The 115,343-nt window shown below is 40.4% G+C and carries 118 protein-coding genes, 12 tRNA genes and 1 pseudogene (1 of these 131 running past the window's edge); 124 read left to right on the top strand and 7 right to left on the bottom strand.

Annotated elements, in window-relative coordinates; all coding sequences use genetic code 11:
- From fusA to VRHSUH09_RS08220, 51 genes are all read left to right on the top strand, one after another.
- Nucleotides 1-848, top strand: the 3' portion of a protein-coding gene (fusA, locus tag VRHSUH09_RS08470; protein ID WP_054748732.1) for an elongation factor G. Its footprint begins 1,228 nt before the window's first position; only the last 848 of its 2,076 coding nucleotides appear in the window; the start codon falls outside the window, past its left edge; the stop codon is at nucleotides 846-848.
- Between the two features lie 50 nt (nucleotides 849-898).
- On the top strand, nucleotides 899-2,086 hold the full coding sequence (tuf, locus tag VRHSUH09_RS08465) for an elongation factor Tu (protein ID WP_009351099.1): 1,188 nt from the start codon (nucleotides 899-901) through the stop codon (nucleotides 2,084-2,086).
- 181 nt (nucleotides 2,087-2,267) lie between these two features.
- Nucleotides 2,268-2,579 (top strand): 30S ribosomal protein S10, encoded by a 312-nt coding sequence (gene rpsJ / locus VRHSUH09_RS08460; RefSeq protein ID WP_004695100.1) that lies wholly within the window; start codon nucleotides 2,268-2,270, stop codon nucleotides 2,577-2,579.
- Nucleotides 2,580-2,591: 12 nt separating this feature from the next.
- The gene (gene rplC, locus VRHSUH09_RS08455) at nucleotides 2,592-3,233 is read left to right on the top strand and encodes a 50S ribosomal protein L3 (protein WP_004695102.1); all 642 of its coding nucleotides are present in this window, start codon (nucleotides 2,592-2,594) and stop codon (nucleotides 3,231-3,233) included.
- Nucleotides 3,234-3,259: 26 nt separating this feature from the next.
- Nucleotides 3,260-3,883, top strand: coding sequence for a 50S ribosomal protein L4 (rplD, locus tag VRHSUH09_RS08450; RefSeq protein WP_004695105.1), 624 nt, complete (start codon nucleotides 3,260-3,262; stop codon nucleotides 3,881-3,883).
- Nucleotides 3,883-4,167, top strand: a complete 285-nt coding sequence (gene rplW, locus VRHSUH09_RS08445) for a 50S ribosomal protein L23 (RefSeq protein WP_004695108.1) — start codon at nucleotides 3,883-3,885, stop codon at nucleotides 4,165-4,167. The genes rplD and rplW overlap by 1 nt, the downstream gene beginning before the upstream one ends.
- A gap of 26 nt (nucleotides 4,168-4,193) precedes the next feature.
- Entirely contained in the window at nucleotides 4,194-5,024 is an 831-nt protein-coding gene (gene rplB, locus VRHSUH09_RS08440; RefSeq protein WP_009351255.1) for a 50S ribosomal protein L2, read from the top strand.
- Nucleotides 5,025-5,047: 23 nt separating this feature from the next.
- Complete coding sequence (gene rpsS / locus VRHSUH09_RS08435; protein ID WP_009351118.1) at nucleotides 5,048-5,329, top strand: 30S ribosomal protein S19; 282 nt, start codon at nucleotides 5,048-5,050, stop codon at nucleotides 5,327-5,329.
- Between the two features lie 13 nt (nucleotides 5,330-5,342).
- Nucleotides 5,343-5,678: a 50S ribosomal protein L22 gene (gene rplV, locus VRHSUH09_RS08430; RefSeq protein WP_004695112.1), complete on the top strand. Its 336-nt coding sequence runs from the start codon at nucleotides 5,343-5,345 to the stop codon at nucleotides 5,676-5,678.
- Nucleotides 5,679-5,694: 16 nt separating this feature from the next.
- Nucleotides 5,695-6,360 carry a 30S ribosomal protein S3 gene (rpsC, locus tag VRHSUH09_RS08425; protein WP_009351281.1) on the top strand — a complete coding sequence of 222 codons (666 nt, stop codon included), beginning with the start codon at nucleotides 5,695-5,697 and terminating at the stop codon, nucleotides 6,358-6,360.
- Nucleotides 6,360-6,797, top strand: coding sequence for a 50S ribosomal protein L16 (rplP, locus tag VRHSUH09_RS08420; protein ID WP_004695114.1), 438 nt, complete (start codon nucleotides 6,360-6,362; stop codon nucleotides 6,795-6,797). The genes rpsC and rplP overlap by 1 nt, the downstream gene beginning before the upstream one ends.
- Nucleotides 6,787-6,990, top strand: coding sequence for a 50S ribosomal protein L29 (gene rpmC / locus VRHSUH09_RS08415; protein WP_004695115.1), 204 nt, complete (start codon nucleotides 6,787-6,789; stop codon nucleotides 6,988-6,990). The genes rplP and rpmC overlap by 11 nt, the downstream gene beginning before the upstream one ends.
- A gap of 39 nt (nucleotides 6,991-7,029) precedes the next feature.
- On the top strand, nucleotides 7,030-7,290 hold the full coding sequence (rpsQ, locus tag VRHSUH09_RS08410; RefSeq protein ID WP_009351146.1) for a 30S ribosomal protein S17: 261 nt from the start codon (nucleotides 7,030-7,032) through the stop codon (nucleotides 7,288-7,290).
- A gap of 24 nt (nucleotides 7,291-7,314) precedes the next feature.
- On the top strand, nucleotides 7,315-7,683 hold the full coding sequence (gene rplN / locus VRHSUH09_RS08405; RefSeq protein WP_004695117.1) for a 50S ribosomal protein L14: 369 nt from the start codon (nucleotides 7,315-7,317) through the stop codon (nucleotides 7,681-7,683).
- Nucleotides 7,684-7,701: 18 nt separating this feature from the next.
- Nucleotides 7,702-8,022, top strand: a complete 321-nt coding sequence (gene rplX, locus VRHSUH09_RS08400; RefSeq protein ID WP_004695118.1) for a 50S ribosomal protein L24 — start codon at nucleotides 7,702-7,704, stop codon at nucleotides 8,020-8,022.
- 23 nt (nucleotides 8,023-8,045) lie between these two features.
- The gene (gene rplE, locus VRHSUH09_RS08395; protein WP_009351120.1) at nucleotides 8,046-8,585 is read left to right on the top strand and encodes a 50S ribosomal protein L5; all 540 of its coding nucleotides are present in this window, start codon (nucleotides 8,046-8,048) and stop codon (nucleotides 8,583-8,585) included.
- Nucleotides 8,586-8,601: 16 nt separating this feature from the next.
- Complete coding sequence (gene rpsN, locus VRHSUH09_RS08390) at nucleotides 8,602-8,871, top strand: 30S ribosomal protein S14 (RefSeq protein WP_004695122.1); 270 nt, start codon at nucleotides 8,602-8,604, stop codon at nucleotides 8,869-8,871.
- Between the two features lie 27 nt (nucleotides 8,872-8,898).
- Nucleotides 8,899-9,285, top strand: coding sequence for a 30S ribosomal protein S8 (gene rpsH / locus VRHSUH09_RS08385; RefSeq protein ID WP_009351061.1), 387 nt, complete (start codon nucleotides 8,899-8,901; stop codon nucleotides 9,283-9,285).
- A 24-nt stretch (nucleotides 9,286-9,309) separates the two neighbouring features.
- Complete coding sequence (rplF, locus tag VRHSUH09_RS08380) at nucleotides 9,310-9,855, top strand: 50S ribosomal protein L6 (protein ID WP_009351078.1); 546 nt, start codon at nucleotides 9,310-9,312, stop codon at nucleotides 9,853-9,855.
- A gap of 17 nt (nucleotides 9,856-9,872) precedes the next feature.
- A complete protein-coding gene (gene rplR / locus VRHSUH09_RS08375) occupies nucleotides 9,873-10,253 on the top strand; it encodes a 50S ribosomal protein L18 (RefSeq protein ID WP_050781715.1) in 381 nt (126 codons plus the stop codon).
- 18 nt (nucleotides 10,254-10,271) lie between these two features.
- Complete coding sequence (gene rpsE, locus VRHSUH09_RS08370) at nucleotides 10,272-10,775, top strand: 30S ribosomal protein S5 (protein ID WP_004695136.1); 504 nt, start codon at nucleotides 10,272-10,274, stop codon at nucleotides 10,773-10,775.
- 14 nt (nucleotides 10,776-10,789) lie between these two features.
- Nucleotides 10,790-10,969 carry a 50S ribosomal protein L30 gene (rpmD, locus tag VRHSUH09_RS08365; protein ID WP_004695138.1) on the top strand — a complete coding sequence of 60 codons (180 nt, stop codon included), beginning with the start codon at nucleotides 10,790-10,792 and terminating at the stop codon, nucleotides 10,967-10,969.
- Nucleotides 10,970-10,991: 22 nt separating this feature from the next.
- Nucleotides 10,992-11,438: a 50S ribosomal protein L15 gene (rplO, locus tag VRHSUH09_RS08360; RefSeq protein ID WP_009351117.1), complete on the top strand. Its 447-nt coding sequence runs from the start codon at nucleotides 10,992-10,994 to the stop codon at nucleotides 11,436-11,438.
- A 1-nt stretch (nucleotide 11,439) separates the two neighbouring features.
- Nucleotides 11,440-12,702: a preprotein translocase subunit SecY gene (secY, locus tag VRHSUH09_RS08355; RefSeq protein WP_009351196.1), complete on the top strand. Its 1,263-nt coding sequence runs from the start codon at nucleotides 11,440-11,442 to the stop codon at nucleotides 12,700-12,702.
- 12 nt (nucleotides 12,703-12,714) lie between these two features.
- Nucleotides 12,715-13,278, top strand: a complete 564-nt coding sequence (locus VRHSUH09_RS08350) for an adenylate kinase (protein ID WP_009351243.1) — start codon at nucleotides 12,715-12,717, stop codon at nucleotides 13,276-13,278.
- 3 nt (nucleotides 13,279-13,281) lie between these two features.
- On the top strand, nucleotides 13,282-14,052 hold the full coding sequence (map, locus tag VRHSUH09_RS08345) for a type I methionyl aminopeptidase (protein WP_009350994.1): 771 nt from the start codon (nucleotides 13,282-13,284) through the stop codon (nucleotides 14,050-14,052).
- Nucleotides 14,053-14,075: 23 nt separating this feature from the next.
- A complete protein-coding gene (infA, locus tag VRHSUH09_RS08340; RefSeq protein WP_004695147.1) occupies nucleotides 14,076-14,294 on the top strand; it encodes a translation initiation factor IF-1 in 219 nt (72 codons plus the stop codon).
- A 26-nt stretch (nucleotides 14,295-14,320) separates the two neighbouring features.
- Nucleotides 14,321-14,434, top strand: coding sequence for a 50S ribosomal protein L36 (rpmJ, locus tag VRHSUH09_RS08335; protein ID WP_004695148.1), 114 nt, complete (start codon nucleotides 14,321-14,323; stop codon nucleotides 14,432-14,434).
- Between the two features lie 23 nt (nucleotides 14,435-14,457).
- Entirely contained in the window at nucleotides 14,458-14,826 is a 369-nt protein-coding gene (gene rpsM / locus VRHSUH09_RS08330) for a 30S ribosomal protein S13 (protein ID WP_009351251.1), read from the top strand.
- A 19-nt stretch (nucleotides 14,827-14,845) separates the two neighbouring features.
- Complete coding sequence (gene rpsK / locus VRHSUH09_RS08325; RefSeq protein ID WP_004695151.1) at nucleotides 14,846-15,235, top strand: 30S ribosomal protein S11; 390 nt, start codon at nucleotides 14,846-14,848, stop codon at nucleotides 15,233-15,235.
- Nucleotides 15,236-15,306: 71 nt separating this feature from the next.
- Entirely contained in the window at nucleotides 15,307-16,311 is a 1,005-nt protein-coding gene (locus tag VRHSUH09_RS08320) for a DNA-directed RNA polymerase subunit alpha (RefSeq protein ID WP_009350978.1), read from the top strand.
- A 12-nt stretch (nucleotides 16,312-16,323) separates the two neighbouring features.
- Nucleotides 16,324-16,659, top strand: a complete 336-nt coding sequence (gene rplQ / locus VRHSUH09_RS08315; protein ID WP_054748636.1) for a 50S ribosomal protein L17 — start codon at nucleotides 16,324-16,326, stop codon at nucleotides 16,657-16,659.
- A 282-nt stretch (nucleotides 16,660-16,941) separates the two neighbouring features.
- Nucleotides 16,942-17,889: an energy-coupling factor transporter ATPase gene (locus tag VRHSUH09_RS08310; RefSeq protein ID WP_105081918.1), complete on the top strand. Its 948-nt coding sequence runs from the start codon at nucleotides 16,942-16,944 to the stop codon at nucleotides 17,887-17,889.
- Complete coding sequence (locus tag VRHSUH09_RS08305) at nucleotides 17,889-18,749, top strand: energy-coupling factor transporter ATPase (protein WP_105081917.1); 861 nt, start codon at nucleotides 17,889-17,891, stop codon at nucleotides 18,747-18,749. Before VRHSUH09_RS08310 ends, VRHSUH09_RS08305 begins: the two co-directional genes overlap by 1 nt.
- Nucleotides 18,739-19,542 carry an energy-coupling factor transporter transmembrane component T family protein gene (locus VRHSUH09_RS08300; protein ID WP_105081916.1) on the top strand — a complete coding sequence of 268 codons (804 nt, stop codon included), beginning with the start codon at nucleotides 18,739-18,741 and terminating at the stop codon, nucleotides 19,540-19,542. The genes VRHSUH09_RS08305 and VRHSUH09_RS08300 overlap by 11 nt, the downstream gene beginning before the upstream one ends.
- The gene (truA, locus tag VRHSUH09_RS08295; RefSeq protein WP_054748629.1) at nucleotides 19,539-20,324 is read left to right on the top strand and encodes a tRNA pseudouridine(38-40) synthase TruA; all 786 of its coding nucleotides are present in this window, start codon (nucleotides 19,539-19,541) and stop codon (nucleotides 20,322-20,324) included. The genes VRHSUH09_RS08300 and truA overlap by 4 nt, the downstream gene beginning before the upstream one ends.
- Before the next feature lie 296 nt (nucleotides 20,325-20,620).
- On the top strand, nucleotides 20,621-22,372 hold the full coding sequence (locus VRHSUH09_RS08290) for a 2-oxoacid:acceptor oxidoreductase subunit alpha (protein ID WP_105081915.1): 1,752 nt from the start codon (nucleotides 20,621-20,623) through the stop codon (nucleotides 22,370-22,372).
- 1 nt (nucleotide 22,373) lies between these two features.
- Nucleotides 22,374-23,246, top strand: coding sequence for a 2-oxoacid:ferredoxin oxidoreductase subunit beta (locus VRHSUH09_RS08285; RefSeq protein ID WP_105081914.1), 873 nt, complete (start codon nucleotides 22,374-22,376; stop codon nucleotides 23,244-23,246).
- 268 nt (nucleotides 23,247-23,514) lie between these two features.
- Nucleotides 23,515-24,861: an MATE family efflux transporter gene (locus tag VRHSUH09_RS08280; protein ID WP_105081913.1), complete on the top strand. Its 1,347-nt coding sequence runs from the start codon at nucleotides 23,515-23,517 to the stop codon at nucleotides 24,859-24,861.
- A 104-nt stretch (nucleotides 24,862-24,965) separates the two neighbouring features.
- Nucleotides 24,966-25,853 (top strand): prephenate dehydrogenase, encoded by an 888-nt coding sequence (locus VRHSUH09_RS08275; protein WP_105081912.1) that lies wholly within the window; start codon nucleotides 24,966-24,968, stop codon nucleotides 25,851-25,853.
- A gap of 180 nt (nucleotides 25,854-26,033) precedes the next feature.
- The gene (locus tag VRHSUH09_RS08270) at nucleotides 26,034-27,071 is read left to right on the top strand and encodes a nicotinate-nucleotide--dimethylbenzimidazole phosphoribosyltransferase (RefSeq protein WP_105081911.1); all 1,038 of its coding nucleotides are present in this window, start codon (nucleotides 26,034-26,036) and stop codon (nucleotides 27,069-27,071) included.
- Nucleotides 27,068-28,171 carry a nicotinate-nucleotide--dimethylbenzimidazole phosphoribosyltransferase gene (locus VRHSUH09_RS08265; RefSeq protein ID WP_105081910.1) on the top strand — a complete coding sequence of 368 codons (1,104 nt, stop codon included), beginning with the start codon at nucleotides 27,068-27,070 and terminating at the stop codon, nucleotides 28,169-28,171. The genes VRHSUH09_RS08270 and VRHSUH09_RS08265 overlap by 4 nt, the downstream gene beginning before the upstream one ends.
- A gap of 324 nt (nucleotides 28,172-28,495) precedes the next feature.
- Nucleotides 28,496-28,570, top strand: a tRNA-Gly gene (locus VRHSUH09_RS08260).
- 5 nt (nucleotides 28,571-28,575) lie between these two features.
- Nucleotides 28,576-28,651: transfer RNA gene (locus tag VRHSUH09_RS08255), tRNA-Asn, on the top strand.
- Nucleotides 28,652-28,655: 4 nt separating this feature from the next.
- Nucleotides 28,656-28,731: transfer RNA gene (locus VRHSUH09_RS08250), tRNA-Lys, on the top strand.
- Nucleotides 28,732-28,736: 5 nt separating this feature from the next.
- A tRNA-Glu gene (locus tag VRHSUH09_RS08245) sits at nucleotides 28,737-28,811 on the top strand.
- A 5-nt stretch (nucleotides 28,812-28,816) separates the two neighbouring features.
- Nucleotides 28,817-28,892, top strand: a tRNA-Val gene (locus VRHSUH09_RS08240).
- 3 nt (nucleotides 28,893-28,895) lie between these two features.
- Nucleotides 28,896-28,970, top strand: a tRNA-Gly gene (locus VRHSUH09_RS08235).
- Between the two features lie 7 nt (nucleotides 28,971-28,977).
- A tRNA-Asn gene (locus VRHSUH09_RS08230) sits at nucleotides 28,978-29,053 on the top strand.
- A gap of 7 nt (nucleotides 29,054-29,060) precedes the next feature.
- Nucleotides 29,061-29,135, top strand: a tRNA-Glu gene (locus tag VRHSUH09_RS08225).
- A gap of 3 nt (nucleotides 29,136-29,138) precedes the next feature.
- Nucleotides 29,139-29,214 (top strand) — tRNA-Val (locus VRHSUH09_RS08220).
- Between the two features lie 156 nt (nucleotides 29,215-29,370).
- Here VRHSUH09_RS08220 and VRHSUH09_RS08215 read toward each other — a convergent pair.
- Both VRHSUH09_RS08215 and VRHSUH09_RS08210 read right to left on the bottom strand, forming a co-directional pair.
- Nucleotides 29,371-29,694 (bottom strand): YnfA family protein, encoded by a 324-nt coding sequence (locus VRHSUH09_RS08215; RefSeq protein ID WP_009351302.1) that lies wholly within the window; start codon nucleotides 29,692-29,694, stop codon nucleotides 29,371-29,373.
- A 224-nt stretch (nucleotides 29,695-29,918) separates the two neighbouring features.
- Nucleotides 29,919-30,818 (bottom strand): LysR family transcriptional regulator, encoded by a 900-nt coding sequence (locus VRHSUH09_RS08210; protein ID WP_009351238.1) that lies wholly within the window; start codon nucleotides 30,816-30,818, stop codon nucleotides 29,919-29,921.
- Between the two features lie 297 nt (nucleotides 30,819-31,115).
- On the opposite strand from VRHSUH09_RS08210, the gene rpsD reads away from it, so the two are divergent.
- Complete coding sequence (rpsD, locus tag VRHSUH09_RS08205) at nucleotides 31,116-31,703, top strand: 30S ribosomal protein S4 (protein WP_009350991.1); 588 nt, start codon at nucleotides 31,116-31,118, stop codon at nucleotides 31,701-31,703.
- Between the two features lie 927 nt (nucleotides 31,704-32,630).
- A pseudogene (locus tag VRHSUH09_RS08190) lies at nucleotides 32,631-32,906 on the top strand (IS256 family transposase); the annotation flags it as partial.
- Nucleotides 32,907-32,985: 79 nt separating this feature from the next.
- On the opposite strand, the gene VRHSUH09_RS08185 reads toward VRHSUH09_RS08190, so the two are convergent.
- Nucleotides 32,986-34,191: an MFS transporter gene (locus tag VRHSUH09_RS08185; protein ID WP_105081908.1), complete on the bottom strand. Its 1,206-nt coding sequence runs from the start codon at nucleotides 34,189-34,191 to the stop codon at nucleotides 32,986-32,988.
- Between the two features lie 217 nt (nucleotides 34,192-34,408).
- On the opposite strand from VRHSUH09_RS08185, the gene VRHSUH09_RS08180 reads away from it, so the two are divergent.
- The 48 genes from VRHSUH09_RS08180 to VRHSUH09_RS07945 all read left to right on the top strand — a co-directional run bounded on the left by VRHSUH09_RS08180 (nucleotide 34,409) and on the right by VRHSUH09_RS07945 (nucleotide 83,099).
- Entirely contained in the window at nucleotides 34,409-34,786 is a 378-nt protein-coding gene (locus VRHSUH09_RS08180; RefSeq protein WP_054747909.1) for a WapI family immunity protein, read from the top strand.
- A 157-nt stretch (nucleotides 34,787-34,943) separates the two neighbouring features.
- Nucleotides 34,944-35,384 carry a 50S ribosomal protein L13 gene (gene rplM, locus VRHSUH09_RS08175; RefSeq protein WP_009351047.1) on the top strand — a complete coding sequence of 147 codons (441 nt, stop codon included), beginning with the start codon at nucleotides 34,944-34,946 and terminating at the stop codon, nucleotides 35,382-35,384.
- Between the two features lie 20 nt (nucleotides 35,385-35,404).
- The gene (gene rpsI / locus VRHSUH09_RS08170) at nucleotides 35,405-35,797 is read left to right on the top strand and encodes a 30S ribosomal protein S9 (RefSeq protein ID WP_004695188.1); all 393 of its coding nucleotides are present in this window, start codon (nucleotides 35,405-35,407) and stop codon (nucleotides 35,795-35,797) included.
- Between the two features lie 147 nt (nucleotides 35,798-35,944).
- A complete protein-coding gene (fabM, locus tag VRHSUH09_RS08165; RefSeq protein ID WP_105081907.1) occupies nucleotides 35,945-36,736 on the top strand; it encodes a trans-2-decenoyl-ACP isomerase in 792 nt (263 codons plus the stop codon).
- 169 nt (nucleotides 36,737-36,905) lie between these two features.
- Nucleotides 36,906-37,658 carry a 6-phosphogluconolactonase gene (gene pgl, locus VRHSUH09_RS08160; protein WP_105081906.1) on the top strand — a complete coding sequence of 251 codons (753 nt, stop codon included), beginning with the start codon at nucleotides 36,906-36,908 and terminating at the stop codon, nucleotides 37,656-37,658.
- A 36-nt stretch (nucleotides 37,659-37,694) separates the two neighbouring features.
- Nucleotides 37,695-37,937 carry a Sec-independent protein translocase subunit TatA/TatB gene (locus VRHSUH09_RS08155; protein ID WP_004695192.1) on the top strand — a complete coding sequence of 81 codons (243 nt, stop codon included), beginning with the start codon at nucleotides 37,695-37,697 and terminating at the stop codon, nucleotides 37,935-37,937.
- A gap of 14 nt (nucleotides 37,938-37,951) precedes the next feature.
- Entirely contained in the window at nucleotides 37,952-38,260 is a 309-nt protein-coding gene (locus VRHSUH09_RS08150) for a heavy-metal-associated domain-containing protein (protein WP_105081905.1), read from the top strand.
- A gap of 67 nt (nucleotides 38,261-38,327) precedes the next feature.
- On the top strand, nucleotides 38,328-38,771 hold the full coding sequence (locus tag VRHSUH09_RS08145; RefSeq protein WP_054747915.1) for a cupin domain-containing protein: 444 nt from the start codon (nucleotides 38,328-38,330) through the stop codon (nucleotides 38,769-38,771).
- A gap of 195 nt (nucleotides 38,772-38,966) precedes the next feature.
- Nucleotides 38,967-40,370: a DASS family sodium-coupled anion symporter gene (locus VRHSUH09_RS08140; protein WP_105081904.1), complete on the top strand. Its 1,404-nt coding sequence runs from the start codon at nucleotides 38,967-38,969 to the stop codon at nucleotides 40,368-40,370.
- Nucleotides 40,371-40,957: 587 nt separating this feature from the next.
- Complete coding sequence (gene ilvD / locus VRHSUH09_RS08135; RefSeq protein WP_105081903.1) at nucleotides 40,958-42,628, top strand: dihydroxy-acid dehydratase; 1,671 nt, start codon at nucleotides 40,958-40,960, stop codon at nucleotides 42,626-42,628.
- Between the two features lie 41 nt (nucleotides 42,629-42,669).
- Nucleotides 42,670-43,893: a threonine ammonia-lyase gene (gene ilvA, locus VRHSUH09_RS08130; RefSeq protein ID WP_009351081.1), complete on the top strand. Its 1,224-nt coding sequence runs from the start codon at nucleotides 42,670-42,672 to the stop codon at nucleotides 43,891-43,893.
- Nucleotides 43,894-43,911: 18 nt separating this feature from the next.
- Nucleotides 43,912-45,621 (top strand): biosynthetic-type acetolactate synthase large subunit, encoded by a 1,710-nt coding sequence (ilvB, locus tag VRHSUH09_RS08125; RefSeq protein WP_105081902.1) that lies wholly within the window; start codon nucleotides 43,912-43,914, stop codon nucleotides 45,619-45,621.
- Nucleotides 45,621-46,109, top strand: a complete 489-nt coding sequence (ilvN, locus tag VRHSUH09_RS08120; RefSeq protein WP_009351165.1) for an acetolactate synthase small subunit — start codon at nucleotides 45,621-45,623, stop codon at nucleotides 46,107-46,109. The genes ilvB and ilvN overlap by 1 nt, the downstream gene beginning before the upstream one ends.
- Before the next feature lie 11 nt (nucleotides 46,110-46,120).
- Nucleotides 46,121-46,906: an ABC transporter ATP-binding protein gene (locus tag VRHSUH09_RS08115; RefSeq protein WP_105081901.1), complete on the top strand. Its 786-nt coding sequence runs from the start codon at nucleotides 46,121-46,123 to the stop codon at nucleotides 46,904-46,906.
- A 142-nt stretch (nucleotides 46,907-47,048) separates the two neighbouring features.
- Nucleotides 47,049-48,056 (top strand): ketol-acid reductoisomerase, encoded by a 1,008-nt coding sequence (gene ilvC / locus VRHSUH09_RS08110; RefSeq protein WP_054747920.1) that lies wholly within the window; start codon nucleotides 47,049-47,051, stop codon nucleotides 48,054-48,056.
- A gap of 166 nt (nucleotides 48,057-48,222) precedes the next feature.
- Nucleotides 48,223-48,684, top strand: coding sequence for a DUF3290 family protein (locus VRHSUH09_RS08105; protein ID WP_105081900.1), 462 nt, complete (start codon nucleotides 48,223-48,225; stop codon nucleotides 48,682-48,684).
- A gap of 12 nt (nucleotides 48,685-48,696) precedes the next feature.
- Complete coding sequence (locus tag VRHSUH09_RS08100) at nucleotides 48,697-49,416, top strand: DUF421 domain-containing protein (protein WP_105081899.1); 720 nt, start codon at nucleotides 48,697-48,699, stop codon at nucleotides 49,414-49,416.
- Nucleotides 49,417-49,553: 137 nt separating this feature from the next.
- Complete coding sequence (locus VRHSUH09_RS08095; RefSeq protein ID WP_105081898.1) at nucleotides 49,554-51,281, top strand: radical SAM protein; 1,728 nt, start codon at nucleotides 49,554-49,556, stop codon at nucleotides 51,279-51,281.
- 9 nt (nucleotides 51,282-51,290) lie between these two features.
- Nucleotides 51,291-52,148, top strand: a complete 858-nt coding sequence (locus VRHSUH09_RS08090; protein WP_105081897.1) for a purine nucleoside phosphorylase YfiH/LACC1 family protein — start codon at nucleotides 51,291-51,293, stop codon at nucleotides 52,146-52,148.
- A 173-nt stretch (nucleotides 52,149-52,321) separates the two neighbouring features.
- Complete coding sequence (locus tag VRHSUH09_RS08085) at nucleotides 52,322-53,008, top strand: YggS family pyridoxal phosphate-dependent enzyme (RefSeq protein WP_105081896.1); 687 nt, start codon at nucleotides 52,322-52,324, stop codon at nucleotides 53,006-53,008.
- 51 nt (nucleotides 53,009-53,059) lie between these two features.
- The gene (locus VRHSUH09_RS08080) at nucleotides 53,060-53,557 is read left to right on the top strand and encodes a cell division protein SepF (RefSeq protein WP_009351152.1); all 498 of its coding nucleotides are present in this window, start codon (nucleotides 53,060-53,062) and stop codon (nucleotides 53,555-53,557) included.
- Between the two features lie 26 nt (nucleotides 53,558-53,583).
- Nucleotides 53,584-54,378, top strand: coding sequence for a pyrroline-5-carboxylate reductase (gene proC / locus VRHSUH09_RS08075; protein ID WP_167386489.1), 795 nt, complete (start codon nucleotides 53,584-53,586; stop codon nucleotides 54,376-54,378).
- A gap of 2 nt (nucleotides 54,379-54,380) precedes the next feature.
- Nucleotides 54,381-55,166, top strand: a complete 786-nt coding sequence (locus VRHSUH09_RS08070) for a YlmH family RNA-binding protein (protein WP_009350993.1) — start codon at nucleotides 54,381-54,383, stop codon at nucleotides 55,164-55,166.
- Between the two features lie 57 nt (nucleotides 55,167-55,223).
- The gene (locus tag VRHSUH09_RS08065) at nucleotides 55,224-55,871 is read left to right on the top strand and encodes a precorrin-2 dehydrogenase/sirohydrochlorin ferrochelatase family protein (protein WP_105081894.1); all 648 of its coding nucleotides are present in this window, start codon (nucleotides 55,224-55,226) and stop codon (nucleotides 55,869-55,871) included.
- The gene (gene hemA / locus VRHSUH09_RS08060; protein ID WP_105081893.1) at nucleotides 55,840-57,111 is read left to right on the top strand and encodes a glutamyl-tRNA reductase; all 1,272 of its coding nucleotides are present in this window, start codon (nucleotides 55,840-55,842) and stop codon (nucleotides 57,109-57,111) included. The genes VRHSUH09_RS08065 and hemA overlap by 32 nt, the downstream gene beginning before the upstream one ends.
- 4 nt (nucleotides 57,112-57,115) lie before the next feature.
- On the top strand, nucleotides 57,116-58,054 hold the full coding sequence (gene hemC / locus VRHSUH09_RS08055; protein ID WP_105081892.1) for a hydroxymethylbilane synthase: 939 nt from the start codon (nucleotides 57,116-57,118) through the stop codon (nucleotides 58,052-58,054).
- Nucleotides 58,051-59,559: a uroporphyrinogen-III C-methyltransferase gene (gene cobA / locus VRHSUH09_RS08050; RefSeq protein ID WP_105081891.1), complete on the top strand. Its 1,509-nt coding sequence runs from the start codon at nucleotides 58,051-58,053 to the stop codon at nucleotides 59,557-59,559. The genes hemC and cobA overlap by 4 nt, the downstream gene beginning before the upstream one ends.
- Nucleotides 59,560-59,568: 9 nt before the next feature.
- The gene (hemB, locus tag VRHSUH09_RS08045) at nucleotides 59,569-60,543 is read left to right on the top strand and encodes a porphobilinogen synthase (RefSeq protein WP_105081890.1); all 975 of its coding nucleotides are present in this window, start codon (nucleotides 59,569-59,571) and stop codon (nucleotides 60,541-60,543) included.
- Nucleotides 60,544-60,552: 9 nt separating this feature from the next.
- The gene (hemL, locus tag VRHSUH09_RS08040; RefSeq protein ID WP_105081889.1) at nucleotides 60,553-61,857 is read left to right on the top strand and encodes a glutamate-1-semialdehyde 2,1-aminomutase; all 1,305 of its coding nucleotides are present in this window, start codon (nucleotides 60,553-60,555) and stop codon (nucleotides 61,855-61,857) included.
- Between the two features lie 91 nt (nucleotides 61,858-61,948).
- Nucleotides 61,949-62,410, top strand: coding sequence for a helix-turn-helix domain-containing protein (locus tag VRHSUH09_RS08035; RefSeq protein WP_054747925.1), 462 nt, complete (start codon nucleotides 61,949-61,951; stop codon nucleotides 62,408-62,410).
- A gap of 469 nt (nucleotides 62,411-62,879) precedes the next feature.
- Nucleotides 62,880-63,368: a hypothetical protein gene (locus VRHSUH09_RS08030; protein ID WP_054747927.1), complete on the top strand. Its 489-nt coding sequence runs from the start codon at nucleotides 62,880-62,882 to the stop codon at nucleotides 63,366-63,368.
- Nucleotides 63,369-63,427: 59 nt separating this feature from the next.
- Nucleotides 63,428-63,859: a hypothetical protein gene (locus VRHSUH09_RS08025; protein ID WP_054747934.1), complete on the top strand. Its 432-nt coding sequence runs from the start codon at nucleotides 63,428-63,430 to the stop codon at nucleotides 63,857-63,859.
- Between the two features lie 51 nt (nucleotides 63,860-63,910).
- Nucleotides 63,911-64,405 (top strand): hypothetical protein, encoded by a 495-nt coding sequence (locus tag VRHSUH09_RS08020; RefSeq protein WP_167386488.1) that lies wholly within the window; start codon nucleotides 63,911-63,913, stop codon nucleotides 64,403-64,405.
- Between the two features lie 300 nt (nucleotides 64,406-64,705).
- Complete coding sequence (locus VRHSUH09_RS08015; RefSeq protein ID WP_105081887.1) at nucleotides 64,706-65,458, top strand: hypothetical protein; 753 nt, start codon at nucleotides 64,706-64,708, stop codon at nucleotides 65,456-65,458.
- A gap of 75 nt (nucleotides 65,459-65,533) precedes the next feature.
- Nucleotides 65,534-66,424 carry a hypothetical protein gene (locus tag VRHSUH09_RS08010; RefSeq protein WP_105081886.1) on the top strand — a complete coding sequence of 297 codons (891 nt, stop codon included), beginning with the start codon at nucleotides 65,534-65,536 and terminating at the stop codon, nucleotides 66,422-66,424.
- 138 nt (nucleotides 66,425-66,562) lie between these two features.
- A complete protein-coding gene (locus VRHSUH09_RS08005) occupies nucleotides 66,563-67,330 on the top strand; it encodes a M48 family metallopeptidase (RefSeq protein ID WP_105081885.1) in 768 nt (255 codons plus the stop codon).
- A 12-nt stretch (nucleotides 67,331-67,342) separates the two neighbouring features.
- Nucleotides 67,343-70,750 carry a DNA polymerase III subunit alpha gene (locus VRHSUH09_RS08000; protein WP_105081884.1) on the top strand — a complete coding sequence of 1,136 codons (3,408 nt, stop codon included), beginning with the start codon at nucleotides 67,343-67,345 and terminating at the stop codon, nucleotides 70,748-70,750.
- A 92-nt stretch (nucleotides 70,751-70,842) separates the two neighbouring features.
- Entirely contained in the window at nucleotides 70,843-72,591 is a 1,749-nt protein-coding gene (gene pyk, locus VRHSUH09_RS07995) for a pyruvate kinase (protein ID WP_105081883.1), read from the top strand.
- 108 nt (nucleotides 72,592-72,699) lie between these two features.
- A complete protein-coding gene (locus VRHSUH09_RS07990; RefSeq protein WP_105081882.1) occupies nucleotides 72,700-73,443 on the top strand; it encodes a Bax inhibitor-1/YccA family protein in 744 nt (247 codons plus the stop codon).
- A gap of 12 nt (nucleotides 73,444-73,455) precedes the next feature.
- A complete protein-coding gene (locus tag VRHSUH09_RS07985) occupies nucleotides 73,456-74,367 on the top strand; it encodes a LysR family transcriptional regulator (protein WP_054747937.1) in 912 nt (303 codons plus the stop codon).
- Between the two features lie 394 nt (nucleotides 74,368-74,761).
- Nucleotides 74,762-76,165, top strand: coding sequence for a DASS family sodium-coupled anion symporter (locus VRHSUH09_RS07980; protein ID WP_054747939.1), 1,404 nt, complete (start codon nucleotides 74,762-74,764; stop codon nucleotides 76,163-76,165).
- Nucleotides 76,166-76,288: 123 nt separating this feature from the next.
- Nucleotides 76,289-76,558 carry a citrate lyase acyl carrier protein gene (citD, locus tag VRHSUH09_RS07975; RefSeq protein ID WP_009351290.1) on the top strand — a complete coding sequence of 90 codons (270 nt, stop codon included), beginning with the start codon at nucleotides 76,289-76,291 and terminating at the stop codon, nucleotides 76,556-76,558.
- Nucleotides 76,558-77,523, top strand: coding sequence for an HpcH/HpaI aldolase/citrate lyase family protein (locus VRHSUH09_RS07970; protein WP_105081881.1), 966 nt, complete (start codon nucleotides 76,558-76,560; stop codon nucleotides 77,521-77,523). Before citD ends, VRHSUH09_RS07970 begins: the two co-directional genes overlap by 1 nt.
- Nucleotides 77,513-79,060 carry a citrate lyase subunit alpha gene (gene citF, locus VRHSUH09_RS07965; RefSeq protein ID WP_105081880.1) on the top strand — a complete coding sequence of 516 codons (1,548 nt, stop codon included), beginning with the start codon at nucleotides 77,513-77,515 and terminating at the stop codon, nucleotides 79,058-79,060. The genes VRHSUH09_RS07970 and citF overlap by 11 nt, the downstream gene beginning before the upstream one ends.
- A 177-nt stretch (nucleotides 79,061-79,237) precedes the next feature.
- Complete coding sequence (locus VRHSUH09_RS07960; RefSeq protein WP_054747946.1) at nucleotides 79,238-80,113, top strand: DUF4261 domain-containing protein; 876 nt, start codon at nucleotides 79,238-79,240, stop codon at nucleotides 80,111-80,113.
- Nucleotides 80,114-80,141: 28 nt separating this feature from the next.
- Nucleotides 80,142-80,498, top strand: coding sequence for a cupin domain-containing protein (locus tag VRHSUH09_RS07955; protein WP_038125713.1), 357 nt, complete (start codon nucleotides 80,142-80,144; stop codon nucleotides 80,496-80,498).
- A gap of 242 nt (nucleotides 80,499-80,740) precedes the next feature.
- Nucleotides 80,741-82,054, top strand: coding sequence for an MFS transporter (locus VRHSUH09_RS07950; RefSeq protein ID WP_105081879.1), 1,314 nt, complete (start codon nucleotides 80,741-80,743; stop codon nucleotides 82,052-82,054).
- A 154-nt stretch (nucleotides 82,055-82,208) separates the two neighbouring features.
- Nucleotides 82,209-83,099, top strand: coding sequence for a hypothetical protein (locus VRHSUH09_RS07945; RefSeq protein ID WP_009351034.1), 891 nt, complete (start codon nucleotides 82,209-82,211; stop codon nucleotides 83,097-83,099).
- Nucleotides 83,100-83,245: 146 nt separating this feature from the next.
- Here the strand turns inward: VRHSUH09_RS07945 and VRHSUH09_RS07940 are convergent, their stop codons facing one another.
- Together VRHSUH09_RS07940 and VRHSUH09_RS07935 are read right to left on the bottom strand one after the other, a co-directional pair.
- Entirely contained in the window at nucleotides 83,246-83,665 is a 420-nt protein-coding gene (locus tag VRHSUH09_RS07940) for a hypothetical protein (protein ID WP_105081878.1), read from the bottom strand.
- Nucleotides 83,665-84,588, bottom strand: coding sequence for a LysR family transcriptional regulator (locus VRHSUH09_RS07935; protein ID WP_009351004.1), 924 nt, complete (start codon nucleotides 84,586-84,588; stop codon nucleotides 83,665-83,667). The genes VRHSUH09_RS07940 and VRHSUH09_RS07935 overlap by 1 nt, the downstream gene beginning before the upstream one ends.
- Nucleotides 84,589-84,974: 386 nt before the next feature.
- Between VRHSUH09_RS07935 and nifJ the strand changes: the two genes are divergently transcribed.
- The 3 genes from nifJ to VRHSUH09_RS07920 all read left to right on the top strand — a co-directional run bounded on the left by nifJ (nucleotide 84,975) and on the right by VRHSUH09_RS07920 (nucleotide 91,716).
- The gene (gene nifJ, locus VRHSUH09_RS07930; protein WP_105081877.1) at nucleotides 84,975-88,511 is read left to right on the top strand and encodes a pyruvate:ferredoxin (flavodoxin) oxidoreductase; all 3,537 of its coding nucleotides are present in this window, start codon (nucleotides 84,975-84,977) and stop codon (nucleotides 88,509-88,511) included.
- A 204-nt stretch (nucleotides 88,512-88,715) separates the two neighbouring features.
- Complete coding sequence (locus VRHSUH09_RS07925) at nucleotides 88,716-90,332, top strand: methyltransferase regulatory domain-containing protein (protein WP_105081876.1); 1,617 nt, start codon at nucleotides 88,716-88,718, stop codon at nucleotides 90,330-90,332.
- Nucleotides 90,333-90,687: 355 nt separating this feature from the next.
- On the top strand, nucleotides 90,688-91,716 hold the full coding sequence (locus tag VRHSUH09_RS07920; RefSeq protein WP_105081875.1) for a helix-turn-helix transcriptional regulator: 1,029 nt from the start codon (nucleotides 90,688-90,690) through the stop codon (nucleotides 91,714-91,716).
- A 54-nt stretch (nucleotides 91,717-91,770) separates the two neighbouring features.
- Here the strand turns inward: VRHSUH09_RS07920 and putP are convergent, their stop codons facing one another.
- Nucleotides 91,771-93,258 carry a sodium/proline symporter PutP gene (gene putP / locus VRHSUH09_RS07915; protein WP_105081874.1) on the bottom strand — a complete coding sequence of 496 codons (1,488 nt, stop codon included), beginning with the start codon at nucleotides 93,256-93,258 and terminating at the stop codon, nucleotides 91,771-91,773.
- A gap of 277 nt (nucleotides 93,259-93,535) precedes the next feature.
- Between putP and recQ the strand changes: the two genes are divergently transcribed.
- The 6 genes from recQ to VRHSUH09_RS07885 all read left to right on the top strand — a co-directional run bounded on the left by recQ (nucleotide 93,536) and on the right by VRHSUH09_RS07885 (nucleotide 102,186).
- Nucleotides 93,536-95,401: a DNA helicase RecQ gene (gene recQ, locus VRHSUH09_RS07910; RefSeq protein WP_105081873.1), complete on the top strand. Its 1,866-nt coding sequence runs from the start codon at nucleotides 93,536-93,538 to the stop codon at nucleotides 95,399-95,401.
- Nucleotides 95,402-95,515: 114 nt separating this feature from the next.
- Nucleotides 95,516-96,307 (top strand): thymidylate synthase, encoded by a 792-nt coding sequence (locus VRHSUH09_RS07905; protein WP_054747952.1) that lies wholly within the window; start codon nucleotides 95,516-95,518, stop codon nucleotides 96,305-96,307.
- A gap of 77 nt (nucleotides 96,308-96,384) precedes the next feature.
- On the top strand, nucleotides 96,385-96,879 hold the full coding sequence (locus VRHSUH09_RS07900; RefSeq protein WP_054747954.1) for a dihydrofolate reductase: 495 nt from the start codon (nucleotides 96,385-96,387) through the stop codon (nucleotides 96,877-96,879).
- Nucleotides 96,876-99,155, top strand: a complete 2,280-nt coding sequence (locus tag VRHSUH09_RS07895) for a Tex family protein (RefSeq protein WP_245876014.1) — start codon at nucleotides 96,876-96,878, stop codon at nucleotides 99,153-99,155. The genes VRHSUH09_RS07900 and VRHSUH09_RS07895 overlap by 4 nt, the downstream gene beginning before the upstream one ends.
- Before the next feature lie 237 nt (nucleotides 99,156-99,392).
- Nucleotides 99,393-100,877, top strand: coding sequence for an aldehyde dehydrogenase family protein (locus VRHSUH09_RS07890; protein ID WP_054747958.1), 1,485 nt, complete (start codon nucleotides 99,393-99,395; stop codon nucleotides 100,875-100,877).
- Nucleotides 100,878-101,118: 241 nt separating this feature from the next.
- Complete coding sequence (locus tag VRHSUH09_RS07885; RefSeq protein WP_105081871.1) at nucleotides 101,119-102,186, top strand: hypothetical protein; 1,068 nt, start codon at nucleotides 101,119-101,121, stop codon at nucleotides 102,184-102,186.
- An 84-nt stretch (nucleotides 102,187-102,270) separates the two neighbouring features.
- Here the strand turns inward: VRHSUH09_RS07885 and VRHSUH09_RS07880 are convergent, their stop codons facing one another.
- Nucleotides 102,271-102,846 carry a hypothetical protein gene (locus tag VRHSUH09_RS07880; RefSeq protein WP_105081870.1) on the bottom strand — a complete coding sequence of 192 codons (576 nt, stop codon included), beginning with the start codon at nucleotides 102,844-102,846 and terminating at the stop codon, nucleotides 102,271-102,273.
- 284 nt (nucleotides 102,847-103,130) lie between these two features.
- Here VRHSUH09_RS07880 and VRHSUH09_RS07875 point away from each other — a divergent pair, with 284 nt between their 5' ends.
- The 14 genes from VRHSUH09_RS07875 to VRHSUH09_RS07810 all read left to right on the top strand — a co-directional run bounded on the left by VRHSUH09_RS07875 (nucleotide 103,131) and on the right by VRHSUH09_RS07810 (nucleotide 114,966).
- On the top strand, nucleotides 103,131-103,526 hold the full coding sequence (locus tag VRHSUH09_RS07875) for a hypothetical protein (RefSeq protein ID WP_105081869.1): 396 nt from the start codon (nucleotides 103,131-103,133) through the stop codon (nucleotides 103,524-103,526).
- Between the two features lie 108 nt (nucleotides 103,527-103,634).
- A complete protein-coding gene (gene cshA / locus VRHSUH09_RS07870) occupies nucleotides 103,635-105,206 on the top strand; it encodes a degradosome RNA helicase CshA (protein ID WP_105081868.1) in 1,572 nt (523 codons plus the stop codon).
- 171 nt (nucleotides 105,207-105,377) lie between these two features.
- A complete protein-coding gene (locus tag VRHSUH09_RS07865; protein ID WP_105081867.1) occupies nucleotides 105,378-105,797 on the top strand; it encodes a Fur family transcriptional regulator in 420 nt (139 codons plus the stop codon).
- Nucleotides 105,798-105,968: 171 nt separating this feature from the next.
- Nucleotides 105,969-106,805 carry a deoxyribonuclease IV gene (locus tag VRHSUH09_RS07860; protein ID WP_105081866.1) on the top strand — a complete coding sequence of 279 codons (837 nt, stop codon included), beginning with the start codon at nucleotides 105,969-105,971 and terminating at the stop codon, nucleotides 106,803-106,805.
- Nucleotides 106,806-106,891: 86 nt separating this feature from the next.
- Complete coding sequence (locus tag VRHSUH09_RS07855) at nucleotides 106,892-108,262, top strand: exonuclease SbcCD subunit D (RefSeq protein WP_105081865.1); 1,371 nt, start codon at nucleotides 106,892-106,894, stop codon at nucleotides 108,260-108,262.
- Nucleotides 108,263-111,346, top strand: coding sequence for an AAA family ATPase (locus VRHSUH09_RS07850; RefSeq protein WP_105081864.1), 3,084 nt, complete (start codon nucleotides 108,263-108,265; stop codon nucleotides 111,344-111,346).
- A gap of 79 nt (nucleotides 111,347-111,425) precedes the next feature.
- On the top strand, nucleotides 111,426-111,800 hold the full coding sequence (locus VRHSUH09_RS07845; RefSeq protein WP_105081863.1) for a VOC family protein: 375 nt from the start codon (nucleotides 111,426-111,428) through the stop codon (nucleotides 111,798-111,800).
- Nucleotides 111,800-112,507, top strand: a complete 708-nt coding sequence (locus VRHSUH09_RS07840) for a tRNA threonylcarbamoyladenosine dehydratase (protein WP_105081862.1) — start codon at nucleotides 111,800-111,802, stop codon at nucleotides 112,505-112,507. The genes VRHSUH09_RS07845 and VRHSUH09_RS07840 overlap by 1 nt, the downstream gene beginning before the upstream one ends.
- A complete protein-coding gene (locus VRHSUH09_RS07835; RefSeq protein ID WP_009351000.1) occupies nucleotides 112,504-112,938 on the top strand; it encodes a peptidylprolyl isomerase in 435 nt (144 codons plus the stop codon). Before VRHSUH09_RS07840 ends, VRHSUH09_RS07835 begins: the two co-directional genes overlap by 4 nt.
- A 4-nt stretch (nucleotides 112,939-112,942) precedes the next feature.
- Nucleotides 112,943-113,572, top strand: a complete 630-nt coding sequence (locus VRHSUH09_RS07830) for a hypothetical protein (protein WP_054747971.1) — start codon at nucleotides 112,943-112,945, stop codon at nucleotides 113,570-113,572.
- An 83-nt stretch (nucleotides 113,573-113,655) separates the two neighbouring features.
- Nucleotides 113,656-114,495 (top strand): polyamine aminopropyltransferase, encoded by an 840-nt coding sequence (speE, locus tag VRHSUH09_RS07825; protein WP_009351192.1) that lies wholly within the window; start codon nucleotides 113,656-113,658, stop codon nucleotides 114,493-114,495.
- A 216-nt stretch (nucleotides 114,496-114,711) separates the two neighbouring features.
- Nucleotides 114,712-114,787, top strand: a tRNA-His gene (locus tag VRHSUH09_RS07820).
- 24 nt (nucleotides 114,788-114,811) lie between these two features.
- Nucleotides 114,812-114,886, top strand: a tRNA-Gln gene (locus VRHSUH09_RS07815).
- Nucleotides 114,887-114,890: 4 nt separating this feature from the next.
- A tRNA-Lys gene (locus tag VRHSUH09_RS07810) sits at nucleotides 114,891-114,966 on the top strand.
- The last annotated feature ends 377 nt before the right edge of the window (nucleotides 114,967-115,343 follow it).

Here is a 115,343-nt window from a genome sequence, read left to right as displayed (position 1 = left end):
CTGTTGAACCTAAAACAAAAGCTGACCAAGAAAAAATGGGTACAGCTCTTGCTCGTTTGGCAGAAGAAGATCCTACTTTCAAAGTTCGTACTGATGAAGAAACAGGTCAAACTATTATCTCCGGTATGGGCGAACTTCACTTGGATATCATCGTTGACCGTATGAACCGTGAGTTCAAAGTAGATTGTAACGTAGGTAAACCTCAAGTAGCATATCGCGAAACTATCCGTAAAGCTGTCAAAGCTGAAGGTAAATTCGTACGTCAGTCTGGTGGTCGTGGTCAATATGGGCACTGCTGGTTGGAATTGATTCCACAAGAACCAGGCGCTGGCTTCGAATTTGAAAATAAGGTCGTAGGTGGTGCAATTCCTCGTGAATACATTGGACCTGTAGAAAACGGTGTTAAAGAAGCTATGGAATCCGGTGTTATCGCTGGTTATCCAATGGTTGACATCAAAGTTATCGTATTTGACGGCTCCTACCATGACGTTGACTCCAACGAAATGGCCTTCAAAATCGCTGGTTCCATGGGCTTTAAAGAAGGTGCTCGCAAAGCAGATCCTGCATTGCTTGAACCATACATGTCCGTAGAAGTAGACGTTCCTGAAGAATACATGGGCGACGTTATCGGTGACTTGAACTCCCGTCGTGGTCGCATGGACGGCATGGAAGCTCGTAATGGCAACCAACATATCAAAGCATATGTTCCATTGAGCGAAATGTTCGGTTACGCAACAGACCTTCGTTCTAAAACTCAAGGTCGCGGTAACTACTCCATGACATTCGATCATTACGAAGAAGTTCCTAAGAAAATTGCTGAAGAAATTCAAGCAAAGAAAAACGGTTAATCTTACATTAGATTAATAGAATTACTATTTTCCTCGGAGGATAATTTAAAATGGCTAAAGAAAAATTTGAACGTACGAAACCGCATGTTAACATCGGTACAATCGGTCACGTTGACCATGGTAAAACTACTTTGACTGCTGCAATCACAAAAGTATTGGCTGAAAAAGGCCAAGCTGACTTCCAAGATTACAGCATGATCGATAAAGCTCCAGAAGAACGTGAACGCGGTATCACAATCAACACTGCACACGTTGAGTATGAAACTGCTAACCGTCACTATGCACACGTTGACTGCCCAGGCCATGCTGACTATGTTAAAAACATGATCACTGGTGCGGCTCAAATGGACGGCGCTATCTTGGTATGTTCCGCAGCTGACGGCCCTATGCCTCAAACTCGCGAACACATCTTGTTGGCTCGCCAAGTTGGTGTTCCTGCAATCGTAGTATTCTTGAACAAAGCTGACATGGTTGACGACGAAGAATTGATCGAATTAGTAGAAATGGAAGTTCGTGAACTTCTTTCCTCCTACGAATTCCCTGGCGACGAAGTACCTATCGTTGTAGGTTCCGCTTTGAAAGCTTTGGAAGGCGACGCTCAATATGTAGCTAAAATCGACGACTTGATGGACGCTGTAGACTCCTACATCCCAACACCAGTTCGTGATACTGACAAACCTTTCTTGATGCCTGTAGAGGACGTTTTCACAATCACTGGTCGTGGTACAGTAGCAACTGGCCGTGTTGAACGTGGTCAAGTAAACGTTGGCGATACTATCGAAGTAGTAGGCTTGAAAGAAAAAGCTGAACAATACGTAGTAACTGGTCTTGAAATGTTCCGTAAAGTGTTGGATTCTGCAGTAGCAGGTGACAACGTAGGTGCATTGCTTCGTGGTGTTGACCGTAAAGACATCGAACGTGGTCAAGTATTGGCTAAACCAGGTTCCATCAAACCACACACAAAATTCAAAGCAGAAGTTTACGTATTGACTAAAGAAGAAGGTGGCCGTCATACTCCATTCTTCTCCAACTACCGTCCACAATTCTACTTCCGTACAACAGACGTAACAGGTGTTGTAAACCTTCCTGAAGGTGTAGAAATGTGTATGCCTGGCGATAACGTAACAATGAACATCGAATTGATTACACCAATCGCTATTGAAGAAGGTCTTCGTTTCGCGATTCGCGAAGGTGGCCACACAGTAGGCGCTGGCGTAGTAACAGCAATCGAAGGTTAATTTAACCTTTTATGCTCATCGTAGTGATGCGTTGAGCACAATACATGCAGCACTCAGAGCGGCAGCTAATGCCGCTCTCGTGTTGTGTTTTTAAACTATGAAGTAGAAGGTTGCCTCTGCGGAGGAGAATTTCTATGGAGCAGCCCATTCACGAAATGGACGACAGGAGGAATTATTAATAATGGCTAAACAGCAAAAAATCCGTATTCGCCTTAAGGCATACGACCACAAAGCTCTCGATCAAAGCGCTGCTAAGATCGTAGACACTGCAAAAAGAAATGGCGCTATGGTTTCTGGTCCGATTCCATTGCCAACAGAAAAGAATATCTTCACAATTCTTCGTTCTGTACACGTAAACAAAGATTCTCGTGAACAATTCGAAATGCGTACACATAAACGCTTAATCGATATTCTTGAACCAAATTCGAAAACAGTAGATGCTATCACTCGTTTAGATTTACCAGCTGGTGTATCTATTGAAATAAAACTATAAGGAGGTGCGATAATGTCTAAAGCTATTTTGGGTAAAAAATTGGGAATGACACAAGTCTTCACAGCTGAAGGCCAATTAGTTCCTGTAACAGTAGTGGAAACTACCCCAAGCGTTGTAGTGCGCGTTAAGACTGTTGAAACAGACGGCTACGAAGCAGTACAAATTGGTTACGGTTCCATTAAAGAAAAACATTTAACAAAACCTGTAAAAGGTCAGTTCGACAAAGCTGGCGTAGCTCCAGTGAAATATCTTCGCGAAGTTCGCGTTGCAAATGCAGCTGACTACACAGTAGGCCAAACTCTGGCAGCTGATATCTTCGCAGAAGGTGAATTAGTGGACGTAGTGGGTACAGGTAAAGGTAAGGGTTTTGCTGGCACAATTAAACGCCATAACTTCTCCCGTGGTCCTGAAACTCATGGTTCTAAATCTCACCGTGAACCTGGTTCCATCGGTCCTATGATCTCCGGTGGTGGCGGTAAGGTATACAAAGGTAAAAAACTCCCTGGACAAATGGGTGGTTACAGAGTTACCGTACAACGCTTATCTGTTGTGAAAGTTGATGCTGAACGTAACCTTTTATTGGTTAAAGGCGGTATCCCAGGCGCTAAAGGCAGCTTGGTTATGGTTCGCAACACGGTTAAACCTGTTAAATAATCATTTGTCGAAAGGAGGATTATGTAATGCCTACAGTAGCAACATATAATCAATCCGGCGTTAAAGTCGGTGAAATACAGTTAAACGATGCAGTATTCGGCGTTGAAGTTAACGAAGCCGTAATGCATCAAGCCGTAGTTCGTCAATTGTCTAACGAACGTCTCGGCACACATGCAACAAAAACTAGAGGTATGGTTCGTGGCGGTGGCCGCAAACCTTGGAAACAAAAAGGTACTGGCCGTGCACGTGCAGGCTCCAGCCGTTCTCCAATCTGGATCGGTGGCGGTACTACATTTGGTCCACAACCTCGCAGCTATTACAAAGCTATGCCTCGTAAGGCTAGACGTTTAGCAGTTAAATCTGCTCTTAGCGATAAAGTGAATAATAGCGAATTATACGTTTTGGAAGAAATCACATTAGCAGCTCCTAAAACTAAAGAAGTGTTGAACATTATCAATAGCTTCAACGTTGGTGATGCAAAAGTATTGTTCATCACTGAAGGTGATGTAAATGTTGAACGTTCCGCTCGCAACATTCAAGGTGTTAAAGCTTTGGCTTGCGAAGGTATGAACATTTTCGATCTTCTTCATTACGATAAGCTCTTCATTACTAAAGGCGCTGTCGCAAAAATCGAGGAGGTACTTGGATAATGCAATTACATGATGTACTAATCCGCCCGGTTATTACCGAAAAATCCACTATGCTTATGGAAGAAGGCAAATACACTTTCCGTGTGCCTTTAACTGCAAATAAAGTGCAAATCCGTCAAGCAGTTGAAAAAATCTTCAATGTAAAAGTAGAAAAAGTAGCTACTATTCGCGTTTTAGGCAAAACTAAACGCATGGGTCGTACACAAGGTAAACGTAGCGATTACAAAAAAGCTATCGTTACTTTGAAAGCTGGCGAATCCATTGAATTCTTTGAAGGTGTCTAAGAGTCTAGTTGTAAGGAGGCCCACTAATGGCAATTAAATCATTTAAACCGTACTCCGCTGGTCGCCGGTTTATGACAGTATCCGCCTTCGACGAAATCACAGCAAGCAAACCGGAAAAATCCTTGCTCGCTAAGGTTTCTCAAAAAGGTGGTCGTAACAATACTGGTAAAATGACAGTTCGTCACCAAGGTGGCGGTCATAAACGTCAATACCGTATTATTGACTTCAAACGTACTAAAGATAATATTCCAGCTAAAGTAGCAACAATCGAGTATGATCCTAACCGTTCTTCTCGTATCGCTTTGCTTAACTATGCTGATGGTGAAAAACGCTACATTTTAGCTCCTAACGGCTTAAAAGTTGGTGACGTTGTTTTCTCCGGTCCTGAATCCGATATTAAACCTGGTAACTGCTTACCATTGATTAATATCCCTGACGGTACACAAATCCACAATATCGAATTGAAAATCGGTAAAGGTGGCCAAATCGTTCGTTCCGCTGGTACATCCGCTCAATTGATGGGTAAAGATAATGGCTATGCTATTCTTCGTTTACCATCTGGCGAAATGCGCCGCGTACGTCAAGAATGCCGTGCAACAGTTGGTGTTGTTGGTAACACTGACCACAGCAACCAAGTAATTGGTAAAGCTGGTCGTCATCGTTGGATGGGCGTTCGTCCTGGCACTCGTGGTGTTGTAATGAACCCTTGTGACCATCCACATGGTGGTGGTGAAGGTAAATCTCCTGTTGGTCGTAAACATCCTGTTACACCTTGGGGCAAACCAGCACATGGTGTTAAAACTCGCGACAAGAAAAAAGCTTCTAACAGCTTAATCATTAAACGTCGTACAAAATAGGATAAAGGAAAGGAGATAAAATAGTGTCCAGATCTATTAAAAAAGGCCCTTTCGTAGCAGATCATTTGCTTAAGAAAGTTGAAGCTTTAAACGAAACTAACGAAAAGAAAGTTGTAAAAACCTGGTCCCGTGCCTCTACTATTATCCCAAGTTTTGTAGGCCACACAATTGCTGTGCATGATGGTCGCAAACACGTACCTGTATTCATTACAGAAGATATGGTAGGTCATAAATTAGGTGAGTTCGCTCCTACACGTACTTATAAAGGTCATGGTAAGGACGAAAAATCTACAGGCAGAAAATAGGAGGAATTAATACATGGAAGCAAAAGCAATCGCTAGACATATCCGAATCGCGCCTCGTAAAATCCGTATCGTAGCTGATTTAGTGCGCGGTAAAAACATCGGCGAAGCATTTGCCATCTTGAAGTTCACTCCGAAAGTTGGCGCTGATGTAGTAGAAAAAGTTATGCGTTCTGCAATCGCAAACGCTGAACATAATTTCGATATGAATGTTGACAATCTTTACGTATCCGAGATCTTCGTTGATCAAGGCCCTACATTAAAACGCATTCATCCTCGTTCCCGTGGTCAAGCGTTCAAAATTTTGAAACGCACTAGCCACGTAACAGTAGTAGTTAAAGAAAGAGCTTAAGAAGGAGGGAAACAGAGTGGGTCAAAAAGTTAATCCACACGGTTTGCGTGTCGGTATCGTAAAAGATTGGGACGCAAAATGGTATGCAGATAAAGATTTCGCTGCTAATCTTCATGAAGACGTAAAAATTCGTAACTTCTTGAAAGAAACCCTTTTCATTGCTGGTATTTCCCGCATTGAAATCGAGCGTACAAATAAACGTATTAAATTGACTATCCACACTGCAAAACCAGGTATGGTTATCGGTCGTGGTGGTGCTGGTATCGAAGATATCAAAAAAGCAATGACTCGTTTCACTGACAAACAAGTGGACGTTAACATCGCAGAAATTAAACAAGCAGACATGGATGCAACTTTAGTTGCTGAAAACATTGCTGGCCAATTGGAACGCCGTATCGGTTTCCGTCGTGCAATGAAACAAGCTGTTGGTCGTACAATGCGCTTAGGTGCAAAAGGTATCAAAATCATGGTAAGCGGTCGTCTTGGCGGCGCTGAAATCGCTCGTAGCGAATCCTACCGTGAAGGTTCTATTCCTTTGCATACACTTCGTGCAGACATCGACTACGGTACTGCTGAAGCTCATACAACATATGGTTGTATCGGCATTAAAGTATGGATTTACAAAGGTGAAGTTTTGCCAGAAGCAAAACAACCTGCTAAGAAGGAAGAAGGTGGCAAGTAATGCTTATTCCAAAGCGCGTAAAACATCGTAAGCAATTCCGCGGCCGTATGAAAGGTCGTGCTATGCGCGGTAATACAGTGTCTCATGGTGAGTTCGGCTTGGTAGCATGCGAACCATCTTGGATCACTAACCGTCAAATCGAAGCTGCCCGTATTGCTATGACTCGTTATATCAAACGTGGTGGTAAAGTATGGATTAAAATTTTCCCTGACAAACCAATTACAGCTAAACCAGCTGGTACTCGTATGGGTTCCGGTAAAGGTTCTCCTGAATACTGGGTAGCAGTAGTTAAACCAGGTCGTGTAATGTTTGAAATGGACGGTGTGCCAGAAGCTACAGCTCGTGAAGCTATGCGTCTTGCAAGCCATAAACTTCCAATCAAATGCAAATTTGTTGTTAAGGGTAAAGAATTGGGTGGTGACGTAAATGAAGGTTAATGACATTCGCAATATGAGCGCTGCCGAAATGGAACAAAAAGTTTCCGGTCTTAAGGAAGAGTTATTTAACCTCCGTTTTCAGCTTGCAACAGGTCAATTAGAAAATCCTATGCGCATTCGTGAAGTTAAGAAGACAATCGCTCGTATTAAAACTGTACAACGTGAAGTTGAACTTAAATCTGAAAACGCATAATAACAGATTTGTTAAAGGTTGAAAAGGAGGCTTAAAATCGTGGCAGAAGAAAGAAACGTACGTAAAGTCCGCGTAGGTAAAGTTGTAAGCGACAAAATGAATAAAACTGTTGTTGTTGCTGTAGAACGTAAAGTACCTCACGCATTATATAACAAGCCAATGGTTAGCACAAAACGCTTCAAAGCTCATGATGAAAACAATGAGTGCCAAGTTGGCGATACAGTTAAAATTGTAGAAACTCGTCCACTTTCTAAAGATAAATGTTGGAGAGTTGTTGAAATTCTTGAAAGACTAAAATAAGAGTGATGTAAGGAGGAATAGACGATGATCCAGCAACAAACAATTTTGAATGTTGCCGACAACACTGGTGCAAAACGTATTATGTGCATCCAAGTCATGGGCGGTTCTTATCGCAAATTCGGCAATATCGGTGACGTAATCGTTGCTTCTGTAAAAGATGCATCACCCGGTGGCGTTGTCAAGAAAGGCGACGTAGTCAAAGCTGTTATTGTTCGTTCTAAAAAAGGTATCCGCCGTCAAGACGGTTCCTATATCCGTTTCGATGAAAACGCAGCAGTAGTTATTAAAGATGACAAGACCCCTCGTGGTACTCGTATCTTTGGACCTGTAGCTAGAGAACTTCGTGAAAAAGACTTCATGAAAATTGTTTCTTTGGCTCCAGAAGTATTATAAGAAGGAGGAACGCAGCATATGGCTAAACTACAAATCAAAAAAGGCGATACAGTTGTTGTTATCTCCGGTAAAGATAAAGGTAAGCAAGGTACAGTTATCGCAACTGAACCTAAAAAAGAACGCGTATTTGTTGAAGGCGTAAACACTGTAAAACGTCATACAAAACCTTCCCAAGCTAACCCACAAGGCGGCATCGTTACTAAAGAAGCTGGTATCCATGTTTCTAACGTAATGGTTGTTGACCCAGAAACTAAAACAGCTACTCGTATCAAAAAAGTTGAAGGCAAAGACGGTAAATTCGTTCGCGCTACAGTTAAATCTGGTACAGTACTTAAATAATCAGGAAAGGAGGAGCTAAATAAATGTCTCGTTTATTTGAACAATACAACTCTGAAATTAAAAAGAGTTTGCAAGAAAAATTCCAATACGGCAACGTTATGGAAATCCCTAAATTGGAAAAAATCGTTATCAACATCGGCGTTGGTGATGCAGTAGGCAATGCAAAAGCATTGGAAGCAGCAGTTAATGATTTGACTATCATCGCTGGTCAAAAACCTGTAATCACAAAAGCAAAAAAATCCATTGCGAACTTTAAAGTTCGTGAAGGCATGGCGTTGGGTACAAAAGTTACTCTTCGTGGCGAACGCATGTATGAATTCCTTGATAGATTGATCAATGCGGCATTACCTCGTGTACGTGACTTCCGCGGTATCAGCGCTACTGCATTCGATGGCCGTGGTAACTACGCTTTGGGTCTTAAAGAACAGCTCATCTTCCCTGAAATCGAATATGATCAGGTAGAACGTGTTACAGGTATGGATATCATTATCGTAACAAGTGCTAATACAGATGAAGAAGCTCGTGAATTGTTGACTCAATTCGGTATGCCTTTTGAAAAATAATAGGAGGAACATATAGATGGCTAAAAAATCTATGATTGAACGCGAAAAGAAACGCGCTAAAATCGTTGAAAAATATGCAGCTAAACGTGAAGCGTTAAAAGCAGCAGGTGATTATGAAGGCTTATCCAAATTACCAGCAAACGCATCCCCAACACGCTTGCACAACCGTTGCAACTTAACTGGTCGTCCTCACGGCTATATGCGTAAATTCGGTATCAGCCGTATTGCGTTCCGTGAATTGGCGTACAAAGGACAAATTCCTGGTGTTAAAAAAGCCAGCTGGTAATATTAGACGAGAGGAGGTTTTTAGATTATGGTAATGACCGATCCTATCGCGGATATGCTTACGCGCATCCGTAATGCAAACGCTGCACTTCATGAAACGGTAAACATTCCTGCATCTAGAATGAAAGCAGCAGTTCTTGACATCCTTTTACAAGAAGGTTTCGTTAAGAGCGTTGAAAAAGAAGAAAATACTTTAAAAGTAACATTGAAATATGGTTCCAATAACGAAAAAGTTATTACAGGAATTAAACGTATTTCCAAACCTGGTTTACGTGTTTACGCGAAAAAGGAAGAACTTCCTCGTGTACTTGGTGGTTTGGGTATCGCAGTTATTTCTACATCCAAAGGCGTTATGAGCGACAAACAAGCTCGTAAAGAAGGTCTTGGTGGCGAAGTAATCGCATACGTTTGGTAATAGTAGCAATAGGAGGTAGAAATAATGTCACGTATCGGTAGAATGCCTATCGAGATCCCTGCAGGCGTTACTGTTACATATGATAACCATCATATGAACGTAAAAGGTCCTAAAGGCGAATTATCTCGCGATTTGCATCCAGATATGATTATCACTGTAGAAGGTAACACAATTACAGTAGCTCGTCCTTCCGAGGATAAAGCTCATCGTTCCCTTCACGGTTTGACTCGCGCTCTTGTTGCTAATATGGTAACAGGCGTATCTGAAGGATTCACAAAAACTCTTGAAATCAACGGTGTTGGTTACAGAGCGGCTAAACAAGGCAATAAATTAGCTCTTACACTTGGCTTCTCTCATCCAGTAGAAATGGAAGCTCCAGCTGGTATTACAATTGACGTTCCAGCTCCTAACAAAATCATTGTGTCTGGTGCAGACAAAGAAGTTGTAGGCGCAGTAGCAGCTGATATCCGTAAATGGAGAAAACCAGAACCTTACAAAGGTAAAGGTATCCGCTATGAAGGCGAAGTTGTTCGTCGTAAAGCTGGTAAAGCTGGTGCAAAAGGTAAATAGTAATATCATCTATATGAATGAAAGGAGTGAATATCTTGCCTCGTAAATCTAGTAGAAACATCGCTCGAGCAAAACGTCATCTTCGTATTCGCCGTCACATCTCTGGTACGGCAACTTGCCCACGTTTGAACGTATTCCGTTCTTTAGGCAACATCTATGCTCAAGTTATCGATGACGTAGCAGGTACAACTTTGGTTGCTGCTAGCTCTTTAGATAAAGATTTGAACTTATCCTATGGTGGTAACGTAGCTGCTGCAAAAGCTGTTGGTGAAGCAGTTGCTAAAAAAGCTATCGCTAAAGGTATTGACACAGTAGTGTTTGACCGTGGTGGTTACATTTACCACGGCCGCGTAGCAGCCCTTGCAGAAGGTGCTCGTGAAGCAGGCTTAAAATTCTAAGAAGGAGGAACTATAGACATGGCGAGAATTGACTACACCAGTCTTGATCTTAAAGAAAGAGTAGTATTCATCAACCGCGTAGCCAAAGTAGTTAAAGGCGGTCGTCGTTTTTCCTTCAGCGCTCTTGTAGTTGTTGGTGATGGCAACGGTTATGTAGGCGTTGGCTTAGGTAAAGCAGCGGAAGTACCAGAAGCAATTCGCAAAGGTATCGATGATGCTAAGAAAAATATTGTAAACGTAGCTATTAAAAATGGTACAATCCCTCACAGCGTAACAGGCGTATTCGGTGCAGGCCGCGTATTCTTGAAACCAGCTGCTGAAGGTACTGGCGTTATCGCTGGTGGCCCTGTTCGTGCCGTATTGGAATTAGTAGGTGTTCGTAACATCTTGACTAAATCCTTGGGTTCTTCTAACCCTAACAATATGGTTCGTGCTACAATCGAAGGTTTGAAAGATTTGAAACGCGCTAGCGAAGTTGCTGAACTTCGTGGTAAAACCGTTGAAGAAATCTATAACGCGTAATAAGGAGACAAGAAATGGCACAAGTTAAAGTAACATTAACAAGAAGCTTAATCGGTCGTCCTGAAGATCAACGCGCGACAGTTAAAGCTTTGGGCTTGAAAAAAACTAATTCTCAAGTTGTAAAAGAAGTAACACCTCAAATCGAAGGTATGCTTCACAAAGTTAGACATTTAGTTAAAGTTGAAGAAGTTTAATACTGATAAGGAGGTGCACTGAATGAAACTTCATGAATTACAACCAGCAGCTGGTTCCAAAAAAGCTCGTACTCGTGTAGGCCGTGGTTTAGGTTCTGGCTTGGGTAAAACATCTGGTCGTGGTCAAAAAGGTCAAAACTCCCGTTCTGGCGGTGGCGTTCGCTCCGGTTTTGAAGGCGGCCAAATGCCTCTTTATCGTCGTTTACCAAAACGCGGTTTCAACAACAGCGTTTTTGCTAAACAATATGCTGAAGTTAACGTAGAACAATTGAACCGTTTTGAAGACGGTGCAACAGTTGATCCAGTAGCTCTTATTGAAGCTGGCATTTTGAAAAATGTACGCGATGGTATTCGTATTTTAGGTAACGGTACATTGGAAACTAAAAACTTGACTGTTATCGCTAATGGCTTCACTAAATCTGCTGAAGAAAAAATCACAGCAGCAGGCGGAAAAGTAGAGGTGATCTAGGGTGCTAGATAGCCTCTCGAACATCTTTAAGATTACCGAGTTACGTAACAAGATTTTGTACACGTTGATGATGTTTGCCGTGTTTAGAGCCGGCATTCACATTCCAGTACCAGGTGTAGATGCATCTGTCATTGAATCTTTGTTTACATCCGGTAACCTATTCGGTCTATTAGACTTGTTTGCTGGTGGTGCGCTTAGTAAGTTCTCTATCTTTGCAATGAGTATTACCCCTTACATCAATGCTTCCATCATCATGCAACTGCTTCAGTCTGTAGTTCCACAGTTTGAAGCATGGAGTAAAGATGGTGAGGATGGGCGTAAGAAAATAGCGAAGGTAACTCGTTATGGCACCGTAGTCCTTGGCTTTGTACAAGCCGCAGGCATGGCATTTGCTCTTAGAGCAAACAACGCTTTGGTAAATAATGATTTCCTTAGTGTATTTGTTGTGGCCATCATTCTTACAGCAGGCACATGCTTGTTGATGTGGATTGGTGAGCAAATCACAGCATATGGTATAGGTAATGGTATTTCCTTGATCATCTTTGCTGGTATCGTAGCTCGATTACCAGATGGTCTAGAAACCATTTATCAATATATCCAAAACGGAACAATTAACATGTTCCAAGCATTCTTATTTGCTGTAATTGCACTTGCGATGATTGCTGTCGTAGTAGCAGTTACACAAGGCCAACGTCGCATTCCTATCCAATACGCAAAACGCGTAGTAGGGCGTAAAATGTACGGTGGTCACTCTACATTCTTGCCGTTGAAAGTCAATCAGGCAGGTGTAATCCCAATTATCTTTGCGTCATCTGTGTTGATGTTCCCTGTGACGATTGCGCAATTTATTGACAATGAATTCGTTCATAAAGTTGCGGATCTATTTACATGGGGTACGCCGTTACAAACGGCATTGTATGCATTATTGATCTTTATCTTTACGTATTTCTATACTGCAATCTCTATCAACATTACAGATATGGCAGATAATATGAAAAAATACGGTGGTTTTATCCCAGGCATTCGTGCGGGTAAACCAACTGCTGATTATGTGGATAACGTGATGACCAGAATCACTTTGGCTGGCGCTGTATTCTTAGCTGTCGTTGCTATTATACCGAATTTCCTCGGTAGCATTACCGGCGTCCAAGGCGTATACTTTGGTGGTACGGCTCTTCTCATCGTTGTAGGTGTAGCACTTGATACAATGCAACAAATCGAGTCGCTCATGGTAACACGCCACTATAAAGGCTTTGTGAAATAGGAGGGAAACAATATGTATATTCTATTAATGGGACCTCCTGGTGCTGGTAAAGGCACTCAGGCAGCTCGACTTATTGAAAAATACGGTATTCCCCAAATTTCAACAGGTGATATGTTCCGCGCTGCGATTAAGAACGAAACACCTCTTGGAGTTGAGGCTAAGAAATACATCGATGCTGGTCAATTGGTACCAGACAGTGTAACTGTTGGTATCGTACGTGATCGCTTGGTGAAAGATGACTGCAAATCTGGATTTATTCTTGACGGTTTCCCAAGAACTACAGCACAAGCTGTATCCTTGGATGCAATCCTTAAAGAATTAGGAATTTCTTTGGACGCTGTACTTAACTTAAACGTTCCTACTGAGGAATTGGTTAAACGTATTAGTGAACGAGCTGTTCTAGAAAATCGTGCTGATGATAACCCTGAAACAGTACAGAAACGTCTAGCTGTGTACGACGAATCTACTAAACCATTAATCGACTACTATCGCAATAGCGGATTGTATGAAGAAATCAATGGTTTACAAGATGTAGACGCAGTATTTGCTGACATCATTAAGGCGTTGGAGAAATAATCTATGATTATTTTAAAATCGCCCCATGAGATTGAATGTATCCGCAAGGCAAGTAAGCTTACAGCAGACACGTTGTCCTTGTTAGTAGAAAAGGCTAAACCTGGCATCACGACGCTTGAGTTAGATACAATTGCCGAAGAATATATTCGCAGCCACGGTGGTATACCAAGTTGTAAAGGGTACTATGGATTCCCTGCAACAATCTGTGCTTCTGTTAATGAAGAAGTCGTTCATGGTATTCCGAGCGCTAAGCGCAAGCTTAAAAACGGCGATATCCTCAGTATTGATCTTGTATCATCTATTGATGGATATCACGGCGATTCGGCTGTGACGGTTCCTATCGGTCACGTCAAACCTGATGTGATGAAATTGTTAAAAGTTACAGAAGAAAGTCTGTTCAAGGGAATTGAACAAGTGAAAGTTGGTAACCGAATTGGTGCCATCGGCCACGCTGTTCAAACGTATTGTGAGAAACATGGTTACGGTGTCGTTCGCGACTTCGTAGGTCATGGTTTAGGCCGCGAAATGCATGAAGATCCGCAAATACCAAACTATGGTAGTCCTGAACAAGGACCTATTATGAAACCAGGTATGGTATTGTGTATCGAACCGATGATTACTCTAGGGACGCATCGTGTTCGTGTATTAGGGGATGACTGGACAGCAGTTACCACAGATGGTAAACCTGCTGCTCATTTCGAACATACAGTGGTTGTTACAGAAAACGGCCCTGAAATATTAACTATGCGGGAAGAACCGCGGTTAATTAAATAAAACAGGTAACCGGAGGAAAAGATATGTCAAAAGAAGACGTTATTGAGGTGGAAGGTACGGTAGTTGAGGCATTACCGAATGCCATGTTCCAAGTAGAATTGGAAAATGGTCATATCGTATTGGCTCATGTGTCAGGTAAAATGCGTATGAATTTTATCCGTATTCTTCCTGGTGATAAAGTTACTATGGAACTGACACCGTATGACTTAAATCGTGGTCGCATCACCTATCGCTTTAAATAAGCATAGGGTCCACAAAGGAGGTACTAATGAAGGTTCAACCATCAGTTAAAAAGATATGCGAAAAATGTAAAATCATTAAACGCAAAGGCCGTGTAATGGTTATTTGCGAAAATCCAAAACATAAACAAAAACAAGGATAATCTGATAGGAGGTGGATGATTAGATGGCACGTATCGCCGGTGTAGACTTACCTCGTGATAAACGAGTGGAAATTGGTTTAACTTATATTTATGGTATTGGTCCAACTTTGGCAGCTGAAATCATTGCTAAAACTGGCATCAATCCAGACACACGCGTTCGCGATCTTTCCGAAGATGAAGTCGTGAAAATCCGTGAATTGTTAGATGCTGAATACAAAGTAGAAGGTGACCTTCGTCGTGAAGAAGCACTTAACATTAAACGCTTAATTGAAATCAACTCCTATCGAGGCAAACGTCATCGTATGGGTTTACCACTTCGTGGTCAACGTACTAAAACGAATGCACGTACTCGCAAAGGTCCTAGAAAAGCAATTGCTGGTAAAAAGAAATAAGATAAAGGAGGGATAAAGCGTGGCTAAAAAAGTTGTTAGAACAAAAAGAAAAGAAAAGAAACATATTGAATCCGGTGCGGCTCATATTCGTTCTACATTCAATAACACTATCGTAACTTTGACAGATACAAACGGTAACGCGTTGTCTTGGGCTTCCGCTGGTGGCTTGGGCTTCCGTGGTTCCCGTAAATCCACTCCATTCGCTGCTCAAATGGCTGCTGAACAAGCTGCTAAAGCTGCAATGGAACATGGTCTTCGCACTGTTGAAGTATTCGTAAAAGGTCCTGGATCCGGCCGTGAAGCTGCAATCCGTGCTTTACAAGCTGCAGGTCTTGAAGTTACTTCCATTAAAGACGTAACTCCAATTCCTCACAATGGTTGTCGCCCTCCAAAACGCCGTCGTGTATAATTGATAGCGGCCGATTTGATACGGTGCTATAATTAAACTATGAACGTGTGTTGTATAGGAGGATGTTCCTGATGAGCGAAGAAAAGAAACTTAAAATCGAGAAAGTGGACATCGCCGACGGCGGTCGCTATGGTAAGTTCGTATGTGAACCATTAGACCGTGGTTATGGTATCACTCTTGGTAATAGCTTACGCAGAATTTTGCTTTCATCCTTGGATGGGGCAGCTATCACCTCTATCAAAATTGATGGAGTTCTTCATGAATTCTCTACTATTCCTGGTATTCGCGAAGACGTTACGGATATCATCCTTAACTTAAAGCAATTGTGCATCAAAGTTGAAGAAGATGCTCAATTACCTTTGGAAGTACACTTTGACTTCCAAAAGGACGGCGTATTGACAGCTGCTGATTTGGCTGAACAATTCCCACCAGAAGTAGAAGTATTGAATCCTGAACTCGTGATTGCGACAATGGATGAGACAGCTCATCTCGTAATGGATGTAGTAATCGAACGTGGCAAAGGTTACGTTCCTTCTACGAAGAATAAAAAAGATACAGATGTTATCGGTTGCATTCCAATCGATTCCATCTTCTCTCCAATTCTTCGTGCTAAATACGAAGTGAGTGATGTTCGTGTAGGCAATGAAATGGACTTTGACAAACTTACATTAGAAGTTTGGACTGATGGTTCCATTACCGCTGCTGATGCAGTGGCAAAATCTGCTGCCATTATGATTGGTTATTTAGGGAACTTCACTAAATTAGCGCACTCTGCAGACGTTGTAGATGTTAACACAGGTGAAGGCGGTATCGTTGTTGATCCAGTAGGTTCCGATAATGAAGAACCAGCTGTAGATGACGGCCCAGCAAAGATTTCCATCGATGAGTTGGAGCTCTCTGTTCGTGCGTATAACTGCTTGAAACGTGCTGGCATTAATACAATTGCAGACTTGCTAGACAAAACCATTGATGACTTAGGAAAAGTTCGCAATTTAGGCAAAAAATCCATCGATGAAATTGAGGAAAAACTCAACAATCATCCAGGTGGTTTTCAACTTAAACAAAAAGGCGAATAAGGAGGAAGACGAATGTACAGAAAATTAGGCCGCGACAGCTCCGCTCGTAAAGCGTTGTTCCGTAGCATGTTAACATCTTTCTTCCAATATGAGCGTATTGAAACTACTGAAGCTAAAGCGAAAGAACTTCGCTCTTTAGCTGATCAAATGGTAACTTTGGCTAAACGTGGTGATCTTCATGCACGTCGCCAAGTTCTTGCATACCTCATGGATGAAAGTGTAGTAAAAAAATTGTTTGATACAATTGCTCCAAAATATGAAGACCGTCAAGGTGGTTACACTCGTGTAATCAAAACTGGTCTTCGCAAAGGTGACGCTGCACCTTTGGCTATTATCGAGTTAGTTTAATCAAACTCATACGGTGTTGTAACTTACGTTGCAGCACCGTTTTTTTATTGTCAATTTTATGGTACAATCGATTAGTACAATATCGTAATATATTAGCAGTTATCGTAAAGGATGAATAAGTATTGTTAACCTTATGATATATATTTATGGCAATAATTAATGCTTAATCTATAAAGTGGATTACATTAATTTGTTGTAGTTAATGGGTCAATAATGTGATATACAATTTAAAGGTTATACTTTCATAGAAACGAAATTGACTAGAAAGATATGAGGCTATTCATGAACGAAAAAGACATTATGATTGATGTCAATCATATGAGTCATATATATACTGATGAAAACGGCAATGATGTACGCGCATTAGATGATGTGAATTTATCTATCAAGCGCGGCGAGTTTGTATGTATTATCGGTACTAATGGCAGTGGTAAAAGTACCCTAGCCAAGCATTTTAATGTGCTATTACAACCTAGCGAAGGTCACGTCAATGTATGTGGCTTTGATACGCGCGATGAAGCACATATTTGGGATATTCGCCAACATGTAGGCATGGTATTCCAAAATCCTGATAACCAAATCGTAGCGGCTGTCGTAGAAGAGGACGTTGCCTTTGGTCCTGAAAATCTAGGTATTCCTAGTGATGAAATTAGAAAACGTGTCGATGCAGCGTTAGAAGCTGTTAATATGACTGAATATAGAGAACATGGTCCTCACTTGCTATCTGGTGGTCAAAAGCAGCGCATTGCCATTGCAGGCGTGCTTGCTATGAAACCAGACTGTATTGTCCTCGATGAACCAACGGCCATGCTCGATCCAAAAGGTCGTCGTGAGGTCTTAGAGACAGTCCATAAGCTCAATAAAGAAGAGGGCATTACTATTGTCTTTATTACACACTTCATGGAGGAAGCCGTTACGGCTGACCGTGTGGTGGTTATGAAAAATGGTGTGAAATTACACGATGGCACACCTCGTGAAATCTTTAGTCATGTAGATACCTTGAAAGAACTTGGCCTCGATGTGCCTGTAGCCTCTGAAATTGCTTTCAAATTAAATGCAAAAGGTTATGAAGTGGGTAACAGCATTATAAACAATGAGGAACTAGCAGAAGGTCTTAAAGGTTCAAAACTGGCAGATCAATTAGTAAACTCTAATCATGTGGCTGCTAAGGTTGAAGAAGTTCCTGCTAGTGAGCTGACCACTGATGCAAGAGGGGAGGGATCTCACTAATGGCGATTGTATTAGATAATATTACATACACCTATGGCATGGGAACTCCTTTTGAAAAAACAGCCCTTCATGGTATATCTCTTACTATTGAAAATGGTGAATTTCTAGGTGTTATCGGTCATACTGGTTCTGGTAAATCCACCTTTGTACAACATTTAAATGGTTTATTACACCCTACAACAGGTACAGTAACTGTAAATGGTGTAGATATTAGTGCCTCCACAGAGGAAGCTAAAAAGATGCGCCACAAGGTAGGCATGGTATTCCAATACCCAGAGCATCAACTATTTGAAGAAACCATCGCTGAAGACATTGCCTTTGGTCCTAAAAATTTAGGCCTTAGTGCTGATGAAGTAGATGAACGCGTTCGTGATGCCATGAAGTTTGTAGGTCTTGACTACAATACCTATGCAGAACGATCTCCGTTTCACTTATCCGGAGGTCAAATGCGCCGCGTTGCTATTGCTGGCGTAGTTGCAATGAATCCAGACTTTTTAGTTCTTGATGAACCATCTGCAGGCCTAGACCCATTTGGTCGTGAAGAAATCTTTGAGGAAATCATTCGTCTCCATAAGGAGAAAGGAATTACGGTTATTCTTGTATCCCATAATATGGAGGATATTTCCCGCATGGCCTCTCGCCTAGTAGTACTCGATAAAGGTCGTATAGTACTCGATGGGGAACCGATGGATATCTTTAATAATCATCGAGATGCATTGCAAGCTGTTGGCGTAGATGTACCGCCTGTGTCTGTAACTATGGAGTACTTACGTGAACAAGGTCTTGATGTGTCTAACCGAGTTCTATCTGTAGATGATGCAGTACAAGCAATTCTAGAAGGAGGTAGCCATGTTAAATAACATTACTATTGGTCAATACTTCCCTGGAAATTCTTTCTTGCACCGCATGGATCCACGAGCAAAGATTATTGCTACTACTATTTTCGTAGTCGCCATCTTCTTGGCAGATTCGCCGCTAGCTTATGGTATTGTAGGTGGTTTTACAATCTTTGCAATGCTATTATCTCGTTTACCACTACGTCTTATGTGGACCGCTATTAAACCACTTTGGATTATCATTGTATTTACTATGGGGATTCACATTTTTACGACACCTGGTAATACTATTTTCCAATGGGGCATTATTAATATCACCGATCATGGTGTGGCTATGGGCCTTCAAATGGCGGCACGATTAATTTTCTTAATCTTGTTCTCCTCGTTGTTGACTTATACCACATCTCCTATTCGTTTAACTGATGGTATCGAGCATTTGCTCAATCCATTCCGTCGCATTGGCGTACCGGCTCATGAGCTGGCTATGATGATGACTATTGCACTTCGTTTTATTCCGACTTTATTGGATGAGACGGATCGTATTATGAAAGCCCAATCAGCCCGTGGTGCAGACTTTGTGACCGGTTCTATCATTCAACGAGCAAAGAATATGGTGCCCTTATTGGTACCATTATTTATCAGTGCATTTAGACGTGCTGATGAACTGGCTATCGCCATGGAGGCTCGCTGCTATCGCGGCGGTGTAAATCGTACGCGTATGAAAGAATTACAAGTGACCTATGTCGACTATATCGGTGTCGGTGCTGTTATTTTGGTTACTGTTGTACTCATTGCGTTGTGGTGGCTTGGCCTATGAGAAATATACGGATCATAGTTGCTTATGATGGCACTGATTTAGCGGGCTATCAAAAACAACCTGATGATAAGGGCTTAACCGTACAAGGTTGTTTAGAATATGGCTTATCAAAAATCTGTAATGAGCCCATTCAAATCTACGGTGCTTCTCGTACGGATGCAGGGGTACATGCAAAGTTTCAAGTATGTACCTTTCAAACCTCTGGTGCTATACCAGTAGACAATATTCCACGCGCTATGATTGCGCATATTCCAAAGGATATAGTTGTATTAGAGGCTATTGAAATACCATTAGATTGGAAACCACGTTGGAATATATACGGTAAAGAGTATGTATATACTATTCATAATCAGCTCATTGCTAATCCGTTGACGAAACGATATCACTGGCATGTAAAAAAGCCTCTCAATATTGAGCTCATGCAAGCTGCAGGTAATGAATTACTAGGTACACATGACTTTACGACCTTAAAGGGAACGAATTCTACACCGGCTGATCCAGTTAAGACGATTATGGGCATTCATGTAGAGGGAAAGGGACCCCATGTGACTATTTCTGTGGTAGGCGATGGGTTCTTATACCATATGGTACGTAATATTGCAGGCTTACTCGTAGATGTAGGCCTTGGTCGCCGTAAGGTGGAGGATATCAAAGGCTACTTAGCTGCTAAAGACCGTCGCGTTATCGGAAAAACTGCGCCCGCTCAAGGTTTATGTTTAGAAGAAATCTTCTTTACTGAGGAACGACAACAAGAGGTATTACGGAATAAATATTCTATATAATTTAAGAATAAATATTCTATATAATTTCATATAGAATATTTTTTAAACGAGTAATTATGAAACGATGAGCATAAATACTAAAAGGATACTACGAAAAAAGTAGTATCCTTTTTCTCTTATAAGTTTTAGTTATAATGCTCTAATTTATACCTATTATTATGAGAAATGATACATTGTAAACCTAAAGTATACATGATACAATGACGATATAAGACAGGTTCGTACTATACATATTTAAAATAGTAAGTTAGACTCTTGTCAGCAGTGTAATTTTTATCCTAAGGAGGGTGAATCTCTTGCAAAAACGTAAAGATTTTATCTGGAAAATGGGCGGCCAACAAGGTGAAGGTATCGAGAGTTGCGGCGAAATTATGGCGACAATCCTCGCTAAAGAAGGCTATTCCTTGTATAGCCAACGTTTATTTGCATCTCGTATCAAAGGTGGTCATACTACATTCGCATTGCGCGTAGCGTTAGAACAAATTATGTCCATCGGTGAAGGCGTAGACTTCTTATTAGCTCTTGACCAAGAAACTGTTGATATGCACGGTTCTGAAGTTCGTGATGGCGGTTACATCATCTGTGATAGCAAAGTAAAACCGGACTTCTCTAAATACGAAGGTACAAAAATCAATTGCTTATCCTTGCCAATCTCTGAAACAGCGATGAAACAAGGCTCTATGTTGATGCGTAACATCGTAGCACTTGGCATGTCCGTAGCACTTCTTGGTTTTGAAACTAAGTTGTTCAAAGATGCTATTGCTGAACAATTTGCAAAAAAATCCCAAGAAATTATCGATAAAAACTTGGCTGCTTTCGACGATGGTCATGGCCTTGTAATGGAAAAATTGGGCGATGTTGAAATCGATACATTGCCAGCTCCTGGTAAGAAAGATCAAATGTTCTTATTAGGTAACGAAGCTTGTGCTCTCGGTGCTATTGCAGCGGGCTCCCGTTTCATGGCATCTTATCCTATTACACCGGCATCCGAAGTTATGGAATTCATGATTAAAAACATGGATAAATTGGGTGCTACTGTTGTTCAAACAGAAGACGAAATCGCAGCATGCATGACAGCTATGGGCGGCGTATACGCTGGTGTTCGTGGCTTCACATGTACTTCTGGCCCTGGTCTTTCCTTGATGGCAGAATCCTTGTCCATGGCTTCCATGGCTGAATTGCCAATGGTTGTTATCGACGTTCAACGTTCTGGCCCATCTACTGGTATGGCTACAAAAGTTGAGCAATCCGATATTGATGCGGCTTGCTACAATGCACATGGCGACTACTCCGGTATCGTAATTTCTCCAACATCTATCGAAGAATGCTTCTATGAAATTCAAAAAGCTTTCAACTTGGCAGAAATGTACCAATGTCCAGTAATCTTTATGCCTGACTTACAACAAGGTTTGAATAAACAATCCGTTCCTACTTTCGATTTGAACCGTGTACCTATTAACCGCGGTAAAATGATGAAAGAAGCAGAACTTCCTGCATTGGAACAACCTAAATACTTCAAACGCTTCGAATTGACTGAAGATGGTATTTCTCCTCGTACAATTCCTGGCATGAAAAATGGTCTATTCCTTTCCACAGGCTTAGAGCATAACGAAGAAGGTAAACCAGCAGAAGCGCCTACAATGCACGTAGCGCAAACTGATAAACGTTTCCGCAAATTGGAAACTGTAGCTGATAACTACGAACCATTCTTGAACAACGCTAAATACGACGAAGCAGATGTACTTGTTGTAGGTATGGCTTCTAGCCGTGGCGCTATCGAAGAAGCAGTTGCTGAATTCGATCAAGAAGGTGTTAAAGTTAACCACTTGCAATTGCGCTTGATTAAACCATTCCCAGCAAAACAATTACAACCATTCTTTGATGCTGCGAAAAAAGTGGTTATCGTAGAGCATAATAAAACTGGTCAATTGACTAACTTGTTTAAAATCAACATGCATAAGAAAAATAAAATTTCTAGCTGCTTAAAATACGATGGTAATCCATTCACAAAAAGTTATGTGAAAAATGCGATTAAGGAGGTCCTATAATATGGCAACAGCTAAAGATTACAGAAACGATATTCGTCCTAACTGGTGCCCAGGCTGTGGCCATTATGGGGTTCAAGCAGCGATTACTGACGCTGTAGTAGCGAAAAATATTCCACCAGAAAAATTAGCAGTAATTTCCGGTATCGGTTGCTCTAGCCGTATCGGTGGTTATTTCTACGCTTACGGTGCTCATACAACTCATGGTCGTGCACTTCCTTACGCTCAAGGCGTAAAACTTGCTAACCAAGACTTAGAAGTTATCGCATTCTCCGGTGACGGTGATGCGTTCGCTATCGGTATGGGTCACACTATCCATGCTTTCAAACGTAATGTAAACATGACATACGTTGTAATGGATAACCATGTATATGGTTTGACTAAAGGTCAAGCATCCCCTCGTTCCGACATCGGTTTTGTTACAAAAACAACTCCTCATGGTGCGTTCGAGTCTCCATTGTCCATCTGTGAAACTGCGATTGCAGCAGGTGCTACATTCGTAGCTCAAAGCTACATGATCAACCGTGAAGAACTTGTTGATTTGATTCAACAAGCTATGGACCATGATGGCTTCTCCTTCATCAACGTATTTAGCCCATGTGTTACATACAACAAACGCAACAGCTATGACTGGTTCAAAGAACACTTAGTAGCATTGCCTGAAGGCTATGATCCAACAGATCGTGCAGCAGCGCTTAAAACTTTGGGCGATACAGATGGTTTGGTTACTGGTCTTATTTACCAAGATACATCTAAACCTTCCTTCGAAAAATCCTTGGCAGCAGCTAATGGCGGCGCACACCCACGTCCATTGACTGAAGACGTTGTAAAACCTGACCAAGCATTATTCGACAGCCTTTGTAATGGCTTCAAATAAGCATTAGCAGAACACAATAGATACTTGCTTATCTACATAATAAACGTGTCACCTTCGGGTGGCACGTTTTTTGTTTATCCTATATTTTGTATCTCTCATGTGTATGTAACTTTCATCTGTAGTTTAATTGTAATTGTCGCTCTTTAATGGAGACCGATTTTGATGTATTGATTTCTGCGATTTGTCCCATGTGGTTATATAACATGATATAATAAGGACATTGTATGATATTCATTGCAATTGTATCGTGTTCGTTGCAGAGGTTTTTATGAAAGCAGACGAAAAGGGGATTAGTTTATCTATCTGGACTTTGAGTTGGCCTATATTTATCGAAGTGTTCCTACAGCTGTTAGTAGGTAATATAGACCAAGTGATGATGAGTCACTACTCGCCTCAAGCGGTAGCAGCGGTAGCTAATGCCAATCAAATTTTAAATATTTTTATTATGCTCATTATTGTTATGAGTACAGCTACGACGATTTTGATTGCCCAGTATTTAGGGGCTCGGAATCAGTCCAAACTATCAGAGGTATGTACGGTCAGCTTAGTGATGAATTTTCTGTTTTCATCCATAGCGGCAGTATTCTTTATCACCTGCCATGAATGGATCTTTACATGGCTGGGAATTCCACCTGAAACGATGAGTGATACGTCGCTCTATATGACCATCGTAGCGGCGGGCCTACCGATACAAGCTATGTACTATGCATTAGTGGCTGTGTTTAGAGGTCATTCACTAACGCGTATTACCATGTACATAGCACTCGTTATGAATGTAATTCATATTATAACGAATTATGTATTAATCTTTGGACATGGACCAATACCAAGTCTTGGTGTATTAGGTGTTTCTATTTCAACATGGCTATCTAAACTGGTAGGCCTAATGATTATTGGATATACTTTTAAGAAATTATTGACCTTAAAGGTAAGCTTTACATTCTTAAAACCATTTCCGTGGCATACGATTAAGTCTTTATTGCATATCAGTGTTCCTTCTGGTGGCGAAACATTGAGTTATCAATTGTCTCAAACGATGATTATGAAAATGGTCAATATTTTGGGACTCGCAGTAATCAATACAAAGGTATATGTATCCGTTATTGCTATGCTTTGCTATGTATATACAATAGCACTCGCCAATGCTTCACAGGTAATCGTTGGATTCTTGATGGGGGCCAAACGCCAAGAGGAGGTAAGTAATCGCGTATGGCATTCTACGTTTTTAGCCATTGCTATTAACGTAGGTCTTGCTACATTCTTCTATCTTGTTAGCGATGTTGTTCTTTCTGTCTTTACTACAGATCCTGAAATTTTATCATTAGCCCATAATGTATTATTAGTAGAAATCTTCCTTGAGTTAGGTCGTGCCGTAAATATCGTTATGGTATCTTGTTTACAAGCCGCAGGGGATATTCGAACTCCAATGCTCGTAGGCATCTTTGGCATGTGGTTATGTGCAGTGCCACTATCATATCTCTTTGGCATATATTGGGGCTGGGGCCTCGTAGGTATTTGGGTTGCTATGGCTGTTGATGAAATTTTACGGGGGTTATTATTTGTGTATCGCTGGTATAGCGGTAAATGGAAAAACAAGAGACTTATTGAAGCTTAGGTTTGCGTTTCTGTTATTTTAATTAATTCCTTTTATAGTTTGTAGATATATGTAGCATTACATAGGAGCGTGTAATTTACTAGATATTGTGAAAGTAGGTTTATATGAGTAAGACAGTAGGTATTATTGGCTTAGGCTTATTAGGCGGTTCATTGGCAAAGGCTTTGAAGGCTTACACCGATTATGAGGTGGTAGGGTATGCTCGTCGCCAAGAGGTTTGTGATGCGGCCATCCAAGATGGGGTGGTGAAAGCTGCTTGGACCGAGGTAGAACCATTGATTGAAAGCTCAGATATTGTTGTGTTCTCCTTACCACCAGATACAAACGCACGACTCTTTACTGAAACGGCACATCTATTTAGACCAAAACAAGTTGTAACAGATGTATCGAGTGCGAAGGAAAACTTCCTCCGTGCTGTCTATGAATCAATTCCTAAGGGAACGATTTTTGTCTCCGTCCATCCTATGGCGGGTTCAGAAAAAGGTGGCTACGAAGTATCTCATAAAAACTTATTTAAAGGTATGGGATGGATCGTCCTAGAGGATAAGGCCTCTGAAGTATATAGCGAAGAGGTAGCCGAGGAGCTAGCTGAGATGGGCCGTGCCGTAGGTTCACGCATTGAGTTCGTCGATATTTACGCTCATGATGAATATCTAGCCATGGTTAGTCATATGCCTCATTTGCTAGCTGCCATTTTGACGCAAGTTTCTGGTGGTGATGAATTGGGAGAATTGCGCATGAGATTATCTGCAGGTGGTTTTCGAGATTGCACCCGTGTAGCCGGTGGCTTGCCGTCTATGTGGCGCGAAATCATCTACGGTAATCGGCGCAATGTCATTGAAGGGCTTACTCGGATAGAAGCTGAAATACAACGTGTAAAAGAGGTGCTTTCACAAGACGATGAAGGTCAAGCATTGGAATCCTATTTGGAACGCAGTCGTGACATACGCACTAAGTTGCCGTATTTAACGGGGCAAATTAAGGATAGCTAACTCAATCCAGGTTATGTAGCTGAAGTGACATTGTGTATGCCCTAACATGTGTATACTAAAATTCTAAAAATATACTAAAATTCTAAAAATATACTAATATTATAAAAACATAATAGTATTTTAAAGATATGCTATTATTCTAAAAGTAAACTGATCTATTAATTAGTTAAGGGAGATCGTATGAGTTTGTTACAAGAAACTTGTGGCGCTATTGTAGGTCGCAACCAAGAGATTGAACAACATATAATTGATAGCTGGAATACAGCGTCACCTGTAGAGCAATATGGTCGTCTTGTAAATGTAGTGGCCCAATATGGTTCTGCCACAAATCAAGAGACTTTGACTGTACCAAAGCCATGTATGATTATCGCTAGTGCGGATCATGGTGTGGCGGATATGGGGGTTAGTGCGTATCCAAAGGAAACGACCGTTGGTATGACACAGAACTACCTAATTCCAAAAGGGGCTGGTGCCAATTCCTTAGCTAATTACTGTGGTGCTCAAATGGAAGTCATCGACATGGGCATTGATGCGGATATGAGCTGGGTTCCAGGCCTTCGAAGTCATAAACTGGGGATGGGTACAAAAAACTTTGTAGAAGAACCCGCCATGACGCGGGAACAAGCGATTGAAGGTATTGAAGCAGGGATTCGTCTTGTAAAAGAGAAAATTGATGAAGGCTTTAACGTATTTTTAGTCGGTGAAATGGGTATTTCCAATACAACTGCTAGCGCTCTTATGACCGCTAAGTTTGCCGGTCTTACTGCGGAAGAAGCTACAGGTCGAGGGACGAATATTTCCGATGAACGGCTCAAACTAAAACAGCGTATCGTTCATGATGTGCTGGAAAAATATAAGGATATTCCCAAAGACGATGCTATTGGTATTTTATCCTCTGTAGGTGGTTTTGAGTTTGCTTGTATCGTTGGCGTCATCTTAGGTGCGGCCGCTAATAATGGATTAGTTATCATCGATGGCTTCAATACATCTGCTTGTGCATTGGTGGCTAAAACCTTAGTGCCAGAAGTCATGGATTATGTGATGGCATCTCATTTGTCGGCCGAAAAGGCAGCGAAGTCCTCTTTAGAAAATCTAGGCTTAGAAGCGTATGTAGATTTGGGGCTTTGTCTAGGCGAGGCCTCTGGTAGTTCGGTTCAAATGGGGATGCTGGACCTTGCAGTTCATATGTATATGGCCATAACAGGAGGTGAGGCATGAGAACTTTCAACATAGAACCATTGCACGCACCCTCCATGGAGGAGTGCCGGTTACGTATTGATAATTTAACAAAACCTATTTATAGCCTAGCAACCTTAGAGCTTATAGCAGAACGCTTTGCAGGTATTTTGGCAAATCCTAAGCCCAATCATTTGCGCCATGGTGTACTCATTGTAGCAGCGGATCACTTGGTAGATGGTCCTCAAAATAATCAGCATGGTAGTGAAAGCTACGCCGCTATCAAACGTTTCAATGAAGGTAGAACGGCTACGCAGGGGGCGGCATTTAAGTTAAATGCAGACGTACATGTTGTAAATGTAGGTCTTGAGCAAGATACTAGTGATCTAGAATATATTGATCAACAAGTCATTCGTAAAGGCTCTCATTTCTTTGGTGTAGAACCTGTTATTTCTCAAGATGAACTTGAGCGAGCTCTAGAGCTTGGCTTTACCTATGCTGATGCACTACATGCTGATGGATTACAAGTGGTGGCGATTGGTAACGTAGGGGAAAGGGCGTTCCTTGACTCCCTCGTAACGACGGCTACAATTACGGGCTGCGCCTATGACGATATTCTCGTTCATACCGAATGTGGACCTACGGTAGAACAACGGGCTGCTCATATTCATTCCTTTGTAGATCGCTTTAATATTGCCGTTGATGATTGGTCTGCATTGAGTGAAAGCGAGCGCCGTGATGCGATATTACATTTGCTCCATATTGCAGGCGGTCTTGATATTGCATTTTTAACTGGCTTTATTTTAGGTGCTGCTAGTCACCGTATGGCTATCGTTTTTGATAATGCCGTAACAGGTGCTGCTGTATTGGCGGCTGTTACCATTGAGCCATTAGTAAAAGACTATGTATTCCCATCGGCGGCCTATGAGGAACCAATTCATAAGGAACAATGTCGATTCCTAGGTGTGAAACCATGTTTGCACTATCACTTACAAATCGATGAAGCCTTAGGGTCAACAATGGGGCTATCTATTATCAATGCGTCGATGCATATGTTAAACGACATGAAAACGTTCATTGAAGCCGAGGTTAGTGTCGCAGAAGATGGGGCCGGTAAAGGTAGACAAGCCGGTAAAAATTAATTAAAGATAAGGTAACACTAACCAAATATGGGGGAACTCAAGCTAAATATGGGTTAACGCAAGCTATATAGGGAATAAGACTAGTTGAGATATCAGTCAAAGTTACCGAAAATCCTAGAAAATAGGAATTAAATAGATGAGGGATTACATAATCCCTCATTTTTGATTAGGGCCGTTGTAAAATCAAAATTTTGCAGGAATTTCATGGAAAAACCATTGACACTATATGTGTAAATTGATATTATTATAAGGCAGTCAGGACATTCTCAATTTGTTCTTGACGACAGATTGATAATTATGTTATATTAATTATCGGTTCTGTATGCGGGAATAGCTCAGCGGTAGAGCACCGCCTTGCCAAGGCGGGGGTCGCGAGTTCGAATCTCGTTTCCCGCTCCATACATTCCTCGATAGCTCAGTCGGTAGAGCAATCGGCTGTTAACCGATCGGTCGTAGGTTCGAGTCCTACTCGAGGAGCCATTTTGACTCACTAGCTCAGTTGGCAGAGCACCTGACTTTTAATCAGGGTGTCCCGCGTTCGAGTCGCGGGTGAGTCACCATTTCTGGCCCGTTGGTCAAGCGGTTAAGACACCGCCCTTTCACGGCGGTATCCCGGGTTCGATTCCCGGACGGGTCACCACATATGGACGATTAGCTCAGCTGGGAGAGCGCCTGCCTTACAAGCAGGATGTCGGCAGTTCGATCCTGTCATCGTCCACCACATGCGGGAATAGCTCAGCGGTAGAGCACCGCCTTGCCAAGGCGGGGGTCGCGAGTTCGAATCTCGTTTCCCGCTCCATAAACATTCCTCGATAGCTCAGTCGGTAGAGCAATCGGCTGTTAACCGATCGGTCGTAGGTTCGAGTCCTACTCGAGGAGCCATATTTCTGGCCCGTTGGTCAAGCGGTTAAGACACCGCCCTTTCACGGCGGTATCCCGGGTTCGATTCCCGGACGGGTCACCACATGGACGATTAGCTCAGCTGGGAGAGCGCCTGCCTTACAAGCAGGATGTCGGCAGTTCGATCCTGTCATCGTCCACCAAAGTAAACGGTTATCTTCGGATGACCGTTTTTTAGTATTTAAAAGTACATACAATCATAAGAAAATACATATGGTTATATAAATAAAGAAGGAGTACAACTGTTACAGTTGTACTCCTTCTGTTGTAATGCTTATAGAGAAACTCTATATTTCTGTTTACCGTGGTGCGTACATGATGATATATACACCTACGATGCAAACGAGACCGCCGATGATATCATATGTATCTGGTCGCAAGCCGTCAACAAGCCAGCCCCATAGAATAGAAAGGGCGATGAATACGCCGCCGTATGCGGCGTATACTTTGCCAAAGCTTGCTTCTGGTTGGAAGGTAGGAATGATACCATATAAAAATAGAATAATGGCACCTGCGATTAAATAGAGGGGGCCTTTATCATCGCGCATGTAAAGCCATACAAGATAACCGCCACCAATCTCAGCAAGTCCTGCTAGTATAAAGAAGAGGATAGATAAGAGCATAATAACCTCACTGTATTCTACTACATTAATTGAAATCTATTCTCTATTCTACAACCTAGATTAGGAAAGAGCAATTATTTTATATCCTTAGATTAATAATTGTTTAGAATGAAGGCGAAAATGTACTCATAAATAGATTCTAGTAGTAATGGCATCTTGTGATGGAATCGAGTTATGTATAAAAAACCCGTACACCTAAAAGGTATACGGGGTTTAGTTAGCTTTTATAAGCGTGGTGGTGATTCGCTGTGTACATAGTCCATAAAGGTATGCATAGTTTCTGTTTTAGAGTTATTTTTCTTGAATGCGAAGCACACTTGTAGTTTGAATGGTTTTTCTAAAGGTACAAAACCATCAGTGATGCCTAAGGAATTTAAAATTTGTTTTGCTACGATGCAACCAGAATTATTTTTTTGGCAATAGTCGATCATTGTGTAAGGGTTGGATAAGCGGCTACCACGGATGTGTAGATTTTGTTGACCATTGCCTACGTAGTTTTTCAATGTGCGATACATGAAGTATTTAGGTGGATACATGAGCAAAGGTTGTGACTGAATCGCTTTCAAGCTAGCGGTTTCCATGCCTTCTATTAAATTTGGTGCATAGTATACGAATTCGTCCTCTCTAAGAGCTGTAGATTCGTATGCGGACATATCTTTGTTATTTGGTAAATAGAGTAGAGCAATGTCGATACGATTTTCGCGTAAGTCGAGCATTAACTCTTCTTCTTCCATGTCATAGATGCTGACAGAGAACTCAGGATGATTTTGGAAGAAGTGTGATACGTAACCATTTAGACGAATATCACCTAAACTACGCAGTACACCGATGTTCAAAATCGGACGTTCCACCTTGCTTGCTAGGCGGATGGATTGAATAGCACGTTCTAATGTATCGAGAACTTGTTCTGCTTCTGGTAAGAATAATTCGCCTTCTGGCGTTAAACGGCTACCTCTTGTAGAACGGGAGATTAATTTCACACCAACTAAACGCTCTAATTTTTTCATTTGAGCGCTGAAAGCTGATTGTGTAATATTCATAGATTGTGCTGCTAATGTAAAGCTTCCTGTTTTATTATAAGTAATAAAACTTTGTAGCTCTTGCATTGTAGGTAACTCTTTCATGTTGTTCCCCCAATTTTGTAATAAGAATCCAATGATAACTATTACCTTACTTATTCATATTGTAGCATACTATAATTGTTTTTTCATCTAAATCTATAAAATATGATGAAGCATGCACAATCGATATAGCGTGTACTATTATCATAAAAAAGATTAATTAAAAATTGTGATTATGCACTTATTTCAATAACTTTCACAATTATCATTAATTGACATAAGTAAATGAAAATGATATTATACATGGGTACCATTATGTGTCGGTACAAGTTTTTTATTCAACTATGAGGTGATAATCACATGGCAACGAGAAGAGAGGCTCGATTCAAACTTTGTCGTCGCTTTGGTGTGAACGTATTCGGTCACGCAAAAGCCTTGAATCGCGTCAAAAAAGACCAACGTCAGAAAAAAATGTCTGAGTATGGCACACAATTATTAGAAAAACAAAAAGTTAAAGCTTACTACAACTTGCTAGAACGCCAGTTCGTACGCTATTATGATAAAGCGAAAAAAATGCAAGGTGTTACAGGTGAAAACATGTTGATCCTTTTGGAACAACGTCTTGATAACCTTGTATATCGCATCGGCTTCGGTAACTCCATTCGTCAAGCTCGTCAAATGGTAAACCATGGCCACATCTTGGTAAATGGTCGTCGTGTAGACATTCCATCCTACTCCTGCAAACCAGGTGACGTTATTGAACTTCGTGAAGCTTCCCGCGACAACGAAATGTTCAAAACTAATTTCCAAGAACTTCGTTCTTTCGAACTTCCTTACATTGAAAAAGACTTGGAAGGCTTCAAAGCTACATTCACTCGTCTTCCTCAACGTGAAGAACTTCCTATCGAAGTTAACGAAACACTTATCGTCGAATTGTACTCCAAATAATTTGGCGCTATTGCCCGCAGTGCTATGCACTGCGGGTTTTTGTATATATTGTGTTGTTTGTATTATTACTAAAAGATTATTTTGAGTATATAAATGAGTGAATTAATTAGATTTTTTCGAAATATTGATCCACAGTTTTATATCTGTATATTTGGTCTCATTGTAACTGGAATCGGCATATATAATCCTTTATTATTGGGCTTATACTCTCCTGATAACAGTTACAATGAAAACCCAATTATGATATTGATTTTTAGGCTTATTAGTGGGATGTTGTTTTTAATAATGGTTTTGTATTTATTATATCGGCTTGTTACAGGGACATGGTTTGGTACTTAATCTTGAGTATTTAGATTTTTCAATTAAATGAAAGTAAATATAGAATATTTCTTCTGCAGCAGAGAGAAAGCTAGAAAGTATTGGCCGTTTTAATTAAAGAGGTACTTTGGTAGAATATGTTTTTATTATCATATATTGAAAATATATCATTTAGTCATCTTATAATGATGATATCTCTAATTATTTTTCTTATATATTTTCTTATAAAAGTATTATTGGAAATCTTAAAAAAATATGGCTTTGTAACTTATACAATAGGTCGGGATTATGCTTGGTATAATTGGTTGAGCCTTGTTAATATCTTGTTTTCGTTAGCACTCATAGTATCATCTTACTTTATTGGCTCCGTTGATTTCTTTCAGTTTACTATATCGGAACGCATACTCTTAGGTGTTGTATTATTAGATGTATTATTATCATTTAATATACATAATCACTTATTAGAATATCGAGCATATAATCTTAAAGAGATTAAACGAATAGAATATACTACACAAAGAAAACATTATGTTAGGCAAGCATCTTATTTGATAATTATATGGTTGTTGAGCATATTAGTCTTTAATATTGATTTATGGCTTTTTTGATGTAAATACTCAACTAAGAAGTATGCTACGGGCTCATAGGGGTCTTTCACTTGAAAGAAGACTAAAAGCGGTCTATTGGTGGTGCTATATGCACTCACCAAGACCGCTTTCTATTTCAGATATATTAAATTGTATGCCTACAGATGAATCGATTGCTGCTATCTACAAACGGTTATCTGATTATTGCCAAATAGATCGTTCAATCCCTCAATGGGGTGATGCTCCTGTTTGGAATGAGCTACATATGTCTACAGATTTTCCAACTTATTGGGATTAGTCACACACACTTTTTGTCCTATAACCCTATTATGTGTGTATTATTTATAAAAGGATAAATCAAATAATTATCATAAAATCTATCTTTCTTGGTTTAATCGAGTATAGCCTATTATAATAACTGTGCTTATAATTATCCCCAGTCCACATATAAAAAATATATCATGTAGCGGTAATATATTTGCTAAGTTTGTAAATATAGTTATTGATAATATTGATCCAATAGAGAAGCCTGTACTTACAGAACCGCTAGCTAATGTTAACTCTTCCTGTGAAAAAATAGATTGTATATATGCATGAACTAAAACAACGGCTGTAAATAATAATATTTCAGATATACTATATAGAATATAAAGTTGTTCTATTGTTTCTATATAGCCTATGCAAAAAATACTTCCTCCATATAGTATAAAAAGAGGGAACAAAACTTTTTTAAAACTCGTTGCTAAGTTAATAGTAAAATATTTAGCAAGAAGTCCAAAAATAATGAATGATGCCAATCTAGAGATTGTTTGCGTATATCCATACTGACTATCAGTTAAATGTAAGATATCTTTAATAAATATTAATAGTAGAATAGGTATACACATATAAAATATTCTGGCTAATATACCCAAATAAACTATAAAATTGATTTTTTTATTTAGGAATAATAACTTATATCCTTTTAATAGAAGTTGAATGCGATCATATATGCTTTCTCTAATGGTTTTTTTGGAGATAGTCGAGTGTGACTGTATTCTTACATTTTTATTTAAACGATAAAGTAGGTAGGCTGAAAGAATATAAGTAACTGCATCAATAACGAATACTAGCGTTAAAGAGTAATTAATTATAACGCTAAATAATAAGGAACCACTTATTAATGCAAAACGATTAATAGACCGGAGCAGTGCATTGAATTTGACTAAATCATTTGTAATATTAGGTACAAAAGAAAGTCTAGCGATTCCTAAAATTTTATTATTAAAACCTATAAGGAAAGCTATGATATATACTAGATATAGGTTATCTATGAAAACAAAAATTAATAATATAAAACTCGAAACTATTTCAGGAACCACCATAGACCACATTAAGCCTTTTTCTTTTACGAGTATCCCTAAAAATGGGCCTAATAACATTCCAACTAATAATGTCGCTATTGTAACTGCCCCTGTATTAAAGGGACTGTGGGTGGTATTGAATATATATGTTATAAAACCTAGTGTTGTTGCGGTGCTTCCCATTGTTGAAAAGAATAGAGCACTATTTAAGAGAAATGAGTTTTTGTTTTCTAGATTCATACCATCATCTCCTAGATTATAGATGTACTGATATAATATGTATTATTTTATAAAATCTCAATTAAACTTTTATCAATTTTGATGTTATATATTCATAATTCTATATAAATATTTAAATTTCCTGCACAATATAAAGTAATGTGTAATATAAGTAGGTTTTTGCTAATAAAGGATAATAAAGAGGTCTGTTCATTTTTATTATTTAGAGGAGATATTAATGGATATTATCCGTGTTGAGTTAGAAGAAAAATATATCGCTGATGCTGAGCCGCGAGATGAGTGTATCGCTTTTAGTGTATACATCAAAAGTGGAGACTTTTCTGGTCGAGGTACCTTTGTTTATACTGTAAATGAATTTAGAGAATTAATTAGTCAACTCAAATTAATATATATAACATTAGATGGAGAAGTTCGTATTGCTTATGCTGATTCGGATGATTATGTCCATATTATATGTAATTCATATGGACATATAAAAGTAGAAGCTCAATTAGGAGGCAGTTGGCGTGATAATTGGGTTAAACTTCTTCTTAATACTGATCAGACCGTATTGAATGATGTAATACAGCAATGTAATTCTATATTAAAAAAATAATTTGATGACAGCATATAAGTACTAAATTTTAATTGACACAAACCCATAAAATCTGTATACTATTTTGAGTAAGCTTTAGTCGTGTTTCCATTAGCCCCGGAAGCAAAGGACAAGCTGATTTTGGTAGAATTATGACGTTATTAGGAGGATATGCAGCATGAAAACTACATTTATGGCCAATCCGAACACAATCGAACGGAAATGGTATGTTGTTGACGCTGAAGGTAAAACTTTAGGACGCCTTGCTGCCGAAGTTGCAAAAGTTCTTCGGGGCAAAAATAAACCAACTTTCACACCACACGTAGACACTGGTGACCATGTGATCGTTGTAAACGCAGAAAAAATTCGCGTAACTGGTAAAAAATTAGAGCAAAAGGAATACTTCCGTCATTCTGGTTATCCAGGTGGTGCTCGTTTCACTAAATTAGCTATGATGCTTGAAAAACAACCTGAACGTGTTGTTGAGATGGCAGTTCGTGGTATGCTTCCAAAAAATAAATTGGGTGCACAACAATACCGTAAATTAAACGTATACGCTGGTCCTGAGCATCCACATGCAGCTCAAAAACCAGAAGTATTAGAAATTTCCGTACGATAATCTAGAGGGAGGAACATATAATGGCAGTAGCACAATATTACGGCACTGGTCGTAGAAAATCTTCCGTTGCTAGAGTTCGTCTGGTACCGGGCACAGGTAAAATCACTGTTAACAAACGTGAACTTAATGATTATTTCGGTCGCCAAACTTTGGAATTGATCGTAAAACAACCTTTGAATTTGACTAACACAGTTGAACAATACGATGTTATCGCAACTGTAGCTGGTGGCGGTCCTTCCGGTCAAGCTGGTGCAATTCGTCACGGTATCTCCCGTGCGTTATTGGACGTAGATGGCGAACTTCGTCAATCTTTGAAAAAAGCTGGCTTCTTGACTCGTGACCCACGTATGAAAGAACGTAAAAAATACGGTCTTAAAAAAGCCCGCAAAGCAAGCCAATTCTCCAAACGTTAATATTTGGAATACAGGTTATTACACCTGCAGACAATGTCTGCAGGTGTTTTTGCATTTCTATCATTTACAGGGACATTTAATTCTCCTATAATAGATATATAATAATCGAATTTTTTCGAAAATAGATTTTCATATAGGAGAAATCATATGATTTATAATACAATTCAATACGTAGTGGACAACGGCATTGGTACGTTGACATTTAATCGCCCTACAGTGGCGAATGGTTTTAATATCGAGATGTGCAAGGAGATCCTTGAGGTTTTAGCTCAAGCACACAACGATGAAAGTGTTCGTGCATTGCTTATTAATGCTGAAGGCAAGGTATTCTCTGCTGGTGGCGATTTAACAGAAATGGAACGCGCTGTAAACGAAGGGGATACAGAGTCTTTATTTGAAATCGTTGAGTTAGTAGCTCAGATTTCTATGGCTCTGAAACGTTTGCCTAAACCTGTTATTATGAGCCTTCAAGGTGCTGCGGCTGGTGCAGCATTTAATATGGCGTTGGCTGCCGATTTTGTTGTAGCTGCTAATAACGTACGTTTTATTCAGGCTTTCGTAAACGTAGGTCTTGCTCCTGATGCAGGCGGCTTATTCTTGTTGACTCGAGCTATTGGTATGAACCGTGCTATGCATATCGTTATGACTGGTGAAGCCGTATCTGCGGAAAAAGGTAAAGAACTTGGCTTTGTATATAAAGTTTGTGAATTAGAAGATCTAGAAACGGCCACAAGACGTCTTGTAGAGAAGTTAGCTAAAGGTCCTGCACAATCTTACCGCGTTATGAAGGAAATGATGTGGAATAGTTTCTTAGCTGGTTGGGAAGAATACAAGAAATTTGAAGTAGAAAAACAATGTGAATTAGGTCTTTCTGAGGACTTCAAAGAGGGGGTTCTGGCTTTCACAGAGCGTCGTCGTCCTAAATTTGGTCAAAAATAATAATTATCCTCTTGTAATTGTACTAAATATCATGTAATTTATAAGCAGTTACTAATATAATTCGAACCGATGTGGCTCCCTATATTGAGTTACATCGGTTTTTGCTTTCATTACGATGCAAAAGTGTATATAATAGTACTATTATAATAGTTTAGGAGGTCATTATTACATGGCTCAAAATACAATTAAATGTTATGACAGTCCTAGTGATGTAGTCCAAGCATTAGCGGAGGATTTCATTGCTTTTACCAATGAAGAGATTAGCCGCACGGAATCGTGCATTGTTGGTATCACAGGTGGCACTGTTGTTAATGGTTTGTTAGAATTGCTTAATTCCCCTGAATATATTGAGCGCCTCAATTGGGAGCGCATATTCTTTGTGTGGACTGATGAGCGTTTCTTGCCGCAAACTCACGAGGATAATTATTTTAATCGCGTTAAACCCCATTTGCTTTGTAAGGCAAAAGGGGCGGCTCATTTCTTGCCAATCAATACGGATTCTAGAACCGTTGTAGAGGCGGCTGAGGAATATCAGAAAGAGATTAAGAATGTGCTCAAGGCTTGCAAGAAATCTGGCCTCGATTTAGCATTGCTCGATCTAGGCGAAGATGGGCATACAGCAGGGCTGTTTGCAGGCTCTCATGCACTTCGCGTGGCAGATCAAGAGGTAGTGGCCGTAGAGGATGGCAAGGTATGGGAACGTATTTCTATGACCTTTTCTTTCCTTGCTAAATCCGATGCTGTTTGGTTCACTGTAACGGGTGAAAGCAAGAAAACCGCACTTACTAAGGTGTTGTACCAACGCGAGGATTATGAGGATTTACCTTGGGAAAAACGCATTGGTCGCGTACTACCTGGGGCAGTGCTTTCACAAGAAGCCACTTGGTATGTGGACAAGGCAGCCTATAATGATGTACACTAAAAGATATAAGTTTTAGTAAATATAAAGGAGATACATATGGGATCTATAGGAACACCTGAATTAATAGTTATATTAGTGATCGCTCTAGTTATCTTCGGACCTGGTAAATTACCTGAAGTAGGTAAAGCTATTGGTAAGGGCATCAATGAATTTAAAGATGCTATTTCCGGCCCTAAAAAAGCTGTTGATGAAACGAAAGAAGCCGTTAAAAAGGCGACTACTATCGACGTAACAGCAGGGGCTAAAAACGACGATAAACATAAAGAAGCTAACGATTAATAGGAGGTATTACTATGTGCAAAGATTGTGGTTGCGGTGAAGATAATGGCGTTGTAACAAAGGTATTTACTGTACCTGGTATGATGTGCAACAACTGTAAGGAAGCAGTAGAAGGGGCATCTCTTGCGCTACCAGGCGTATTGAGTTCAGAAGTAAATTTAGATGATAAGACGGTAACGATTTCTTTTGATCCTACTAAATCTGCAGTAGAGGTTATTTCTACGGCCATTGAAAAAACTGGCTTTGAAGTAACAGGCGTTGCAGATAGTGTACAACAACATAGTCATGGTTTAATGGGAACCTTGAAACGTTTCTTCAAATAATCGAACCTTTGGTGCTGTATTGAAACACTGTTTCGATGCAGCACTTTTTTGTATGAAGAGGTAATATATGATACGCAAGTTTGATGCTAAAAATTTCAAGTGGGATGGCGTCGACACCTTGGTATATAAACAAGATGGTAGTCCTTTTAAAGATGTAACACGTCAAGTGCTATACGATGGTGCTTATGATATTCCATGCCAATTCCGTTATTTTGAATGTTTGCCAGGAGGCTATTCCACATTAGAATATCACGAGCATACGCATATGGTTATGATATTCCGAGGCAAAGGTCAGCTTTTATTAGGAGACGAAATTCATGATGTAGAGTCTGGTGATTTTATTGAAATTCCAGGCAAGACAATTCATCAGTTTCGCGCTAATAAAGGGGACTATATTGGTTTCTTATGTTTGGTAAACCAAGAGCGGGATAAGGTTAAATTATTATCCTCAGAAGAAATGGAAACATTACAGGCGAATCCTAAGATCAAAGAATTCTTAGAAAGTTGCTAATCTATATGGCGGTTATGTGTGATGACCGCCATATCGTTTTATAATCAACTGTAACTGTAACTGTAACTGTAACTGTAACTGTAACTGTAACTGTAACTGTAACTGTAACTGTAACTGTAACTGTAACTGTAACTGTAACTGTAACTGTAACGGTAACTGTAATAGTTGATTTGTGTAGTTTGATATGGAGGTTCTATGAATACTTTTACACGTGCGGCCCTTACCGTTTTGGTGGGCTTAGTGATCTGGTTCTTGCCTCACACGGAGGCAATTAAGCCTGAAGGGTGGCATTTATTAGCTATCTTTACGGCTACCATTGTAGGCTTTATTTTGCGCCCTTGGCCAACTGGCATTATGGCGCTCTTTGGTATCGTTGCAGCAGTAGCCACGAAGTCTATTACGATGGTGCAAGCATTAGGTGGTTATGCAGAGGCGAATGTGTGGCTTATCGTAGCGGCCGTATTCTTTTCTAGAGGCATTATTAATTCTGGTCTTGGTAAGCGCATTGCCTATACTTTGATTCGTTCTTTCGGCACAAGTTCTTTAAAACTAGCCTATGCATTAGCTTGTACGGATTTGATTATCTCTCCAGCGACGCCTTCTAATACGGCGCGTGGGGGTGGTATCGTATTCCCAATCGTGCAAAATATTTCTTTAGCTTTTGATTCTGAACCATATGGGAAGACAGCTCGTCGCATTGGAGCGTACTTGATGACGACGGCTCATACCATCAACACTATTACTGTAACGATCTTCTTGACTGCATGTAGTGGTAACTTGCTCATTACGTCCTTAGGTGCGAAATTATTCGGCTATGATATTTCTTGGTGGGAATGGTTCCAAGCAGGTGTGATTCCTGGTGTGATTTGTATGATTTTGATGCCTTGGTTCATCTATAAAATCTATCCTCCAGAAATTAAAGAAACCCCACAAGCGGCGGCGATGGCTCAAAAAGAGTTAGATGCTCTTGGTCCTATTACAAAAGCCGAAATTTCTGTAGCTATAATCTTTGTGCTTTGTATCTTGCTTTGGGCTACTGCTATTTGGACTAAGCTTCATCCAACCGTAGTGGCTATGATGGGTGTTCTTGCATGTGTAGTAACAGGCTCTCTTACGTGGGATGATATCTTAGGTGAGCGCACTGGTTGGGATATCCTCATTTGGATGGGCACTCTGGTTGGCATGGCAGGCTTACTAGGTAAACTCGGTGTAGTTGCTGTCTTTGCAAACTTTGTTAGCCAACATCTTGCCGGTATTGACTGGTTCTGGGCATCCTTTATTATCTCTGCAACCTTTGTATACTCCCAATATTTCTTCGCTAGTGGTACGGCGCGTATTACAGCTTTGTTCTCTGCCTTTGCGGCCATTCTCGTGGCTATGGGCGCACCAATTCCGTTTACCATCTTGCTCTTTGGTTTGATGAACAGCCCTGGTTGTACATTAACTCACTATAGCTCTGGTGTAACGCCAATCTTCTTTGGCGCTGGTTATGTACCGCAAGGTACGTGGTGGCGCGTTGGGCTTGCCATTTCCGTGGTAAGCTTCCTCATCCACTTCTGGGGCGGCGCCCTTGGTATGTGGATCTTTGGTATCCTATAATATAAAACTCCCTCACTATGATATGTACCCCCTTTACTGGACAACCAGTAAAGGGGGTACATATCACTACGGTGGGGGATTTTTTCGTGTTATATGTACAATTTTTATACCTAACTAGGCTTGCTATAGCTTTTTTATATGGTGAACTTCATAAAAAAACTATAGTGAATCTATAGAATTTATAGCGAATTATCTTGCACAGGATAATGTAACGTGTTATTATTATTCCGTGATTAATATTACAGATTATTTTAGGAGGAAACATGTTAGGTTTAGTCATTAGCTTATTGATTATTGCGCTAGTCGTGATTATTAATGACATTCGAATTATGAACAACAACTTAACACGTTTTTGTCTTAGAAGTTCCGCGAATGGGTTAATATACAATCAATAAGATTTTGGCTATATAGTTTGTTTCTTATGTGTATATTTTCCAAGGGGTACATAGGTCTATTTATGTATATAGGGATTCTGTAAACAAAAGGAATATCATTTGTAAACTTTTAAGACGATTCATAGGAATCGTCTTTTTTTATGCGTTGTGAAAGCTGTCCAAGTGGATGCTTTCAAAAGTGAGGAGATTAACATGAGTTGTAGAAGTGACAATTTAAAAACAGGCGTAGCACGTGCACCACACAGATCTTTGCTAAAAGCTCTGGGTTTCGTTGACGAAGAAATGGGCAGACCAGTCATTGGTATTGCGAACTCTTTCAACGAGATTATCCCTGGTCACGTAGGCCTGAAAAATATTGTACAAGCCGTAAAAGACGGCATCCGCAACGCAGGTGGTGTGCCAATCGAGTTCAATACAATCGGTATTTGCGATGGCCTCGCAATGAACCACATCGGCATGAAATACTCCTTGGTTACACGCAATATCATTGCTGACTCTATCGAGGCAACTGCAATGGCAACACCATTCGATGCGATGGTATTCATTCCAAACTGCGACAAAGTAGTACCAGGTATGTTAATTGCGGCGGCTCGCCTTAACATTCCATCTGTATTCGTATCTGGTGGCGCAATGCTTGCTGGTGTACATAAAGGTAAAAAAATTGGTTTGTCCGACGTGTTCGAAGCAGTAGGTAAACACCAAACTGGCGAAATGGGCGACGAAGAATTGGCAAGCATTGAAGATAATGCATGTCCTACTTGTGGTTCTTGCTCTGGTATGTACACAGCAAACACAATGAACTGCTTAACAGAGGCTCTTGGTATGGGTCTTCCTGGTAATGGTACAATCCCTGCTGTATACTCTGAACGTTTACGTTTGGCTAAATTAGCAGGTATGCAAGCAGTAGAAGTATTAAAAGCGAACCTTCGTCCAAAAGATGTTATGACTCGTGAAGCCTTTGAAAATGCGGTAGCACTCGATATGGCATTAGGTGGTTCCTCTAATACAGCACTTCACTTGCCAGCCATTGCTCACGAAGCAGGTGTACCATTATCCTTAGACGATTTCGATCGCATTGCTCAAATTACACCTCAATTATCTAAATTGTCCCCATCTGGCGTATACTTCATCGAAGACTTGTATGCAGCAGGTGGCGTATCTGCAGTATTAAAACGATTAGCAGAAAATGGTCGTCTCCATACAGAGTGCCAAACAGTAGCACTTAAAACACAAGGTGAAATTGCTGAGGCTGCTTATGTAGCTGATGAAGACGTAATTCATCCTTGGGATAATCCAGTTCACGAAACTGGTGGTATTGCTGTACTTAAAGGCAACCTTGCTGAAGACGGTTCCGTTGTAAAAGCGGGTGCTGTAGATGCGGATATGCTCGTTCATTCTGGTCCAGCAAAAGTATTCAACAGCGAAGAAGAAGCTGTTGAAGCTATTACAGGTGGTAAAATCGTAAAAGGCGATGTGGTAGTTATCCGCTACGAAGGCCCTAAAGGTGGTCCTGGCATGCGTGAAATGTTGACACCAACATCCATGATCGCAGGTATGGGTCTTGATAAAGACGTAGCCTTGTTGACTGACGGTCGTTTCTCTGGTGCTACTCGTGGTGCATCCATTGGTCACGTATCTCCAGAAGCTGCGGCAGGTGGTACAATCGCCGTTGTTGAAGATGGGGATATCATCAACATCGACATTCCAAACGGTAAATTGGAATTAGCTGTATCCGATGAGGAAATCGCTCGTCGTAAAGCTGCATTGAAACCATTCAAATCCAATGTAACTGGTTACCTTAAAAAATATGCTCTTCATGTATCCTCTGCAGCACAAGGTGCTATCGAAGTATTTGAAGACTAATAGTAGACTTTCATTAATACTAACTAGAGGAGATAGAGTACATGCATAAGTTGTATGATTTTATGGAGGCTCGTGAGCGATTAAGCACAATCACGGTGAAAACAAAATTGCTTCATAGTGATGTGTTCTCTGACGAGTGTGGCAATGATGTATATATCAAGCCAGAAAACTTACAAATAACAGGTTCCTTCAAGGTCCGTGGAGCTTATAATAAAATTGCAAAATTGACGGAAGAGGAAAAGGCGCGCGGTGTTATCGCCGCGTCTGCCGGCAACCACGCACAAGGTGTGGCACTTGCCGCAAAACGCCTCGGCATTAAAGCGACAATCGTAATGCCAAAACATACACCTCTCATTAAGGTCAATGCAACGAAACAATACGGCGCAGAGGTCGTACTACACGGCGAGATTTATGATGAAGCTTACCAAAAGGCGATGGAGCTCCAACAAGAACACGGCTATGTGTTTGTTCATCCTTTTGATGATGAAGATGTAATTGAAGGGCAAGGTACAATTGCATTAGAGGTTTTAGAGGAATTGCCTGATGCTGATGTATTGCTAGTCCCAGTTGGTGGTGGCGGTATTGTTTCTGGTATCGCAGCGGCTGCTAAATTAAAAAATCCTAGCATTAAGATTATTGGTGTAGAACCAGAAGGTGCCGCTAGTGCAATTGCTGCACTAAAGGCTGACCACCCTGTGCCACTTAATGAAGTAGCAACCATCGCAGATGGTACAGCAGTACGCCAAATTGGTGAAACTACATTAGAATATATTAAACAATATGTAGATGAAATTATTACTGTTTCTGACTATGAGTTGATGGAAGCATTCTTGTTACTCGTAGAAAAACATAAATTAGTAGCAGAAAACTCTGGTATTTTACCATTAGCAGGCCTTAGAAAATTAAACTGCACTGGTAAAAAGGTTGTAGCCATCGTCAGCGGTGGCAATATCGACGTACTTACCATTTCCTCTATGATCAATAAAGGTCTTGTCGTACGTGGTCGTATCTTTACCTTCTCTGTTAACTTGCCTGATAAACCAGGTCAGTTGGTAGCTGTATCTCAAATGCTAGCAGAGGCAGATGCTAACGTAATTAAACTCGATCACAATCAGTTTAAAAACCTTGACCGCTTCCACGAAGTGGAATTACAAGTAACAGTTGAAACCAATGGTGAAGAACACATCCAACAGATTATTGATACTTTCAAAAATAATGGTTACATTATTAAACGTTTAAATTCCAGCGAGACCTTGTCTGAATAGCTGGTTGAAAGGGTTCCTATGAGCGCAGAAACAATCAATGGGGCACGCATTGTCCTTGAAACATTGCATCGCCTAGGCGTAACTGATATGTTCGGCTACCCAGGTGGCGCAGTCATTCCAATTTACGATGAAATTTATAGCTTCCCTGAAATTAAACATTATTTCGTTCGTCATGAACAAGGTGCAGCACATGCAGCAGACGGTTATGCTCGCGTATCTGGTCGCGTAGGCGTATGCCTTGCTACGTCTGGTCCTGGTGCAACAAATCTTGTAACAGGCATTATGACTGCGTACATGGATTCCGTACCAATGGTAGCCATTACTGGTCAGGTAGGTCGTCCTTTCATCGGTAAGGATTCCTTCCAAGAGGCGGATATTCAAGGTATTACAATGCCGATTACAAAGCATAACTATCTTGTACAAGATATTCATGATTTACCTCGCATCATTAAAGAAGCGTACTTTATTGCTGGTACAGGCCGTCCAGGTCCAGTACTTATCGATATTCCAAAGGATATTCAAACAGAAAAAATATCCATGACAGAATACAATAAATTATATGAAGTACCGATTCAACTTGAAGGCTATGATCCAACTTATAAAGGTCATCAAGGTCAAATTAAGAAGGCTGCTACGCTCATTAAAAATGCTAAGCGCCCTCTTATCATAGCTGGTGCAGGCGTATTGAAATCCGGTGCTGTGGATGAGCTTAAAGCATTGGCTGAAACAGCTCATATTCCTGTAACGAATACTTTAGTAGGCCTTGGCGGCTTCCCTGGAGACCACGAATTAGCCCTAGGCATGGTAGGTATGCACGGTTCTGTGGCGGCTAATAATAGTACAGACGAGGCAGACCTTGTTATCGCAGCAGGTATTCGCTTCCACGACCGCATTACAGGTCATCCTGATTTCTTCTGTAAAAAAGCTAAGATCATTCACATCGATATAGACCCAGCTGAAATCGACAAGAACGTCACAATCGATGTGCCTATCGTAGGCGACTTGAAACGGGTATTAACAGAGCTTAACGCACTTGTGGAGCCCGCAAAACATGAAGCCTGGCTTGAGCAAATTCGTCAGTGGCAAGAGGAGTATCCTATTGTTGTTCCAGAATCTACTGATGGTGAATTACATCCACAATATGTATTATCTGAACTTAATAAAATTGTGAAAGATGATGCCATCATCGTTTCTGATGTAGGTCAGCATCAAATGTGGGCAGCTCAATTCTTAACACATAAAAAACCTCATACCATCGTTACATCTGGTGGTGCTGGTACAATGGGTTATGGTTTACCGGCAGCTATTGGTGCACAAGTAGGTGCTCCAAAGAAACAAGTCGTTCTTGTTGTAGGTGATGGTGGCTTCCAAATGACTTGCGAAGAGCTCATGATGGTTCGTCAATATAACTTGCCAATCAAAATTGTAATCATCAACAATGGTTACCTTGGCATGGTTCGTCAATGGCAACAAATCTTTAACGATCGTCGCTACTCCTATGTAGATTTGGAAATGAGCCCAGACTTCTTGAAATTGGCTGATGCCTTTGATTTAAAGGCGGCTCGTCTCGATAATGTGGAAACTTTCAATAAAGATTTCAAATCTTACATTACGTCTGATGAAAGCATTGTCCTAGATTGTCGCGTTGAGCGTGAAGACAATGTATTGCCAATGATTCCAGCAGGCGGCACTGTAAGCGGCATGATGGGTAAGAAAGGGGTGCTATAATGGCTAAAGAACATCAAGTCTTAGTAATTGCAAAAAATACACCAGGTATTGGTACACGTATTTTAGCACTCTTTAATCGTCGTGGTTTTAACGTTACAAAAATGACCTCTGGCATTACTAATAAGCCAGGTTATGCGCGTATTACCCTCACTGTTGAGGCGGATGATCGCATCTTAGATCAAGTTCAAAAGCAAATTTACAAGCTTATTGACGTTGTAAAGGTTAAAGTATTTGAAGATCATGATGTAGTATGTCGTGAATTAATGCTTATCAAGGTAAAAGCAACGGCTACAACACGCTCTCAAATTGTACAAATTGCCGATGTATATCGTGGCAATGTGCTAGATATTTCTCCTACGTCCATGATTATTGAAGTCATCGGTAGTGTTGAAAAGTTGCGCGGTTTCATCCAAATTATGGAAACCTATGGTATTCTTGAAATTGCTAAAACAGGTATTACTGCGATGAGCCGTGGAGAAAAAATGTAGGAGATGATAGAGTGGGGAATGAATTACTCCATTATGAAAATGTCTGTTTTCGTCGTGATGGCAGACATATCCTAGATAATGTAAATTGGCATATAGAGGAAGGTGAACATTGGGCATTATTAGGGCTCAATGGGGCTGGTAAATCGACGCTTCTTAGCATGATACCAGCCTACCAAATTCCAACGACAGGTACATTGCGTGTCTTTGGTCATGAATTTGGGAAATATGCATGGCCTAAGATCAAATCGAGATTAGGCTTTGTCAGCTCTGCTCTGGGACAGTTTCAGTCTACCTTGGATAAGCAAGTGGTAGAGGATGTCATCATTTCTGGTGCTTTCAGTAGCATCGGTATATACCAAGAGGTTGCACCAGACGTGCGTGAGCGGGGTATGCAATTATTAGCTGAGTTTGGGGTAAGCCACTTAGAAGGACATCGCTTTCATACTTTGTCCGCTGGAGAACAGCGACGTGTATTATTGGCACGGTCCATCATGGCAAATCCAGATTTACTGATTTTGGATGAGCCTTGCTCTGGCTTAGACTTACCGGCGCGAGAACAATTCTTGCGTACAGTAGCTAACTTGGTGGCGGAGCAACAGACACCGATTATCTATGTGTCACATCAAATTGAAGAGATACTACCAGCGATTACACATGTAGCTATCTTGCAAGAGGGCAAGATGATACATGCGGGGCCTAAACACGCTGTATTAACAGATGAAAATCTGTCTGATGTGTTTGGCATTTCCGTACAAGTTGTGTGGAAAGATGATCGCCCATGGGTGATTGTTCGGTAGTAATCACATTTCTTTATCAGTAACTTTGAATTTAGCTTACTGATAATAAATTAATGTACGCCACATCTTGCAAAAATTTGTTGGATTGTGTACAGTATATATTAGTCTATATTCTATTGAATATGTTTGGAGGTTGTCTAATATGGCAGGTAAAATTTTAGGTACTACAGTTTATTATGATGCAGATTGTAATTTGGGCAAATTAGAAGGCAAAAAAATTACAGTTTTAGGTTACGGTTCTCAAGGTCATGCGCATGCATTGAACTTAAAAGAAAATGGTATGGACGTAACAATTGGTCTTCGTGGTGGTTCTTCTAGCTGGAAAGCTGCAGAAGAAGCAGGCCTTACAGTAAAAGAAACTGCAGAAGCAGTTAAAGGTGCTGACATCGTTATGGTATTGATTCCAGACGAATTACAAGCTGACGTTTACGCAAACGATATTGAGCCAAACTTGAAACAAGGCGCATACTTGGCATTCGCTCATGGCTTCAACATTCACTTCGGCAAAATCGTTCCTCGTGAAGATGTAAACGTATTCATGGTAGCTCCTAAAGGCCCTGGTCATTTAGTTCGTCGTACATACCAAGAAGGTTCCGGCGTTCCTTGCTTGTACGCTGTAGAAAAAGATCCATCTGGCGATACTGAAGAAGTTGCATTAGCATGGGCTTCCGGTGTAGGCGGTGGCCGTTCCGGTATCTTGGAAACTAACTTCAAATCCGAAACTGAAACTGACCTCTTCGGTGAACAAGCTGTATTGTGCGGTGGCGTTACTGAATTGATCAAAACTGGTTTCGAAGTATTAACTGAAGCTGGTTATGAACCTGTAAACGCTTACTTCGAGTGCTTACATGAAATGAAATTGATTGTAGACCTTATCTACGAAGGTGGCTTCCAAAAAATGCGCCACTCCATCTCCAACACTGCTGAATACGGCGACTACCATGCAGGTCCTCGCGTAATCACTGCAGATACTAAAAAAGCGATGGAACAAATCTTGGCTGATATTCAATCTGGTAAATTCGCTGACGAATTCTTGGCTGATTCCAAAAATGGTCAAAAATTCCTTAAAGAACATCGTGAAGCAGCAGCTGTTCATCCAATCGAACCAGTTGGTGCAGAACTTCGCAACTTGATGAGCTGGTTGAAATAAGAGTATTAATTAGTAATCTCTTGTAAGATAAAGCATACCAAAGCGACTCCTAAGGGGGTCGCTTTTTTATGTTTTATAAGATATTTCTTGGTACTATACATTGTTATATCAAAATATTGGCATAAGGTATGGTATAATAAAAGATAATCTATGAAAGGAGAACGATATGGATTTCTACACATTATCCTATGTTGAAAGTTTGGCTGTAGGGGGCCAAACATGGGGCTTTATTATCTTAGTAACCGTTTTATTAGCATTGCTCGTTTTGGGCGTACAAGTTCTACGAAATGGCTTGACGAGTCGTTATCGGGATTTAATGGTTATCTTGTCGTTGATTGTGGTGTTTTTCTTGGGCCTTGAATATCAAGAATATAACCGTATGAAAACATACTCTGAAGATTCTTCTCGTATGGCTCAATTTTTACATTCTTTTAGTACAGAGCAATCTGTACCAAGTGCGCAATTAGCAGTTAACTCCTTGAAAATTCGCAATGGCATGATTTTGAAAGTAAATGATATTTATTATGAAGTTCAATTTAACCCAGAATTTTCAACGTACACGATTACACGGGTATATAAGGTTAGTTCAACTGATCGAATCCATGATAAAGCGGATGTATTACCATAAGGAGGACCACATATGACAGAAGCTATGGCCGTTTATGGGATGGTCTTTGCAAAACTCGCCATCGGTCTCTTGGCGATTATTTTACAAATCAACTTAATGGGGAAGGGCAACTTAGCGCCGACCTCTGCTTTAGACCAATTACAAAACTATGTACTTGGTGGTATTATCGGTGCCATCATTTATAATGACCAAATTGGTATTTTACAGTTTATGTTAGTCCTCATTTTGTGGACTATACTCGTAATGACTCTTAAATTCTTAAAAGGCAATCTTCGTTTCTTTAAAACAATTCTCGATGGACATCCAGTTATCGTAATTGAAAAAGGGCATATTCTAACAGATGAATGTATGCGTTATGGCATTCAAGCGGCGGAGCTTAAGTTAAAGCTTCGAGTAGCAGGTGTTCAATATGTAACAGATGTTAAACGTGCTGTGTTAGAACAAAACGGTCAACTCAATATAGTTCAATTTGGGGAAGATAATATTCGTTTTGACCTCATTGATGATGGTCAAATTAATCAATTTACTCTTGATGTAATTGAAAAAGATAGAGAGTGGCTTGAACAAGAGGTACAAGCTCAAGGGTATTCTATTAAGGACGTATATATTGCGGAATACAATGGGGGCAAGGTTGTTATTTACCCTTATGAAAAAAAACATCGCCCTCAAATTGTAAAAACACTTAAAGATAAGACCTCTCATACAAAGGATAAATTGAAATCTAAATTGTAATGTTTCTTGGTCTTATAGCATAGTTAAGATAAGTATTATATACTACTCTTATAGACATACAAATATAGACATACAAACGATATATAAAATGTTTTTAAGCCCACTATTCGTAGTGGGCTTATATAGAAAGGAAATTAGTGAATCGTAAAGATTTAATTGATAGATTACAAGCATTATATAAAGACGAAGATAGTCGGGTAACGGTAAACCCTCATGCAGGGCAAAAGGTAGCTATCGTCTATCCTAATACATATTTTGTAGGCATGAGTAATCTTGGTCTTCACATCATTTATGAGGAAATCAACTTACGCCATGATAGCGTATGTGAACGTATCTTCTTACCTGAGAAAAAGGAATTAGAAGCATATGATAAGACTAAGACACCGTTAATGAGCGTTGAAACACAGCGGCCTATGCATCAATTTGATGTGGTGGCCTTTGACGTGACCTTTGAAATGGACTATTTCCATATTCCGCTGATGTTACGTCATGGACGCGTACCTATTATGGGGAAAGACCGCACTGAATTTGATCCTATCGTCATTGCCGGGGGCCCTTGTGCTACCTTCAATCCAGAGCCCTTTGCGGATTTTATTGATGCTTTCATCATTGGTGAAGGGGAAGGCATCGTCAGTCGCGTTCTAGATATTATTCGCGATGGCAAAATGGAGGGTCTAGATCGACATGCTATTTTGCGTCAATTAGCGAATATATCTGGCGTGTATGTACCATCCTTGTACGTGCCAATTTACAGCGACAACGGCGAATTTAAAGGTTATGATATTGCAGAAGGCGCACCAAAAACGATTAAACGCCACTTTGAAATGCTCACTAGCGGCGGCGAAACCGTAGTAGCAACAAACTATACAGAATTTGGCGCTATGTACATCATCGAGGTAGCACGTGGTTGTGGCCGTCATTGTCGATTCTGTATGGCTGGATACTGCTTCCGTGTGCCTCGTGTGCGTCCTCTCGACATTTTAAAAGAAGGTGTAGATAGAGCAGAGCAGTTAGGCAAAAAAGTAGGCCTCATGGGCGCCGCTATTTCTGATTATCCAGAGGTCGATGAGTTAGTTAATTACATTCGCTCTAAAGATATGCGCTACTCTTGTGCGTCCTTGCGGGCGGACTCCTTAACGCAAGCCGTAGTTGATGGCTTGGCAGATAGTGGTCAAAAGACGATTACTATTGCTCCCGAAACGGGCAGTGACCGGCTGCGCCGCGTCATCAATAAGGGCATTAGCGAAGAACATTTACAAAATGCAGCTACCTTATCTGCAAAGTCTGGCATTCAACATATGCGACTCTATATTATGATTGGGTTGCCTACGGAAACTGACGAAGATATCGAAGCTATCGTAGGCCTTGCAGAACGGACGCAAGCTCATATGGCAGAGGTGGGATGTAAAGGGCGGTTAACGCTCAGCATTAATCCATTTATTCCAAAGCCTTTTACACCCTTCCAATGGATGGCCATGGACAATCAAAAAACGGTAGAGAAAAAACTGCAATATATTAAGAAGGCATTGCAAAAGAATCGTCGCATCGAGGTGCTCGTAGAGTCTCCAAAAGAGGCGTATATTCAAGGCGTTCTCGCTCGTGGTGACCGCCGTCTTGGCGCTGTTCTTGCGGCATGTGCCGCAGATCGTGGTAGCAAGTCCTTCAAGGCTGAATTGAAGGCCGCAGGCCTAGATATGGACGAAATGAACTATCGTGAACGTAGCTTTGATGAATTCTTACCATGGAGCCACTTAGATATGGGGATGGACGAAGGTTATCTTGAAATGGAATGGAAGCGCTCCATTGATGAAGCGTATACACCGCCATGTGTACAAGGCTGTAAACGTTGTGGTGTGTGTAAATAGGAGATACGCATGAATGAATCTGAAAAACGTATAGATGTAAAAGGACCTCATGGTACTTGGTCCTATGAAGCACCCAAATGGGCTGAACAATTTCCTATCGTTATGGGGGATACCTATCGTCATGGTGGCGTATCGAAGGCCCCTTATGAATCGTTAAACTTAGCCTTTCACGTAGGGGATGAGGCTCAGAATGTACGAGCTAATCGAGCTGTTGTGGCGGATCATTTAGGTGTTGATCCGACGCGTATTTCCTGCGGTAATCAAGTACATGGTCTTAAGGCTGTAGAAATTACGGAAAACCTCGTTGGTGCTGGTGCTCTCGGGGAGGATACGGCTATTGCTGACTGTGATGCGGTATTTACAAGATTACCTAATGTGCCATTATTCTTATTTACCGCTGACTGTGTAGGCGTTGGTATTTACGATGCTAAACATCATGCTATTGCGACTGTCCATGCGGGCTGGCGCGGAGCTATTGGTCATTTACCAGTCCTTACGATTGAGGCTATGAAAGAAACTTATGGCACTGAGTTCAAAGATTGTTATGTATATCTTGGGCCTAGTATTGGACCTGAGTCTTTTGAAGTCGATGTAGAGCTAGGAAAACGCTTTGAATTAGCTTGGCGAGGCATGACAGAGCGAAACGCAGCTGATGTGGTTAACTATCCTGGTGATAAATTAGACAAGGCCTATATTAATTTATGGAACTTTATCGCCGAAGGACTCATAGTTAATGGTGTACCTAGAGAACATATTGCTATCGGTGGTACCGATAGTGTAACTGAAAGCGACTGCTATTCCTATCGCCGTGAAGCAGGAACAACAGGCCGTATGGCACTTTTTGGGATGTTACAAGAGCGCCAATAATTAGCTTTCACAATAATTAGAATCAAGCAGATGATTGTTAGCATATCCATGCAAGGATTTATGGTGCTTATAAGCTCTAAATCATGTACATTCAAGGCTAAATACTATATAATAGAATAGTCTATACAAATATATTTAATGATTACTATATATAGATTGAAGGGGGCATTCACGTGATTGAAGAATCCCTACACGCAATACAGCAGCGCATGGCAGATGCTATGGCGCGCGTTGGTCGCGTAGATACAGCATTGTTAGTGGCGGTTACAAAGAATCACCCTGTGTCAGCTGTAGAGGAGGCGGCTAGTCTCGGTGTCACTCATGTAGGGGAAAACCGAGTACAAGAGGCCAAGGAAAAACAGCTCACCTATAAGGGGCCACAATTAACATGGCACTTGATTGGACATTTACAGGTCAACAAGGTGCGTCAAGCGGTGCCTATGTTTGATTTAATTCATTCTGTAGACAGCCGTAAACTATTAGATGAAATCGAAAAGGTCGCTACAAAGCACGACAAGGTGCAAGACGTATTATTGCAAGTCAATGTAGCTCGAGAAGCCTCCAAAACGGGCATGTCCGTAGAGGAGTTTCCAGATATTCGAGACTATGCAAAGACATTGCCTCATGTACGTGTACGGGGCTTGATGTGTATGGCGCCATTTTTCGACAATCCAGAGGAAGCACGTCCAATCTTCCGCGTAGCAAACGCCTTGTATGAGGATATGAAAGGCTACTTTGAAGAGGGGCAGATTCAATATTTATCTATGGGGATGACTCACGACTTTGAAGTCGCTTTAGAAGAAGGGGCTAACATCGTTCGTGTAGGCACAGCAATTTTTGGGGAACGTGTGTATGATTAAGGCTTGGGTTGCCTGATAATCGATAGCGTTAAGTATTAGGAGGAAATCCAAATGGCATTGGGAGATTATTTAGACAAAGCAAAAAACTTATTCTTAGGCAAAAATGATGATGACTATGAATATGATGATTATGACTATGAAGATGAAGAGGAATATGAAGCGGAACCTACACCAGTAGCTCCAGTAGCTCCAGTATCCGGCGCATCTGAATTTCATCCACGCAAGGTAGGAGGCCAATCTACGATGACACAACGTCCAACAGCTATGAAAGTAGTTGTAATTGAACCAAAAGTATTTGAAGATTCTGAAAATATTACACATCAATTGCGCGACATGCGTCCTGTATTGATCAACTTTGAAAATACAGATCCTCATGAAGCAGCTCGTATTGTGGACTTCGTATCTGGTGCGACTTTTGCATTGGATGGCAAATTGGAAAAAGTAGGTAAAGACATTTTCATGTGCGTACCTGTAAACATTTCCATTGATTATTCTGATAATGACAGCAACAAAACTGAGCAAAACGAATACGCTTGGGACAATAAATAATTTCTCTATAAATGGTGGTGACAACGATGTTAGGTAAAACCTTATTTATCGGCGTTGGCTCAATGGGTGGCGCTCTATTGCGCGGTGCATTACAGCATGGCGTGTTGAAAGCAAGTGATACACATATTCTCGTGCGTCGCGAAGAACAATGTAAGGCTCTTACTGAGGAGTTCGGTGTAGTAGGTTTTACTACATTGCCTGATGTAAACGAGTACAATACCATTTTGTTGGCCGTAAAACCACAAGTGTTACCATCTGTATTTGAGACGTTAAAAGAAGTACCTTATGGGACTGTTATGATTTCCGTTGCAGCAGGTATTACCTTAGATACTCTAGATGCAGCGATTCCGCAAGCTAACTGGTTTAGAGCTATGCCAAATACACCGGCTTCTATCGGTGCAGGCATGACGGCTCTTGCAGGGGATGATGTAAATACAGACTTAGGTCGCGCTGTACAAGCCTTGTTTGAGGCTGTCGGCGAAGTGGCCGTGGTAAGCGAAGCTGATTTAGATCGCTTAGGTGCACTATCTGGTGCAGGTCCTGGCTATATGTTCGTCATTCTTGATGCTTTAGCTGATGCAGGCGTTCGCATCGGATTGCCTCGTCACTTGGCCATCAAGGCAGCGGCTCAAACGATGTATGGTGCTGGTAAGATGGCTCTTGAAAGTGGCAATCATCCAGCAGTACTACGAGATCAAGTAACAAGTCCAGGTGGCACGACCATTGCCGGTATTGGTGCTATGGAAAAAGGTGGACTTCGCAGTGCTCTCCAAGATGGCGTAGTAGCATGTCTTGCTCGGTCGAATGAATTGGGGAAATAATTTTGGCAGATACTAGTAAATTAATACGATATTTTGAAGCCAGTGGCAGCGGTGAGGAAGCTCGCCGCATGCTAGACTTGGCTGAGCAGGTTGTAAAAGGTCGCCCTTATCGCGTGGCGGACTTTACGAGCCCTGCAGGCCTTGTCATTGCAGACGCCATCAAGGCTAACTACCCACAGCTTATCGTTAAGACAGATGGTGGCTATGAAGGGGCGGAACGGATCCGTATCGCCTTTGTAGATAGCGACTTTAACGGTACTGTGGACATGGGCATTCGCGCCCTTAAGGTAAATTGGGACCCACGGTTCCGATTGCTTACCCATCGCGATGTGCTAGGCTCCTTGATGGGCCTTGGCATTGATCGCTCCAAATTTGGGGACGTTATCGTTCAGCAAGGGGGCGCTCAAATTATGGTGGATGAAAGTGTAGCAGACTTCGTGATTCAAAACTTTACAAAAATTGCTATGGTTTCCGTATCTGTAGAGGCTATTGAGCTATCAGATATTGCACCAAAAGAAGAAAAAATTAAAGAAGTCCGCACTACAGTTGCTTCTTTGCGCTTAGATGCGGTGGCAAGTTCTGGTTTTAGCGTGTCTCGTACTAAATTGGTAAGCGCTATTAATGCAGGATTATTGCAAGTAAACTGGCAACCAGCTAAGGGTGCATCCCAAGAAGTTAAAGAAGGGGATGTTATTTCTATGCGTGGTCGTGGCCGAATGAAGGTAGAAGCCATTACAGGTACATCTCGTAAGGGGCGTATCGGCGTATATCTGAAACGATTCATGTAGGCAATTGAAAATCGGCTTGACCATCAAGCCGATTTTTTTATATATAGTAGGACAGCCATGGTATCCATAACATTTCAACCTACAACAGAAGATACAATCCTATTCGTTGGCGGCGGGGAGGTCGCAGAGCGACGGATGCAGCTCTTTATTGATGAGCCGTGCAATATTGTGGTAATCGCTCCCACTGTAACAGATAGGATTTGCCAATGGGCAAAGGATAATCGTATCACTTGGTACGACCGTGCTTTTACAATGGACGATGAACACCACATTATAACGAGCAGTTTGTTCTTTATCTGCACAGATAATGGCGAATTAAACGATACGTTATATGATATGGGGAAAAAACACCGCGTCTGGACTAATCGCAGTGATGCCCCTAGTGCATGCAGATTTACTGTGCCTTCATCACTTGAACTAGGCGATCTTCACATCGCTATTAGCGCTAATAACGTAGGACCTCGTATCAATCGCCTCGTAAGGCAAGATATGATGAATCGTTATGGGCAGTTGCAAAAGGCTATGCCTAGACTTAAAATATTTAGAGAAGAAGTAAAGTTACTACTTCCTACCCCAGAGGCTCGACAGAAATTTTGGCGAGATCATCTGACCGTAGAAACTTTTGAAGCCATTCTCAAGGGAGAGTGGATGACTATAGAGGAGAAACTTGACCATGAAATTAGTGGTATTAGGGCTAAATCATAGAAGTGCCGCTGTAGAGGTGCGTGAACGTTTCTCGTTTGATAAGGACGAGGTAGTTACTGCACTGAACCGCCTCTATGAATTCGACTGTGTAGCAGAATGCGTTATTTTGTCTACATGCAATAGAACTGAAATCTATGCGGCTTTAGAAGGTGTAGAGTTCCCTAAAGAATATATGCTGGCTGTGTTAAAGGATTTAAAAGGTGCCGACCACATCGATGAAGATGCCTTTTTCTTCTATGAAGAGCGCGATTGCATTGAACATCTATTCCGCGTATCTGCGAGCCTTGATTCCCTTGTGTTGGGGGAAGGTCAAATTTTGAGCCAATTAAAAGGGGCTTATATTCAGGCTTATAGCGCAGGCTGTACGGGCACAATTTTTAATATCTTATTCCAACGTGCTATTAGTGTTGGTAAAAAGGTACGGACGAACACAGGTATTGCTAATACGCCTGTATCCGTTAGTTACACTGCTGTTAACCTAGCTGAGGATAGCTTAGATAAACCTTTATCTGAAGCGACGGTACTTATCTTAGGTGCTGGCACCATGAGTGAGTTGACCGCAACACACTTACAAGCAAAGGGCGTAAAAACGATTTTTGTATCCAATAGAACCTTTACCAAGGCAGAGGCTTTAGCAGAGCGATTTAATGGTAAAGCTGTTAAGCTCGATAACTTTGTAGATTACGCTAAAGATGCGGATATCCTCATCACATCTACAGGGGCGCCGCACTATATTATTACGGAACGAGAAGCTAAGAAAATTACATCTCTTCGTAAGGGCGAACCAATCGTTATGATTGATATTGCGGTACCACGCGATATCGATCCCGGCGTAGCAGATATGGAAGGTATTTACCTATTTAATATCGACTCTCTTGAAAGTGTAGTCGAAGAGAATAAGGCACAGCGCGAAGAGGAAGCTCGTCGTGCAGAGCCTATCATTCACGATGCTATTGAAGAGTTATTAGATAAATTGAGCTATTTAACGGTGCGTCCAATGATGGCATTGCTCACAGAAAAAGCAGAACGCATTCGCCGCCGTGAGTTACATCGCGCCTTGGCTAAATTGCCAGATATCTCCGATAAGGAGCGCCGCATTATGGACTCTATGAGTCGCATGATCATTCGCAAAATGTTGCGTGAACCGATGATTCACTTCAACGAAATTGCTGGTACAGAGGAAGAAGGTTTGTACTGGAATTTATTCAAAGATATGTTTAATCTTGAGAAAGAAGGCTAAGGCCATGAGAGACCATATTCGAATCGGCACGCGAAAAAGTGCCCTTGCCCTATGGCAGGCTGAACATATTAGTGCAGAGTTACAACGTCTGTACCCAAACATTACGGTCGAACTAGTTCACTTTAATACAAAGGGTGACCGTATCTTGGAAAAACCACTGGCTCAAGTTGGTGGTAAAGGTTTGTTTACAGCTGAATTAGAAGAAGCTATGCACAAAGGCGACATTGATATCGCCGTACATAGCTTGAAAGATATGCCTACAGAGTTGCCAGAAGGACTAATATTAGGCGCTATTTCGGCTCGTGAAGTACCTTACGATGCGCTTGTGAGCCCCGTGTATAAAACATTAGATAAATTGCCTGAAGGTGCTCGCGTCGGTACAAGTAGTTTGCGTCGTCAAGCGCAATTATTACATGTCCGCCCTGACCTTAAGGTCGAGGTTATCCGCGGTAATGTACAAACTCGTTTGAGCAAGATTGAAACAGAAAAACTAGATGGCGTTATCTTGGCACAAGCCGGTCTTAAACGGTTGGGCTTAGATGATCAAATTACCCAAGTATTTAAAGCGGATGAAATGATTCCTGCTGTTGGTCAAGGGGCACTTGCTATCGAGTGTCGTGCTGACGATACGGAAATGCTTGAAATGCTAGCTCCTATTAACAACGAAGCTACACGCTATGCTGTTGAAGGGGAACGCAGCTTCTTGCGTCAGTTAAATGGTGGTTGCCAAGTGCCGATGGGGGTACATGGTACTATTGAGAAAGGTCAATTGACCTTAAAGGCCATGATCGCATCCCTCGATGGTAAAACTGTGTACGAAGGAGAAATTTCTGGGCCAGCAAAAAAAGCTGAAATTCTTGGTAAAAACCTTGCAAAAGCCTTATATGAAGAAGGGGGCAAACATATTGTGGATGCTCTCATAGAGGAAGGAATCATAAAATGACAGGTATGGTATATCTAATCGGTGCAGGTCCTGGCGATGTTAAACTCATCACTGTAAAAGGCCGTGAATGTATTGAAAAAGCAGATGTAATTGTATATGACTATTTAGCTGATGCTCATTTGTTAGAATGGGCTCGCCCCGATGCAGAGTTGATTTACGCTGGTAAACAATGTAAAGATCACACAATGCACCAATGGGAAATCAATGAGCTGTTAGTACAAAAAGGTAAAGAAGGCAAAATCGTAGCACGCTTAAAAGGCGGCGACCCGCTCGTATTTGGTCGCGGTGGCGAAGAGGCTATGGCCCTTGGTGAAGCAGGTGTACCATTTGAGTTTGTACCTGGTGTAACATCTCCAATCGCAGCTCCTGCTTATGCAGGTATTCCTGTAACACAACGTGCTATGGCCACTTCCTTTGCGGTTGTAACAGGTCATGAGGATCCAACTAAAGCAGTATCTGGTATTCATTGGGAAGGCCTTGCTACAGCCGTTGATACACTTTGCTTTGTAATGGGCGTTGGCAACTTGCCTACCATTGCAGAAAAATTGATAGCTCATGGACGCCCAGCTTCTACACCTGTAGCGCTTGTTCGTTGGGGTACAAAAACGGTTCAAGAAGTTCTCGTATCTACCCTTGAACATGTAGTAGAAGACGTAGAAAAGGCGCAACTAAAAGCGCCAGCTATCATCGTAGTAGGCGATGTAGTTAACCTTCGTGAAAAATTACAATGGTTCGATAATAAACCGTTATTCGGCAAAACTATTGTAGTTACACGCGCTCGCTCCCAAGCTAGTGCATTCCGCGAAAAACTAGCAGCTCAAGGTGCTAATGTAGTAGAAGCGGCAGCGATTAAAACATCTCCATTGGAGTTATTTGATGAAGATCGTCGTATCATCAATAATACAAAACAATACCAATGCATCGTATTCACCTCTGGTGAAGGGGTTCGCTACTTCTTCGATGCTCTTTATAAAGAGGGCAAGGACACTCGTGCATTAGGTAATTCTAAAGTAGCAGCTATCGGCTGTGCTACGGCTCGGGAACTTCAAAAATACGGCATCGTACCGGATATCATTCCTGTAGACTACAAGGCTGAATCTGCTGTAAAGGCTCTTGAAGAAGAACTCAAGGCAGGCGATTCCGTATTGCTTATTCAACCAAAAGTGGCTCGCGATGTAATTCCACGCTCTTTGCGTCATCACGATATAGATGTAGATATTTTGCGTTTATATGAAACGACACAAGATACATCTCAACAAGAAGCATTAGTAAATGCATTAACTGCAGGTACTGTAGACTATATTACGTTTACAAGTTCCTCTACAGTAACCAATACAATTCAATTATTGGGCGATGATGCATTGAAACTATTAGGCAATACTAAGATTGCTTGCATCGGACCTATCACAGCTGCTACGGCTATGAGTGCAGGTCTTAAACCTGCTGTCATCAGCGATGTATATACTACTGATGGCTTAGTAAATGCTATTGTAAAGGACATTTAGGAGGATTACATGTACGATTTAACATACCGTCCTCGCCGCTTGCGTATCAGTCCAGAAATGCGTGATTTGGTACGGGAAACGACACTTGACGTAACTGATTTAATTTATCCATTATTTATCGTTCCTGGCGAAGGTATCAAAAAAGAAATCGATACGTTGCCAGGCCAATACCACTTATCCGTTGATGAAGCTGTAAAAATGGCTCAAGAGGTATATGATCTTGGTATTCTTGGGGTAGAAATCTTCGGTATTCCTACATATAAAGATGAGCAAGGCTCTTCTGCGTGGGATATGTCCCAACCAGTACAACAAGCTATTAAAGCTATCCGCGCAGCAGTACCAAACCTATTGGTTATCTCTGACGTGTGCTTGTGCCAATATACCTCTACAGGTCACTGTGGCATGATTGATGACCATGAAATCTTAAATGATGAAACATTGCCATTGCTTTGTAAAGTAGCGGTAAGCCAAGCAGAAGCCGGTGCCCATATGGTGGCGCCATCCGATATGATGGATGGCCGTGTAGGTGCTATCCGTGAAGCCCTTGATGCGGCAGGGTACACGAATGTATCCATCATGAGCTATGCTGCAAAATATGCATCTGCATACTATGGTCCGTTCCGTGGTGCTGTAAACTCTTCTCCTAAATTTGGGGACCGCAAATCCTATCAAATGGACCCAGCTAATCGCTTGGAAGCTTTCAGAGAAATCGAACTCGATATCTCTGAAGGTGCAGATATTATTATGATTAAACCAGCCTTGTCCTATTTGGATATCGTTCGTGAAACACGTGACCGCTATGAATTACCTGTAGCGGTATACAATGTATCTGGCGAATATGCGATGGTTAAATCCGCTGCTGCAGCTGGTCTTATCGACGAAGAACGCCTCGTTATGGAAACAATGCTTTCCATGAAGCGTGCTGGTGCTAAAATCATCATTACGTACCATGCCTTAGATATTGCTAAATGGTTACAACAATAAGGAGGAACTATGTTCCAACTCGGTAAATCTGAAAAGGCCTTTGAAGAGGCTAAACGTTATATGCCAGGCGGCGTAAACAGTCCTGTTCGTTCCTACCGTAGTGTAGGTTCTAATCCTCCGTTTATTAGCAGCGCTAGCGGCAGCCGCATTTATGATATCGATAATAACGAATACATTGACTATGTGTTGAGCTGGGGCCCTATGATTTTGGGCCATGCGAACCCTGAAGTTATCGCAAGCTTGCAAGAGGCGATTCCTCGCGGCACTAGCTATGGTGCGCCTACACTACTAGAAACAGAATTGGCTAAAAAGGTACAAGCCTTCATGCCATCTATGGAGGTTATCCGCCTCGTTAACTCTGGTACAGAGGCGACTATGAGTGCTTTGCGCGTAGCTCGTGGCTATACTGGTCGCGATCGTATCGTAAAATTTGTTGGCTGTTACCATGGTCATAGTGATGCGCTTTTGGTGAAAGCTGGCTCTGGCCTTGCTACTTTTGGTGTGCCAGATAGCCCTGGCGTTCCTCAAGGTGTAGCAGAAAATACAATTACCTTGCCGTACAATGACTCTGATGCGGTTCGCAAATTATTCGACGACATCGGCGACACTATTGCGGCTATCATCGTAGAACCTGTAGCAGGTAACATGGGCTGTGTGCCTCCAGAACCAGGCTTCCTTGAAACCTTGCGTGAAGTGACTAAGGCTCATGGCGCAGTGTTAATCTTTGATGAAGTTATGTGTGGCTTCCGCGCTAGCAGTGGGGGTGCACAAAAACGTTACAATATTAAACCTGACCTTACATGCCTTGGTAAAATCGTTGGCGGTGGCATGCCACTCGCTGTATTTGGTGGCTCTCGTGAGATTATGAACCAAATCGCACCAGCTGGTCCTATTTACCAAGCCGGTACATTGAGCGGTAACCCAATTGCCGTTACCTCTGGCCTTGCAACGCTTTCCATTTTGCAACGAGATCCAACTGTTTTTAAACAAGTAGAAGATACGACAATTGCCCTTTGTGAAGGCTTTGAACGCTTGGCTGCACAATATAATGTGCCTGTTGTAGTACAACGGGTAGGCTCCATGTTCACCATTTTCTTCACTGATAAACCAGTTAAGAACTTTGATGATGCAGCATCTTGCAACGAAGAACAATTTAAAATGTTCTTCCACCACAACTTGAGCCATGGTATTTACTATGCGCCAAGTCCTTATGAAAGTAACTTTGTATCTATCTGCCACAAGAGCAGTGAAATCGAACGTACATTAGCCGTAGCTGATGAAGCTTTCAAAAAAATCAGTGATACATTACTATAAAGATTAGTGATACACTACTATAAAAATCAGTGATACATTATTATAAAATATATAGTTTGTAGTTGTTTATGTATCGATGTAGGTGATGAACATGCAGTTTTATAAGAACTTAAAGCGTGCTCGCGTGCGCATGGGCAAAAGCCAAATCGAAGTAGCAAAGGCCGTAGGTATCAGTAATGCGGCGCTTTCAAATTACGAAACAGGGTATCGCGAACCAGATTTAGATACACTCTGTGCCCTGTCTCGCTATTATGGATTGACCTTGGATGAGCTGCTAGATGTAAATGGAGAACAACACGAGCCCATCTATGACCTCAGTCCTGTACTCAAAAATAAATACATCGCCTATAAAGGTGAAGTATTCGAGTTGAAAGACTCACAAAAACGTGCCCTCTTGCGCGAGCTAGACAATCTATTTACTAAATTTGAGAAATCAAAGGTAGAAGATAAAAGTAGCAAGCCAAAAACGTACAAACATGGGAACCCACATATCAATCGGGCGGGTCTAGCTAGCAGCGCTAGTAGCTTAGCGGCACGACGAAATATAAAGTAGTGCTATACTACATTGTAGACCGAGTGGGACATGTTTATTAGAACAACTTAATTAGGACAATTATAAAAGCACCATCTATCTTAATGGGAACCGACACATAAGTGGGACTTAGGTAGATGGTGCTTTTGTATTACTATAGTGTAAATACCTGTACTAACACTTTGGCATTATTTGTTAAGGCTAAATATAAAAATAAATAAAAGATAACAATATTAAAATATCCGTTGGTGATATAAGTTGGTTTAATATATAATTGAAATATAGGCTGGAATGAAATTAACAAGAATCGTATTGTTGGACATGATTATGATACTAATATTTATCTCGAACTATTTAAAGAACGAGGGTCTGATAAAGTGACTTTAATATTACAAAGAAGGAATTGATTTAGTATTGGCTGCAAAGTTCTGATAGCGTAATAATTAATATATATGTAGAATTCCGAATGAAAGTAGAGGTTGATTAGCTGATGTGGAAAAAGCGATTGCTAATAATTAGCATAATAGGAAATATTTTTTCACTGTTTTTAATTGGTATCTATTTTCTAGTGAATTCCTGGTTTTTTCATGCCGAATTAGGAAGTGTGGTTGGTATAAAGCCAGATTATTTAATTCAGTTAAATAATGAAGGCGTATTGTATGATTATAGACAAATGATTAGAATTGGATCTGGTATAAAGTCATATAAATTAATAAACTCCTTAGAATCAGATAATTATCATATATACAAATCAATTTATAAACATCAAATTTTTATTGGTCAAGTTGATCATATTCAACAAAAATATATTATTTATGATGGATATTTAGATCACTATATATTTGTAAATCTTAAATTTGATATGGATGAAAAACAATATGATGATTTTATTGGAAGAATAAAGATAATAGATAATTACGAGAATGTTCCTATAAGATATCGGCGTTTAATTGAAAGTGGTAACTGGGAATATCTTTAATTCTCTAGCTGTTTTGTTCGATAAATCCAGTATATAGGAAATATAGAGGATTTTTAGCGATGAAATTTAAAACAATTTATTCTGTTGTTTGGTACACATTTATAGGCTGTTTTTTTGTATGGCTAATTTGTGGATTAGGCTATAGGTTCTTGTTTAATGATGCTGTTGTGCAGACTAGAATAGAACTGACACAAGCTTTAAATGCAGCTTTTCCGCGAGAACACTATATAATTGATGGAGATGTATATGATCCGAACAGAAGAAATCTATTATCTATAGGTGTATCAATAAGTATAAAGAAAGATTCATTACATAAAGATATAGAATCAATAAAACCTATAAGTGGGGATTGGAAGTTAATTGAACAAACTAAGTCTCTTTATGTATATGAAAATGAATCATATAGAGTATATGTAACAAAGAATTCAGAGAAGGATGGATATCTTGTACTGTTAGTACGTAACAATTGGCTAGAAATATTGCATTTATAATTCATTATTAGGGATAAAAGCTTTTGTAGGTTGTTATATTATAGTGAGTTTATGGAGAAATATTACAATTATATAAATATGAATAAAATAATAGATTTTTTAAAGAGTTTACTGCAGCTATCAAAGGTATTGGTAATTACTTTTGGTCTATTTCTCTTTATAGGTGGGGGTTGGTTATATCATGATTTACAGTATCGGTATGTAGTTGATAGCAGATACAATACAATTTTTGATAAGGCCTACAGTGTATATCTCATTAATAAAGGTATTTCGATGGATATTATTAATGATAAAATTTATGCGATGAATGATGATGTCTATGTTATTATCAATCAAGAGAGCAATACAATTATTGTATATTATTTAAATCCAGAAGATGTTGAAACTATAAATAATTTTACTAGATTACAACAACGGTATTACGGTGATAATATGATATTACAACCGATTGAAAGTTTAGGTCCATCTGAAACATTTGATATATATAAGAAATTGTCAGAAACGCCTGGAAGGTTTAAATCACAAGGTAGCAGAATTTCTTTTTAATAGCAGTATAATTTTAGATTCCATGTTCTAATAATGTAGTTAGGACTTGGAATCTTTTAGTATATTTTTGATCAGTTTAAGTAGTAGTGTTTATTTATAAAGCTTTTGTATTACTATAGTGTAAATAACAGTGCTAAAGCTTTGATATTCTTTTTAGGCTAAAAATAAAAATAAATAAAAGATAACAATATTAAAATATTCATTGGTGATATAAGTTGGTTTAATATATAATTGAAATATAGAAGTAGATTAAATATTTATGAATAAAAGTGGCTAGAGGAGTAGCTTAAAGGTATTGTTATGAAAAAGGTTTGTGTTTTAATACTACTCGGACTAGTAATTATTAGTACTGGGATTTATCAGTATTATTATCAGGATAGTTCACCAAATAATATAGTTATTATGGATGAGTCGCATGAGTTAGTTGACATTTCAATCAATGAATCGATTTCTAATCGTATTTTAGCAGTGTATTTTGATGAGCCTTACTATTATTATTTAGGCTATGATGGGATTGGTCGATACGATATTAAAAATCATGTGTTAGATGTCCTAGAATTTGAAATCTCTGGTGATGAATCAAGGGCATATAAAATTACTTATCCACGATCAAAGATGATTGTTAATAAGAAAACTAAGCTAGAAGATTTTTCGAATGAGGATTTAGATAACTTCGAAAAAATGCTAATGAACCCAGACCGTGGTGCTAAATACTATAATAAACGGTGGTATCATTCAGGCTATGAAGCAACATTACTTGATTTAGATAAACATTTAATAATTACTAATGATGTAAGAGGAATAAAAGATACTCCTAAGAAAATCCTAATATTTAATGTGAGTGGTTTTATTATCATCGATAAAGAAACAAATAATATGCAAGTATACTTTGATGAAAGTATTGCTGGTAAAAAGGTTAGAGACTCTTTAATTGCTATGTTGAAATATAACTATGGAGATCGTCTAATGTTATTAAATAGTCTTTATGAAATTGGCGAAGAAGAACGAACTATCTTATTACAATTACGAGATAACTATGTTAGTAAAAATTAGAAATACGCTATTTTTATTTTTATAATATTGTGGAGTAATGATTAGTATTTTAACAAGCTGATTGGATGGGTTTTTATGAAGATAGAAAAAAAACTAAAGAAAAGGCTTGAACGAGGTGTACTTATTTTTCTAATATTAGAAGGTATAGTTTTTTTTGGTTGGCTTTTTTTTACTACATATTTTATGCACCCATTCATTAAGTATTCGGGACCGATAGTTGGTATGAATGGCATGATATATTACAAAGAACCGACTAATATAATTGCCTCGGATGTTCTTGGTTTCGATGAGGTAAGAGGAAAAATATATTATATAACTACAAGTGGTATTGGCGTATATAATGAATTGAATAACAATCATGTATTTGTATTACGTAAAAAGCCTCATAATGATATCAGACCAAATGATATTACTAATGTATATCCTGAGTTTAGTAGGTTTTCTGATTCGGAGCAGAAAGTTTGGGAAGGCAAATTTTATGCAGACTTTAAAGAAAGAATTCCTATAGAGGAGGGCAACATAATTAGATTTCCATTCTTTTTCTCTAGTGAAACACGGGGAATTTATAATTTAGCTACAGGATCTAAATTATCGAAAATTGATAAGTATAAAATTTCAAAAAATATATTCTATAATATTGATTTTGGTAGTATTACTAAGATAGATTTAGAAACGGGTACAGTTTGGAAATATTATTCAGATAAGTTATTGCTATATAATTTTATTAATGAAAATAGTGAGAATAATACAGGCGATTTTAAAACATATGAAGAATCTGAATTAATCGAAGAACGCAATCATGATCATCAGTTTAACGATAAAATTATAGTCTTAGAGCATTATAGTCAATTTAGTAAAGATGATAAGGAAATTATAGAAGAATTATTTGTTGAGTTAGTTACTGCAAGAAAAAGTATGAGTTTAAAACAACAACATAAACTAGGGTTGGAAAACTATCTAGAGTGAGTTTAGATTTAATGACACCTATACCTTCTATTAGGTTTGGTATAGGTGTCATTTTTATATTATAAAATAGTAAAAAATCATTATTACTTAGAATCTAAGCAATTCTATTAAAATCACCAGATTTCTACGTTTTTATAAGTGTTTTATGATAAAATAAAAGGTATGAATACTTCAACAACTAGGTCTATTACCTATAATGGTGACAGAATTGAATATGAGTTAACCATCAAGCGTGTGAAGAACATGAATATGCGCATTACAAAGGATGGTGTGATCCATGTGTCGGCGAATGCCTATGTGCCGGATTATAGGGTGGACAAGTTTGTCATCGAGAATATGCCCTTCATTGAGCGGGCTCGTTACAAGATTGATGCATTGAATGCCAAGCGCGTCGATACGTTGCAGTATGTGAATGGTGAAAGCTTATCAATCCTCGGCATTCCCGTTACGTTGCGCCTAGTTGAGCAGGATGGAAAGCCTCACATTGGCTTTGACGGAAAAGCCATCCTTACCATGGTAGTGCCTCGTGGTACGACCTATGAAGCAAAGCATAAATTAATGCAAAGTTATTGGCGTAATTTAGGGGAGAAGGTCTTTGTCCATTGGGCGAAGGTTGTATATCAACGCTACCACAAGCAAGGTATCGATGTGCCTATGCCAACCATAAAACAGCAGCGTATGAAGAGCCGTTGGGGTTCTTGCACGCCAGCAAAGCAGCTCATCAAGATGAACACTCGCTTATTAGAGGGGCCACAGGCGTATATTGAGTACGTTATGATTCATGAGTTTGCTCATTTTAAATATTTAGACCATTCCAAGAACTTTCACAATCTAGTAGCACAGTTTTTGCCAGATTGGAAGGCTCGTAAGAAGTCATTGAACGTGTATTTTGCTCATCGCCCTTAAAGGAGGTGTACCATGCAGCCATTTGTACATTTACATAGTCATACAGAGTTTAGTTTGCTGGACGGCATCAGTCGCTTGCCTGACATGGTGCGTCGTGCGAAGGAGTTAAATCAGCCGGCCCTTGCCATTACAGATCACGGCAATATGTACGCAGCCATTTATTTCTACAAAGAATGTATGGCCCAAGGCGTTAAGCCGATCATCGGTTGTGAAGTATATGTAACGGAAAATAGCCGATTCGATCGTCCCGAAGGTCGTAGCCGTGAACGATTAAAACATCTTATCTTGTTAGCGGAGACCATGGAAGGGTATCGTAATCTCGTTAAAATCGTGTCTAAAGCATCTACGGAAGGCCTGTTATATCGACCCCGTGCAGACCGCGATTTATTGCGTCAATACAGCAAAGGCATAATTGCTCTCAGTGCGTGTATTCAAGGTGAGATCCCTCAATATATCTTGCAAGATAATATGGAAGGCGCTAAGCGTTCCATCGAATGGTATATCGAGACGTACGGCAAGGATAATTTCTTCTTAGAAATCCAAAATCATGGCTTACCAGAGGAGGCAAAGGCTCAAGAGGAGCTCATTAAGCTCAGCAAGGAATACGGTCTTGGCATCGTAGCGTCTAATGACTTCCACTATGTCTTAAAAGAGGATGCGGACGCGCAAGATATTAAGGTATGTATTTCTACAGGCCGTCGCCGTGCTGAGGTAGACCGCTTAAAGTTCCCAAATGATGAGTTCTATCTAAAATCTGGGGATGAGATGGCGCAGTTGTTCTCACATATTCCTGGAGCTATGGAAAATACCTTAAAAATTGCAGATCGTTGTAATGTAGAGTTTAATTTCGACGAACATCACTTGCCGCACTTTGATGTGCCAGAAGGGGAAACGTCTAAGACTTATTTGCGTAAGGTTTGTGAACGAGAAATTCCACGTCTCTATGGTGAGACCTTTGAAGAGTTACAAAAACGTCTCGACTACGAGCTCGATGTTATTGGCACAATGGGCTTTGAGGATTACTTCCTCATCGTATGGGACTATGTACGCTATGCCCGTGAGCACGATATCTTAGTAGGTCCTGGTCGTGGTTCTGCGGCCGGTTCTGTAGTTGCCTATCTACTTGGCATTACAGGCCTTGATCCATTAAAATACGATTTGCTCTTTGAACGTTTCTTAAATCCAGAGCGGGTAAGCATGCCCGATATCGATATTGACTTCTGTTATGAAAAGCGTGGTCAAGCTATCGAATATGTAACGCGAAAATACGGACAGGAGCGTGTATCTCAGATTATTACCTTTGGTACTGAGGCAGCGCGTGCCGTAATTCGTGACGTAGGACGCGTGCTAGACTTACCACTGGCGGAAGTGAACCGCATTGCGAAGATGATACCCAACGAACTGGGGATTACCTTAGATAAGGCTCTACAAGGCAAAGAGTTAAAGGCTTTATACGAAGCTGATCCAAATGTTAAAGAGTTATTTGATTTTGGTAAAAAACTAGAAGGGATAGCGCGAAATTCGTCCACCCATGCGGCGGGCGTCGTAATTTCTGCGGACCCTCTAGATGACCACGTACCAGTACAAAATGCCAACGATGAAGGCTTTGTCACTCAGTACGATAAGGATAACATCGAGGAATTAGGCCTCTTAAAGATGGACTTCTTGGGCCTCCGTACCTTAACGGTTATGGGGGATGCCTTAAAGCTCATCAAGGCGAACCGTGGTATTGACCTCGATTTAGATGCAATACCGCTCGATGATAAAGCGGCTTGTGATATCCTCACTAAGGGCGATACGTCTGGTGTATTCCAGCTCGAATCGGAAGGTATCACCAAACTCGTTATGGACCTTAAACCTGAACATTTTGAAGACTTAATTCCATTGGTAGCTTTGTACCGTCCAGGCCCACTGGGCTCTGGCATGGTGGCGGACTTCATCGACCGCCGTCACGGTAAAAAAGAGGTTACCTATTTACATCCTATCTTGGAACCAATACTAAAAGATACCTTTGGGGTAATCTTGTACCAAGAACAGGTTATGCAAATTGCATCCGCCATGGGCGGATTCTCCCTTGGTCAAGCGGACTTGATGCGCCGCGCCATGGGTAAGAAAAAGGAATCTGTTCTAAAGGCGCAGCGCGAGTCCTTTATTCAAGGTTCCATAAATAATGGTATAGAAGAGTCCATTGCAAATGAAGTATTTGACTTGCTCGTATACTTCGCCGGCTATGGCTTTAATAAATCACATAGTGCGGCCTATGCATACATTGCGTACCAAACGACGTATTTGAAAGCCCACTATTTCCCTGAATTTATGGCTGCTACCATGACTAGCTTCATGCAAAACATGCAGAAATTGACGTACTACATCAATGCCTGCAAGAAGCATAATGTTAAGGTGCTCGGCCCAGATATTAACTATTCTGAACGAAGCTTCGCTGTACAAGGTGATGCCATTCGCTTCGGACTTGGGGGCATCAAGAACGTAGGGGATAATGCCATTGATCGCTTGATTCGCGAGCGCAATGAGCACGGCCTCTATACGGATATAGTAGATTTCTGTAAACGCGTGGACAACAAGGTTGTTAATAAACGACTTCTTGAAAGTCTCATTCGATGCGGTGCCATGGATGGTTTCAAGGAAAATAGAAACCAATTATTGCACATGTATGAAAGCGCTCAAGCCGTAGGTGCTAAAGAGCAAAAGGATGCCGCTATGGGCACCATGAGTCTCTTTGGCGATATAGAGGAGTCCGTTGATTTCATCCCTGTACCGAATGTGGAGGATTTATCGGAAGACGATAAATTAAAGGATGAAAAGGAATACACAGGCTTTTATATCACAGGCCATCCCTTGCAAGGCTATGCGAAGGAGCTAGAGGGCCTATTTGAACTGGGGGCTCTCGTAGAAAATCCAGAGCAATATGATGGTCAAACCATAACCTTTGGCGGTTTGATTGAAAATAAGACGGACCGCATGACAAGGCGGAACGAGGTTATGTCCATTCTTCGTATCGAAGATTATTCTGGTGCAGCCAATGTGGTGGCGTTCCCTAAGGTCTTTAGTCAAAGTCAACAGTTCCTTGCTGTTGATATGATCGTTAAGGTAAAAGGCCGCGTTGATGCGGATGAAAAGGGTGTGCAAATTATTGCAGACCGCATTATGCCATTAAAGGTAAACTATAGTCAGGCAAAACATGTGGCCATCCATATTTATAGTCAATATGACACGCCAGAAAATAGTGAAGCCTTAAAACGGCTGTTAACGAACACCGCAGGTTCTGTGCCAACATCACTATATTTGCACCGTCAACGGAAGCGCATTAACTTGCCACCGAACATGTGCTTTGACCCTAGCGATGAATCCATCAAGGCTATTGAAGCTATATTAGGTGATGGCTCCGTAGAGGTGCAATAACATATGTGCGTGGAACACAGATAGCTTTCACAAACATTTATATAATAAGAAATGAAAGATTCGATATAGAAATTGCTTTCATAGGAGGAAAGATGAAACGTACAAAAATCGTATGTACTGTAGGTCCAGGAACAGATAAATTCGGTATCTTGGAAGATATGATGCGAGCAGGCATGAACGTGGCTCGTTTCAATTTCTCTCACGGATCTCACGAAGAGCAAGCGGAACGCATGCAAATGGTGCGCGATGCGGCGATGATTGTTAATAAACCAATCGCGCTATTGCTCGATACGAAAGGTCCTGAGGTTCGACTTGGCCTATTTAAAGAGGGCAAAGTATTCCTTGAAGAAGGTCAAAAGTTTACATTGACTACCGATGAAGTGGAAGGTACAAAAGAGATGAGCTCTGTGAACCACAAAGGTCTTGTAGGCGATGTGTCCGTTGGGGATAAAATCCTCTTGGCTGATGGTCTTGTAACACTTAACATCGATGCCATCGAAGGGAATAACATCATTACTACCGTTCAAAACAGTGGTGAAATCGGTAACCGTAAACGGGTGGCTGTGCCAGGTGTAGCGCTTAGCTTGCCTCCAGTATCTGAACAGGACGAAGCAGATTTACGCTTTGGCTGTCAACAGGGTGTAGACTTTGTGGCCGCATCCTTCATGCAACGCGGCAAAGATGTGGTGGCTATCCGCCGTATCCTTGAGTCTGAGAAAAAAGATATCAAGATTATCGCAAAAATTGAAAATGCTGAAGGCGTTAAAAACATCGATGAAATTTTGGAAGTAGCGGACGGTCTTATGGTTGCTCGCGGTGACCTCGGTGTAGAAATCCCGGCCGAAGAGGTACCAGTACTTCAAAAAATGATGATTGAAAAATGTAATGACTTGGGTAAACCAGTTATTACGGCAACCCAAATGCTGGAGTCCATGATTCAAAATCCACGTCCTACACGGGCGGAAGCAAGTGACGTAGCCAATGCCATCTTAGATGGTACGGATGCAATTATGCTGTCTGGTGAAACCGCAAATGGCGCTTACCCAGTAGAGGCGGTTACGACTATGACACGCATTGCTGAGGTAACAGAACAAGCGGCTATTTACGATAGTAAAAGTCGTGCTCGTCAAGATGTGGATATGACGACTACCAGTGCTGTATGTTTAGCAAGCGTACGTATCGCTCAAAACCTTGGAGCTGCTGCTATTTTGACATGTACTGAATCTGGTCATACTGCAATTAGCACAGCTCGACATCGTCCGGCTTGCAAAATTATTGCTGTAACACCGCATGACGAAACAATTCGCCGCATGCAATTATGCTGGGGTGTAGAGGCTATTAAAGGTCATGAAATCGTTAATTCTGATGAAATGGTTAAACAAGCGATTACAGGTGCTCTTGGCACAGGTGCCATTGAGTCTGGTGACTTAGTTGTGGTAACGGCTGGCGTACCATCTGGTGCTACAGGTACTACAAATATGATTCGCGTTCATATTGCAGGCCAAGTACTCTTATCTGGTAATGGTATTTTGCGTAAATCCGTTACAGGCACTATATTCATTGCTGCTAATCATAAGGGTAATTATGAAAGCTTCAAAGACGGCGACATCCTTGTGGTGGGTACAATGGAGCCTGAATTAATGGCTATTGCTAAACGTGCAGGTGGCATTATCGCTGTTGAAGACGGTTATACCTCTGACAGTGCTATTGCTGGCATTACCTATGGTATTCCTGTAATTTTAGGTGCTAAAAATGCTCATGACGTACTTCTTGAAGGTCAAGAGGTAACTATCGATGGCGAACGCGGTAAGGTGTTTGCAGGCATTGCCAATGCTCGATAGTTAGGGATAATGATTTTATAATATAGGGACTGCCTAATTTCGTGACGGAATTATATGACGAAATATAGGCTAGTCAAAATATAAATGCTTAATACAAGGAGCGAGACTATGAATCCATATAATGTAACAGGACCTAGCAACTCTCAAGTTGCTCAGGTTGAAAGTATCGTATCCCAACGTTTGAAGGGATCTTTCTTGTGGATGGTTGTAGGTTTGCTTACAACTATCGGTGTTGGATTTGCTGCATTAGCAAATCCAAATTGGTTGCGATTCGCGTACCAAAACTTCACTATCATTTTATTAGTAGAGATTGGTGTTATAGTTCTATTTAGTGCTCGAGCATATACGGCAAATGTAATGACTTTGCGCGGTATGTTCTTCCTCTACAGTGCATTGAATGGTCTTACATTGACCTTGATATCGTTGCGATATAATGTGTTTGATGTAGTCATTCCTGCATTAGTAGGTACACTGGCATTCTTCATTGGCTTTGCCGTAGTAGGGGCTACTACGAAACGTAACTTGTCATCCCTAACACCATATGTAATGGCTGCCTTAATTGGTATGATTATCGTATCTTTTGTGATGATAGGGGCTCGTTACTTTAACTGGGCTGTACTCAGTGCTTTCAGTGATACAGTGAGCCTCGTGCTTGGCTATGTAGGCGTTGTTGTGTTTTCCATTTTCACAGCTATTGACGTTAACCGCATTAAAAACAATGTAACCGAAGTAGCTTTGATGGAGGATGAAAGCATCTTAGACCGTATCGAAATTACAGGTGCGTTAAATCTATACTTAGATTTTATTAACTTATTCTTATCCTTATTGCGCATCTTTGGTAATAAGCGATAACAAGGAGATAGTATGGACGATAGAGAATGGCAAACCTTTGTGACCGTTGTGGATGAAGGCAATATTACAAGGGCTGCAGAAAAATTATTTTTATCGCAACCGGCGTTGAGCTATCGGTTGCGTCATATGGAAAAAGCCTTGGGCCATTCTCTATTGTTGCGGACTGCTGAAGGGATTGCCCTCACGGCACAAGGCGAAATTTTCTATGATTACTGTAAAAGAATGATGCAAGATCAAGAGGCGTTGGAGAATGCTATGAATTCTGCGTCTGGTAAGATTCAAGGGACCTTAAAAATTGCGTCATCTATCAACTTTGCAGACTATGAGCTACCTGCCTTATTGAAAGCCTTCCGCGAACAATACCCAGATGTTCATATTCAAGTAAAGACTGCTTTCAGCCATCAAGTAGTAAAAATGTTCAATACAGGCGATTGTATGGTTGCCTTTGCTCGTGGTGGCTATGATGTATCTGGAAAATCTGAATTGTTACTGGCTGAGCCGTATTGTTTGGTATATAAAGAGTTAGTACCACCTGAGTCATTAGAGAAGGTGCCATTCATTAAATACCAAACAGATGTATCGGTAGCCAACATCATCGAAACATGGTGTGCTGAACATTTTGAAGAGCCACCGAGTGTTGCAATGGATGTAAACTCCATGAGTACCTGTCGTCACTTTGTTCGTGCAGGCCTTGGCTGGTCGATTTTGACCTATATGGGCCTTGGATCTTGCAAGGATAAAGATATTTATGTAAGTCCGTTGCGCAATAAAGACGGTGAATGCATCACACGTGATACGAATATGGTGTACACAAAGGATGCGGAAAATCTAGTAGTAGTAAAGACATTTATTGAGTATGTTCGCAATTACTACAAAGAACATACCGTAGTAGATAATAGTATTTTTAGAGAATATAAAGCATAAGAATCTTTGCAATAGAGCATATCTATGAGCTATTATAACTGTTTATCCATGCTATTTCAGTATTGGACTTTTTCGATATAATAGCCCATAATAAAGATATCTCGAAAGAGTAAAGCAGTACCATGTAAGTGCATGTATACCCCCTTTGAGGGCGTATACATGCATTTTTTTCATTTGGAGCTGCAAAACTATGCTCAAAATGCATAAAAAGTATGATTGATAGATATAAAAGTTTTTATAACCCCTATAAAGGTAATCTATTTTTCATAATTCTTTTAAACATTTATAATGAGTGTAGACTTAATCGATGTAACAGACGTCGCGAGCTGTTACGTTGTTCAAGACTAGATGATTTTATGTATGCCTGAGTTAGTTAAGAAAGGTAACGACACACATGAAAGACAAATTATGGCGTATTGGCATTATGGCTGCCATCGTCGCGTTTATGTGGTTCGGTGGCACACCAGAAGGCCTCAAACCGCAAGTATGGAAATTATTCGGTATTTATTTAGCTACTATCGTGGGCTTGGTATTAAAACCATTCCCAGTTCCTATTACAGTATTATTAGGTGTTGCTACATCTTCTATTTTATTGAGCAATACAAAAGAAGTATTGACTGGTTACAGCAATACAGCATTATGGTTGATCTTCGCAGCTTTCGGTTTATCCGTTGCATTTGGTAAAACTGGCCTAGGTCACCGCATTGCGTACTACTTGGTTCGCGCTTTTGGTAGTACTACACTTCGTCTTGGTTATGTTACGGCATTCCTTGATATGATCTTATCTCCTGCCACACCATCCAACACGGCTCGTGCGGCTGGTATCGTATATCCAATTAACTTGTCCATCGCTGAAGCAGTTGGTTCTTATCCTGGCGAATCTGCAAAAAAAGCAGGCGCTTACCTCTTACAGAATGGTTACTTTGCTACAAAGGTAACATCCTTCTTCTTTGCAACTGCGATGGCGCCAAACTATTTAGCTCTTGACTTTATTACTAAATTGACAGGAGTATCTTTGAACTGGGCTCAATGGGCATTAGCAATGTTCGTACCTGGCTTTATCATGTTAATGCTTGTTCCTATTATTGGCTACATGTATGAACGCCCTACTGTAAAAGAAATCGACAACAAGAAAATTGCTGAAGATGGCTTAGCTGAATTGGGACCTATGAAAGCGTCTGAAAAAGGTCTTATTGCTATCGCGCTTCTTGCGATCACAGGTTGGATTCTTCCAACATTTGATATCAAAATTGACGCTACAGCAGTTGCTATCGTAGCGATGATTGCTACATTTATATGTGGTATTATTACTTGGGATGACTTGCTCAAAACTAAAGCTGCTTGGAACACATTGATTTGGTTCGGTGGTATCCTGGGCTTATCCTCCGCATTGTCTAAAGGTAAATTCTTCGAATGGTTGGCTAAATATTTAGAAGCTCACATGAACTTCGGTTTAGATCCATTCATGATGCTTATCCTTATCTCCATTATTTCCGTTGCTGTTCGTTACTTCTTCGCATCTGGTACTGCATACATCTCCGCGATGCTTCCAGTATTCTTGATCGTTGGTATGAACGCAGGCATCGATCCTACATTACTTGCATTCATCCTGATTGGTACAAACTCCTATGGTGGTTCCGTAACTCACTACGGTGCTGCTCCTGGTCCAATCATCTTCTCCGCTGGTTATAACAATGTAAAAGACTGGTGGACAGTTGGTTTAATGATTGCAGTAGTATGTTTAGTATTGAACTACGTAATTGGTATTCCTTGGTGGAAAATCACAGGTTTCATGTAATATGAAACTTTCACTATGGAGTGTTAGAATTTAATTGTTAGTATTCATCGTCTGTACTGGGCTCTCGCGACGAGCCTGTACAGACTTGAACTTTATAAATGTTTCACAAGGAAAGGATGCAACATGGCACAATTAGTAAAAGCTGCACAAGCTGGCTTCGACGAAAAAAATGATGCATTAGTAACGGTTGAACCGATTGCTAGCGGTATCGAAATCGAATTAACATCCAAAGTTATCCGTCAATACGGCGACCAAATTAAATCCGTTGTTTTGAACACAGTAAAAGAAGCTGGTTTTGATGGCGTGAAAGTAATCGTACAAGATAAAAATGCTTGGGATTACACAATTAAAGCTCGCGTATTAGGCGCATTGGAAAGGGGGAGCAAAGCATAATGGCTAACGATAAAACATTCCCAGAAGTTAAAACAAATCCATTAACAGAGGCTGCTAAAAAACGCTTGTCTCGTTCCATGATGTTCGTACCTGGTAATACACCTAAAATGATTAACAGTGCTGACATTCACGGTGCTGACTCCATCATGATCGACATCGAAGATTCTGTTGCTGTAACAGAAAAAGACACTGCTCGTCTTTTAACTGCAGAAGCTTTGAAATCCCGTAAGTTCCGCGGTGAAACAGTTGTTCGTATCAACCATCCTACACAAACTCCTTATGGTTATGATGATCTTGATGTAATCGTTCCTGCCAAACCTGATTTGATTCGTTTACCTAAAACTGAGGACGTTTCCGAAGTTGAAATCGTAGCGAAGAAAATTGAAGAAGTAGAAAAAGCTAACGGTTGGGAAGAAGGTACCATCAACATTATCGTAGCTATCGAATCCGTTCGTGGCTTGTACAATGTTCGTGAAATCTGCCATGGCCCTCGCGTAGTTGCTATCGCTCTTGGCGCTGAAGACTATCGTGCTGACCTTCGCACTGGTAAAAGCAAACCAGCTGTTGAATTGTTGTTCGCTCGTCAAACAATCCTTCATGCAGCACGCGAAGCAGGTATCCGCGTAATTGATACTGTATTCTCCGACGTGAAAGATCCTCAAGGTTTCCACGAAGAAGTTGAATTCATTAAAGCTTTGGGGTACGATGGCAAATCTTGTATCCACCCAAGCCAAATTAAAATTATCCACGAAGTATTCACTCCTGACGAAAAAGAAATCGCTCATTCCGTTAAGGTATTGAACAGCTATGCAGATGCATTGCGCAACAATAAAGGCGTAATCGCTGTAGATGGCAAAATGATCGATGGTCCTATCGTAGTTCGTGCTCAACGCGTTGTTGATAAAGCACGTGCAGCAGGTATTAAAGTTGAATTAGAGGAAGGAGCAGAATACGATGTTAAATAAAGTAGGTCGCGATATCCCAACAAATATCCCAGCACTAGAAGGTCGCGAAGTATACCAAGGTGAATTCGCAATCGAACCAAAAGCTCATCGCGCAGGTAAAACTGTACACATGAGCCGTGTGGGTACTAATAAAGTTCTTGCTTCTATCGACGAAGCAATCGAAAAAGCTGGCGTAAAAGATGGTATGACATTGTCTTTCCACCATCACTTGCGCAATGGCGACTATGTAATGAAAATGGTTATGGAACGCGTTCAAGCGAAAGGTATTAAAGACATTACAATTGCGTCTTCCTCCTTATCCCCATGCCATGAGTTCTTAGTAGAAATGATTCAAGATGGTACTGTAACAGCTATCGAAACATCTGGCTTGCGCGATCGTCTTGGTAAATTCTTAACACAAAACCCAGGCGTATTGAAACGCCCTGTAATCATTCGTTCCCACGGTGGCCGTGCTCGTGCTATCGAATGTGGCGAAGTTCATATCGACGTGGCTTTCATGGGCGCTCCTACAGCTGACCCACGTGGTAATGCTACTGGTCGTACAGGCAAATCCGCATGTGGTGCACTTGGCTATGCTAAAGTTGACTCCCACTATGCAGATACAACTGTTATCATCACTGATAACTTAGTTGACTATGTACACAACTATGCAATTCCTCAAACTGACGTAGATTATGTTGTTGAGGTTGAAAGCATTGGTGATCCAGAAGGTATAGCTTCTGGTGCGGTAGGTTTCACTAAAAACCCTATCCAAATCAAAATTGCTGAATTAGCTGGTGAATTCCTTGACCAAGCTGGCATCATTAAAGACGGTTTCGTATTCCAATTGGGCGCTGGTGGTGCTCCATTGACTGTGGCGAAATTCATCGGTGAAAAACTTCGCAAACGCGGTGAAGTTGCTGGCTTTGCTATCGGTGGTGCTACTGGTATCTTGACTGGCATGCTTGAAGAAGGTTTGATTCGCGCTATTTACGATACTCAAACATTCGATACTACTGCAGCAGCATCTTTGGATAAAAACTCTGCACATATCGAAATGTCTGCTTCCATGTACGCTAACCCTTGGACAGACTGCACTACTAACTACTTAGACGTAGTATTCCTTGGTGCTACTGAAATCGACCTTGATTTCAACGTAAACGTAATGACTGACTCCAATGGCGTATTGATGGGCGCTTCTGGCGGTCACTCCGATACAGCAGCAGGTGCTAAATGCACAGTTATTACTTGCCCATTGATCCGTGGCCGCTTGCCAATGATCCGTGATAAAGTAGCTACTGTAATTACACCAGGCTCCTCCATTGACGTACTTGTTACTGAATATGGTATCGCAATCAACCCAACTCGCACTGATTTGATTGAACGCTTCAAAGATAGCAACTTGCCTATCTTCACAATTGAAGAATTACAACAATTAGCATTTGACTTAGTTGGTAAACCACAAGACATTCCTGTGTCTGACAAAGACGAAGACATCGTGGCAATCGTAGAATACCGCGATGGCTCTATCATCGACGTGGTTCGTAAACCTCTATAATTAAAATCAAAACACTCCCTATAATCTTCGGATTTGTAGGGAGTGTTTTTGCGTTATATTATATACTCGAAAATATTTGTAGTTATATATCTAAATGATTGTTATACTTATAAACCTTTGATATACTATAAGGGGGGAAGCTTTGTTTCAATTTATATTTTAATGTTAGGAGAGACTATGAGCCAAGTATTTAAACAAGATCTAACAGATAACTCTGTTCGTCCTGGCGGTTTGTTTTTCCTTGAGTTATTAATGCCGGAGCAGTGCGATATGCCTGCTCGTAATGCAATGGTTGATGTATTTACAAAGCATTTAGGCCCTGTTGATTGCTTTAGTTATGGAGCGGAATCTGCTGGTTTGGCACCTCAAAATTATAAGGTTCATTATGAGGACAATGATGCCGATATTTCACCGACCTTAATGGTGACGAATTGTGAGAAAATCGATAAACCTGTACTAGATGATTTTGAGCGTAGTCAGGTGTGGGATTGTCCAAATGTAGATGAGTTGCTAGATGAGTGCCGATATAGAGTATTTGCTACCGATATGTTAGCTTCAGGTTTAGAGCCTAAAGAACGTGCCGATATGCTCGTGAAATATGTAGATGCTCTGTTGGAGTTATATCCATCTTGCAAGGCTGTTGTCTTTGGTCCATCTCGTAAGTTTTTAAGTCGTGAAACCATTGAAAATCATCCAGATAAAAATGTGACTCGTTTTATTTATTATGCCGTAAATGTGCGTTACTTTAGCATTCAAGGCACAGATGATATGATGGTTGATACGTTAGGTATGAGCACCTTATTCTACCCTGATTTGCAGTACCATTTTCATGGTATGAATCCCGATGATATTGTAAATCATGCGTATAGTGTGTTGTACTATATTTTTGAGCACGATAATCCTATTGATGACGGGCAAACGATTGCAGGCTTAGAAAATGGAGATCTGAATCCAGATATTAAATGGAAGGTTCAGTATGAGGATTCCTTGATTCAACCTGTTCGTACTGTTATAGATATTAATTTGGGCGAATATGCATCGGGCACTCGCTAGTTGGTAATTGATGAAAGGTGTGAGCATTATGAATGATCAACGTGTTTTTGACATGGAACTTGTGAAAGTTGAAAGTCTAGAGAAAGCTGTTAGGACTCCATTTTATCAAACTGATTCCACAGGTGGTTCAGTATGGGTTATTAAACCTGGTCAAACCTTACCAAAGCATTACCATCATAACTCTGATGATATATGGGTTATATTGCAAGGCAAGGGGGTATTTTATCCAACGCCTGATACGGAGGTGCCTTTTACAAAGGGGCAAGTTATAGTATCTAAAAAGGGTGAATGTCATGGCGCAAAAAATACTGGAACAGAAGATGTTATCTTTGTAAGTATCGTTGCTCCTGTACCTGCTGATTATGATCCTGTTAGTACAAATTAATATGAAAGCACTTTATAGTATTTTGTTATCTTGTAATAGAGACAGCATTATACTATAAAGTGCTTTTTTATTTTATACAGTCACTCTTTGTGAATATACCTTTTCTATTTTCAGATGCTATCATTTTGATTTCGCTATTCCTATTTGTTATTTCTATATTCTATATAATTCCATTGACAGAGGACTTTTGTTTTCTTAAGATAATAAGGTATGTAATATCTTAAGTAGTAGAAAGGAATTATATGAACTCATCTACACCAGAGCCTCAAAGTGGGGCCATCGATTTTAAGGACTTTACGACGCGGCGTATGCTCCATGTAGTCCTGCCATTATTTATTGTTTCTATTATTGCCTTTTTGGACCGTGTAAATATTGCCTATGCTGGCTTAACGATGAAAGAAAACTTGCCTTGGCTGACACCAGAGGTCTTTGGCATGGGCGCAGGTATTTTCTTTATTGGCTATGTTCTCTTTGAGGTGCCTGCATCTTTGATCGCTGCACGTTGCAATGCTATGCTTTGGATTGCACGCATTATGTTTAGTTGGGGCATAGTGTGTGTCCTAATGACGACCATGACTACTGTATGGGAGTTTTACTTATATCGATTCCTACTAGGTTTATGTGAAGCGTCATTGTATCCCGTAGTATATTCCTTGTTGATTCCTAACTGGTTCTTACCAAAGGAGCGAGCAAAGGCCATTTCCTTGATGCTTACGTCTTTGTTATTCTCTAATATCATTGGTGGTCCGTTAGCTGGTATATTACTTGATACAACATTCTTTGGCTTACATGGGTGGCGCACACTCTTCATTGTAGAGGCATTACCTGCTGTAATCTTTGCTTTCATTTTTGCATTCTGGATGAAAGAAAAACCAGAACAAGCTTCTTGGGTAAGTGATGCAGAGAAAGCTTACATGAAAGAAGAATTAGCTAAAGAGGAAGCTAAAAAACAAGAGGTTAAGAAATATACAACTTGGCAAGCCTTAAGAGATCCTAAAGTATTACTTTTATCTTTAATTTACTTCTTATGGATTATTGGCTTCTGGGGCTTTAGCTTCTGGATGCCTCAAGTACTTAAAAGTTTATCTGGCTGGCCACCAAGTGTGGTAGCTTGGTCTATTGCTATCCCAATGACGGCTGCATTACTTGTGCAAGTATACTGTGGTCACTCCTCAGAGAAGCGCAATGAAAAACGTTGGCATATTGCTACTACCTTGTTTATTGGCACCTTTGGTTTTATTGCTACACCACACAGTCCATCTCCAGAAATTAGCTTGTTATTCATCTGTTTAACGGCTGTTGGTGTTTACGGTGGTATGGGTGTATGGTGGACCATGCCGACTACGTTCTTATCTGGTGCAGCCGCAGCAGGTGCAATGGGGCTTATTAATTCTTCCGGTAACGTAGGTGGCTGGGTAGGTCCTTATATGCTTGGTTTTATCAATGGTCATACGGGTAGCTTTGCAATAGGCTATTACGTAATGGGTGCATGCATGTTCCTTGCAGGTCTATTGATTTTAACACTTCCAAAATCTATGGAACACAAAGAGGACTAAGTAGCCCTGAATCAAATTTAAAAAGAGCTATATCTTTAATACTCTCGCATAATAGCGGTTATATAGAGATATAGCTCTTTTCCTTTAGTAATAATGTTGTTTTATGTATAATAAGAATAATAGAATCTACAGGATAAAATTAAGAGAGGATAATATGTATAGAAAGTTATTTTTAGCAGCCGTATTAACAATTTTTACACTAGGCGCATCTGTAAATGCTATATCATTATATGACCCGACTGGTGAAGGGCGAGCTGCCTTTGAGCGATTGGCTGTACATAATCGTGACATTGTTGAAGTTTCAGGTCCTTATGATTCTTGGGAAACGGCAGTTAAGAATATAGGGCGAGCAAAATTTATTTATAATCAAAATCAAATTGATACACTTAAGGCGTTGCAAAATAAACTGAAGCCAATACTTGGTGATTACTATGTATCTGCTTATTATGTTGATTCATCAATTTATACATATGAGAATGGAACAATAGAAATTAAACCAACAATTAATGATGCCGGTAAAACTCAATATTTTGTTGAATATAAAGCGCAGGAGCGATATATTGATTCTAACTATTGGAATCCTTTTGTGGATAAAATTGTTACTGTAGCAGATCCCATTATTTTTTATGAGAATAGATATGGCTCTGGAAACTTAATTGGTGTAACGGGATTTGGTTATGAAGAGACTACTCAGGGGTTCCCTGATAAAGGATTGGTAGCCGCAGATAAAGCATATAAGGCCGCTGAAGATGCTTTAGTTAGTAGAGTGTTGGAATTGGGCTGGGTAAACAAAGCTCGTGAAGCAGAACTACGTGATTATCTAAATACTAATGACGGGGTTCATAAAGGCTATGGCTTAGAAGCTATGGGATTTGGCGTTATGGCCCAGAAAAATCTTTATCTTTATATAGATGATGAAGGTAATTTCCATCATAGGCATTATTCTGTGGTACGAGAGCAGGAAAAAGCATATGATAAATCTTTTGCATTATATGATTATTATCGGCTAGATAGAAAAATAAAAGATGTTACAATTTTTAATTAATGTAATAGAACGTAAGTTAAATAAATTTCAGTGTTTGTGTAACAAAATTATTCTGTTATTGAATATAGATAAATAAAATCATAAACTAAAAATGCCAGATACAGTATTATTACTCATTTGAGTCTAATCGTTGTATCTGGCATTTTTTATTTTTTTACATCAGGCACTTTCCCAGGGTTCATATCGAGGTTTAAGTCTGTCGATTTGAATTGGTGTGGATTGGCCTCTGGTGGTTGTACTTTGAGTTCTGGGTGTAACCATTGTAGTTGTTTTAGCTCCCAGTCGTACTTAGCACCATCGTTTTGGAGTTGGCGAATACTTTTAAAGACTTCGTCTAATTGATCGCCATGTTTATTAGCCATCCCTTCTAGGATGTATAGGCGACCTGCTACGCTATTAGTGGTGGAGCCATCGTGGTCTTCATCGACGCGCCATTGTAATTCTGAAATTTGTATTTGCTGGAAGATTATAACAATAACCAGCACAATAATCACGCCCCACATAGGAGCTTCTTTAGCTTTCAAAAGGGCCCGCAATTTAGCTGCGAGCCCAGATGTTTTATTCATTATTGACGATCCTCGAGTTGTAATCCAGGTAATGGTAATTTGGAATTTACAAAGTCTAACCACAAGCGAGAAGCGTGGGAGAGGTAATGACCTTTTTTCCAAATAACATAGAGGGTATGAATGATTTCAGGCACTAGTGGTCTTACGACAACCTTGGAACCAACCTCAGTATTTTCACCTACCTCAGGGCAGAGGCGAGATGGTAACAATGCGATGGCAAGGTCTGCACTAACCGTTTGTAACATAAGATCACGTTGACTTGTTTCAAACACGATATGCGGTTGGAAACCGGTGTGCTTACAAGCTTTGATGATTTCGTCATGTAAGTTGAAGTCATCTTTGTGTAATACAAAGGATTCATCAGCTAACATTTCTAAACGAATTTCTTTTTCCTTTGCTAGAGGGCTAGATTTTGGAATGATAACGGAAAGTGGGTCACTAGTAAGGTAGAAGGACTCAAATTCTTTAGGGTTTGGTTTAGTACAGATGATACCAATATCAATTAAACCTTCTTGAACGCTGATTTCAACCTTTTTAGAACCTTGTTCATATAGCTCTAATTCAATTTGCGGATATACTTTTTTGAACTCCCCTAATAATTGGGCAAAGATTGGTGCATCTGTAATTGGTGGAATACCAATTCGGATGGAACCTTGCTCCAAACGAAATTCATTTTCAAAATCAGTTTTTAGATGTTCAAACATAAACACAACGCGTTTAGCGTGGGTTAAGAAGATGGTACCCCCATCAGTAAGTTCTACAGATTTAGCATTACGCATGAAGAGAACAACACCAAGTTCGTCTTCTAAAGCTTTGATAGTACGGCTGATAGCAGATTGGGAGATGTGTAAATTCCTCGCAGCCTTACTGAAGCTTTTTTGATCAGCTACTTCAACGAAGTATTTCAAATGATGAAAATCCATAATTAACCCCCTAAAAATAAAACTTGGTTATAGGAAGTGACCTAACTAAATGAGAATAGTTATTACTAGAATGCAACTAGCTATTACTTTATGTAAAGCATGAATAGCAATATTGGCAAAGCGACAGTCACTGTATGTGTTGCGTTGATAGGGCCCAGCACGTTATAATTAGCTTATAGGGCTATATCAAGTTATGATATTAGGAATTATGGTTGTGCCCATTACAAAAAAGTATGTTCACACATAATGCCGTATTATATATAACATATATATTATTGCATTATTTTTTCATGTACGCAAGTTTGTAATGGTTGTTATTCCTAAACATAATGATAGATTAAGCAAGTGTTCTATTTTTGCTAAACGCTTAAGGAGGCAATAATCACATGAGTCGTAAATTTAAAACTATGGACGGCAACCAAGCGGCTGCTCACGTTTCTTATGGTTTTACAGAAGTTGCTGCGATTTACCCAATCACTCCATCTTCCCCAATGCCAGAACACATTGACGAATGGTCTGCTGCTGGTCGTAAAAACATCTTCGGCAACACTGTTCAAGTTGTAGAAATGCAATCTGAAGCAGGCGCTGCTGCTGCATTCCACGGTTCCTTACAAGCTGGCGCATTAACAACAACTTTCACATCTTCCCAAGGTTTGTTATTGATGCTTCCTAATTTATACAAAGTAGCAGGTGAATTACTTCCAGGTGTATTCCAAGTAGCTGCTCGTGCATTGGCTGCACATGCTTTGTCTATCTTTGGTGATCATCAAGACGTTATGGCTGCTCGTGCATCCGGTTGCGCTATGCTAGCTGAATCCTCCGTACAAGAAGTAATGGACTTGTCCGCGGTAGCTCATTTGACAGCTATTAAAACTCGCGTACCTTTCATCAACTTCTTCGACGGTTTCCGTACATCCCACGAAATTCAAAAAATCGAAATCTGGGACTATGAAGATTTGAAACCATTAGTAGACATGGACGCTGTTAAAGCTTTCCGTAAAAACGCTTTGAACCCAGATGCTCCTGTAACTCGTGGTACTGCAGAAAACCCTGACGTATACTTCCAACATCGTGAAGCATCCAACAAATTCTACTTGGAACTTCCAGACGTTGTAGAACATTACATGAACGAAGTTAACAAATTGGCTGGTACTAACTACCAATTGTTCAACTACCATGGTGCTCCTGATGCAACTGACGTAGTCGTTACTATGGGTTCTTCCGCTCAAGTAGTACAATCCACTGTTGATTACCTCAACAAATTGGGTCGTAAAGTAGGTTTCATCAACGTTCACTTGTTCCGTCCATTCGCAACAGATCGTTTGTTGAAAGCTCTTCCTCAAACTGTAGAACGCATTGCAGTTCTTGACCGTACTAAAGAACCAGGCGCTTTGGCTGAACCATTGTTCTTGGATGTACAAGCAGCTGTAGTTGACGGCGGCCGTAATGTAAAAGTTATCGCTGGTCGTTATGGTTTGAGCTCCAAAGACGTTATCCCTGCAGACATCGTTTCTGTATTTGATAACTTAGCTGCTGAAAATGGCAAGAAATTCTTCACATTGGGTATCAATGACGATGTTACATTCTTGTCCTTAGATCGTGCTGAAGGCGTAGAAGTAGAAACTCCTGGTTTGACTGAATGTAAATTCTGGGGCTTCGGTTCTGACGGTACTGTAGGTGCGAATAAATCCGCTATCAAAATCATCGGTGACCACACTGACATGTATGCTCAAGCATACTTCGACTACGACTCCAAAAAATCTGGTGGCGTAACAATGTCTCACCTTCGTTTTGGTAAAAACCCAATCAACTTACCTTACTTGGTAACTGAACCTCAATTCGTAGCATGTCACCGTCAATCTTACGTACATGAATACGACTTGATCCGCGGCATCAAAAAAGGTGGTACATTCTTATTGAACTGTACTTGGTCTCCTGAAGAATTGGACGAACATTTACCTGCTAAATTACGTCGTCAAATCGCAGAAAAAGAATTGAACTTCTACATCATCAATGCTGCGAAAATCGCTTCCGAAATCGGTTTGGGCGGTCGTATCAACATGGTAACTCAAGCTGCGTTCTTCAAATTGACTGAAATCATCCCTGTTGAAGATGCTGTTAAATACCTTAAAGAATCCGTAGTAACTTCTTACGGTAAAAAAGGTCAAAATATCGTTGACATGAACAATGCTGCTATCGATCAAGGCGTTGGCGCTTTGGTAAAAGTAGATGTTCCTGCTGACTGGAAAAACGCTGTTGATGAAGGCAACCACACAGTAAAACCTGGTTGTGAGTCTTGTCCATCCTACGTTCAAAACATTGCACAACCAATCAATGCTCAAGCTGGTTACGATCTTCCTGTATCCACATTCGCTGGTTACGAAGACGGTACATTACCTGCTGGTACTGCTAAATTCGAAAAACGCGGTCCTGCATTGTTCGTTCCAAAATGGTTACCAGAAAACTGTATCCAATGTAACCAATGTTCCTTCGTATGTCCACATGCTACAATTCGTCCAATCTTGGCAACTGAAGCAGAAGTGGCTGCGGCTCCAGAACATTTCGATACAATCCCTGCTATGGGCGCTAAAGATCTTCAATTCCGTATCGCAGTATCCCCATTAGACTGCTTGGGCTGCGGTAACTGTGTTGATATCTGTCCATCTCCAAAAGGCAAAGCTATCGTAATGACTTCCATCGACACTGAAATTGAACAAGCTGAAGCTTGGAATTACGGTGTTAACCTTCCTGTAAAAGAAAACCCTATGAAGAAAGAGACTCTTAAAGGTTCTCAATTCGAACAACCATTGTTCGAGTTCTCCGGTGCTTGCGCAGGTTGTGGTGAAACTCCTTACGCTAAATTGTTAACTCAATTATTCGGCGACCGCATGATGATTGCCAATGCAACTGGTTGTTCCTCCATCTGGGGTGCTTCCATGCCTGCATCTCCATACACAACTAACCAACAAGGTCAAGGTCCTTCCTGGGCTAACTCCTTGTTCGAGGACAATGCTGAGTATGGTTATGGTATGTACATCGGCGTTAAGAAAGTTCGTCAACAATTAGCAGAAGTGGCTGCGAAAGCTGCTGAAACTGCTACTGGCGAATTGAAAGAAGCTTTAGAACAATGGCTTGAATTCGCTAACCTTGGTGCGGCTACTCGTCAACGTTCCGAACGTTTAGTAGCAGCTATCGAAGCTGAAGGTGCTACAACTCCTGAGTTGAAAGAACTTCTTGAGAAAAAACAATTCTTGATCAAACGTTCCCACTGGATCTTCGGTGGTGACGGCTGGGCATACGATATCGGTTTCGGTGGTGTTGACCATGTATTAGCTTCTGGCGAAGACATCAACATCTTCGTATTCGATACTGAAGTATACTCCAACACTGGTGGTCAAGCTTCCAAATCCACTAACGTAGCAGCAGTTGCTCAATTCGCAGCTTCTGGTAAACGTACTAAGAAAAAAGACCTTGGCATGATGGCTATGTCTTATGGTTATGTATACGTAGCACAAGTAGCTATGGGCGCAGACAAAAACCAATTGATGAAAGCTGTTACAGAAGCTGAAGCATATCCAGGTCCATCCTTGATCATCGCTTACAGCCCATGTATCAACCATGGTATTAAAGCTGGTATGGGTAAAGCTCAAGAAGAACAACGTAAAGCAGTTGCAGCTGGTTACTGGGATCTTTACAGATACAACCCTCAACTTAAAGAAGAAGGTAAAAATCCATTCTCCTTGGATTCCAAAGAACCAACTGAAAGCTTCCAAGACTTCCTTAAAGGTGAAGTACGTTACGCTTCCTTGGCTAAAGCAGCTCCAGACGTTGCAGAAGAATTGTTCGCTAAAACTGAACAAGACGCTAAAGAACGTCGCTTAAGCTATGTTCGCTTACAAAAAGGTTTTGAAGACGTAAAATAATTCGTTATTTAACGACTGATAACTATATGAGGCACCCTTTCGAGGGTGCCTCTTTTTGTTGTATTATTTAAGTATCAACTGCTTAAAACATAGGTAATATATTTGGAATTTGGTATAATGATAAGTAGCTATGCATAATGCTAGCAATACATAATGTTAGTAATACATATTTGAATAATTCTAATATTAAATATAGAGGTATATATGGCTAAGGATAATACACAGATGGTAAATGAAGAAATGCAACAAACGATATATAAAGAGTTAGGCTATAAATCCTATCCATTTCCTTTTACTACACCTGCCTATTTAGAGGCATATGGTACACTTGTGGGTCTTAAGCCACCAACGGCTAAAACGGCGCGTGTCCTTGAATTAGGTGCTACCTATGGTGGTAATATCATTTCCCAAGCAGCTCACAATCCTGAAGCGACCTTTGTAGGGATTGAACTTTCACAAGACCAAGTAGAGAAGGGGAATAAAATTATCGGGGATGCAAAACTTGATAATGTATCTTTAGTACAAGGGGATATCTTGAATTTTGATGAATCAATGGGAACCTTTGACTATATTATTGCGCATGGTTTCTACTCTTGGATCAGCGATGAAATGAAGGATAAATTGCTTGATATTATTTCCAATCATTTAGCTGATAATGGTATTGCTTACGTATCTTATAATACCTATCCAGGCTGGCATACCATGGAAGAGGTTCGTCAGCTCATGTTATTTGCTAATCGTGGCCATGATGAATCTACGCATAAGGAAAAGGTATTGCGTGGTAAGACTGTGGGTAGCTTGGTAGGTGCCCAAATCCTTAACTACGATAATCTTAAAGAACGTAATAGTAAATTCCTCGGTGCCTTGCGCTCTGTTATGCAAAAGGACGACTATTATGTAGGTCATGACCATTTAGAACCTCATAATGATCCATGTTATCTCTATCAATTTAACGACCATCTTAAGGCTAATAATCTCGCTTATGTAGGTGATGCAGATCTTACATTGTCTATGGTTCGTACTTATGATGAAAGCATTGCAGACAAACTTGAGCAACTAGCGCCTAACAGCCAAGCAGATCAAGAGCAATATTTAGATTTTATGCTTGATACCACATTCCGTAAGTCTATTATTTGTAAAGCAAGTGCTGCGAAAGATATCAGTTATGCTGTGTCGAATCCTGCTGAAGTAAATACAATTCCTGTGCGTACTGCCATAAATAACTTTACCTTCCAAATTCTATTTGATGAAGAGGCTTTGGAAATGTTTGAAAACACCTTAGTAAAAGATACGTTTCAAGCTCTAATCAAGGATGGTGGCACCTTTAACATGATTGAAGCATTAGCTATATTAAAAGCGGCTCATGAGGCGGCTAATGCATCTGATGATGAATTGGAACCTGCTGTATGCAGCTTATATAAAGCTGTAGTAGAACATATGGTACGCGGTGGTATTCGTTTCTATAAAACATTCCCAGAAAAGCAAGAGTACATGGAAGGTCTATCCTATGTACCGGCACGATTTACAAACTTAGTGAAAGCCATAGCTGATGGTGGTGGTGAGTATATTTACGGTGGGAATTCATTTAATGATGCTATTGGAGATATTTCTGAAGAAGATTTAATGTTCATGGAGTTGTTGAATAAACCAAAATCTAAGTCTACTTTAACTAAAAAAATTAAAGATACCATTTTTAGTGCCGATAAATCGCAAACTAGTAAGCACCAAAATGCCATGGCAGAAGCCTTTTATAATGAGTTGACAAAGCGCATGGGAGATCTAGGTTTCCTTAGAAATAAGAAAACAGATGGTATTTCTTAAAAGGGACTAACAATATATTAGAATTCTGAGCTTTTAAAGAAATTTTTGTTCATATTAATTTCATGGTGAAAATCAAAACCCGTTACACTTATAACATTTATATGTAAAAAGTGTTAACGGGTTTTGTTTTATATAATTAAATTTAGAATTATTTAATAATTATTACATTTAGTTATTTAATCTTGCCAAAAAAGTATAGTAAATCGATAAAATTAATGAGAAATAAATGAACCATATATGAAAAGTATGGTATACTATGTATGGGTATTTTTGTGAACATCATCCGGTGTGTTGTGGATGATTATATAAATTGTATTAGTTGTACTAATTGTATTATTTGTAAAAGGAGTCTTTTATGGCATCTAAGAAGGCAGTTCTAGTATACATACTAGAAATCCTGAAAAGTGAAACAGATGCTAATCATACTTTATCTCAAGAGGAGATCCGCAGTATATTAGCTGAGCGGTACGAGGTGTCCGTGGATCGGAAGACCTTAGGCCGTCATTTAAATGATTTATATGAATCTGGTGATTTTGGTATTCAATGTGAAGAGTCTGCCGTGGGAGCAGATGGCACTATTCGCCGTACCGATTTCTACATGATTCATACTTTTGAAGATTCGGAATTGCGATTATTGATTGATGGTGTGTTGGCTTCTCGCCATATTACAGCATCCCAACGTAAGGATTTAATTAGTCGTGTAGCTAAACTGGGCAGTTCTCATTTCAAGCCACATGGTATTGATATTGAAAGTGCTACAGGTTACCTTCATAGGAGCCAGGACTTATTCCTTAACATTGATCTCATAGAAGAAGCGATACAAAAGGGGAGAAAAATTTCGTTGGCCTATTGCCAACCTGACGTGGATAAGCGTTTACATATCAATCTTGGTCCAGACAACAAGGAACGGAAATATGTATTTAATCCATTCCAACTAGTAATGAATCGGGGACATTATTACCTTGTTGGAAACCACGAAAATTATGACGACATGTCTACATTGCGCGTCGATCGTATTGCACATATTACGGTGCTAAGCGAACGGAGAAAACCTTTACGGGAGATAAAGGGATACCAACAGCAACGCACCTTTAATGTGTCTCAATACGTAAAAGAGCATATTTATATGTTCGGTGGTGAATCCGTTACCGTAAGCTTTAAAGCAAAACGTTCTATCGTAAATCAAATCTTAGATTGGTTCGATGGTAATGTGGAATTTAGTGATGTAACACCTGATGATGTGGTATGTCGTGTACGTGTAAATCATCACGCTTTTAAATATTGGGCGCTCCAATATATGCAAAGTGTAAAAGTACTTTCACCAGCATCCTTGGTGACTGAAGTGAAGGAAGCTATAAAAGAAGGCTTACAACAATATTCATAATAAAAGAGCTAGTTGATCGTTGAATCAACTAGCTCTATTTTTATGTGTTCTGTTTTATAGGACGTGCATTTTCTCTGCTTCTTTATAGTCCTTAAGAACTGGACGAGGCGGTAATTTATCCATGATACTTACCACGTAAATCGCGATGGAAGAGAAGAGGAATCCTGGCACGATTTCGTATAGACCAAGGAATTCAAATTGTTTCCAAATTAGTACTGTTAAACCACCAACTACGATACCAGCGATACAGCCATGACGTGTCATGCGTTTCCAGAACAAGGAGAACAAGATGGCTGGACCAAAGGCAGCACCAAAGCCTGCCCATGCATAGGCAACCATTGTTAAGATGTAGCTATCTGGATCCATTGCCATATAGATGGCAATCAATGCTACGATAAGTACTACGATACGGCTTACTAGTACAAGCTCCTTATCGCCTGCTTTAGGATGAATGATATTTGCATAGAAGTCATTAGCAATAGCGGAAGCTGTTACTAACAATTGTGCAGAGGCAGTACTCATGATAGCTGCGAGTACTGCAGACCAGATGAGACCTGCTACAAATGGTGTAAAGAGACGTTCTGTCATGATGAGGAACACTGTTTCCGCATCAGTACCTACCAGTTTATCAGGTAACATGTATACGTGACCGATGAGGCCTACCGCGATAGCTGCCATAAGGGATAAGATAACCCATACCATGGCGATATTCGTAGATTTTTTTAACTCTTTAGCATCGGAGATGGCCATGAATCTTACGAGAATATGGGGTTGACCAAAGTAACCTAGACCCCAACCGAGAGCGGAGATTAAGCCGATAGCCCAAGTGAACCAATCGGATGGATTACCAAATAAGTTAAGACCTTGAGGAAACTCCTGTTGGATGAGTTGGAATGTTTCTACAGGGCCGCCCATGAACATGGCTGCTGTAATCGGCACTGCTAAGATGGCAAAGAACATCAATGCCCCTTGAATACAGTCCGTCCAAGATACAGCGAGGAAACCACCGAGGAAGGTGTAAAATACGACGATGCCTGCGGTGATGAAGAGGGATACGGTGTAATCAAGACCAAAGATGGTATTGAATAACTTGCCCCCTGCCACAAAGCCCGATGATGTATAAATCAAGAAGAAAATCAAGATAAATAGGGCGGAGATAACGGCTACCGAATGAGATTGATCGTGGAAACGATTTTTCAAATAGTCCGGTAAAGTTAAACTGTCACTAGCTACCTCAGTATGGTTACGCAAGCGTCTAGAAACGAATTTCCAGTTTGCCCAAGTACCTAACGTAAGGCCTACGGCAATCCATACTCCTGAAATCCCCGTTGTATACGCGAGGCCTGGAACACCCATAAGCATCCAACCACTCATATCAGAGGCCTCCGCGCTAAGCGCTGTAATCCATGGGCCTAGTTGTCGGCCACCGAGGATGTAATCACCGATGCTGTTCGATTTGCGATAGTAGTAGATCCCGATATACATCATGAGTCCCAGGTATAAGGCAAAGGCGATAATAATCATTAAGTTGTCTTGTGTCATGACTATATAAAACCTCCTTAGGTTAAATTTTAGATTAAATTTTAGGTTAAATTTTCATTCTATAGTATTATCAATAATTCTTATTGTATCATATATTAGCACTTTAGAGTGTAAAAATTTTGTGAGATTGTATTGATTTCTATACGAATTTTAAGCATATACTTTCATCTTGGGCATTAGACGGTTAATCTATAAATCGTATATACTAATAAACCGAAAATACTCGAAATATGATAAAATAATAGAATGGAAAAATGACACGTGAAAGGAGGTACCCATGGACCAACAGGGGACAAGAAAACAAGAATATCTAAAACAACCAGTTGTGACAAAACAACAAGCACTACGCATGTTAGAAACTTACTTTGGGTACACCTCCTTTAGACCGGCTCAAGAGGCTCCTATTGCCTCCTTATTACGCAATGAAGATGTAATCGGCATTATGCCGACGGGGGCTGGTAAGTCTATCTGTTTTCAGATACCTGCGCTCTGCAAGGCGGGGCTTACTATCGTATTTTCACCACTGATTTCTCTTATGAAAGACCAAGTAGATGGTCTATTAGTACAGAATATACCAGCGGCACTCATCAATAGTACGCTTACGCAAGCGGAGTTTAATAAAACGATGTACGAAGTGCGTAGCGGTAAGATCAAACTCTTATATATTGCGCCGGAGCGACTTGGTTCTAATTTCTTCTGTAATGTATTACGAGCGTTGCCTATTGCTCAAGTCATTGTGGACGAGGCCCATTGTATCTCCGAGTGGGGCCATGACTTTAGACCGTCCTATCGCCTCATCGGTGAGTGGCTCAACTCACTGCCTAAAAGACCTATTGTAGGGGCTTTCACAGCGACGGCTACGAAATATGTAGAAAATGATATTAAGAAATTATTAGGATTAGATAAGGCTAATGTGTATGTAACGGGCTTTGATCGGCCTAATTTATCCTTCTCTGTCATCCGTACACCAAAGCGCATGGATTATGTGGTTCACTATGTGCGCCAACATGATAACGAAAATGGTATTATCTATTGTGCGACGCGTAAGGATGTAGATCGAGTATATGAAAATCTAACCCGTGCAGGCATTAAGGCGGGCCATTATCATGGGGGGCTCAGCGATGAGGTGCGCCGTGAGATGCAAAACGCCTATGCAGATGATAAACTGCAGGTCATGGTGGCTACCAATGCCTTTGGTATGGGCATCGACAAGAGTAATGTGCGCTATGTATTGCATTACCAAATGCCGCGCAACATGGAGTCTTACTATCAAGAGGCGGGCCGTGCAGGTCGCGATGGGGCTCCTGCAGAATGTATCTTGCTCTACAGCGGGCAGGATGTACAGGTTCATAAGTATTTGATTGAACAGTCCATCGAGACGCCTGAGCGACAAGAGGTGGAGCTCCGCAAGTTACAGTCTATGATTGACTACTGTTTCTGTAGTAATTGTTTACGTAAATATATGCTTAACTATTTTGGTGAAAGCACCGTTTGGACTACTTGCGATAATTGTAGTTCCTGTAAAGGCTCCGGTGATAAGGTCAATGTTACAAAAGAGGCGAAGGCTATCTTCCGTGCTATTATGGGCACTGATGAACGCTATGGTGCCTCTATGATTACCTCTATCGTGCGCGGTGAGCGAACTGACCGTATTATGCGAGCTGGCCACGATGCACTCCCTGTATTTGGTTTACTAAGTAATGTAGACGAGAAATCTATTAAAGGGCTCATCCAACAATTTGTAGCTTCTGGTTATTTGCGTAGTTCTTCAGGTAAGTATCCTGTGCTATCCTTGACGGCTGGCGCTGAGGAGGTCCTCGGTGGGCATAAAGAGGTGGAGGAAATTAGGCAACATGTGTCTGTACCATCTCGAACTGGTCGGTCTACGTCTACTACATCACGAGGAAAATCTAATTCTGGGTCGGGTGGTTTATTTGAACATTTACGACAACATCGTAAGCGCTTAGCTGAAGAGGCAGGGCTTCGACCATATCTTATCTTCCCTGATACAGTACTTATTGACCTAGCCAATTTACGACCCACTACATTAGGTGAGTTTGGCAATGTTAAGGGTGTAGGGGAAGCAAAGCTGAAAAAATATGGCCTCAGTTTTTTACAGGCCGTTGCAGAATATAAGGGATAATTAATTTTACTGTATATATGGTAGTACTATGTATTTTTTAGTATGATAGTACTATATATTGTAAGATATAGGTTAGTATGATTCGACGTATTATACATAGATTTAGGGGGACATATGAGTCTAGCAGATACACAATACCTCGGTATTATTGAAAATATTTTAGAACATGGCACGTATGGTCAAAACCGTACCGGTGTTGCGACCTATAAATTGCCACATCAAATTATGCAATTTGACCTGCAAGAGGAATTTCCAATTTTGACTACAAAATTTGTGGCTTTCAAAACGGCGGTAAAAGAATTGTTATGGATTTGGCAAATGCAATCTAACGATGTACGCAAATTACAAGAAATGAACGTGCGCGTATGGGATGAGTGGATGCGTGAAGATGGTACCATTGGTAAGGCTTATGGTTACCAAATTGCAAAGTACAAACAACTTGATAATCTCATCAAGACTATTAAGGAAGATCCTGATAGCCGTCGTATGATTGTCACTTTATGGAATATTGAAGATTTAGATGATATGGCATTGCAACCATGTGCGTATGAAACATTATGGGATGTAGCTGATGGACACTTGAACTGCATGCTCATCCAACGCAGTGGCGATATGGGCCTTGGCGTTCCATTCAATACCGCTCAATATGCAGCATTACAATGCATGATTGCCCAAGTAACAGGTCTTAAACCTGGTAAATTTACTCATGTTATCAACAATGCTCATGTCTATGAAAATCATGTAGAAGCATTGCGCGAGCAACTAGCACGTCGCGATCAAGCGTTGTCAGCTCCAAAAATTATTGTGAATCCTGACGTAAAAGACTTCTATGACTTCACACCTGAGGATGTTACATTAGATGGGTATGAACATCTAGGTAAATTGTCCATGACTGTTGCTGTATAGAACTGAGTTCATGTCCATAGCTAAATGAAATTATATTTATGACTGTTGCCATATAGTATTAACTGAAAGAGGCCAGTATGTTAGCATTAATCGTAGCCGTAGCACATAATCGTGTGATCGGTAAAGATAATACCTTGATTTGGCACTTGCCGAATGATTTGAAATTCTTTAAAGAGAAAACTACAGGTCATGTCATCATTATGGGACGTAAGACCTTTGAAAGTTTGCCGTTCCTGTTGCCAAATCGTGAGCACTGGGTGATTACTCGTGATAAGGGCTTTGATGCGCCAGAAGGGGTTAAGATATTCCATAGTCCTGAGGCGGCTGCAGAAGCTGCACGTGCTCTTGATGCGGCCTATGTCATCGGTGGTGCTCAAGTATACGAGGCTTTCTTGCCTTACGTGGATACGATGTACATTACAGAAGTAGACCATGAATTTGAAGGGGATGCATTTTTCCCAGAGTTCCCAGAGGAGGCTTTCACCATTGAATCCGTAGTAGACGGCACGGTGGATGAAAAGAACAAATATCCTCATCGTTTTGTAACCTATCGCAGAAAGGCATCTAAATGAGTGAAAGAATGTTTGCCATTATTGGCAGTGAATTAAATGTTAAGCCAAAGCAGGTGCAAGCTGCCGTAGAATTATTGGACGAAGGCAATACGGTGCCATTTATTGCGCGTTACCGTAAAGAGGTAACGGGCGAATTGCAAGATGAGCAATTGCGTACCATTGAAGAACGCATTAAATACTTGCGCAACTTGGAAACACGTCGCCAAGAAATCATTGCATCTATTACAGAGCAAGAAAAGATGACCGACGAGTTGATGAAATCCTTAGAAGCCGCCACAAAGCTTCAAGAGTTAGAGGATCTCTATTTACCGTACCGACCTAAGAAACGTACCCGTGCCATGATTGCCCGTGAACGAGGCTTGGAGCCGTTGGCGGAAATGATCCTTAACGATACGGTTACCGCTGGTGATCCCCTAGAGATTGCCAAAGAATTTGTAACAGAAGAGGTGCCCACACCAGAGGACGCTATTCAAGGTGCCTCAGATATCGTAGCGGAAATTGTTAGCGATAGTGCTGACTTCCGTGCTTACTTGCGTAAAAAGATGTGGAACGAAGGCTTTATTCAAGCTGAGTTGACTGGTGATGAAGAGGTACAACAACAGTTCTTGCAATACGCAGAATATGCCGAGCCTGTTCGTCAAATGCCGTCTCACCGTATCTTGGCGGTTAATCGCGGTGAAAAATTAGGGGCTTTAAAATTAGCCCTTACAGTACCAGGTGATACCTATGTTGCGTACATGGTGCAAAAGTTAGAGAAAAATCTGAAATCCATATTCGCAGACTATAAAGCGGCTGCAGTAGCCGATGCGTACAAACGTCTAATTTTCCCTGCTCTAGAGCGTGATATACGCAATGAGTTGACGGAAAATGCGGATGAGCAAGCTATCAAGGTATTCGGTGTAAACCTTAAGAACTTATTATTGCAGCCACCTTTGGCAGGCCACGTTATCATGGGCCTTGATCCTGGTTACCGTACAGGTTGTAAGATGGCTATTATCGACCAACAAGGTAATGTGCTAGATTACGGTGCCTACTATTTAACTAATAGTGAAAAGCTTCGCAAAGAAGCGCAAAAGGTATTGGCTGATAAAATCCGTAAGTTCAAAGTTACTCTCTTATCTATTGGTAATGGTACTGCATCTTATGAAACAGAGCAGTTTGCTTCCACCATGATTGAAGAGGAAAAGTTAGATTGCCATTACATCATTACTAATGAAGCAGGCGCATCTGTATATTCTGCTTCTAAATTGGCTATCGATGAATTACCAGATTTAGACGTAACCATACGCGGTGCCGTATCCATTGCACGTCGTGTACAAGATCCATTGGCTGAATCCGTTAAGATTGATCCTAAATCTATTGGCGTAGGTCAATACCAACATGACGTAAACCAAAAACAATTGACTCATACCTTAGATCAAGTGGTTGAAACTGTAGTAAACCACGTTGGGGTAGAGCTCAATACTGCATCTCCTGCTATTTTGCAACATATTGCAGGCATTTCTAGTACGGTTGCTAAAAATATCGTTGCATATCGTCAAGAGAATGGTGTATTTAAAAGCCGTAAGGAATTGTTGAAAGTACCTCGCTTAGGTCCTGCGGCGTTCACGCAATGTGCGGGCTTCCTTCGCTTGCAACACGGTAAAAATCCACTAGATAATACATCTGTCCATCCTGAGTCTTATGAATTGGCAGAACGCATTATTGGTGAATTAGGTTTTACTTTGAAAGATTTGCAAGATAAAGCACAATTGGAAGCATTACAAGTGAAATTACCGCTTGTTGATGCCGGAAAAATGGCCGCAAAACTTGATGCGGGTGTACCAACCGTACGAGATATCTTAGGGGCTTTGGCAAAACCAGGTCGTGATCCTCGTGAAGATTTGCCAGCACCACTTACTAGAAAACATGTAGTAAGCCTTGAAGATATTCAAGTTGGCACTATTGTAAAAGGTACTGTTCACAACGTAGTTGACTTTGGTGCCTTCGTAGATTTTGGCTTAAAAACTAATGGTCTTTTGCATCGTAGTGAACTCTGTAACAGTCGCCAACATCCATCTGATGTGCTTGCTGTAGGCGATATCATTGAAGCTCAAATTATTTCTGTTGATGTAAAACGCAATCGTATTGGTTTATCTGTAAAAGCGTTACAACCAGAAAAGCCAAAGAATAACGATAATAACCGAAACAGAAATAACAACGGACAACGCCGAAACAACGATCGTAATAATAACCGAAACAATAACCGTAACAATGGTGGTCGACAAAACAATTAGTATCAATTGGATTATATTATTGAGAAACACTCTTGACTAAAAGTCATTGTACACAAAACCGCACTCTCTATGGATTTTGAGGGTGCGGTTTTTCTATATAACTTAAAACTATGTATAATAATGCAGAACAGATATATCAAAAATGACATACCTTATTGAAAAATTTAGATATAAGGCGTATGATAAAATTACAGAGGAGATCTTCCTCAATATATGTTCCTAAATAGGAGGTATGCTATGAGCTTGAACCTTAAAGAAAGATATGGACTTTTAATTAATAATGAATGGGTAGCTGCATCTGACGGCGCTGAATTCAATGTATATAACCCTGCTAATGGCGAACAACTCGCTATCTGTGCAGAGGCTACGAAAGACGATGTTGATAAAGCGGTAGACGCTGCAACAGAAGCTTTTAAAACTTGGAAAACAGTATCTCAAGTAGAGCGCGCTGATTACTTGTTAAAAATTGCTGACGCTATTGATGCTCACAAAGAGTACTTGGCACAAGTTGAAACATATGACAATGGTAAACCAATCCGTGAAACTTTGAACGTAGATATTCCACTTGGTGCTGACCATTTCCGTTACTTCGCTGGCGTACTTCGTTCCGAAGAAGGATCCGCACAAGTATTTGATGAAAATACTTTGAGCCTCATCGTTCGCGAACCAATTGGCGTTGTAGGTCAAGTCGTGCCTTGGAACTTCCCATTCCTAATGGCTGCTTGGAAATTGGCACCAGCTCTTGCAGCAGGTTGTACAGTTGTTATCAAACCTTCTAGCCATACATCCCTTAGCCTTTTAGTATTAGGCGATATTTTGAAAGAAATCTTGCCTCCAGGTGTTGTAAATATTGTAACTGGTAAAGGCTCTAAATCTGGTCAATATATCCTTGATCATCCTGGCTTCAGTAAACTTGCTTTCACAGGCTCTACAGAAGTAGGTCTTGATGTATATAAAGCAGCATCTGAACGCTTGATTCCAGCTACATTGGAATTAGGTGGTAAATCTGCGAATATCTTCTTTGAAGATGCAAACTGGAAACAAGCTCTTGATGGGGCTATGCTCGGCATCCTCTTCAACCAAGGTCAAGTATGCTGCGCAGGTTCCCGTATCTTCGTACAAGATACAATTTATGATAAATTCGTAGCTGAACTTTCCGCTTTATTTGATAAAGTAAAAGTTGGTTTACCATGGGAAGAATCTACACAACTTGGTTCTTTGATTTACGAAGATCAAGTTAAGAAAGTACTTAGCTATGTAGATCTTGCTAAAGAAGAAGGCGCTCGCATTGCAGCTGGTGGCGTACGCGTTACTGACGGCGAACTTGGTAAAGGTTGCTTCATTAGACCTACACTTATCGTAGATGCTACAAACGATATGCGCGTAGCTCGTGAAGAAATCTTCGGCCCTGTAGCTGTTGTAATTAAATTCCATAGCGAAGAAGAAGTTATTGAACAAGCTAATGACAGCTTATACGGTCTTGGCGGCGGCGTATTTACACAAAACCTCAACCGTGCAATCCGCGTAGCTCGAGCAATCGAAACAGGTCGTATGTGGGTAAATACATATAACTCCATCCCAGCAGGCGCACCATTTGGTGGTTACAAACAATCTGGTATCGGCCGTGAAACTCACAAAGTTATCCTTGAACACTACACTCAAATGAAAAATATCATTATTAACTTGAGCGATAAACCATCTGGTTTCTACGACTTAGATTAATAAAATTCAACTCTCCTATAAACTATAACAAAGAGGCACCTCCTTGGAGGTGCCTTTTTTGTACTTAACAATAGCTTATTATCTGTGAAAGGATACAGTATGCTATAATTGTAGCCATATAAAATCGTGTTGTTTAGAGAGGGCCATTAGAAAATCAAACCCTAAGGCAATACTTAAGTAAATAGAGTAAATGCATAGTGAAGAATATTTGTACTAGATAAAAATAAGGAGTATCAAATTAATGAGTCATATTCCCATTAAAAAATTATATAATCCCCAATATAATCTGTTATCTATTAGTGATAAGGAAGAATTGTTATATCAGATTGGAGAAATATATAATTTAGAATTAATATGCTTTAAAGAATTTACTGCCTTTGGAAAATCCACATATACGGCAGTATATCGTTCACATGATGGTATAGAATTTGTATTTGTTCCTGGAGATACTGTTACGTTAGGGTTTGATTTTAAAAATAAACCATTGCAGGATATTTTTAATGATGAAAATTTAACGGAGCTTGTCTATCCATTTGTCGAGGGATATGAAGAGGAAATCTTTAGTGAAGACGATGTTCAAACTAAGATTAGCGAAGCACTAGAAGATGAAGAGGTACTATCCAACATAGAAACGTATTTTAAACATAATTTTACTCAAGAAGATGAGTTTGTAATCCATCCATTATTGGTACAAAAAGAGTATAGTGAGACCTGCTGGAGTCTTATTCCAGATGATATGCTTACACAAAATAAAGAATGGCAAAACATGATAAAAAAAGCCGAGGAAAAAGGTGTTTCTGAAGTAATGGTGCACAACACTATTTGTTTATATAAAACAGACGATAGCAATTGGTGTGGCAAACTTTATGAAGAAACAACATTTAAGAAACTTTTACAGGATATAAAAGATAATAGATATTCTTTGCCTACACAAAGAGAGTGGGAGTATTTAGCTGGCAAGGGGTGTAGAACTATCTTTCCATGGGGAAACAATATAGATTTCTCTATGAATTTAAAGCATATGGAATGGATGGATAATGATGGAGATTATACGTTAGAAAAAGAAAACTTTTTTGGCCTTGTTATAGGTGACGATCCGTATTGTAGAGAAATTGTATATGATGAAGATGAATTTTCCTATAAAGGTGGAGATGGTGGCCGCAATATATGTGGAGGATTAGGTGTTGTGTGGGGCTATCTTCCTATTTCACCATATTTTCAAGATAGTGAAATGGTAATTGGCGATAATATAAATGGAGGATATGATTTCTTTAGACGGGTTGTAAGGATTAATGACAATATGAAATGATGTTACATATAATAATTCTAAAATATCAAATGATAACGTCGTCTCATATGTAAAAGAGGTGCCCCTCAGGCGGCACCTCTTTTATTAATATTGAGATAAACGGAATACTCTTCTATATTCTTCAGGCGAAACAGAACCATCAGCAGGTTTTATGATAATCCTAATAAATATCTCTTTTTTGAAATCTGGATATGTTTTAGCATATTCTTTGCAGAATTGATCCATACGATTATAAAAGTTTGTTACATCTTGGTTTTGTATGGCCGAATAGGGGATAGGCATTTCAATATACAAAGAAGATGTATCATATGTGGCATAGGTTAACTCCTCTGCTGTTAGATAGTTTTTCATTAATGGAAATGCTGTTATCAACGGAATGTTGGTTATTAGTATTCGCTCAACTTGTGGTACAACAGGTGCAGAGGTGTGCATGACTTCAGATATTTCAACTGGTATTTGGGGATACTTATCAAAGGTGACTTGCCATGTATTGTTCCTTTGTGACTCCAAGTGATATGTTAGGTTAGGATAATTCTTACTTATATATTGTTGAACTTCCTCTTGGCTGTAATGTGAGAGAAGATGACAACCTGTTGTTAGTATGAGGGATAGTACAATCAACGGTAGTAATACAAATCTTTTAAGAGTAAATGGTTTCATTGGTATTCCTTTTATACTACTTTAGAAAGTTCAGTAAATCATAATTGCTTAATTATTGGCGATATTTTGAGGTATATGCTTTTAATTATATTATATCTAAAACATATTTTTACTTATATAGTTGATTAATACCATACAATTCTCCTATAAACTATAACAACGAGGCACCCCGTAGGAGGTGCCTTTTTGTATAATATAGGAAATCAGTATCTTATAAGTGTGGATCTGCCGTATGCTATAATTAAGGACATCTAAGAGTGTATTGTAAAAGAGACTGGTAAAAAATGAAAAAACTTGAAATGTTAGGATACTTTTGGATTTTCATATCTATGTCGTTATCCATAGGGTTATATAAACTTGAGATTAGTAAACGTGTCATTGATGAAGAATATGAATATATCAAAAGACATAGAGCTTTTGGTAATTTAACTAGGTATTTATCTATAATTGCCATTATAAGTATATTACTACTAAACCTTAACTTTTTAGTCTATAAAGATTATGAGTTTGTGTCACGTTTTGGTGGGGCTTGGGGATTCTTCGTGCTTTTGATAATGTGTACAGGATTTTTTCAAAAGAGAGACAGTTTATATTATAAACGTGGGATAATTGCTATTGTTTCAATATTATTCGGTGCTGTAGGCTCTGCTTATGCGTTTAAAGATATATTCTTTAAGTAGTAAGTATATACTTTAAAATGGTTATTAATTTAATAGCGCTCACTTTCGAAATATGATATACTATTCTAACGCGCATAATTCGTGCGCGATAGGAGGAAACACATTTAGATGTTAGAAAAATTTGAACAATTAATGATTAGCGAACCTGTTCTAAGAGCGTTAAACGATATGGGCTTTGAAGAGCCTACGCCAATTCAACAGGAAGCTATCCCAGTAGCCATGAGCGGTAAAGACATGATTGGTCAAGCTCAAACAGGTACTGGTAAGACAGCAGCATTTGGCTTGCCTGTATTGGAACGCGTAGACGGGAATGAGCGTCACGTTCAAGTAGTTATTTTATCCCCTACACGAGAATTAGCTATCCAAGTAGCTGAAGAGCTTAACAAAATGGCTCAATACACGAATATCACAGCACTACCTATTTACGGTGGTCAAGATATTAATCGTCAGTTCCGTGCCTTGAAAAAGAATCCACAAATCATCGTTGCCACTCCAGGCCGATTGATGGACCATATGGATCGTGGTTCTATCCACTTTGACCATGTGAAAGTTGTGGTATTGGACGAAGCCGACGAAATGTTAAACATGGGCTTTGTTGATGATATCAATAAAATCTTGGGTGCTATCCCAGAAGACCATCAAACATTGTTGTTCTCTGCAACTATGCCTAAAGCTATCCAACAATTAGCTGAAACATACTTGAAAGAGCCAACATTGATTCGTATGAAACCGACTCAAGTTACGATGGACTTAATTGAACAATATTATATCGAAGTGCAAGACCGTCAAAAATTCGATGTTCTTTGCCGCTTGTTCGATATCCAAACACCTGAACTTGCTATTATATTCACACGTACAAAACGTCGTGTTGATGAAGTAACTGAAGGTCTTAAAAAACGTGGTTACATGGCGGAAGGCATCCATGGCGATTTGTCTCAACAAAAACGGGACAGCGTAATTCGTCAATTCCGCGAAGGTACCATCGATATTCTCGTGGCTACTGATGTGGCAGCTCGTGGTCTTGATATTTCTGGCGTATCTCACGTATATAACTACGATATGCCTCAAGATCCTGAAAGCTACACACACCGCGTAGGTCGTACAGGCCGTGCCGGTAAAGCTGGTCAAGCTTTCACGTTCGTTATCCCTCGTGAAATGGAGCATTTACATGCTATCGAGCGTTTAACAAAACGTAAAATCGCACGCCGCCGTGCACCTTCCTTAGGTGAAGTTCTTGAAGGTCAACAACGTTTGGCAATTGAAAGCCTCGTTGAAATGACAGATAATTTAGAAGCATTAGCGCCATTCAAAACAAGTGCAGAGGAATTGTTGAATGATACAGATTCCGTAACATTGTTGGCAGCGGCTCTTAAATTGTTAACAAAAGAACCAGATACAACTCCTGTAAATATTACAGAAGAAAAACCATTACGCGTACGCCGTCGCCGTGAAGGTGGCCGTAGTGACCGCCGCCGTCGTGATGGTGACCGTCGTAGAGATGGTGATCGCCGCCGTGACGGAGAACGTCGTCGCGATGACCGCCCTCGTCGTAGCCGTGATGACCGCAGAGGTGAACGTCGTGATGACCGCCGCAGAGATGACCGTAGATCCGATCGTCCACGTGGTGATAGAAAACCTCGTCATCAAGGTGAAGGTTTCAAACCTTACTTTAAAGACTAATAGAATGTGGATTGCTTACGAGCAATCCACATTTTTTATTACTTAATAGTTAATACTATCTATCTTGATAAGTATTGAGAATTTTGATATAATAAATAATAATTATTTCTTGTAAATGGTCGATAATGACCTATGCCTTATAGATTTCCAAGTGGAGAAAGGTAGATTATTATGGATATCGCACAAATTTTGCGTAGCCAAGGGTTTAAAGTAACCCCACAACGTATTGCGATTTATGATGCATTGCGTGGTCATCATGATCATCCAACAGCAGAGATGTTGTATCATACGTTGCGCCCTGAACATCCAAGCATGAGCTTGGCTACAGTGTATAAGACGATGGAGATTTTTGAAAAAATCGGTCTTGTAAAAATTTTAGAAGTTGGTGATGAGTGCGCTCATTACGATTGGGACACAGAAGCTCACTCTCATATCCGTTGTGTTCGTTGCAATAAGGTAGAAGATATGATGGGTATCGATTTGCAAGCTATTAAAACGATTGCGGATCAAGGTAGCGAGTACCAAATTACAGGTCAACATATTACCTTTGAAGGTGTATGCCCTGAGTGTGCAAAAAAAGAAAGCCATTAATAGATAACCCCTGTCGATGAAGGGCTCCTTCACGGTAGGGGTTTTATTAGTTGTTTCTATTGGCATCGTTTTAGTTAGTATTTAATTAGTAATTAGTATTTAGTTAGTATTAATTACTATTTCATTAGTATTTATCAATAAGATTATTAGAATCATATATAAAGGAGTATTATGTTTGTCATCGGAAGTCACTTATCAATTAGCAAAGGTTATTTAAACATGGGGAAGGAAGCTACAAAAATTGGAGGCAATACATTCCAATACTTCACGCGTAATCCTCGTGGTGGTAGTATGCGTGCCCTCGATGTAGAGGATATGAATAGCTTGAGTGTGTATATGAAAGAACATAACTTTGGCACCTTATTAGCTCACGCGCCTTACACGTATAATCCATGTGCAGCAAAGGAAGACTTGCGTGCCTTTGCAAAGCAAGCCATGACAGAAGACTTAGAGCGCATGGAATATTTACCAGGCCAAATGTATAACTTTCACCCAGGCAGCCATGTAAAGCAAGGTGTAGATCAAGGTATCGAATATATCGTAGAGTGCTTGAATGAAATCTTATTTCCTGGCATGAAAACAACAGTTCTCTTAGAAGTCATGGCAGGTAAAGGAACAGAAATTGGTTCTCGCTTTGAAGAAATTGCTCGCATCATCGACGGTGTAAAATTAAAAGAATACATGGGCGTGTGCGTAGATACATGCCATATCCACGAAGGTGGTTATGATATCGTCAATAATCTTGATGGTGTTATTGATGAGTTTGACCGTATTGTAGGCTTAGATCGTTTAAAAGCTATTCACTTGAATGACTCTAAAAATCCTATGGGCGCTCATAAAGATCGGCACGAAAAAATTGGTGAAGGTCACATTGGTATCGACGCCATCGCTCGCATTGTGACACATCCTAAATTGACGAACTTGCCGTTCTATTTAGAAACGCCAAACGAATTAGATGGTTATGCAAAAGAAATTGCTATGTTGCGCTCTATTGTAGAGAATCAATAATTAAGCTAAAACGCAGTCTTAGTTATATAATTATTTATATAAATACATTCAGATAAGGTATAGGGAGAGCTGGAAAGGGGGATAAAATGCGTTTTTTACATACTGCCGATTGGCATTTAGGACGTATTTTTTATGGTCAGTATTTAACAGATGACCAAGCTCATGTGTTGGAGAATCAGTTCTTTACTATTTTGAAAGATGAAAAAATTGATGGCATATTGCTCGCAGGGGATATTTTTGATAGAGCGGTGCCACCAATTGAAGCTGTTGAGTTGTGGGACTCTATTATTACTCGTCTCGCTATGGATTATAAGGTGCCCCTCTTCGTGGTAAGCGGTAATCATGATGGGGCTGAACGCCTTGAAGTGGGCCGCTCTATGTTGAGCCAATCAGGAATTCATATTTGGGGATCCCCTCATCATGCATTACAACCCTTTGAATTTGAAGGCACCGATGGCAAAGTGGCCATTTGCCCTATGCCTTTTAGCGAGCCTCGTCGCATTGGGGATGCATTAGGCTTTGGCTCAGCTAATATCTCCTTAGAGAATATTCAAAATATAGAAAATGTAGAAATACTAGCGGCGAAAACTAAAACAAAAACTAAGGGTTCTAAATCTAAAAAAGCATCTGTAGATGTTGTGGAGGACTCTTTATTTGCTTGTGTTGATATGGTAGATGAAAAAAATGCTGCTATAGAAACATCTAAGGGTGTAACACAAGATTTGACCGCCCATAATGAAAATGGTCTCAATCTACATAATTACGACCAAATGTATCAGGCTTGGAGCAACCATTTACGCAATCAAGTGCCAAAGGGGATGCGCAGCATTGCCATTAGTCATGCCTTTGTAATGGGTGGCGAAGTAGGTGGCTCTGAACGTACCCTGTCAATCGGTGGTAGTGAACAGGTACATCCTCAAGTCTTTAAAGACTTTCACTATACAGCCCTTGGCCATTTGCATGGGCCTCAGCGAATGGGGGCAGACTATATTCGCTATAGCGGATCGCCTTTAAAATATTCCTTTGATGAGCATACGCAGAAAAAGTCTTTTACCATCATAGATATGGATATAAAAGGTAACGTAGATATTAGTACCATTCCTGTAGAGGCGAAGCGCGACGTTGTAATATTGGAAGGCTATTTTGAAGACTTGCTAAACAATAAGAAATTACAGGCTAAGCATAAAGACGATTATGTACAGGCTCGATTGCTTGATACGATGCCTATTATGGATGGAATGGCTAAGCTACGCCAAGTGTATCATCGATGCATGACTATTGATTTAGTAGGTCGCGTGGCAACTCCTATGGCAGATATGGATGAAGCCGTTTTTAAAGAGTTAAACGAGCGCGAATTATTTAATCAATTTGCTGAAACCGTGTGGAAAGAACCATTAACAGAGCGTGAGCAACAATACATTAACTCTGTATGGGATCGAATTCTAAAGGAGGACTAAATGAAGCCTATATCTTTAACTATAGAAGCCTTTGGTCCGTACCGCGATTCGGTTACCTTGGACTTTAGTGCGCTCCAAAATCACTCCATGTTTCTTATCTCTGGTCCTACGGGGGCAGGGAAAACATCTATCCTAGATGCTATGGTGTATGCCTTATATGGTGAACCTAGTGGGGAAGTGCGAAAAACAGATGCTATCCGCAGTGATTTTGCAGAACCTGAACGTATGACCCGTGTTGACTTTTCCTTTGCTATCGGTGAGGCTCAGTATCGTGTTGAAAGATTGCCAAAACAATTGGTCGCTAAAAAACGCGGTACTGGTATGCGTGAACAGAATGCTAGTGCCACGGTATACGAAATGAAAGATGGTGAGTGGAAAGTTATCGCTACCTCTGCCGCAGCCATTCGTGATACAGTTCAACGCATTATAGGCTTTCGTAAAGATCAGTTTTTACAAGTAGTACTTTTGCCGCAAGGGGAGTTTAGAAAATTATTAGTTGCCTCTACTAGTGAGCGTGAGGAGTTACTACACACTCTCTTTAGAACGGAGCTATACCGAAAATTACAAGAGGCTCTCAAAGCTGCTTATGATGACGCAAAAGCAGGCATTGAGGCAAATCTGACAAAACAAGCCGCGTTGATACAGTCTATTCCTCATGATGAGGATACTATAGTGCTGACGGCCCAACATGTACGTGAATTATTGGCTAACCGAGAGCCCTATCGTGATGGACTTGTTGTGAAGCGAGATGAGGCTGTTGCCGAGGTGGAGCAGTTCAATGCATTGCGTAAGGAGTGGGCCGTATATAATCAAGCGCAACAGTCTCTTACAGAGGCTGCTTCTAAATTAGACTTGGTAAAAGCAAGAGAAGGGGAGCGTTCTAGTTTACGTGAAAAGGTTCAGTTCCTCACTTCTTTAACTCCAACCTATGAGCTATATAAACAGTTTAGTGATAAACAGAGTGCATTAAAAACATTGGAAACGGCACTTTCAGATACGAAAAAAGGTGTGGAAATTGCATCTCAACAGGAGTCTAAATGTACAGAGGCCCATGAAGTGTTAGCATCTCAAGCTGAAACTATACAAGCTAATAGGACTACGTTGGCGCAACTCCAACAACAGTCAGAGAAATTTGATGAGTTGGCACTGCTAAATAAAGAATTGACCACATTAAAGAGTAACTTAGAAACACAGGACCGGGAGAAAAGCGACACTGAGTTGCAGGCACAGCATAAGTTAGTAGCTGATTTAGAGGTTGCGTTAGTTGAAGCGAGAAAGCAGTTCCAAGCTAATAGTAAAGACTTAGAGGGTATTCCTCGTATTCAAGAACAGTTGAGTCAGTTACAACGATATTCTGAATTATTAGGACAGAAACAGAAGATCCAACACGATATTGATGCTAAGAATAGGTCTTTAGCGGCTATAGATGAATCTGTAAAGAGCTCGAAGGTCCAGCTTGAGCGTTTAGAACATTTGATGGCAGAGGGACGCGCTTTTGAACTTGTCCATTTGGTAGTAGATAATGAGCCTTGCCCTGTATGTGGTTCTACCGAGCATCCACAGTTAGCATCCAAGCCTGAGTTGTATCCTACAAAAGAGGAAATAGAAGTGGCTCGTGCGGTGCGGGATGAGGCGATACAAAAGCAGGCTAGCGAAATTGGTCAGAAAAAAACGTTAGTTATTCGTTTACATGAGTTAGATGAGGAAGTTAAAGAACAAGTTACTAAACTTACATCATTGATTGATGGTTTTTCGGAAGACACATTTGATTCTATTCAACAAGACTTGCTATCCCAAATGGAGCAGCTCACAGCTTTGCGTAGCGATACTGAACAGTTAAGCAAAACTATAGCTACAAATGAGGATAAACTAAGTGGGGTCAAAGAAGCATTAGCGAAATTAGAGATGGCTCATAAGGAATTACTTGAAAGCCTGCATGATTTAGAGATTCAGCTTAGTTCTGTACAAGCTAAAATTGATGCCTTATCTAAAATCTTGCCAACTACAGATCTTGATGTATGGCGTAAACAGATCGAATCGTTAGAGACTGACATTAACGCATACGATGAGCAAGTGGAACTTTGTGAAAGGAATTTAGAGGCTGCTCGAAAACAGCTCAATGCTCAACGGGGGCGCCTAGAAACCTTATCTGCACAAGTGGAAGAAGAAACTAATAACCTTGATGTAATCTATAAGGAATATATAAAATCATTGCAATCTATTTCTTTAGGTGAAGTTGATTTCGTAGAGACATTAGGTGATTATAAGGTCTTAGATACCTTTAGAACTGAACTACACGCATTAGACGAGGATTTCAATAAAGCTCAAGCTGTATATGATGCGGCCTTAAAGGTAGCGAAATCTATAGTTGAGCCTAGTGCTACAGTAAGTGATGAGGTGTATGATGCGGCGGTGGAACGTAGAGATGCGCTTGTAGGCAATCTAGCGGCATGGGAAAAAGAGACGAAACATATTGAAACTACATTAGCATCATTAGAAGAGCTTGACGTAGCTATGGGCGAATCTCGTGAAGAAGTAGAGTTCTTGAGCCGATTAAATGACCTCGCTAATGGTGGAGAACAAGGGTTTAAAAATGTAACCTTTGAACGATATGTGCTAGGTGCTATTTTAGATGAAGTTGTGTATGCCGCCAATTTACGACTTCAAAAGATGAGTCGTAGTCGTTATTCCTTGGAGCGATCTGATTATACTGGTGGTGGTCGTGGTAAACAAGGCCTTGATTTGGCAGTTATGGATGCTTTCACAGGTCAATCAAGACCGGCGAATACATTGTCTGGTGGTGAAACATTTTTGGCGTCAATGGCCCTTGCCTTGGGCCTAGCCGATGTCATTCAAAGTTATGCCGGTGGTATTCATATGGATACGATGTTCATCGACGAAGGCTTTGGTACTTTAGATCCAGATACATTAGAACTTGCCATGGAAACTTTGGTACAATTACAATCTTCTGGACGCCTCATCGGTATGATTTCTCATGTACCAGAATTGAAAACTCGTATACCTGCCCACTTAGAGGTCACACGTGGTGATGATGGCAGTACGGCAAAATTTGTGATTAACTAGCTATAGAATTATAAAATGTGATACTATTAAAAGAGGATAATTCCTACAAAAACATACTGTATTTATAAAAGGAGGTCCTATGAAGTTTTCATTTGCTCACAATAATATAAATGTTAAGGATCTTGATAAAAGTCTAGCATTCTATAAAGAAGCTTTGTTACTCGAGGAATCTCGCCGCTTGGAGGATCCAAGTGGTGCTTTTACTTTAGTATATTTAAAAAGTCCATATACAGCGCATGAATTAGAACTTACATGGTTGCGCGACTGGGATCGCCCTTATAATTTAGGGGACAATGAATTCCATTTGGCGTTTTATGTAGATGACTACGAAGCAGCTCTTAAAAAGCACAAAGAAATGGGCGTTGTAGCCTATGAAAATGCTGATATGGGCATTTATTTCGTAGCGGATCCAGATGGATATTGGACAGAAATCATTCCGGCAGGTAAATATTAATGGAATATATGTTAACCCGTTTGGAGTGGTTAGTTGGACCAGATAAGATCCAAACATTAAAGGATACATCTATCGCACTCTTTGGTGTCGGTGGCGTTGGTGGTGGTGCCCTTGAGGCGCTAGTACGAGCCGGTGTAGGGCGCATCGTCATTATTGATGGTGATGCTATAGCACCTAGTAACTTGAACCGCCAAATGATTACGACTCATGACACGATTGGTGAGCGTAAGGTAGAGGTGGCAAAGGCGCGAGCGTTAGCTATTAATCCTGATGTATTGATAGAAACTTATGATATTATGTATACTGAGGAAAACTATCCTGGTTTTATTCAAAGTTTAAACGTTGATTATGTAATCGATGCCATCGATATGGTAACGGCTAAACTTAATATTATTGAGGTTTGTCAACGTGAAAGCATCCCTGTTATTTCTTGTATGGGCGGTGGTAATCGCTTTTACCCAGAAAAACTTATGATTGCTGATATCAATAAGTCTCATACATGTCCTTTGGCGCGCGTTATGCGTCGAGAACTTAAAAAACGGGGCATTAAAAAACAATTAGTTTTATTTTCTACAGAAAAACCGACAAAACCACAGTTCCGAGGCGAAGCAACAAGTCCAGGAACATGTAGTTTTGTGCCCCCAGTGGCAGGTTTTATATTAGCAGCCCATGTGCTGCGTACAATTTTGGAGGTACCTGAACAATGAAAAAAGCAAAAATCCATATGGCTGACGGCGGCGATATCGTAATTGAATTATTTGAAAAAGAAGCACCTGGCACAGTACAAAACTTTGTAGATTTAATTAACAAAGGTTTCTATAACGGTCTTCGTTTCCACCGTGTAATCCCTGGTTTCGTAGCTCAAGGTGGTTGCCCTAATGGCAATGGTACAGGTGGTCCTGGCTACACAATTAAAGATGAATTAATTGGTAACCCACACAAACACGAACGTGGTGCATTGTCTATGGCTCACCGTGGTCCTAACACTGGCGGTAGCCAATTCTTTATCGTATACGAACCACAACCTCATTTGGATGGTGTACATACAGTATTTGGTAAAGTAATCGAAGGCATGGACGTTGTTGATGGTATCCACCAAGGTGCTATCATGGAAACTGTTGAAGTAATCGAAGGTTAATCTCATGAATGATGTATCTATTAAACATCCGGAGTGGCTATATATCGATGTAAACGGTGAAACGTCACATGGTTACGACCAAGAGTGGTTCACAGATGAGTGGCAACGCTTATCTGGTTGTGGGCCTACAACGGCATCACAAGTGTTGGGCTATTCACAATTTAGGGATGGCTTATTAGATCTAAATACTACATCCGATCAAACACTCGCATTAGAACGGATGAACTTAGTTTGGAAATATGTAAAACCACGCTTTGGTGGTGGCGTATATAAAACACAATGGATGGAACGTGGGCTTATCCGATTATTAGAGGATCAAAACTTACCTTATGATGTGCATATGCTGAATGTATCTCCTTTCTGTGCATCTCGCGTAGAGGTGGAAGCCGCAGCTCAGTTTATTCATGATGCGTTGGCACAAGATGTGCCCGTTGCATTTTTGAATCGTCATAAAGGGAAAGAAAAGGCTCTTTACACATGGCATTGGGTTCCGATTCACAAGATCTTTATGGATGGCGATGATATTCGCTGTGGCATCTTTGATGAAGGTGAAATCCGTGATTTCTCTTTGGCGAATTGGATGAAAGATACCATTTTAGGTGGTGGCTTCTGTTATATTAGCCGTAAAGGTTAAGTAATAGAGCAATTAACGTAATATACATACGCATCGTAGGATTCTACGGTGCGTATTGTAGTATACATAGTAGGAGGTACTACATGAGTCAATGGATTACTGAGGAGCAAACACCTCATTTACGTCTCAGTGCTGAAGCAGAAGAAGTATTATATTCTGGAGAGTCTGAGTTCCAAAAAATTGAAGTATTCAAGTCAAAAGAGTATGGTATGATGCTTGCTTTAGATGGTGTATTCCAAACATCTGAGCGAGAAGAGTTTATTTATCATGAAATGATGAGTCATATTCCTTTATTCTTGCATCCAAACCCTGAACGAGTGTTGATCATTGGTGGTGGTGATGGTGGCGTAGCCAGAGAATGTGTACGTCACGACTGCGTAAAAGAAGTGACTATGGTTGAAATCGATGGTAAAGTTGTGGAACTTGCTAAACAATACTTACCAACTATCGCAGAAGCAATGATTGAAAACCACCCTAAATTGACTGTAAAAATCGGTGATGGCATTGGCTTTATGGCTGAAGCTGAAGATTACTATGATGTAATTATTGTAGACTGCTCCGATCCAATCGGTCCTGGTGAAGGTCTATTTACTGAAGAGTTCTATAAGAATACATTGAAAGCTCTTAAAGCAGATGGCTTGTTTGTACAACAAACAGAATCTCCTATGTTACATCAACCGTTAGTGGAAAAAGTATTCGGTTATGTTAATAATCATTTCCCAATTGCTCGTTTGTACACAGCTTTCATTCCATTGTATCCGGCAGGTATGCATTGCTTTACGTTGGGCTCCAAAACATTTGACCCATTAAAGTGGACTCCTAATCGTGAGCAAACTTTTGAAACTAAGTACTATAACGAGGGAATTCAAAAGGCTGCCTTTGCATTACCAAATTTTGTAAAAAACTATTTGCCAAGTAAGTAAATAATATGTATAATAGGGGAGCACCATTCGTTAGGCATAGCTTACGAATTGCTTCCTTATTTAAATGAGGAAAAAGAGTTTATATTAGAGGAAATATGTTTTTTATTTTCAATTGTAAAAGTTAAATGAAATTGAGAAAAAGGTGTTGACACAAACCTCTAGAAAAGATATAATTCTCTTTGTTACGAAGACAACGTCTTCGATACCTACAAGGTGGTGGGTATGGTGAAGCGGTTAACACGGCGGATTGTGGCTCCGTTACGCGTGGGTTCGATCCCCACTACTCACCCCATAACCTACACATCATAATCACTGTAGGGGTGTCGCCAAGTGGTAAGGCAACGGACTTTGACTCCGTTATGCGCTGGTTCGATCCCAGCCACCCCTGCCAACATGACTCACTAGCTCAGTTGGCAGAGCACCTGACTTTTAATCAGGGTGTCCCGCGTTCGAGTCGCGGGTGAGTCACCAAATTAAAACTCACAAACTTCGGTTTGTGAGTTTTCTATCTCTATTCATAGAGTATTTGGTTATGATTGTAAGTATAAAATCTATGAAAAATAAATCGAAAAAATCTTTGAAAAAGAGGTTGACGATTTAAGGATAGATTGATATACTATACAAGTCGTTAGGGCTTAGAACTAACGTAACAGATCTTTGAAAACTGAACAATGATAGGTAATCAATCAATATGATTGAACATATGCCAGAGTGCGGGTTTTGACAATGTCAAAACCAACCATAATTCAAAGTTACTTAAATGTAACGACAACAAAACAAATGAGCTATTCAAATAGCTTCAAGATATCTTGGAGAGTTTGATCCTGGCTCAGGACGAACGCTGGCGG

The organism is Veillonella rogosae JCM 15642 (assembly GCF_002959775.1).
Classification (GTDB): domain Bacteria; phylum Bacillota; class Negativicutes; order Veillonellales; family Veillonellaceae; genus Veillonella; species Veillonella rogosae.
Note: the sequence above shows the minus strand (reverse complement) of the source record. Positions and strands in the feature narration are given on the sequence as shown.

Coding starts and splice junctions, on each gene's coding strand:
- tuf (WP_009351099.1), top strand. CDS start 899: ATGGCTAAAGAAAAATTTGAACGTACGAAACCGCATGTTAACATCGGT.
- rpsJ (WP_004695100.1), top strand. CDS start 2,268: ATGGCTAAACAGCAAAAAATCCGTATTCGCCTTAAGGCATACGACCAC.
- rplC (WP_004695102.1), top strand. CDS start 2,592: ATGTCTAAAGCTATTTTGGGTAAAAAATTGGGAATGACACAAGTCTTC.
- rplD (WP_004695105.1), top strand. CDS start 3,260: ATGCCTACAGTAGCAACATATAATCAATCCGGCGTTAAAGTCGGTGAA.
- rplW (WP_004695108.1), top strand. CDS start 3,883: ATGCAATTACATGATGTACTAATCCGCCCGGTTATTACCGAAAAATCC.
- rplB (WP_009351255.1), top strand. CDS start 4,194: ATGGCAATTAAATCATTTAAACCGTACTCCGCTGGTCGCCGGTTTATG.
- rplV (WP_004695112.1), top strand. CDS start 5,343: ATGGAAGCAAAAGCAATCGCTAGACATATCCGAATCGCGCCTCGTAAA.
- rplP (WP_004695114.1), top strand. CDS start 6,360: ATGCTTATTCCAAAGCGCGTAAAACATCGTAAGCAATTCCGCGGCCGT.
- rpmC (WP_004695115.1), top strand. CDS start 6,787: ATGAAGGTTAATGACATTCGCAATATGAGCGCTGCCGAAATGGAACAA.
- rplN (WP_004695117.1), top strand. CDS start 7,315: ATGATCCAGCAACAAACAATTTTGAATGTTGCCGACAACACTGGTGCA.
- rplX (WP_004695118.1), top strand. CDS start 7,702: ATGGCTAAACTACAAATCAAAAAAGGCGATACAGTTGTTGTTATCTCC.
- rplE (WP_009351120.1), top strand. CDS start 8,046: ATGTCTCGTTTATTTGAACAATACAACTCTGAAATTAAAAAGAGTTTG.
- rpsN (WP_004695122.1), top strand. CDS start 8,602: ATGGCTAAAAAATCTATGATTGAACGCGAAAAGAAACGCGCTAAAATC.
- rpsH (WP_009351061.1), top strand. CDS start 8,899: ATGGTAATGACCGATCCTATCGCGGATATGCTTACGCGCATCCGTAAT.
- rplF (WP_009351078.1), top strand. CDS start 9,310: ATGTCACGTATCGGTAGAATGCCTATCGAGATCCCTGCAGGCGTTACT.
- rplR (WP_050781715.1), top strand. CDS start 9,873: ATGAAAGGAGTGAATATCTTGCCTCGTAAATCTAGTAGAAACATCGCT.
- rpsE (WP_004695136.1), top strand. CDS start 10,272: ATGGCGAGAATTGACTACACCAGTCTTGATCTTAAAGAAAGAGTAGTA.
- rpmD (WP_004695138.1), top strand. CDS start 10,790: ATGGCACAAGTTAAAGTAACATTAACAAGAAGCTTAATCGGTCGTCCT.
- rplO (WP_009351117.1), top strand. CDS start 10,992: ATGAAACTTCATGAATTACAACCAGCAGCTGGTTCCAAAAAAGCTCGT.
- VRHSUH09_RS08350 (WP_009351243.1), top strand. CDS start 12,715: ATGTATATTCTATTAATGGGACCTCCTGGTGCTGGTAAAGGCACTCAG.
- map (WP_009350994.1), top strand. CDS start 13,282: ATGATTATTTTAAAATCGCCCCATGAGATTGAATGTATCCGCAAGGCA.
- infA (WP_004695147.1), top strand. CDS start 14,076: ATGTCAAAAGAAGACGTTATTGAGGTGGAAGGTACGGTAGTTGAGGCA.
- rpmJ (WP_004695148.1), top strand. CDS start 14,321: ATGAAGGTTCAACCATCAGTTAAAAAGATATGCGAAAAATGTAAAATC.
- rpsM (WP_009351251.1), top strand. CDS start 14,458: ATGGCACGTATCGCCGGTGTAGACTTACCTCGTGATAAACGAGTGGAA.
- VRHSUH09_RS08320 (WP_009350978.1), top strand. CDS start 15,307: ATGAGCGAAGAAAAGAAACTTAAAATCGAGAAAGTGGACATCGCCGAC.
- rplQ (WP_054748636.1), top strand. CDS start 16,324: ATGTACAGAAAATTAGGCCGCGACAGCTCCGCTCGTAAAGCGTTGTTC.
- VRHSUH09_RS08310 (WP_105081918.1), top strand. CDS start 16,942: ATGAACGAAAAAGACATTATGATTGATGTCAATCATATGAGTCATATA.
- VRHSUH09_RS08305 (WP_105081917.1), top strand. CDS start 17,889: ATGGCGATTGTATTAGATAATATTACATACACCTATGGCATGGGAACT.
- VRHSUH09_RS08300 (WP_105081916.1), top strand. CDS start 18,739: ATGTTAAATAACATTACTATTGGTCAATACTTCCCTGGAAATTCTTTC.
- truA (WP_054748629.1), top strand. CDS start 19,539: ATGAGAAATATACGGATCATAGTTGCTTATGATGGCACTGATTTAGCG.
- VRHSUH09_RS08285 (WP_105081914.1), top strand. CDS start 22,374: ATGGCAACAGCTAAAGATTACAGAAACGATATTCGTCCTAACTGGTGC.
- VRHSUH09_RS08280 (WP_105081913.1), top strand. CDS start 23,515: ATGAAAGCAGACGAAAAGGGGATTAGTTTATCTATCTGGACTTTGAGT.
- VRHSUH09_RS08275 (WP_105081912.1), top strand. CDS start 24,966: ATGAGTAAGACAGTAGGTATTATTGGCTTAGGCTTATTAGGCGGTTCA.
- VRHSUH09_RS08270 (WP_105081911.1), top strand. CDS start 26,034: ATGAGTTTGTTACAAGAAACTTGTGGCGCTATTGTAGGTCGCAACCAA.
- VRHSUH09_RS08265 (WP_105081910.1), top strand. CDS start 27,068: ATGAGAACTTTCAACATAGAACCATTGCACGCACCCTCCATGGAGGAG.
- VRHSUH09_RS08215 (WP_009351302.1), bottom strand. CDS start 29,694: ATGCTCTTATCTATCCTCTTCTTTATACTAGCAGGACTTGCTGAGATT.
- VRHSUH09_RS08210 (WP_009351238.1), bottom strand. CDS start 30,818: ATGAAAGAGTTACCTACAATGCAAGAGCTACAAAGTTTTATTACTTAT.
- rpsD (WP_009350991.1), top strand. CDS start 31,116: ATGGCAACGAGAAGAGAGGCTCGATTCAAACTTTGTCGTCGCTTTGGT.
- VRHSUH09_RS08185 (WP_105081908.1), bottom strand. CDS start 34,191: ATGAATCTAGAAAACAAAAACTCATTTCTCTTAAATAGTGCTCTATTC.
- VRHSUH09_RS08180 (WP_054747909.1), top strand. CDS start 34,409: ATGGATATTATCCGTGTTGAGTTAGAAGAAAAATATATCGCTGATGCT.
- rplM (WP_009351047.1), top strand. CDS start 34,944: ATGAAAACTACATTTATGGCCAATCCGAACACAATCGAACGGAAATGG.
- rpsI (WP_004695188.1), top strand. CDS start 35,405: ATGGCAGTAGCACAATATTACGGCACTGGTCGTAGAAAATCTTCCGTT.
- fabM (WP_105081907.1), top strand. CDS start 35,945: ATGATTTATAATACAATTCAATACGTAGTGGACAACGGCATTGGTACG.
- pgl (WP_105081906.1), top strand. CDS start 36,906: ATGGCTCAAAATACAATTAAATGTTATGACAGTCCTAGTGATGTAGTC.
- VRHSUH09_RS08155 (WP_004695192.1), top strand. CDS start 37,695: ATGGGATCTATAGGAACACCTGAATTAATAGTTATATTAGTGATCGCT.
- VRHSUH09_RS08150 (WP_105081905.1), top strand. CDS start 37,952: ATGTGCAAAGATTGTGGTTGCGGTGAAGATAATGGCGTTGTAACAAAG.
- VRHSUH09_RS08145 (WP_054747915.1), top strand. CDS start 38,328: ATGATACGCAAGTTTGATGCTAAAAATTTCAAGTGGGATGGCGTCGAC.
- VRHSUH09_RS08140 (WP_105081904.1), top strand. CDS start 38,967: ATGAATACTTTTACACGTGCGGCCCTTACCGTTTTGGTGGGCTTAGTG.
- ilvD (WP_105081903.1), top strand. CDS start 40,958: ATGAGTTGTAGAAGTGACAATTTAAAAACAGGCGTAGCACGTGCACCA.
- ilvA (WP_009351081.1), top strand. CDS start 42,670: ATGCATAAGTTGTATGATTTTATGGAGGCTCGTGAGCGATTAAGCACA.
- ilvB (WP_105081902.1), top strand. CDS start 43,912: ATGAGCGCAGAAACAATCAATGGGGCACGCATTGTCCTTGAAACATTG.
- ilvN (WP_009351165.1), top strand. CDS start 45,621: ATGGCTAAAGAACATCAAGTCTTAGTAATTGCAAAAAATACACCAGGT.
- ilvC (WP_054747920.1), top strand. CDS start 47,049: ATGGCAGGTAAAATTTTAGGTACTACAGTTTATTATGATGCAGATTGT.
- VRHSUH09_RS08105 (WP_105081900.1), top strand. CDS start 48,223: ATGGATTTCTACACATTATCCTATGTTGAAAGTTTGGCTGTAGGGGGC.
- VRHSUH09_RS08100 (WP_105081899.1), top strand. CDS start 48,697: ATGACAGAAGCTATGGCCGTTTATGGGATGGTCTTTGCAAAACTCGCC.
- VRHSUH09_RS08090 (WP_105081897.1), top strand. CDS start 51,291: ATGAATGAATCTGAAAAACGTATAGATGTAAAAGGACCTCATGGTACT.
- VRHSUH09_RS08080 (WP_009351152.1), top strand. CDS start 53,060: ATGGCATTGGGAGATTATTTAGACAAAGCAAAAAACTTATTCTTAGGC.
- proC (WP_167386489.1), top strand. CDS start 53,584: ATGTTAGGTAAAACCTTATTTATCGGCGTTGGCTCAATGGGTGGCGCT.
- VRHSUH09_RS08065 (WP_105081894.1), top strand. CDS start 55,224: ATGGTATCCATAACATTTCAACCTACAACAGAAGATACAATCCTATTC.
- hemA (WP_105081893.1), top strand. CDS start 55,840: ATGAAATTAGTGGTATTAGGGCTAAATCATAGAAGTGCCGCTGTAGAG.
- hemC (WP_105081892.1), top strand. CDS start 57,116: ATGAGAGACCATATTCGAATCGGCACGCGAAAAAGTGCCCTTGCCCTA.
- cobA (WP_105081891.1), top strand. CDS start 58,051: ATGACAGGTATGGTATATCTAATCGGTGCAGGTCCTGGCGATGTTAAA.
- hemB (WP_105081890.1), top strand. CDS start 59,569: ATGTACGATTTAACATACCGTCCTCGCCGCTTGCGTATCAGTCCAGAA.
- hemL (WP_105081889.1), top strand. CDS start 60,553: ATGTTCCAACTCGGTAAATCTGAAAAGGCCTTTGAAGAGGCTAAACGT.
- VRHSUH09_RS08035 (WP_054747925.1), top strand. CDS start 61,949: ATGCAGTTTTATAAGAACTTAAAGCGTGCTCGCGTGCGCATGGGCAAA.
- VRHSUH09_RS08030 (WP_054747927.1), top strand. CDS start 62,880: ATGTGGAAAAAGCGATTGCTAATAATTAGCATAATAGGAAATATTTTT.
- VRHSUH09_RS08025 (WP_054747934.1), top strand. CDS start 63,428: ATGAAATTTAAAACAATTTATTCTGTTGTTTGGTACACATTTATAGGC.
- VRHSUH09_RS08020 (WP_167386488.1), top strand. CDS start 63,911: ATGGAGAAATATTACAATTATATAAATATGAATAAAATAATAGATTTT.
- VRHSUH09_RS08015 (WP_105081887.1), top strand. CDS start 64,706: ATGAAAAAGGTTTGTGTTTTAATACTACTCGGACTAGTAATTATTAGT.
- VRHSUH09_RS08010 (WP_105081886.1), top strand. CDS start 65,534: ATGAAGATAGAAAAAAAACTAAAGAAAAGGCTTGAACGAGGTGTACTT.
- VRHSUH09_RS08000 (WP_105081884.1), top strand. CDS start 67,343: ATGCAGCCATTTGTACATTTACATAGTCATACAGAGTTTAGTTTGCTG.
- pyk (WP_105081883.1), top strand. CDS start 70,843: ATGAAACGTACAAAAATCGTATGTACTGTAGGTCCAGGAACAGATAAA.
- VRHSUH09_RS07990 (WP_105081882.1), top strand. CDS start 72,700: ATGAATCCATATAATGTAACAGGACCTAGCAACTCTCAAGTTGCTCAG.
- VRHSUH09_RS07985 (WP_054747937.1), top strand. CDS start 73,456: ATGGACGATAGAGAATGGCAAACCTTTGTGACCGTTGTGGATGAAGGC.
- VRHSUH09_RS07980 (WP_054747939.1), top strand. CDS start 74,762: ATGAAAGACAAATTATGGCGTATTGGCATTATGGCTGCCATCGTCGCG.
- citD (WP_009351290.1), top strand. CDS start 76,289: ATGGCACAATTAGTAAAAGCTGCACAAGCTGGCTTCGACGAAAAAAAT.
- VRHSUH09_RS07970 (WP_105081881.1), top strand. CDS start 76,558: ATGGCTAACGATAAAACATTCCCAGAAGTTAAAACAAATCCATTAACA.
- citF (WP_105081880.1), top strand. CDS start 77,513: ATGTTAAATAAAGTAGGTCGCGATATCCCAACAAATATCCCAGCACTA.
- VRHSUH09_RS07960 (WP_054747946.1), top strand. CDS start 79,238: ATGAGCCAAGTATTTAAACAAGATCTAACAGATAACTCTGTTCGTCCT.
- VRHSUH09_RS07955 (WP_038125713.1), top strand. CDS start 80,142: ATGAATGATCAACGTGTTTTTGACATGGAACTTGTGAAAGTTGAAAGT.
- VRHSUH09_RS07950 (WP_105081879.1), top strand. CDS start 80,741: ATGAACTCATCTACACCAGAGCCTCAAAGTGGGGCCATCGATTTTAAG.
- VRHSUH09_RS07945 (WP_009351034.1), top strand. CDS start 82,209: ATGTATAGAAAGTTATTTTTAGCAGCCGTATTAACAATTTTTACACTA.
- VRHSUH09_RS07940 (WP_105081878.1), bottom strand. CDS start 83,665: ATGAATAAAACATCTGGGCTCGCAGCTAAATTGCGGGCCCTTTTGAAA.
- VRHSUH09_RS07935 (WP_009351004.1), bottom strand. CDS start 84,588: ATGGATTTTCATCATTTGAAATACTTCGTTGAAGTAGCTGATCAAAAA.
- nifJ (WP_105081877.1), top strand. CDS start 84,975: ATGAGTCGTAAATTTAAAACTATGGACGGCAACCAAGCGGCTGCTCAC.
- VRHSUH09_RS07925 (WP_105081876.1), top strand. CDS start 88,716: ATGGCTAAGGATAATACACAGATGGTAAATGAAGAAATGCAACAAACG.
- VRHSUH09_RS07920 (WP_105081875.1), top strand. CDS start 90,688: ATGGCATCTAAGAAGGCAGTTCTAGTATACATACTAGAAATCCTGAAA.
- putP (WP_105081874.1), bottom strand. CDS start 93,258: ATGACACAAGACAACTTAATGATTATTATCGCCTTTGCCTTATACCTG.
- recQ (WP_105081873.1), top strand. CDS start 93,536: ATGGACCAACAGGGGACAAGAAAACAAGAATATCTAAAACAACCAGTT.
- VRHSUH09_RS07905 (WP_054747952.1), top strand. CDS start 95,516: ATGAGTCTAGCAGATACACAATACCTCGGTATTATTGAAAATATTTTA.
- VRHSUH09_RS07900 (WP_054747954.1), top strand. CDS start 96,385: ATGTTAGCATTAATCGTAGCCGTAGCACATAATCGTGTGATCGGTAAA.
- VRHSUH09_RS07895 (WP_245876014.1), top strand. CDS start 96,876: ATGAGTGAAAGAATGTTTGCCATTATTGGCAGTGAATTAAATGTTAAG.
- VRHSUH09_RS07890 (WP_054747958.1), top strand. CDS start 99,393: ATGAGCTTGAACCTTAAAGAAAGATATGGACTTTTAATTAATAATGAA.
- VRHSUH09_RS07885 (WP_105081871.1), top strand. CDS start 101,119: ATGAGTCATATTCCCATTAAAAAATTATATAATCCCCAATATAATCTG.
- VRHSUH09_RS07880 (WP_105081870.1), bottom strand. CDS start 102,846: ATGAAACCATTTACTCTTAAAAGATTTGTATTACTACCGTTGATTGTA.
- VRHSUH09_RS07875 (WP_105081869.1), top strand. CDS start 103,131: ATGAAAAAACTTGAAATGTTAGGATACTTTTGGATTTTCATATCTATG.
- cshA (WP_105081868.1), top strand. CDS start 103,635: ATGTTAGAAAAATTTGAACAATTAATGATTAGCGAACCTGTTCTAAGA.
- VRHSUH09_RS07865 (WP_105081867.1), top strand. CDS start 105,378: ATGGATATCGCACAAATTTTGCGTAGCCAAGGGTTTAAAGTAACCCCA.
- VRHSUH09_RS07860 (WP_105081866.1), top strand. CDS start 105,969: ATGTTTGTCATCGGAAGTCACTTATCAATTAGCAAAGGTTATTTAAAC.
- VRHSUH09_RS07855 (WP_105081865.1), top strand. CDS start 106,892: ATGCGTTTTTTACATACTGCCGATTGGCATTTAGGACGTATTTTTTAT.
- VRHSUH09_RS07850 (WP_105081864.1), top strand. CDS start 108,263: ATGAAGCCTATATCTTTAACTATAGAAGCCTTTGGTCCGTACCGCGAT.
- VRHSUH09_RS07845 (WP_105081863.1), top strand. CDS start 111,426: ATGAAGTTTTCATTTGCTCACAATAATATAAATGTTAAGGATCTTGAT.
- VRHSUH09_RS07840 (WP_105081862.1), top strand. CDS start 111,800: ATGGAATATATGTTAACCCGTTTGGAGTGGTTAGTTGGACCAGATAAG.
- VRHSUH09_RS07835 (WP_009351000.1), top strand. CDS start 112,504: ATGAAAAAAGCAAAAATCCATATGGCTGACGGCGGCGATATCGTAATT.
- VRHSUH09_RS07830 (WP_054747971.1), top strand. CDS start 112,943: ATGAATGATGTATCTATTAAACATCCGGAGTGGCTATATATCGATGTA.
- speE (WP_009351192.1), top strand. CDS start 113,656: ATGAGTCAATGGATTACTGAGGAGCAAACACCTCATTTACGTCTCAGT.